A 115343-nucleotide genomic window follows, 5' to 3' on the forward strand; every position below is an offset into this window, starting at 1 on the left:
ATCGTTTCGATGGACAACGGCCTGTCGGCGGCGTTCGGCAACGAAAGCTATGGGCTCGGCATCAACCTGAACTCGGTGCTGGGGATGGGCGAGCTGATCTATCTGCGCGCCAACGGCCAGCCGTTCGAGGGCGACTATACCGGCGCGCGACCCCGCAACCGGGCGCTCGCCGCAGGATATGTACTGCCGGTGGGTATCGATGGGCTGACGCTCAACGTCGAATACAGCGCGTCGCGTGCGACGCCGCGAACGTCGCGTTTCGAGCCGCCGCTGGGGTCTGACTTCTCCCGGCTCGCGGCGCGTGCGAGCTATCCGCTGGTGCGCAGCCAGGCGCTCAACGACAGCGTCTCGCTGGGCTTCGACATGTCGCGCGAGACGCTCGACTATTTGGGGGCGGTCAAGCCGATCGCGCTGGCCCGCGACCGGCTGCGCGTCGTCCGGCTGAGCAACGACCTGCGGCTGCGTTCGGCCGACGGTGCGACGCTGACGCTCTTGACCACATTGTCGGCCGGGCTTGACGCGTTCGGCGCGCGTACGCCCGCCGATGCGGCGGCGAGCCGGATACCGCTGTCGCGCCAGGGCGCGCGCCCCGATTTCCGGTCGCTGCTCGTCACCGTCGACTATGCGCAGCCCGTCGGCCGTCACTTCGCGCTCGCGCTCCGCAGCCAGGCGCAGACCTCGTTCGGGATTGCGCTGCCCAATGCCGAGCGGATCGGGCTGACCGGCCCGAACGGCCTGTCGGCGATGGAATCCGGCGCGATGCTGGGGGATGCCGGGTTGCTGACGCGCGGCGAGGTTCAGGCGCCGTTTTCCGGAACCTTCGCGGGCGCACGCGCGGCAATGCTCGCGGTCCCCTATGCCTTTGTCGCGGGCGGTGCGGTGAACAATGCCCGGCCCACCATTCTCGAGCGCGAATGGGTGTCGGGCGCAGCCTATGGCCTGGGCATCCGCATGGGGATCGCGCCGCGCGCGAGCCAGACCAGCGCCAATGTGACGCTCGAACTCGGCCGATCGACGCGCAGCGACCGCGCGGGGATGTCGGACCGCTTCACCACCTCGTTCAATCTGCAGTTCTGAGAGAGCCGATATGACCAGCCGCCTTTCGCGTTCGATCGCCCTGCTCGTCACCACCTCGCTCGCCGGGATCGGCAGCGCTGCCGCGCAGACATTGCCGGGCGGCGGCAATGTCGTGCGCGGCGACGCAACGATCCGCAATCCGGCTCCCGGCGCGATGACGATCGAGCAGAAGTCCGCGCAAGCGGTGATCGACTGGCAGAGCTTTTCGGTCGGGGAGGGCGGTCGTGTCGACATCGTCCAGCCCGATGCGGCATCGCGACTGCTCAATCGCGTCACCGGCGATACGCGCTCGACGATCGCGGGGCAGATTCACGCCAACGGCCAGGTGTTCCTGATCAACCCCAACGGCATCGTCATCACGCCGACGGGCACGGTCAATGCCAGCGGTTTCGTCGCCTCGACGCTGGGGATCAGCAACGAGGACTTCATGGCGGGTCGCTATCGCTTCGCGGGGGACAGCCGCGCGGGTGTCGCAAATGGCGGGCGCATCCGCGTCGCCGATGGCGGCTATGCCGCGCTGATCGGCGGAACGGTGCGCAACGACGGGCTGATCGCGGTATCGCTGGGCAAAGTGGCGATGGCGGCGGGCGAGGCGGTGACACTCGATCCCAATGGCGAGGGATTCCTGCAGGTCGCGCTGCCGAGCCGCGCGGGCGGCACCGGCGCGCTGGTCGATAATGCCGGCAGCATCCTGGCGCCGGGCAGTCGTGTCGTGCTGCAGGCCGAGGCTGCGCGCGAACTGATGCGCCGGGCGGTCAACATGTCGGGTGTGATCGAGGCGCGATCGGTTTCCGGACGCGAGGGCATGATCGTGCTTGACGGCGGATCGGGCAGGCTGGGCGTCTCCGGAAGGCTCGATGCCGGGAGCGACACCGGCGCGGGCGGCGTGCTGACGTTGACCGCGCGCGACATCGCACTCGAGGGCGCAGAACTGAATGCCGTGGGCGCGACCGGCGGTGGGCGCATTCGCGTCGGCGGTGACTGGCAGGGCGGCGGCTCGCTCGCGCGGGCCGAGACGTTGACGGCAGACGCCGCGACGCGGATCGACGCGAGCGCGGCAACGACCGGCGCGGGCGGCAGCGTCGTGTTGTGGTCCGACGGCGCGACGCGCTTTGCGGGGCGTATTCGCGCGACGGGCGGTGCGAACGGCGGCGACGGCGGCAATGCCGAAGTGTCGGGCAAGGAAACGCTGGATTATGCCGGCACCGCCGACCTTCGCGCGCCGAGGGGCAAGTGGGGAACGCTGCTGCTCGATCCCCGCAACCTTACCATCTCGAATGCCGCGTCGAGCGGCATGAGCGGCTTTACGGCCAATGCCGACGACAGTGTGCTGAACGCAGGCGCACTGTCGTCGCAACTCGCGTCGGCGAACGTCATCGTGTCGACCGGGTCGTCGGGCAGCCAGGCCGGCAACATCACCGTCGCCGCGCCGGTCGCCTGGAACTCGGCTGCGACCTTGACACTGAGTGCGGCGGGCGCAATCCAGGTCAACGAGACGATCTCTGTCCAGGGCGGCGGCCGGGTGACGCTGAACCATGGCAACGGGCTCAGTTTCGCGATGGGATCGAGCGTGTCGTTCGCCGCTGGGCAGAGCGGCCAGGCGCTCACGATCAACGGCACGAACTATGCGCTGGTGCGCAGCATCGCCGACCTTCGCGCCGTCGGCGGCAGCGGCGCCTATGCTCTGGCCAACACGATCGATTTCGCGAACGTGCAGCAGGGCGGCAGCGTGATCGGCAGCTTCAGCGGCACGCTGGAAGGTCTGGGCAATGCCGTCGCCAATCTGCGCATCGGCGGCGGTGACAATACCGGGCTCATCAGTTCGAACGACGGGACGGTCAGCAACCTGTTGCTGCTCAACGCCAATATCTCGGGCGGTTCGAACGTGGGCGCGATCGCGGGCGTCAATCGCGGGTCGGGGCTGATCCGGAATGTCGTCGTCACCGGTGCGGTGAGCGGCTTCGACCTGGTGGGCGGCGTCGCAGGCTACGGCAACCGCGGAACCGTGCAGAACGCGACCGTGTTTGCGAACGTCAGCGCGCAGGTCAGCGAGGCGGGCGGCATTTACGGTCGCAACGGCTTCGGCACCGTGCGCAATTCGACGTTCCAGGGGTCTGTGCGCGCCTTTTACGGCCTCGGCGGACTTGTCGGCACCAATTACGGCGGTTCGATCGTCGATGGCGGCTTCGTGTCGGCAAAGATCATCGTCACCGGCAATGTCGGCGACTATGGCGGGGTGATCGGCTCCGGCGACCCTTCGACCAACACCGTCTATGACGGGCAGGTTTCGGGCATCGGCGGCGGGACGCCGACGGCGACGCTGACCAACGGCACGCTGCCAAGCGTGCTCGATGCCAGCATCTGGGGGGCGACGAACGGGGCCTATCCCTATCTCAAGTCGCTGTTCCCCAACGGGGCGGCATTTGCCGCCGGCACGGTCTATCAGGGAAGCAGCAGCACTGCGAAAGCTGCGCGCGCGATCGTTTCGGTGCTCGCGGGCGGCGGGCTGGCCGGGGTCGGCCTGAGCGACGATCAGGGCGCGTTCAACGTGATGTTGCGGGCCGAACGACTGACCGCGAACCGCGTGCTGCTGGCCCAGGATACCGGCGGCGGCATCGGCGGACTGTACGACAATGCCTCGCCGCTGGCAGCGGCCAGTCTGAACACCGCCTGGTTCAAGATCGACCAGTCGGGAGCATCGGCGACCACGAGTGGGCTCGCTTCGGTGCTCAACGCTGCGACGGGTGGGGCCGTCACGCTGTCGAGCCTGCCCAACGCGCACCTCATTGCGGACAATCTGCGGATCGATTCGGCCGTTTCGGTGGTCGGGACGCTTTCGCTCAAGACGCCGGGCGGCGTTCAGACCGACGGCGGCACGCTGGCCGCGGGGGCGTTGCTGCTCGACGCGGGCGGCGTGCTGATCGACAATGCGCGTATCGGCCGGATAGCCGGGCGCGGCAGCGCCATCCGCGTGTCGAGCACGACCGGCGTCACCGTGGGCGGGATCGGCGGTTATGACGGCACCACGGCAAGCGGGCTCGACGCCGGCACCTCGCTCGACCTCGGCTCCACGGGCGACATTACGCTGGCCGGCGCTATCACCGCCGGCGACACGCGGCTGCGCGCGCAGGGCAAATTCGTGAACAATGCCGGTGCCAATGCGGTCACCGGCGGACGCTGGCTGATCTATTCGGCCGGGCCGGACGGCAATGTGTTCGGCGGGCTGGACAGCGGCAACACCGCCATATGGGGCACCACAACCGACACGGTGCCGTCGGTCACGGGCAACCGCTATATCTTTGCGATGCGGCCGCTGGTGACGGCGGTCGCGGCAGACGTCAGCAAATTCTATGGTGAAACCGCGACGGTATCGGCAGTGGTCTCTGCCACGCCCGCCGTTGCCGGCGCGTTCCTGGGCGACGATCTGAGCGGGCTGGGAACGGCGCTGGCGTCGTCGCTGGGTAGCGCCGCTACCGCCGCGGCGGGCAGCTATGCGATCACGATCGACACCTCGGGCCTCTCGGTTCCCAACGGCTATGACCTGCGCGTCACCAACGGGACGGTGACGGTCAAGCCGCGGCCGATCGACATCACGCCCGACAACAAGTCGCGCATCTATGGCGACGCCAATCCTGCCTTCACCTATACGATCGGCGGCATGGGCCTGGTCAATGGCGACAGCCTGAGCGGCGCGCTGGCGACGAGCGCGACGCTCGCGTCGGCTGTCGGCGACTATGCGATCACGCAGGGCTCGCTCGCCAACGCCAATTACGCGATCACCGTCGCGCCGGCCAAGTTGACGATCACCGCGCGTCCGATCACGATCACCGCCAATGCGGCCTCGCGCATCTATGGCGATGCCGATCCGGTGCTGACTTACACGATCGGCGGCATGGGGCTGGTCAATGGCGACAGTCTGAGCGGTAGCCTGTCGAGCGGGACCGTCGCGGGATCGCCGGTCGGCAGCTATCGGATCGGCCAGGGGACGTTGGCCGCAGCAGGCAATTATGTTGTCACTCAGTTCCAGGATGCGGCCTTCACGATCACCCCGCGCGCGATCCTGGTCACCGCCAACGATCTGAGCCGCGTCTATGGTGATGCCAACCCGACATTGACCTACAGCATCGGCGGCAAGGGCCTGGCGAACGGCGATACGTTGAGCGGGGCACTCGTGACGAGCGCGACCGGCGGATCGAGTACCGGCAGTTATGCGATCGGCCAGGGCACGCTGGCGGCGTCGAGCAACTACACGCTCGATTTCGTCGGCGGCACGCTGACCGTGCAGCCGCGTCCGTTGAGCGTGGTGGTCGACGCACAGTCGCGCGTGTACGGCAATGCCAATCCCGAACTGACCTATCGGATCGTCGGCGGCGGCCTGGTCAACGGCGACGTGCTGACCGGGGCGCTGACGACCGGCGCGACCAGCGGGTCGAACGTCGGCGATTATGCCATCACGCAGGGAACGCTCGGGCTCTCCTCCAACTATGCGTTGACCTTCGTGGGCGCCAACCTGCGCGTGCTGCCGCGGCCGGTGCTTGTTTTCGCGAATGACTTCAGCCGGGTCTATGGCGAGGCCAATCCGGTGATCGCCTACACGACGATCGGCCTGATCAACGGCGACACGCTCACCGGCACGCTGGCGGGGCCGAGCGCCGCGGCGTCGGTGGGGAGCTATGGCATCACGCTGGGCACGTTGACCGGGTCACCCAATTACCAGTTGAGCCTGATGTCGGGCACGGCGACGGTCACCCCGCGGCTGATCTCGGTGGTCGCGGACTCGTTGGCGCGGGTCTATGGCGAGGCCAATCCGGCGCTGACCTATCGCATCACCGGCGGCGCGCTGCCCAATGGCGACAGCCTGACGGGTGCGCTGGCGACAAGCGCGACGGTGGCGTCGGGCGTCGGCAGCTATGCCATCACGATCGGCACGCTGACGGCGCCGGCGAATTACGCGGTCGATTTCACCGCGGGAACGCTGACGATCAACCCGCGGCCGATCACGGTGAGCGCCAACGCGGCGTCGCGCATCTATGGCGAGGCGAACCCGGCATTCACCTACACGATCGGCGGCATGGGACTGGTCAACGGCGACAGCCTGACGGGCGCGCTGACGACGGGTGCGAGTGCGACGAGCGGCGTCGGCAGCTATGCCATCGAGCAGGGCAGCCTCGTCAACGCCAACTACGCGATCGGCTATACCGGCAGCAGTCTGACGATCACGCCGCGACCGATCAGCATCGCCGCAAGCGATACAAGCCGCGTCTATGGCGACGCCAACCCGGCGCTGGGCTACACGATCGGCGGCATGGGGCTCGCCAACGGCGACGCGTTGACCGGCGCGCTCGCGACGAGCGCCGATGCCCGCACGAGCGTCGGCAACTATGCGATCGGCCAGGGCACGCTGGCGGCATCGGCCAACTACAGCGTCACCGGTTTCACCGGCGGTACGCTGACGATCACGCCGCGTGCGCTGACCGTACGCGGCGCCGACGCCAGCCGGGTCTATGGCGATGCCGATCCGGCGTTCGCCTATAGTGCGATCGGGCTGGTCAACGGCGACACGCTCACCGGTACGCTGGTGGGGCCGGGGGCCGGCGTTTCGGTCGGTGCCTATGCGATCGGTCAGGGGACGCTCGCCGCCTCGGCCAATTACCAGCTCACCTATCTCGGCGGCACGCTGACGGTGACGCCGCGGCCGATCTCGGTGGTCGCGGACTCGTTGGCGCGGATCTATGGCGAGGCCAATCCGGCGCTGACCTATCGCATCACCGGCGGCGCGCTGCCCAATGGCGACAGCCTGACGGGTGCGCTGGCGACAAGCGCGACGGTGGCGTCGGGCGTGGGCAGCTATGCCATCACGGTCGGCACGCTGACGGCGCCGGCGAATTACGCGGTCGATTTCACCGCGGGAACGCTGACGATCAACCCGCGGCCGATCACGGTGAGCGCCAACGCGGCGTCGCGCATCTATGGCGAGGCGAACCCGGCATTCACCTACACGATCGGCGGCATGGGACTGGTCAACGGCGACAGCCTCACCGGCGCGCTGACGACGGGTGCGAGCGCGACGAGCGGCGTCGGCAGCTATGCCATCGAGCAGGGCAGCCTCGCCAACGCCAACTACGCGATCGGCTATACCGGCAGCAGCCTGACGATCATGCCGCGGCCGATCAGCATCGCCGCGAGCGATACAAGCCGCGTCTATGGCGACGCCAACCCGGCGCTGGGCTACACGATCGGCGGCATGGGGCTCGCCAACGGCGACGCGTTGACCGGCGCGCTCGCGACGAGCGCCGATGCCCGCACGAGCGTCGGCAACTATGCGATCGGCCAGGGCACGCTGGCGGCATCGGCCAATTACAGCGTCACCGGTTTCACCGGCGGTACGCTGACGATCACGCCGCGGGCGCTGACTATACGCGGCGCCGACGCGAGCCGGGTCTATGGCGATGCCGATCCGGCGTTCGCCTATACGGCGATCGGGCTGGTCAACGGCGACACGCTCACCGGTACGCTGGTGGGGCCGGGGGCCGGCGTTTCGGTCGGTGCCTATGCGATCGGTCAGGGGACGCTCGCCGCCTCGGCCAATTACCAGCTCACCTATCTCGGCGGCACGCTGACGGTGACGCCGCGGCCGATCTCGGTGGTCGCGGACTCGTTGGCGCGGATCTATGGCGAGGCCAATCCGGCGCTGACCTATCGCATCACCGGCGGCGCGCTGCCCAATGGCGACAGCCTGACGGGTGCGCTGGCGACAAGCGCGACGGTGGCGTCGGGCGTGGGCAGCTATGCCATCACGATCGGCACGCTGACGGCGCCGGCGAATTACGCGGTCGATTTCACCGCGGGAACGCTGACGATCAACCCGCGGCCGATCACGGTGAGCGCCAACGCGGCGTCGCGCATCTATGGCGAGGCGAACCCGGCATTCACCTACACGATCGGCGGCATGGGACTGGTCAACGGCGACAGCCTGACGGGCGCGCTGACGACGGGTGCGAGCGCGACGAGCGGCGTCGGCAGCTATGCCATCGAGCAGGGCAGCCTCGCCAACGCCAACTACGCGATCGGCTATACCGGCAGCAGCCTGACGATCATGCCGCGGCCGATCAGCATCGCCGCGAGCGATACAAGCCGCGTCTATGGCGACGCCAACCCGGCGCTGGGCTACACGATCGGCGGCATGGGGCTCGCCAACGGCGACGCGTTGACCGGTGCGCTCGCGACGAGCGCCGATGCCCGCACGAGCGTCGGCAACTATGCGATCGGCCAGGGCACGCTGGCGGCATCGGCCAATTACAGCGTCACCGGTTTCACCGGCGGTACGCTGACGATCACGCCGCGGCTGATCACGATCACCGCCGATGCCGCGCAGCGCATCTATGGTGACGCCAATCCGGCACTCGCTTATCGCATCGGCGGCATGGGGCTGGTCAACGGCGACACGCTGATCGGCGCGCTGGCGACTGCCGCAAACACGATGTCGGGCGTGGGGGACTATGCCATCGTGCTTGGTTCGCTCGCCCCGTCGGCCAATTATGTCGTGACCGCGTTCCAGGGCGCGTCGCTGACCGTGAACCCGCGGATGCTGATCGTGACGGCCGACGATCAGCGGCGCGTGTTCGGTATCGACAATCCGCCGTTGACCTACACGATCGGGGGCATGGGGCTCGCCAATGGCGACAGCCTGAGCGGCGCGCTGGCGACCGCGGCGGCACGAGACAGCTTTGGCGTGATGCCGATTACCCAGGGGACGCTGACGGCGTCGGCGAACTATGTGTTGCGCTATGTTCCTGGAAAGCTGGTGATCGACAGCGCCGCCGACGGCAGCCAGAGCGCGGCAGTCGTTGCACGGTGGACCGTGCCGGTCTGGCTGCCGCCTGTCGACGGCGCGCCCGGTTCAGGCGGTGCTACGCCCGAGGGCATCGTCGCGGAGGCGGGTACCCATCCGGACTTCAGCGGCAACCGGCTGTGCCAAGGCGGGGTGTGCCGCGTGCTCCCATAACCTGAGGGCGCAGCTTCGAGTCCTGCCGTCGGCGCCAGTGTAAATTGAGAACATTGTAGAAAACTGCGGTAAGATCACTCCTGCGGGTCTCGTTGTTTCCCGTCTTGTTCCACCGTGGCCCACGCAAGGTGGGCCACGAATCGGTGGGTCACGCCATCCGGAGGCGTTCGGCAACGTCATCACCTTCATCGGCAGCTACACCTCGATCGGCATGCGCCTCGGCACGGACCGCCAACCGATTGCCTATGGCGGCGACACCTGTCCTGGCCTGATCCGCAAGCGCGCGATCAGCCGATCCGCGTGTTCCTGCAGGACGGGAGCAACGATCTCGACAATGAACATGGCAACCGGTTTCTCGCCAACCAGCAGATGGTGAAGGTGCTGCAATGGGCCAATGCGCACGCAGAGGCCGAGAAGCGCGCCGGGCCGCCCTACAACCTTGCCTATCGCTGGACCTCGGGCAGCCGCTCCGATGCCGACGGCGGCGCGATCCTGCCCGAAGTGCTGCGCTGGCTCTGGCGCGATCAGCCGGCGGGTTCGTGATGCGCGAGCAGGGCAGTGCCGCCGGCGCGGAACGCCAATCCCGATGATGTCCTGGAAATACTCAGCAACAAAAAATTGCAAATCCTGCACGAAGCCTTGTGATCCTCGCGATCCTGGGAATCGTGCTTAAGCAAAATGACATGGTTACTGGATTTTAACTTTTAGACCCCACCAAAGGAAGATTCACCTGCCCAGTGCCGGTGAATCGGGAGCGTAAGTTATTAATTCGTTGGTGAAATAGTATCCCGTGCCGCGCACGGCATGCAACGGGGGTTCGCTTGCACAGCAAGGCTGATTCGATCGCGCATTCGCGGTTTCGCGAAATGATGGCATCGGTACGGAGATGGGGTACGGCGGCGCTGGTCGCGCTGGGCGTTTCCGGTCTCGCTTCCGAAGCGCATGCGCAGAGCCCGTCGCTCCAGGCCGTGGGCATCTCGCTCGCGACCAGCTCGACCTCGGTCAGGTCGGGCACGACGACGCTGCTGACCATTACCTTCACCAACCCGAACCCGACCGCGTCGCCCACGATTTCCACGACGATTGCGGTGACGGCCACCGTGCTTGCGCGCGTGGTTGGTGCGCCCGGCGGCACCTGTTCTTCGACGGGAGCGGTTCCGGGGGCGGGGCTGATCCTCGTCGGCAACGTTTCGGTCCCGGCCAACGCATCGTGCACGGTCACCTACAGCTTCACGGGCGGGACATCGGGCACTACCAGCTTTTCCAGCACGGCGTTCACGCCCTTGGGCTGGCCGACCACATCGGCTTCCACCAGTCCCAGCGTGGTGGTCTCTCCGGCCGTCAACGCCATCTCGCCGACCACCGGGCCTGTTGCAGGCGGAACCAGCGTCACGATCAGCGGGCGCGGCTTCTCCACGACGGCGAGCAACAACAGCGTTAAGTTCGGGACGCAGGACGCAGTTGTCACGGCGGCGTCGGGCACGACCATGATGGTGACGGCACCGAGCGGAAGCGCGGGCGCGGTGGACGTCGTTGTCACTTCAAACAGCCAGACGAGCACATCCGCTGCCCCGCAATTTACCTATGTCACCGCCCCGGTCGCGGCCGACAAATCCGGCGTGGCGGTGGCGTATGACAGCACCGGCACGGCGATCGACCTGACGACATCGCTCAGCGGCGGCAGCGTCACCAGCCTGGCGGTCGGCACGGCTCCGGCGCATGGCAGCGTGAGCTTCGCCGGCAAAGTCGCGACCTATATCCCAACAGCCGGCTATTCCGGCGCCGACAGCTTCACCTATACCGCGACCGGGCCGGGCGGCACCTCGGCGGCTGCGACGGTGAGCCTTACGGTCGCCGCGCCGGCTGCGCCGGTGGTGGCGGCCAAGAGCGGCGTTGCGGTGCCTTATGACAGCGCCGGCACGGCGATCGACCTGACCAGCTCGGTCACCGGCCTGTTCAGCAGCCTCGCCGTCGATACGCCGCCCGCGCACGGCAGCGTGAGCTTCAGCGGCAACGTCGCGACCTATATTCCAACCGGCGGCTATTACGGCGCCGACAGCTTCACCTATACCGCGACCGGCCCCGGCGGCACCTCGTCCGCCGCGACCGTGAGCCTCACGGTCGCGACGCCGGCGGCGCCGGTCGCTGCGGCCAAGTCGGGCGTTGCGGTGGCCTATGACAGCACCGGCACGGCGATCGACCTGACCAGCTCGGTCACGGGTGTCTCGACCAGCCTGGCGGTCGGCACGGCTCCGGCGCATGGCAGCGTCAGCTTCGCCGGCAACGTCGCCACGTACACGCCAGCAAGCGGCTATTACGGCGCGGACAGCTTCACCTATACCGCGACCGGCCCCGGCGGCACCTCGGCGGCGGCGACCGTGAGCCTCACCGTCGCGACGCCGGCGGCGCCGGTCGCTGCGGCCAAGTCGGGCGTGTCAGTCGCGTACAACAGCAGCGGGACGGCGATCGACCTGACCAGCTCGGTTACGGGCGTGGTGACCAGCTTGGCGGTGGGCACGTCGCCCGCGCACGGCAGCGTCAGCTTCGCCGGCACCGTCGCCACGTATACGCCGGCCAGCGGCTATTACGGCGCGGACAGCTTCACCTATACCGCGACCGGCCCCGGCGGCACCTCGGCGGCGGCGACCGTGAGCCTCACCGTCGCGACGCCGGCGGCGCCGGTGGCTGCGGCCAAGTCGGGCGTGGCGGTGGCCTATGACAGCACCGGCACGGCGATCGACCTGACCAGCTCGGTCACCGGCCTGTCCAGCAGCCTCGCGGTCGATACGCCGCCCGCGCACGGCAGCGTGAGCTTCAGCGGCAACGTCGCGACCTACATCCCTACAGCCGGCTATTACGGCGCCGACAGCTTCACCTATACGGCGACCGGCCCCGGCGGCACCTCGGCGGCTGCAACCGTGAGCCTCACCGTCGCCACGCCGGCGGCGCCGGTCGCTGCGACCAAGTCGGGCGTGGCGGTGGCCTATGACAGCGCAGGCACGGCGATCGACCTGACCAACTCGGTCACGGGCGTGGTGACCAGCCTGGCGGTGGGCACGGCTCCGGCGCATGGCAGCGTCAGCTTCAGCGGCAACGTCGCGACCTATATTCCGACCAGTGGCTATTACGGCGCCGACAGCTTCACCTACACCGCGACTGGCCCGGGCGGCACCTCGGCGGCTGCGACCGTGAGCCTCACGGTCGCCACGCCGGCGGCGCCAGTCGCTGCGGCCAAGTCGGGCGTGTCGGTCGCGTACAACAGCAGCGGGACGGCGATCGACCTGACCAGCTCGGTCGCTGGCGTCTCGAGCAGCCTGGCGGTCGGCACGGCTCCGGCGCACGGCAGCGTGAGCTTCAGCGGCAACGTCGCGACCTATGTCCCCACGAGCGGCTATTTCGGCGCTGACAGCTTTACCTACACTGCGACCGGCCCTGGGGGCACCTCGTCCGCCGCGACGGTAAGCCTGACGGTGGCGACGCCCGCGCCGCCGGTGGCGACCGCGAAGAGCGATGTCACGGTTGCCTACAATAGCACCGGCACGGCGATCGATCTGACCAGCTCGGTCAGCGGGGTGTTCGGGAACTTGGCGGTCGGCACTGCGCCGACGCATGGCACCGTGACGTTCGCGGCCAACGTCGCAACCTATATTCCGACCGCCGGCTATTACGGCGCCGACAGTTTCACCTATACGGCAACCGGCCCGGGCGGCACTTCGACTCCTGCGACGGTGAGCATTGTCGTCGGCGTGCCCCCCGCGCCCGTCACGACCGCGCTCAACGACGTGAAGATCGCGTACAACAGCACCGGTACGGCGATCGACCTCACGAGCTCGACAACGGGCGTGTATGACACGCTTGCCGTGGGTACGGCGCCGGAACACGGCACTGTCGCAATCGCGGGCAAGGTGGCGACCTACGTCCCCACCTCCGGCTACTTCGGTGCGGACAGCTTCACGTTCACGGCGACCGGCCCGGGCGGCACCTCGGCTCCGGCGACCGTCAGCATGACCGTGGCAGCGCCGCCGCCGCCGGCCGCTGAGTCGACGACGAGCATCGTCAAGGCGGCGGCGACCGTTACGGCGGGCACCGACGTGAGCGTGGATCTCGGCGCGCTCGTCACCGGCGAGTTCACCGCGGTCACGATCGTGGCTCCGCCGCAGCACGGCACGATCACGATCCAGTCCGGCGGCGTTGCGCGCTTGGCGGCGGTATCGCGTTCAGTGGCGGGCCAGCGCAGCACTGCCGCGGCCGCGCCGGGATCGAGCGGTTTCATCGCCGTCTATCGTCCCAACGTCGGTTATGTTGGTTCGGACAGCTTCTCCTACACCGCGACCGGCCCTGGCGGCACCTCCGCTCCGGCGACCGTGTCGATCACCGTCACGGGCGTTCCGCCGGTCGCGGCCCCCAAGACCGCGTCGACCGGCGATGGCGAGAAGGTCGTGGTCGATCTCACTGCCGATGCCGTTGGGGGGCCGTTCACCGCTGCCGCCGTCGTCGACATGACGCCGGCTACCGCGGCAACGGCCACGATCGTCGAAAGCGGATCGGGCGCGACCAAGGCCTATCGTCTCGAACTTACGCCAAATGCGCGGTTCGGCGGCACGATCGTCGTCCGCTACACGCTGACCAACCAATATGGCGCCTCGGCGCCGGCCGCCGTGACGCTCAACGTGACGGCGCGGCCCGATCCCACGAAGGACCCGAACCTGCGCGGGCTGATCGACGCCCAGGCGGAAGCGACGCGTCGCTTCGCCCGCAGCCAGGTCGCGAACTTCATGCGCCGCGCCGAGCAGTTGCATGGTGGTGGGGGCAGCGGAAAGCCGCAGATGGGCGTGACGCTTGCTTCGCGCGACGGCAATGGCTTCTATCGCCAGCCCCCGACGCTGGAAGGTGCGACCGCGGCAATCACGGCACGCATGGCCGGCGGTGGCGACGAGGGGGATGTACGGAATGTCCATGGTGCGGGTTCGGCAATAGCCGGTGCGCCGGACGGTGTTGAAGCTGACGGCGCCGCCAAGGCAGCGAATGAAACGGGCGGCCTGGAACGCCGCGTCGGTTCAATCGCCTTCTGGAGCGGTGGCGCGATCGAAATCGGTACGTTGGATCGCGACAGCGCGCGTACCAAGATCACCGCGACCACCTCCGGCCTCAGCGCTGGCGCCGATATCAAGCTGGCTGAAGCGCTTTCGGTGGGCATCGGCGGCGGCTATAGCAACGACGTCAGCTCGATCGGCGGCGGGGCGGCGCGCGTACGCGGGCGGAGCAGCCTGGTGGCGGCCTATGTCAGCGCCATGCCGTTCGAGGGTGCGTTCGTTGACGCGCTGGTGGGGCGCGCGGACCTAAGCTTCAGCACGCGACGCAATGTCACGGGGCAGAGCCTCGTGGCGCTCGGCTCACGCGATGGAACGATGACGCTGGGCGCCGTGGCGTTCGGCATCGACCGGAGAACCGGCACACTGAGCTTCTCGCTCTATGGTCGGGGCGAGTATATGGGTGCCGACATGCACGCCTATGCCGAAAGCGGGGCGGGGCGGTACAATCTGCGCTTCGATAGCCGCGCGCTCCGCTCGGTCACGAGCACGCTCGGCAGCTGGCTCGAGTTCCGTCGCAGCTATGCGTTCGGCACGATGACACCGCGGCTCCGCGTCGAATGGAGCCACGAGTTCGCGGACCTCGATGCGCAGTTGCTCGACTATGCCGATATCGCCGGCGCGGCCATCTATCGGATCGACAGCCGCGGCTGGAAGCGTGATCAGTTTCAGCTGAGCCTTGGCACGCGGGTCGAACTGCCGAGCATGTGGGCGGTCGACGTGGAGTCGGGTATGCGCGGCGCGTCCGGAGAAACGGCGGGAACGCTCAAGTTGCAAGTCACCAAGCAATTCTGAGCCATCACGGGGCGGGTCGCGCGGTCCGCCCCCGCCAGCGGCACGGTTGGGCCGCTATCCGGCAAACAAAAAGCCCGCCGGTCACTGACTTGGCGGGCTTTCTATATGGTGGGCGCGGCAAGGATTGAACTTGCAACCCTTGCGATGGCAATGCAGTGCGCAACCACTGTGCTACGCGCCAGATTGTCCCGAGAGGCCCGGAAATCCCTGGCTTCCCGCAACTCGCAGGGTCACCACGGATCTCGGGTCCCGCCATAACTGACGCTTTTCTCCTCGACTCTCTCCTCGGCGGCCGCCAACGCGCAACGTCGGAGCAGCGTAAGCTTCTTGTTTTCGCTCAGGACCGCTCCGGGTCTTCTTCGGCCTTGACCCCTGATAAATCGGTCCTTGCACGTTCACTCTCCCGAGCAGAATGATTGAATAGCATTATTGGAAAGCAGGCGAAGGTCGGGCTCCCACTGCAACTCTGCTTCGAATTCCCTGGTCCGTACACGAAGCTGGTCACAACCCCGTCCACCCGGAAAGCGGTCGGTGAGATAGGCAGCAAGGCTTCCTCCAAGCGCACCCAAAAGCTCGGGATTGCGCCTGAACTGCTTGCGACAGACAGCATACTCGAGCTCAGCCTCAACACAGAAACTCTTCAGTTCATCTGAAAGCGATGCAGCGCTCGGCAAAACTTTGCGCCTTACGATATAGTCCGCCGCACCGGTGATCGCTTCCTTGACATGTGGGTCGCGCGCCAGATCCGGCGCTTCCATCACGGCTTCGACCAAGCTGGTCGCCGCGACTCCATAAGCCCTATAGGCCGCATTATCGAACCGGGGGGGGCAATTCGCGATCCGACACGACCGCTCCTGCGCCGCGAAGGGCGGGATCAATCGCGCCACTGCCGCCAAAATGGCTCTTTGAAGCCCTACCGAGCCGCATTTGCAGTAGTTGAGCGCGCGATAGAAGAAGATAAGTTCCTGCGCGAGTAACGCATTTTCAACGGTCGTCAGTATCTCACCGGCAGGCATATCGATGAGCAGCGCTGCGCCCAGCTTGTCTGCCACCCCAATCGACAGTTCAGGAAAGCGGGCAATACACAGCGCCGCGCGGCGTATTTCCGCGCGGTCTGCGATCGGTCCGGTCACGGCCGCCGAACAGAAAGCACGCAGAAGACTGGTCCCTGCCACCGTATATGCGGCCTCAAGCGAGGCCCGCGGTAGAACGAGAAACGAGAGCGTCTCGTTCAGGCTTTCCTCGGTGACCGGAAACATGGCGCCTTCGGCCATGATATTATCACGCCAACCTTCCTGCGCGGTTTTTTTTGAAGATTTGAGTCCGTTGAAGATCGGCTGATAGCCATAAAGCAGCATGCCCTTCTCACGCACTACATCCCGATCGCGAATCTCGAAATCCTGTCCCAGCGTCCGCGGCAATTTCGCATCGGACTCGTCTAGCGCAAGCAGGCGTAACTTGGCCTCCGCCAGTCCGTCGAAGCGCGTTTCGGCAAACTCGCGCTGAATGCTCGCGGACCTGCCGCCTGGCGTCGCGATATAAAGCCATATCCGTTTTTTGGTGTCCCGCGCCGCGCTGGTATAGAGTTGCCGCGCCCGCGCCGGGTCTCTGGTGACGCCGCGGCCGTGATCGGACCGCTCGGTGAGATCAAATTGCGCCTGTTTGCCTCCCGCGCGCGCGCGGGTGGCGAGATCCTGAAACTCGGGATCGGCGGCACCAGCTGCGAACGGGATGCCGGCATAAGAGTTGGCCGCGCAGCCGGCGAGCAACGACGCTACGCACAGCGATACGAGTGCCGCGGTAGCAGCACAAAAGTTCTGATAAAGAAGGCGTTTACCCCCCACCTTTGCCCCCCAAGCCGCTCTCGCAAGATTTGGCTGCTCCCGCACTCAACTTGTCGAGTTCCCGCGGCACACGTCAAGATAAATATAAGAGTCACATTCACCGAAGAAATCATTTGTCCAGGCCGGACATATTTCTAGGCCATGATGACATTCTTCCAGAGGTTTCCCGCGCCGTCAGTTTGTTCGCGCCTATGCATTCAAGGAACGGACCATAGTCTGGTAATATCGGGGGGGCTCGCTAGGTCGTGAACTGACGTGACCCCCGCTTTTTCCTCCAGTTGGAGCTAGGGTCTGCCCCGACGAAGGGACGGACGGATGAAGCGGAAGCAGTTTTCGGAAGAGCAGATCATCGGCATCCTGAAGGAGGCTGAGGCAGGCGCGGTGGTGACGGATCTGTGCCGCCGGCACGGGGTGTCGAGCGCGACCTTTTATGCGTGGAAGGCCAAGTTCGGCGGCATGGAGGTGTCGGATGCCAAGCGGCTGCGGGCGCTTTAGGAGGAGAACGCGCGGCTCAAGCGATTGCTGGCGGATACGATGCTCGACAACGCGGGTCTGAAGGATCTGCTGTCAAAAAAATGGTGACGCCCGCCGCGAAGCGCGAAGCGGTCGTGCATCTCCAGGCGACGTTGGGGATGAGCGAGCGGCGGGCGTGCCGAGTGATTTCGGCAGACAGGAAGAGCATGCGCTATCGTTCGTGCCGGAAGGATGATGGCGACCTGCGGTCGCGGTTGCGCGATCTGGCGCGGCAGCGCCGCCGGTTCGGCTACCGGCGCCTGCATATCCTGCTCCGGCGCGACGGCATCCTCATCAACCGCAAGAAGACCCAGCGGCTCTACCGCGAGGAGAGACTGACGGTTCGGCGTCGGCGGGGCAGAAGGCGCGCCGTGGGCGCGCGGGCTCCTGCTCCGGTGCTGGCGCTTCCGAACCAGCGCTGGAGCCTGGACTTCGTCCACGATCAGCTTGCCACCGGTCGCCGGTTCCGTGTGCTCAACATCGTCGACGATGTGACGCGCGAGTGTTTGCGGGCGGTGGTCGACACGTCGATCTCGGGCCGGCGCGTCGTGCGCGAGCTGGCCGTTCTGATCGCCGAGCGCGGTGCGCCGAAGATGATCGTCAGCGACAACGGCACCGAGCTGACCTCGAACGCCGTGCTTGCCTGGGCCGGCGATGCCCGCGTCGAGTGGCATTACATCGCACCCGGCAAGCCGACCCAGAACGGGTTCGTCGAGAGCTTCAATGGCCGGATGCGCGACGAGCTACTCAACGAAACGCTGTTCTTCACGATCGGGCAGTCCCGTTCGATTCTCGCGCGCTGGGTCGATGATTACAACACCGAGCGGCCGCACTCCTCGCTCGGATACGCCACCCCGGCGGCGTTCGCCGCCGAACTCGAAAAGCAACGGGCTGGGTTAACCCAGCCCGTTGCTTCACCTGCGCTCATGCGCAACAACAATGATCGGTCTCTGGTCGCCGTTGGATGAAAGGCGGGGGTCACGTCACTCGGGGTCTTCTTCGGCTTTGACCCCTGATAAATCGGTCCTTGCACATTCACTCTCCCGAGCAGAATGATTGAATAGCATTATTGGAAAGCAGACGAAGGTCGGGCTCCCACTGCAACTCTGCTTCGAATTCCCTGGCCCGCACACGAAGCTGGTTACAACCCCGTCCACCCGGAAAGCGGTCGGCGAGATAGGCGGCAAGGCTTCCTACAAGCGCGCCCAAAAGCCAGGGATTGCGTCTGAACTGCTTGCGACAGACAGCATACTCGAGCTCAGCCTCAACACAGAAACTCTTCAGTTTATCTGAAAGCGATGCAGCGCTCGGCAAAACTGTGCGCCTTACGATATAGTCCGCCGCACCGGTGATCGCTTCCTTGACATGTGGGTCGCGCGCCAGATCCGGCGCTTCCATCACGGCTTCGACCAAGCTGGTCGCCGCGACTCCATAAGCCCTAAAGGCCGCATTATCGAACCGGGGGGGGCAATTCTCGATCCGACACGACCGCTCCTGCGCCGCGAAGGGCGGGATCAATCGCGCCACCGCCGCCAAAATGGCTCTTTGAAGCCCTAGCGAGCCGCATTTGCAGTAGTTGAGCGCGCGATAGAAGAAGATCAGTTCCTGCGTGAGTAACGCATTTTCAACGGTCGTCAGTATCTCACCGGCAGGCATATCGATGAGCAGCGCTGCGCCCAGCCTGTCTGCCACCCCAATCGACAGTTCAGGAAAGCGGGCAATACACAGCGCCGCGCGGCGTATTTCCGCGCGGTCTGCGATCGGTCCGGTCACGGCCGCCGAACAGAAAGCACGCAGATGACTGGTCCCTGCCACCGTATATGCGGTCTCAAGCGAGGCCCGCGGTAGAACGAGAAACGAGAGCGTCTCGTTCAGGCTTTCCTCGGTGACCGGAAACATGGCGCCTTCGGCCACGATATTATCACGCCAACCTTCCTGCGCGGCTTTTCTTGAAGATTTGAGTCCGTTGAAGATCGGCCGATAGCCATAAAGCAGCAAGCCCTTCTCACGCACTACATCCCGGTCGCGAATCTCGAAATCCTGTCCCAGCGTCCGCGGCAATTTCGCATCGGACTCGTCTAGCGCAAGCAGGCGTAACTTGGCCTCTGCCAGTCCGTCGAAGCCCGTTTCGGCAAACTCGCGCTGAATGCTCGCGGACCTGCCGCCTGGCGTCGCGATATAAAGCCATATCCGTTTTTTGGTGTCCCGCGCCGCGCTGGTATAGAGTTGCCGCGCCCGCGCCAGGTCTCTGGTGCCGCCGGGGCCGTGATCGGACCGCTCGGCGAGATCAAATTGCGCCTGTTTGTCTCCTCCGCGCGCGCGGGTGGCGAGATCCTGAAACTCGGGATCGGCGGCACCAGCCGCGAACGGGATGCCGGCATAAGAGTTGGCCGCGCAGCCGGCGGGCAACGACGCTACGCACAGCGATACGAGTGCCGCGACAGCAGCACAAAAGTTCTGATAAAGAAGGCGTTTACCCCCCACCTTTTGCCTCCCCCAAGCGGCTCTCGCAAGATTCGGCTGCCCCCGCACTCAACTTGTCGAGTTCCCGCGGCACACGTCAAGATAAATATAAGAGTCACATTCACCGAAGAAATCATTTGTCCAGGCCGGACATATTTCTAGGCCATGATGACATTCTTCCAGAGGTTTCCCGCGCCGTCAGTTTGTTCGCGCCTATGCATTCAAGGAACGGACCATAGTCTGGTACTATCGGGGGGGGGCTTCGCTAATAGCTTCCACGTTGTCGAATTGCGAATGCAGCCCGACACCATGCCGGACGCTCAAATGACATTGCGAGTGACCGGTCGGACATTCTCAGGCCCTCCATGTGCGGCCATGGAAGCACTTCTGGCGGGTGTAAGTGCTGGGCAGGGTTGGTATGCCTTGATGATCGCGTTTAGCACTGCGCCCACCGGCTGAATGACTGGCCGCTTTCAAGTTTTGCAAGCGAGGGCACGAACGTCTTGTATTGGGGTGGGAGCCGACGGTCATTTTTCGCCCGACAGCCGCCACCGGACGCTTACCAAAGACCGAGTTCCACTTGCTGTAGCGCTCGTGCATGTCCCGCCAGGGGCAGTCGACCCGCAGCACATGCAGCATGCCGTTCAGAAATCGCCGATTGTCATGCGCGGGGCGCAGCCTTTCGGCTGCGCTCGGACGGCCGCACCCCTTCGAGCACCGCCCATTCCTCGTCCGTCAGATCGCCACGCGCCATTGCTGCTCCCTGAAAAGAGCAGCCTTGAATCAGAGATCAGACCGTTTGGGAATCCACGTTGTTAACACTGCTCAGAAAACTAAGGGCTGCTCATGGCGACGCTTTTTTGGCGTCGTCTGAGGCACTTGGCGGATGAGGCAGCGGGAAAGGGCAACGTTCCCCCCGCTGTTGCAATCCGTTACCATTTTGGCGGTTGCGAGGGCGTGGCCGGCGCCTAGAAGGGCGGCATCGTTGCTTGAGGGATGCCGATGTTCGTTCGTACTGCCCTGCTGGTTGCCGCGTCGATGGCTGCGACGCCCGTGTTCGCGCAGGACCGCGATGGTGCCGATCACCCGTTGATCGCGCGTTATCCGGGAACCGAGATCCGTAGCTATCGGGGCGCCGGGCTGGATCGTGTGTTCGTACCGACGGCGGCCGTCGCGAACCAGGCGCGCGCGAAGGGCGTGGTGCTCGAGGGGCAGGTCACGCATCTTTCGTACATGCACTTCCCCGCGGTGAGCCGCCTCGAGATGGTGCGATTCTATCAGGCGCAGCTTGCGGCCAAGGGCTTCGCGCTTCGGCTGAACTGTACCGGCGACGCGCAATGCGGGCGCGACATGCAGACACTGCTTATCAATAGCGGAAAGGTGGCGCCGGAAGGGATCGGCGACGCCGGGTTCAGCGGTCGCTATACCACGATGATCGCGACGCGCGGGGACAGTTGGGTCGTGCTGATGATCGAGGAAAATGCCAACCGCTCGATCGTCTATGAAGGTGTGATCGAGCAGGCGCGTCCTGTGCCGATGCGCTGAGCGGGCGGGCCGGGAATCAGCGCGTGCGTGCGGGCGCCGGCGCGCGGCGCTTTGCCGGTGCGGGGGCGGTTGCTCCCTGGATCCGTTCCCCCCAGGTGACATGATCGACAGGGACGCGCAAGACGGCCACCGCCGATGCCGGGCGCCGGCGTGCGGCTGCGGCACGCGCATAGCGACGGCCGCGCATCACTTCGCGAATCTCGAAAACGGCAAGCGCGGTGCCGCCGATTGCGACAAGCATGAAGAACAGACATGCCTCGACGCTGATCCTTCCGGCAGCGCCGGCCCAGAACAGAATCGCGCCGCCCCCGGCGAGCAACAACGCGCCCGCGAACATCAGCCCCAGCTCGGCACGACTCTCTTGCATGATAACGCTTACTCCCCGTTATCGCCCGGGATGCCGTCCATCGGTGCCCGCAGGCCTTGATGGAGATCAAACGCAATGACGCCAAAGTGTCACAAATCAGAAGGTTGGGCGCAACACATGGCAGAGCCGTTGCGGAAGGTGCAGCTTGGATTGCCAAGGCCGACGGCGCGGCGGCCAGGGTGCGTATGGCGGCGACGAATTTGGCCAGAATAACGGTTTAGCGCACGAAGTTATCACCAGTGCAGTCGGCGAACCCGCGCCCATCTGTGACGTCGGGGGACACTTGACATCGGTGTCAGATGCCGTCAAACCTTAGCGTTAAAACAAGCCTGCAACAAAAGCGGGTGTGAGGAGAGGGGACATGGTCAGTGCTGCCGGTGGGCGCGCAGGCGCCGTTTTCGTCTCGTCCAGATTCTGTGCATGCCGCGCCGACTTCGCGTCGCGCGACAGCAGTGCCGGTGCGCGTCATTTCGTCCTGCGTCGTGTCGCGGTTGCGGCATTGATGGCCGAGGCGCTGTGTTCTTCCCCTTCCGCGCCAAACAATCCGGGTGTTTCGCGCCGTGCGCGTTCCGGTGAAAGCGGTCGCCGCCCGAGCTTCGCGCATTGGCGCGGCGGGCGCTGGCTGGCGGCGGCGGGGCGATACCGCACCTCACCGGCGGCGCGCCCGCAGAGACCGGGCAGCCGCCCGAAAGGAGTGGCGCCCGCCTGATGCCAGTTCGCAATAATCAAATGACGAGAAAGGGGTGACGGTTCCTGTATTCGACAACGTTGTCGTCGGCGATTGACGTAATCAAAAAGTAACAAATACTCTGGCCCCCGGGCCGGTTCAGGAGGAGAGACTTCATGAAAATCCATCAACCGGCGCGCCTGCGCGCGGTTTCACTGATCGCCGTGGCGACCGCGCTGGCGGTGCCCGGCGTCGCTGCGGCGCAGACCAGCGGCGCGACCGACTCGCCTGCCGCCGACACGAGCGCGGCGCCGCAGCAGGACAGCGGCGAGATCGTCGTCACCGGCATTCGCGCTTCGCTGGAGCGCTCGATCGCGATCAAGCGGGATTCGACGGGTATCGTCGACGCGATCTCCGCCGAGGATATCGGCAAGTTCGCCAACACCAACCTGGCGGAATCGCTCCAGCGCATCACCGGCGTGTCGATCGACCGCGTCAACGGTGAAGGGTCGACCGTTACCGTCCGCGGCTTTGGCGCCCAGTACAACATGGTGACGCTGAACGGCCGTCAGCTGGCCGCGTCGAACATCGTTGCGGTGGGCGGTGACCAGGGCGGCGACGGGGCCGGCGGCTTCGGCCGTTCGTTCGACTTCGCCAACCTCGCCTCGGAAGGCGTCAAGACGCTGGAGGTCTACAAGACCGGCCGCGCCGCGGTGCCGTCGGGCGGCATCGGTGCGACGATCAACATCGTCGGCGTGCGTCCGCTCGACCGTCCGGCGGGCTTCAGCGGCTCGATCGGCGCCAAGGCGAGCTATGATACCTCGGCCGATGACTGCATCAGCTGCGGGCCGAAGGTGACGCCGGAATTCTCGGGCGTGATGAGCTGGACCGACCAGGAGCAGCGCTTCGGCGTCACGCTGTTCGGCAGCTATCAGAAGCGCAATTTCAGCTTCCCGAGCCAGGCCAACAACTATTGGAACATGCCCACGCTGCAGGATTTCCTCGATCCTTCGAAGGGCTATATCCGCACCACCACCAAGCTGAACAATACACCGACCGACCCGAACTTCTCGCTGACGTTCGACGGGCATTTCGGCAAGGCCGAGAGTCTGCCCGACAATCCGAACGGCCAGACTTCGACTGCGGTCGCGATGAACGGCAACATCGTGACGTCGCACAGCCTCGCGTGGGACAATGACGGCTTCCCGACGCAGACGCTGACCATCAACGACTGCTACAACCGCACGACGCCCACCGGGGTCGCGTTTACCAACGGCAATTGCAACGGCGTTTTCGACCTGGGCGACCTCTCGAGCGCGGTGCAGCGCCAGTTTGCGTCGACCCAGTCGCAGAAGATCAAGGAAGCCCGCATCGACGCAGGGTGGGATCTGGGCAACGGCAGCCGCTTTGATTTCGGCGGCGACTATCGTTCGACCGACACGCGCCAGACGCAGTATAACACGCGTCAGGTGCTGGGCGACTGGAACAACGCGCTGCCGCCGGACATCGCGGCCTATGCCCCGGGTCTGGTCCAGCAATATTGCGCGGCGTGCAAGTTCCACCACAACGACGCCAAGGCCGATGCGATCGGTCAGATCGCGTGGCGTGCGCAGGATGCGACCAAGCTCTACAACGCACTCTACAACCACTATATCGGCATCACCAACGACGGCGTGAACCACGCGAACATCGTCGATGCCAACGCCGACAACCTGGTCAAGGAAGACATCTGGGCGGCCTATGGTCAGCTCACCTGGAAGGGAGAACTGGCCGGACGCAGCGCGACGCTGGTCGCGGGCGTGCGGTACGAGCACACCACGGTCAACGCCACCTCGCTCCAGCAGGTGCCGATCGCGATCGTGTGGGAAGCCGACAACGACTTCTCGGTGCTCAACTCGGCCGATCGCCAGGCGGTCAAGGCGCGTGCGAGCTACGACAATCTGCTGCCGCAGATCGACTTCCAGATCGAGGCGGCGAAGAACCTGATCGGGCGCGTTTCGTATTCGAAGACAATCTCGCGTGCGCCTTATGGCAACCTGTTCGCGTCGACGGGGGCGGGTGCGCTCAACAATCCGACCTCGCTCGGCGGCGTCGCAACGGGCACCCAGAACAATCCGGGACTGAAGCCGCTCGATTCGGACAATTTCGACATCTCGCTCGAATGGTATCCGCATCGCGACGTCTATCTGTCGGTCGGTTTCTTCGACAAGCGCGTCCACAACTTCATCGGCAACACGGTGGTGCAGCGTAACCTGTTCGGCCTGCGCGATCCTACCGCGGGTCCGCTGGCGACCTCCGCACGCAACATCGTGACCGGGCTGGGTGGTGACATCAGCAACATCAACCTGTTCACCAGCGCCGCGATCCTGCAGAAGTACAACGGCAACGTCGCGCAGGCGACGACCGAACTGGCGGCGAACTATGTGCCGTCGGCCCGGACGTTCAATTCGACCTATATCGACAACACGCTTGCCGCGATCAACGTGTTGCCGACGGCGGCCGATCCGTTGCTTAACTTTGCGGTGAACACGCCGATCAACAACAAGGACGCCGAAATCTATGGCGTCGAAATTGCCGGCCAGTATTTCTTCGGAAACACCGGTATCGGTATCGCTGCCAGCTACACGCTGGTACGCGGCAATGTCGGCTTCAACGTTACGGCGGATCCGAATTCCAACCAGTTCGCGCTGGTCGGGCTGAGCGATACGGCGAACGCGACGCTGATCTATGACAAGCACGGGATTTCGGCCCGCCTGTCGTACAACTGGCGTGATCGCTTCCTGAGCGACATCAACCGTGGCGCGGCCCACAATCCGGTCTTCAACGCGCCCTATGGCCAGGTTGATCTGAGCATCAACTATGACCTGACGCGCAACATCTCGCTGAGCTTCGAGGGGATCAACCTGCTCGAGGAAGGCGTGCGGACCTATAGCCGCGACACCATCAACACCTGGTACGAAGCCGAAGGTTCGGCGCGTTACCTGCTGGGCGCGCGCTTCCGCTTCTGAAGCCCGCGTGTAAACTGGGGAAGGGCCGCCCGCGACGGGCGGTCCTTCTCTTTCAAGGTCAATGCTTCATGCCGCTGAGCGTGCTCAACAATATCGACCATGCCGACCTTCGCATCCGGATCGACCGCGGCGCGGCGTTCGGCGACGCGGTCAACCAGACGGTCGTATTCCCTACCGAGTTCGAGGCGCTCCAGCGCGAATATGTGATCCTGTTCCGGCGCGATGCCGAGCATGGCTGGCGATCGACCGTGCTGCTGGGACTCGACGCGGACGAGAATCTCTATCTCGACGGCGATCGCTGGGACGCCGACATGATCCCCGCGCTGATCGAGCGCGGCCCCTTTTCAATCGGAATGCCTGCCCCCGGTGCGCCGGGCGAGCCGATGATCCATATCGACACCGACCATCCGCGCGTCACGACCGGCGACGGTGCGCCGCTGTTCCTGCCGCATGGCGGCAACGCGCCCTATCTCGACCGTATCGCAGGCGTGTTGCAGACGATCTTCGTCGGCGACCAGGCGAGCCCGGCGATGTTCGCCGCGTTCGAGGCGGCCAATCTGCTCGAGCCCGTGACGCTCGATATCGAACTGACCAGCGGCCGGCGCTACAAGGTGCCGGACTGCTGGGTGATCGACGGTAACCGCTTTGCCGCGCTCGATGCCGCGACGCTGGCGACGCTGCACGCGCAGGATTTCCTGCGCTGTGCGGTGTGGCAGCTTTCGTCGCTCGGCAACCTGCCGCGACTGGTGGCGCGCAAGGAGCGCCGCGAGGGCTGAACCCCGCGGCCCATAGGTTTTCGAGGAGAGGGAAGCGCGATGAACGAGCAGGGCAAGTTTCGCGTGGTGATCGCGGGCGGCGGTACTGCGGGTTGGGTCGCGGCCGCTGCGCTGGTGCGCCATCTCGGGCCGATGCTCGACATCGTGCTCGTCGAATCCGACGCGATCGGCACCGTGGGCGTCGGTGAATCGACGATCCCCACCGCTTGGACGTTCCACCGCCTGCTGGGGATCAACGAGCAGGTTTTCCTCCGTGAGACCAACGCGACGTTCAAGCTCGGCATCGCTTTCGAAAACTGGCGTCGCGATGGCGACCGCTATTTCCATCCGTTCGGCACCGTCGGGCGATCGTTGCCGCTATGCGATTTCCAGCATTTCTGGCTCGAGGCGCGGCGTCGCGGCTTCGGCGGGGACTATGGCGACTATTCGCTGGAAACGCAGGCGGCGCTGGCTGAGCGTTTTGCCACTGGGGATCCCGCACCGCTTTCCTATGCCTATCACCTCGACGCCACCGCCTATGCCGCCTTCCTGCGCGGCTTGGCCGAGCCGGCGGGAGTGCAGCGCATCGAGGGGCGGATCGACACGGTCGAGCGTGACGGCGAGAGCGGCGACATCGTCGCGCTCGTCCTCGACAGCGGCCGGCGGATCGCAGGCGATCTGTTCATCGACTGCACGGGTTTCCGGGCGCTCCTGACCGAAGGCGCGCTCAAGACCGGTTTCGACGACTGGAGCCACTGGCTGCCGACCAACAGCGCCTTCGCCGTCCAGTCGGAGACGACCGAGCCTCCCGTTCCCTACACCCGTGCGATCGCGCACGGCGCGGGCTGGCGCTGGCGGATCCCGCTCCAGCACCGGATGGGCAACGGCTATGTCTATGCGAGCGATTATCTGTCGGACGACGCAGCACGCGAGCAGTTGCTCGCGGCGGTACCGGGGCGCCCGCTGTTCGATCCGCGGCTGATCCGGTTTACGACCGGTATGCGCAAGAAGGCCTGGAACCACAATTGTATCGCACTGGGGCTGGCCAGCGGATTCATCGAGCCGCTTGAATCGACGAGCATCCATCTGGTGATGATCGCGGTGACGCGGTTGCTCCAGAACTTTCCGTTCGGCGGTGACATGGCGGCGCTGGCGACGCGCTTCAACGCACAGTCGCGAACGGAATCGGAGCATATCCGCGATTTCATCATCCTCCATTACAAGCTCAACGAGCGGCCCGAGCCGTTCTGGCGCGACCATGCAGCACGCGCAGTGCCCGACAGCCTTCAGCAGCGGATCGAACTGTATCGTGAGGGTGCGGCAGCCTATCAGGAGGGCACTGACCTTTTCCGCATCGACAGCTGGAACACGGTGATGCTGGGACAGGGCGTGCAGCCGCGCGGACACCATCCGACGCCCGGACAGATGCCGAGCGCCGATCTGGAGCGTGCGCTCGCGGATCTGCGCGCAGGCATTGCGGCCCAGCTCGCCAAGCTGCCGGGACATTCCGAGTTCATCGGTCGCTATGCCGCGGCGCGGGTGCCGGCGGCGGCCTGATGCTCCAGCACCCGGCCCGCGGCATTGCGGCCCGGCTGGTCTTCCCCACTCGGAGCTCCGACCAACCGTCGGGCTCCTGCAAATTGTCTCAACTTCCGCGCATTTCGTATCGAAAGCTGCGGCGCGCTTGACTTACCCGTGCCGGTATCGCCTGCCAGAAGCGTAGGGCTCCGTTTAACCGGGGGCAAGACGGGTTTTGATGCGTCGGAACACGGGCGCGGCGCTTGCCGGTCTGCCGCGTCGCGCGCAACCACCGCGCCGTGCCGCCGTCATTCGAGCTCTGCCCTGGGCATGGGACGAAAGACGACACATGGCGATCGAGCATCGTGAACCGGTTTCCGCATCGTTCGGACGCGCATGTGTTCGCCGGCGCCGCGGCTGGCTGCTGTGCGCAAGCGTCCTCGCCAGCGGGTTGCCGATCGCCGCACATGCCCAATCGGGCGCGCCCGCCGCGCTGCCGACCGGCGGATCGGTCGTCGCCGGGCAGGCCACGATCGCCCAGTCGGGCAATACGCTCGACATCCACCAGGCCAGCGATCGGGCGATCCTCGACTGGTCGTCCTTCTCGGTCGGCGAGGCCGCGCGGGTGCGGTTCGACAACGGTGCGGGCGCGACGCTCAACCGCGTTTCGGGAACGGCGGCGTCTGCAATCGACGGTCAGTTGCTCGCGTCAGGCTCGGTCTATCTGATCAACCCCAACGGGATCGTGATCGGCGCGAAAGGCGTGGTCGAGACCGGCGGGACGTTCGTCGCCTCGACCCTTGACGTGTCCAATGCGGAATTCCTTGCCGGCGGCAGCTTGACCTTCTCCGGCCCGTCGCGCGCCGCGGTCGTCAATCTGGGCAAGGTCGGCGCGCTGGGCGGCAATGTCGCGCTGATCGGTGCGGTCGTCGAAAACCACGGCTCGCTGACCGCGCGCGACGGCACTGCCGGGCTGATCGCCGGGAACACGGTATTGCTCCGCGACCGCGCCAACGACGGTGGCGGCCTGTTTTCGGTCCGTTATGGCGATCAGGGAACGCGCGTCGCGAATGGCGGCATCATCGAGGCGGCGAATGTCGAGTTGCGTGCGCAGCAGGGCAATGTCTACGCGCTGGCCGGCAACCGGGCCGGCACGATCAACGCAACAGGCGTCCGCACCGACGGCGGCAAGGTCTGGCTGGTTAGCGAAGGCGGCACCACGGAAGTCGCCGGCACGATCCGGGCGAACGGTGCAGACGGCACCCCCGGCGCGATCGAAACGTCGGGCCATCTGCTCCACATCGGCAATTCGAGCATCGATGCCGGCGGCGGTACCTGGCTGCTCGATCCCGAGGATCTCGTCGTCGACGCCACCGCGGCATCAAGCATCAACGCGGCGCTTGGTGGAAACACCAGCGTGACGCTTCAGACCGGGGCCGGCGGCGCCAGCGCCTATGGTAATGGCGTGACCAGCGGCGCTGGCGATATTCTGATCAACGCCGGGCTTTCCTGGAACACCGGCGCGACGCTTACGCTCGATTCCTATCATGGCATTGCGGTGAACGCGAACATCGCGGTCAATGGCGGCGGCTCGGTAGTGTTCAAGACGGCCAACGGCGGCGACTATGCATTCGCCAGCGGCGCGTCGATCAGCTTTGCTGACGGTTTCAGCGGGCAAGGGCTGACGATCAACGGCACCTCGTTCACGTTGTTGCGCTCATGGGCCGAGCTGCAGGGAATCAGCAATGCGACCGGCGCCTTTGCGCTGGCGCACAACCTGCCCGCGGCAAGCAATCTCACCCAATCTCCGGTCACATGGCTGAATGCACTATTTACCGGGCTGGGCAATTCGATTCCGCTCACGATTTTCTCGACCAAGCAGTCGAACCTGGGACTTTTCGGCCAGATCGCGAGCGGTGGGACCGTGCGCGACCTGAACCTGGTCGACGTCAATCTTCAGGACTGGAGCGTCAACAGCGGGTCGAATGTCGGCCCGCTCACCGGGCGCAACTATGGCACGGTCCTCAATGTTTCCGCCGCCGGCTATATCCGGATACCGCAGGCCTATCAGGTCGGCGGACTGGTCGGCGTGAACCGCGGCGTGATCCGCAACGCTACCGCCAAGGTCGACATCATCGGCTATACCCGTGTCGGCGGGCTGGTCGGCGAGAATGACGGTAGTATCGTCAACGGGGCGGCAATGGGCGAGGCCTATGGCGTGTCGCGCGTCGGCGGCTTGGCCGGGACCAACGGCGGTTCGATCAGCGACTCCTTCGCCACCGGCCCCGTGATCGGCAACGGTTTCTATTTCAGCGGAACCTATCAGGACACGGACAAGGTGCCGACACCGGTCATCGGCGGCCTGGTCGGGGAAAATACCGGCACGATCCAGCGCGCCTTTGCCACCGGCAGCGTGACCGGATCGGACAATATTGGCGGCCTCGTCGGCGTGAGCACCTATGGCCAGGCCATCGAGAACGCCTATGCCAGCGGTGCGGTCTCGGGCAGCAGCAATGTCGGCGGGCTGATCGGTAACAGCAACACCACCCCCATCCGCAATGTCTATGCGACCGGCAGCGTCAAGGGGACGAACAATGTTGGCGGTCTGGTGGGATATTCCACCGAGAGTACCATCGACCGTGCCTATGCGGCCGGGTCCATGCAGGGTTCCCGCGGGGCTGTCGGGGGGATCGTTGGCCTCGAAGACACCGCGATGGGCGCGAGCAAGATCACCAACAGTTACTGGGATGCCGACGGAACAGGGATTGGCTTTGCCGTCGGCAGCGGAACGTACGGCGCCGGCGCGCGGGGCCTCCTGGCCGCAGACATGAAGCGCGCGGCCAGTTTCAACGGGTGGGAGATCGACACAACGGGTGGTCAGGCGACGACCTGGCGCATCTATGAAGGATCGACCGCGCCGTTGCTCAAGGCCTTCCTGCAGACAGCGTCGGTCAGCCTGTCGGGTCCGGCTTCTGCCACCGCGGTTTACGACGGAAACCGCGCCACCGGAGCGTTCGGCACGGTGGTCACGACCGCGAGCGGGCAGGCGGCGGATGCGGCCCAGATATTGGGAAGTTCGATGATCGCCTGCTCGGGCGGCGATGCATCGTGCACCAATGCGGGCACCTACAGCGTTCGGGCAGGGGGGCTCTATTCGACGCAGAGCGGCTATGACCTGATCTTCTCGAACGCGACGGCGAGCCTGACGATCACGCCGCGCGCACTGGCGGTGACGGCGAATGACCGCACCATGGTCTATGGCGATGCGTTGCCGAACCTGACCTACACGGCCACCGGGCTCGTCAATGGCGATACGCTGAGCGGTGCGTTGACGACGGGAGCGAGTGCGACGGCCTCGGTCGGCAGCTATGCAATCGGGCAGGGGACGCTGACCGCGGGCGCCAATTACACGCTAAGCTTCACCGGCGGCAGCGTGACGATTACGCCGCGCGCGCTCACGGTGACGGCGAATGACCGCACCATGAGCTATGGCGATGCGCTGCCGAGCCTGACCTACACGGCGATCGGGCTCGTCAATGGCGACACGCTGAGCGGTGCGTTGACGACGGGGGCGAGTGCGACGGCGTCGGTCGGCAACTATGCGATCGGCCAGGGGACGCTGGCCGCCGGCGGCAATTACATGCTGAGCTTCAACGGCGGCAGCGTGACGATCACGCCGCGCACGCTGACGGTGACGGCGAACGACCGCACCATTACCTATGGCGATGCGCTGCCGAGCTTGACCTACACGGCGATCGGGCTCGTCAATGGCGACACGCTGAGCGGCGCGCTGACAACGGGCGCGGGTTCGACGGCGTCGGTGGGCAATTACGCGATCGGGCGCGGCACGCTGACGGCGAACGGCAACTACAGTCTGAACTTCACTGGCGGCAATTTGGCGATCACGCCGCGCGCTCTCACGGTGACCGCCAACGATCGCACGATGACTTACGGCGACGCGCTGCCGAGCCTGACCTATGTGTCGAGCGGGCTGGTCAACGGCGATACGCTGACCGGCGCGTTGGCGACCGGGGCGAGTGCGACGGCGTCGGTCGGCCGCTATGCAATCGGCCAAGGCACCCTGAGCGCGGGTGGCAACTACAGCCTGAGTTTCACCGGCGGCAGTGTGACGATCACACCGCGCGCGCTGACGGTTACGGCGAACGACCGCACGATGACTTACGGCGACGCGCTGCCGAGCCTGACCTATGTGTCGAGTGGGCTGGTCAATGGCGACACGCTGGGCGGTGCGCTGACGACGGGTGCGAGTTCGACGGCGTCGGTCGGCAATTATACGATCGGTATGGGCACGCTGACCGCGGGCGGCAACTACAGCCTGAGTTTCATCGGCGGCAGCGTGACGATCACGCCACGCGCGCTGACGGTGACGGCGAACGATCGCACCATGACTTACGGCGACGCGCTGCCGAGCCTGACCTATGTGTCGAGTGGGCTGGTCAATGGCGACACGCTGGGCGGTGCGCTGACGACGGGTGCGAGTTCGACGGCGTCGGTCGGCAATTATACGATCGGTATGGGCACGCTGACCGCGGGCGGCAACTATACGCTGAGTTTTACCGGCGGCAGTGTGACGATCACGCCGCGCGCGCTGACGGTGACGGCGAACGACCGCACCATGACTTACGGCGATGCACTGCCGAGCCTGACCTACAGCGCGAACGGTCTGGTCAACGGCGACACGCTGACCGGTGCGTTGGCGACCGGGGCGAGTGCGACGGCGTCGGTCGGCCGCTATGCAATCGGCCAAGGCACCCTGAGCGCGGGTGGCAACTACAGCCTGAGTTTCACCGGCGGCAGTGTGATGATCACGCCGCGCGCGCTGACGGTGACGGCGAACGACCGCACCATGACTTACGGCGACGCGCTGCCGAGCCTGACCTATGTTTCGAGCGGACTGGTCAACGGCGACACGCTGAGCGGAGCACTGACGACGGGCGCGGGTTCGACGGTATCGGTCGGCAATTATGCGATCGGCCAGGGCACGCTGGCGGCCAGTGCGAATTACGTGCTGAACTTCGCCGGCGGCAATGTGACGGTCACGCCGCGCGTGCTGACGGTGACGGCGAACGACCGCATGATGACTTATGGCGACGCGCTCCCGAGTCTGACCTATGTGTCGAGCGGGCTGGTCAACGGCGATACGCTGACCGGAGCGCTCTCGACGGGGGCGAGCGCGACGGCCTCTGTCGGCACCTACGCGATCGGGCAGGGGACGCTGGCCGCCACCAGCAACTATGTGCTGCATTTTGCGGGCGGTAGCGTGACGATCACCCCGCGCGCGTTGACCGTGACGGCGCCGGACCGGACGATGACCTATGGCGATGCGCTGCCGCCGTTGGCCTACACAGCCAGCGGGTTGATCAACGGCGACACTCTGAGCGGCGCGCTGTCCACTGCAGCGAGTGCGACCGCCTCGGTCGGCAGTTATGCGATCGGCCAGGGCACGTTGAGTGCCGGCGGCAACTATGTGCTGAACTTTACCGGCGGCAACGTGACGATCTCGCCGCGTGCGCTCACCGTCACGGCGAACGACGGCACGATGATCTATGGCGACACGCTGCCGAACCTGACCTACACGGCCGCCGGACTGGTCAACGGCGACATGCTGACCGGCGCGCTGGCGACTGCAGCAAGTGCGACCGCCTCGGTCGGCCGCTATGCGATCGACCAGGGATCGTTGAGCGCGGGCGGCAACTATGTACTGCGCTTCACTGGCGGCAGTGTAACGATCGCCCCGCGTGCGCTGGCCGTCACCGCCAACGATCAGCGGATCGTTTATGGCGATGCGGTGCCGAACCTCACCTATATCGCGACCGGGCTGGTGAATGGCGACACGCTGAGCGGTGCGCTGGCGACGGGCGCAAGCGCGGCTGCGCCGGCGGGGAACTATGCCATCGGGCAGGGCACGCTGTCGGCGAGCGGCAACTACAGCCTGAACTTCACCGGCGGCAGCGTGACGATCGTGCCGCGCGTGCTGACGGTGACCGCGAATGACCGTGCGATGGTGTATGGCGACCCTCTGCCGGGCCTCACCTACACCGCGAGCGGGCTGGTGAACGGCGACATGTTGAGCGGCGCGCTGGCGACGGCGGCGAGTTCGACTGCATCGGTCGGCAGCTATGCGATCGGTCAGGGCACGCTTGCGGCCGGCGGCAACTATGTCCTCCGCTTCGTCGGCGGCACTGTGGCGATCACCCCGCGCGCCCTGACGATTACGGCACTCGACCGGACGCGGACGATCGGGGAGGAATTCGAGCTGGGGACAACGGCGTTCATCGCGAGCGGCCTCGTCAACGGAGATCGCGTCGATGGCGTGCGGTTGGCAAGCGCCGGTGTAGCCGCGGGCGCGTTGATCAACACCCCTTATGCGATCAGCGTCGCCGATGCGGTCGGGGCAGGGCTCGGCAATTACGCGATCACCTATCACAACGCGCCGGTGGGGCTGATCAACCGTCTGCCTTATGTGCGCCCGACCAACATGAGCATGCGGACCGCCGTCGATCCGTTGCCCTCTGCGGCCTCCCTCTGGCAGCGGGGCGGCGCCGCGATGCCATCGAGCATGAGCGGCGATCTCGTTCAGCTTGGACCGGGCATCTTCTGGCGGGCAGCAAAGCCGATGACGGGATTGCTCCCCTGCATGCCCATCGGATCCGGCGTCGCGGGGGCGCATGCGCCGTGCGCTCGCCTTGCTGCGGGGGCCGGCCTGTGACGCCGGACATGCCAAGCGCCGCCACCGCAATGACCGACCCGATCCCCGGCGCGGACCTGCCCGGGCTGGTCTGCGTGACCGGGTTGCCGCGAGCCGGGTCGACATTGCTGTGCCAGATCCTTGCCGCGCATCCCGAAGTGGCGTGCGAGGGGTTGAGTTCGCCCCTGTGCAACACGCTGCTCGCGATCCGCCGCCAGGTGAGCCATGACGACTTCTTTCTCGCCCAGCTCGATCAGGCGCGGGACAGTGCCTATGGCCGGCTGAAGGCCGCCATGACCGGTTATCTGCGCGGCTGGTTGGGGGGCACGGGCAAGCGGCTGGTGGTCGACAAGAACCGGCTGTGGCTGCACAGCATCGAGACCTTGCTCGAACTGGCGCCCGAGGCGCGGATGATCGTATGCCTGCGCGATCTTACCCAGGTCGCCGCCTCGATCGAGGCGCAGCATCAGAAGAGCATCCTGATCGACTTCATCGACGGGCTGGCCGACTATGATCGGCTGGGTCGGGCAGATGCGCTGTTCGGCAAGGGGCGGGTGGTCGGCGACGCGCTGGTCTCGCTCAACGCGATCAACGACCTGCCCGAAGCGGTGCGCGAACGACTGTTCTTCCTGCGGCTGGAGGATCTGGTCGCGCACCCCGAAGCGGTGACGGCGCGGCTGTTCGCCTGGCTGGGGCTTTCGCCCCACGCGGTCGATTTCGCGGCCCTGCCGATCGGCCCCGCCGAGAGCGACAGCTATTTCCGGCTGAAATATCCACATGACCGGCATGCCGCGCTCAACAGCCCGTCGCTCCGGGCGCTCCCGCCCCGGATCGAGGCGCACATCCATTCCGCATGCCGGTGGTATTATGAACAATTCTACCCGGACCGGCTCCGCAATTGAGGTGCGGGTCTCGTCGGGCATGCATTGCCCGCCACAAGGTCGGTGCCGGTTCGCTTTGACGTGCCCGTGAAAACGGGCGGAACCTTATCTCGTTATGCTGATGATTGCGCTTCTTCGGCGCGTCGGACGGCATATTTGCCGGGGGGCTCAATGAAGATTTCAGGAAATTCGCCGCGTTGCGCGGGTGTTGCGTTGCGGGTGGCGCCGTCGCTGATCGGCGTCGGCGTTTCCGTGGCGCTCGCGGCGCCCGCCGCGGCGCAGCAGGTCGTACCCGACGCGGGCAGCCTGCAGCGGGACCTGCGCCAGGGGATCATCGGCGGCACCGCAGGGCCCCGGCCGCCGGCCGTCCCCCGGGCCGCGCCCGAGGCGACGGCACCGTCGGGCGATGTCGTTCACGTCGAGCGTTTCGTCATCGGCGGCGCGACGCTGATTCCCGTCCGCGAGCTTGAGGTTGCGGTCAGTGACTATGCCGGGCGCTCGCTCGATCTCCGCCAACTCCAGGCGGCGGCGCAGGCCGTCGCCGACGTCTATCGGCGTCGCGGCTATTTTGCGCGGACGCTGCTGCCCCCGCAGGATGCGAGCAGCGGCGTGATCCACATCACGGTGATCGAAGGCCGCTTCGGCCGCGTCCTGCTGGACGATCAGGCAAAGCGCGCCGATGCGGATTTCGTGCGGCGGATCGTCGCCGGGCGGCTGGTATCGGGCGCCCCTTATTCGACCGAGCTGCTCGAACGCGGCGTCCTCATCGCCAACGACGTGCCGGGCGTGCGCGCCGACGCCGTGCTGAAGGCGGGCGACACGCCGGGGACGAGCGATCTGGCGCTGACGGTGCGCGACGCACCGCTGGTGAGCGGCTATGTCGGCGCCGACAATGGCGGGGTGAAGGCGAGCGGTCTTTATCGTGGGATCGCATCGATCGCGGTCAACGGCCTCACCGGACATGGCGACCAGCTGACGCTGCTTGGGCTCGGCTCACGCAATCTGGGTTTTGGCCAGCTTGGCTGGAGCACGCCGATCGGTACGGGCGGCTGGCGTCTGGGCGTTTACGGAAGCTATCTGCGTTACAAGCTGGGCGACGGCTTTGCTGCGGTCGACGGGCGCGGCGAGGCGGACACGCAGGGGGTGGAGCTGAGCTATCCCGTCCTGCGTACCGAGGCGCAGGCACTGCGGCTGCGCGTCACCTATGAACATGGTCATTATCATGACGACCTGTTCGGCATGCCCGCGCATCGCAAGCAGGTCCACCGTGTCATGTTCGGCCTGGCGGGTGAGGGCCGCGACCTGCTGGGCGGCGGCGGACGCACGCGCTATGTGCTGGGGATGACGCTGGGGGGGCTGGACCTGTCGGGTCTGGCGCTCGACCGGGCCATCGACGCGGTCACGGCACGCACGCAAGGTGCGTTCGGCAAGATCAACGCCGAGGTCAGCCGCGATCAGCGGCTGGCGGGCGCTGCGCTGTTGCGGCTGCGCATGACCGGCCAATGGTCGCTCGCCAATCTCGATTCCTCCGAACAGTTCGCACTCGGCGGTCCTTATGGCGTGCGCGCCTATCCCGCCAATGAAGCGCTGGGCGATCGGGGCGTCGTCGGCAATGTCGAGCTGCACCTGCCGGTGACGCGTGGCGCGCTGAAGGGCGTCGACCTCTATGCCTTTGTCGACGCCGGCCTCACCCAGCGCCACGCCCAGACCTGGCGGGGCTGGGGTCCGGCGGGCGCCGACAACGGCTATGGCCTGACCGGCGCGGGCATCGGCATCTCCTATGCACTGCCGGGCGGCATCAATGTTTCCGGCGTGTTCGCGGCCCCGTTCGGTCCCAATCATGGTGCCGACGCCAGCGATCGTAACCAGGACGGCAGCCGTCGCCGCGCCCGCGGCTGGTTCACCGTCACCAAAACCTTCGGAGCGGAGTGAAGCGGATGATCAACACCAAGTCACGTCGCCTGTCGCGTTCCATCGCCGCACGCGCGCGCGTCTTCGCCGGCGCATCGCTGTTGAGCCTGGTGATCGCGACGCCCGCCTGGGCTGGTCCTGACGGCCCTGCCGCGACGACGCTGCCCAGCGGCGGCGAGGTGGTCGCCGGTCGCGCGACGATTGCCGCCAACGGATCGGCAATGACGGTCACGCAGTCGAGCAACCGCGGGATCATCAACTGGCAGAGCTTCGACATCGGAACCGATGCATCGGTCCGCTTCGTTCAGCCCGACGCCAATTCGGTCACGCTCAATCGGGTGCTTTCCGGCGCCGGCAGCACGATCGCCGGAAAGCTGTCGGCCAACGGCAAGGTCTATGTCGTCAATCCCAGCGGGATATTGTTCACTGCTACGGCCCAGGTCGATGTCGGCGGGCTGGTCGCTGCGGCGGGCAGCATCGCCGACAGTGATTTCATGGCCGGACGGGACCGCTTCACGGTCGCCGCCACGGGCGCCGTGACGAACCGCGGGAGCATCGTTGCCCGCAGCGGCGGGCAAGTAGTCCTGATCGGCGGCAGCGTGTCCAATCTTGGCGCGATCCGCGCCGCCGGCGGCGATGCCGTGCTGGCATCAGGGGCCCGGGTGACGCTCGACGCGGGCGCCGAGGGCCATCTCAAGATCGAAGTCGATCCTGCGACGAGCCGCGCGCTGGTCGAGAATGGCGGCCTGATCGCGGCGCATGGCGGCCAGGTGCTGATGACGGCACAGGGGGCAAGCGCCGCGCTGTCCTCGGTGGTATCGAACACCGGCACGATCGAGGCGCAAACGCTTGCCAATCGTTCGGGCAGGATCCTGTTGCTTGCGGGAATGGACGGCGGGCTGGTCCATGCGGGCGGCACGCTCGACGCATCCGCGCCCGGCGGCGGCGACGGCGGCTTTATCGAAACCTCGGCGGCCGGGCTCAGTTTCGCGCCCGATCTGCACGTGTCGACGCTGGCAGCGACCGGGCGGACCGGCAAGTGGCTGATCGACCCGTACAACCTCACGATCTCAAGCTCGGCGAGCACCAGCGTCTCGCTCGACTCCGCGCCCAATCCTTGGGTCCTCGCGCCTCTGGGGAGCGGGGCCAACATCAACAGCAACACGCTTTCGAGCTATCTGGCCAGCAGCAACATTTCGCTCAACACCGCCGGCGCAGGGAGCGAAGCGGGCAACATCACCGTGAATGCGCCGATCAGCTGGAACGCCGCGACGACGCTGACGCTGCTGGCGGACGCGAATACCGGCGGCATTTTCCTCAATGCCGCGATCAACGGCAGCAATCCGAACAGTGCCGTGGTGCTGAGTGCCGGCGCCGGCGGGATCAACCAGGGCGCAAGCGGGGGCATCACGGCCGGACGGTTGACGCTGAGCACCGCCAACGGCGGATCGGTGCTGCTCAACCAGGCAACCAACCAGGTTGCGCGGCTTGCGGCATCGTCCGCCCAGGGCAGTTTCAGTTTCGGCAGCGCCTCGGCGCTGACCGTTGAAGGCGCGGTGACGAGCGGGGTTGGGGCCGTTACGCTGATCGCGGCAGGCAATCTGACGATCAACGCGCCGCTGACCGACGGCAATTCGAACGCGGCCTTCAATCTGCGATCGTCGGGCGGCACGCTCAACATCGCGCGCGACATCACGCTGAGCGGCGGCGGCAGCACGCTCTCTCTCAACGCGGCGAACGGCTATGTGCTGGTCAACGGTGCCCGTGTGAGCATGACGGGGGCAAGCGCCGGTCTTACGATCAACGGACAGGCCTATACGCCCGTTCGCAGCGTGAACGAGCTGCAGGCCGTCGGGTCGACGGGCTTTTACGCGCTGCTTGCCGATATCGACGCATCGGCAACGGCGAGCTGGAACGGCGGCGCGGGCTTTGCCCCGCTGTCTCTCAACAGCAACAGCACCTTTGCCGGCATGGGGCACATCATCGATGGCCTCACCATCAACCGCCCGTCGTCCAGTTCCTTCGTCGGGCTTTTCGGGTTCGTCGGCGGCTCGTCCGTGGTGCGTGATTTCACGCTGTTGAACGCGTCGGTGAACGGCAATCAGCAAGTCGGCATGGTCACGGGCGTCCTGGAGCGCTCCACCCTGTCGAACGTCCACGTCACGGGCCAGGTCAACGGCTCGCTTTTTGTCGGTGGCGTCGTCGGCAACCTGTACGAGGGGACGATAACGCTTGCCTCATCGACGGCGGCGGTTGCTGCGCGGGACTCGGTCGCCGGCGGGCTTGTCGGCGTTGCCACCGACAATAGCGTCGTCACCGATTCATACGTGACCGGCACGGTCACCGCACCGACCGGGGCGGCCGGGCTGATCGGACGCGGACAGCAGCCCTATTTGCTCACGCTCAACCGCGTTTATGCCAGCGGCAGGGTCACCGGCGGCGCCAACTCCGGCGGTCTGGTCGGGTTCTTCCTCTGGTCGGGTGCGGCCACCAGCGCAACGAACGCCTATTGGGATGTCAACAGTACCGGGATGAGCGGCAGCGCGGCGGGCACGGGCATCGCCAACGGCGCGGCATACAACCAGTCGACCTATGGCGGCTTCGATTTCACCAGCACCTGGGTGATGTTCGAAGGCGACACGCGGCCGATGCTGCGTAACGAGGCATCGAGCGTGATCGTGACGCCGCATGCGATGCAGCTGGTCGCACTGGCACCCGATCGCACCTATTCGCTGGGCGCGAATCTCGACCTTGCTGCGGGCGGCGGCGCCTATGGCTATGGCGACGTCTGGGGCAGCCAGGGTTTCGTCCCGATCGGAACGGGCGCTTCGCCGTTCACGGGCAGCCTGATCGGGAATGGTCGCCACATTTCTGGGCTGATGATCGATCGCGCCGCCACCAGCCAGGTCGGCTTGTTCGGCGCCGTCAGCGGTGGGTCGATCAGCGACGTGACGTTGATCGGCGGCAGCGTACGCGGCTATTCCGACGTCGGCGCGCTGATCGGCAATCTCGCCAACGGCTCGGTCTCCGGTGTCGGTGCTTCGGTCGATGTCACCAGCGTCTCCACCAATGACAGCAATGCCGGCGGGCTGGTCGGCGCGAGCCATAACGCGAACATCACCGCGGCCTGGGCGACCGGCAACGTTTCCGGCGGCGGCATCAAGCTGGGCGGCCTCGTGGGCGACATGTGGAGCGGTGCGATCACCCGCTCCTACGCCACCGGCAACGTCACCGGAACCAATCCCAACATGGGCTATGCCGGCGGTCTGGTCGGTGCCAACGGAAACAGCGGCAACGGTGGCAGCATCAGCCAATCCTATGCGACGGGCAATGTGAGCGGTGCAGGGGCGATCGGCGGACTGGTCGGCCTGAGTGACGGCGCCATCGCCGATGCCTATGCGATGGGCATGGTGACCGGTACCGGCTCGATGCAGGGAGCCGGCGGTCTGGTCGGCGTCAATTCTTCCAACGGCACGATCACCGGCGCCTATTCGACCGGCCGCGTAACCGGCGGAAGCCAGACGGGCGGGGCGGTCGGCTACAATAGCGGCGTGGCCGGGGCGATAACGTCGACCTACTGGGATGTGGCGACGAGCGGTCAGAGCGCCGGCATCGGCGGCGGCCAGACGGTCGGCGCCACGGGCCGCCTGACGACGCAGCTTCAGGGCTCGCTTCCGGCAGGCTTTCTCAGTCCGATCTGGGGGACGGGCACCAACCTCTATCCCTATTTCAACTGGCGTTATGCCGTCACGCCGGGGGCGGTCAGCGGCACGGTGACGGCAGGCGCCGGCGGCTCTGCGCTTGCGGGCGTCAAGGTGACGGGCGTTTCGGGCGGAACGGCAATCGGCAGCGCGACCACCGGCGCCAACGGCTATTACTATATCCTGACCGATGCGAGCGCACTGAGCAGCCCCGGCGCGCTCACCTATCTCGACGAGGGTACCCGGCGCGGCGCGGCGGTCGGCGACAGTTTGGGCGTCAACGGCATCCGCAACCTCGATATCTATGCCGATGCGGTCCATCTGCGTACGTCCGAAGCGACGTTGTCGGCAACGCGTGCGCAGTATCTTGCGATCCGCGGCGGTTATGATGACGGCGATCTTGCCTTCCTCCCGGCGGTCGGCACCGGACCACTGACCGGCTCCGGCTATGGCGTCTATCTTGACGCTGCGGGCAATTACACGATCGACGCGACATTCCTTTCGGGTGGCGCGCTTACGCTCGCCAGCTCCGGAACATTTGGTATCACCAGTTCGATCACCCTCGCCGCAAATGGCGGGCTGGCGATCAACGCACCGCTCGCATGGGGGGATTCGTCCGAACTCACGCTGAGCACGACCGGCGGCGGCGCCCTCACGCTGGGCGGGACGATCAACGCAACGAACGGATCGCTGGTCATCATTGGCTCGGGCGATATCAGCGCTCCGAACGCCCTTGCGGTCAAGACGTTCGCGCTGAACGGCGGCAACTGGCGTCAGCTCGGCGCCCTGCCGGGCTTCTCCGTCGTCGATTTCCGGCTGGATCCGAACGCGAGCTTCCTGCGCGCGCTGGGCGGCGACGGGAGCGCGGCGACGCCATATCGGATCGCCGACGTCTACGGGCTGCAGGGGATCGGGTCATCCAGTCTTCTCGCGCAGGCATTCGCGCTCGACAACGACATCGACGCGGGTGCGACCACCGGCTGGAACGGCTTGACCGGATTCGTCCCGATCGGGAGCGATTCAAACCGCTTCACCGGCAGCCTCGATGGGCGAGGTCATGCCGTCACGGGACTGTGGATTCATCGCAATGCTCCCTTTGCCGGGTTGTTCGGCGCTTCAACGGGCGCGATCCGCGACCTGACGCTCACCGGCCAGGTCACGGCTGGCGGGGTTGTTGGCGGCCTCATCGGCGCGATGTCGGGGGGCAGCGTGACCGGCGTGTTCGCCAATGTTGCCGTCACGGGCGCCAGCTCGGGCCAGGCCGGCGGCCTTGTTGGCCTTCAGAACGGCGGGACGATCGTGCGCTCGTCCGCCAGCGGCAACGTGTCCGGTGCGGGCGACGCCGTCGGCGGGCTGGTCGGCCAGCAGGGCGCGGCGACGATCGATCAATCCTTCGCCACCGGCGCGGTCAGTACCACGTTCAACGCCGCCGGCGGGCTGGTCGGACGTTCGGGCGGCACGATCAGTAACGCCTATGCGAGCGGCAGCGTGACCGCACAGCAGCAGACGGGCGGACTGGTCGGCGATCTCGGCGGCACGATCCTCAATTCCTATGCAACCGGCAGCGTGTCGGGTTCTGCCGTCAAGGGCGGATTGGTCGGCAATAATGCCGGCACGATCACCGCCAGCTTCTGGGACACCGAACGCAGCGGGCAGGCTGCCGGGATCGGGAGCGGTGCGGCGGGCGGCGTGAGCGGCCTTGCCGGCAATGCGCTTCGCCGGCTTGCGAGCTTTGCCGCTGCTGGGTGGGACATCGACGATGCCGGCGGCACCGGCAGGATCTGGCGCATCTATGACGGCAACACCACGCCGCTGCTTCGCGCCTTCCTGACGCCGCTCACCGCCACGGGCGGCAATGTCTCCCGGACCTATAGCGGTTCGAGGACGAGCGCGGCCGGGCAGGTGACCTACAGCATCGCCATACCCGACAATGGCCGTCTGTTCGGCACGCCGGGCTATGTTGCCGCCAGCGCCGATGCGGGCACCTACACCGGTGCGGCGCTCAGTCTGGTCGGGCTCTATTCCAACCAGGGCGGCTATGATGTCATCGCCGTCCCAGGCAGTTTCACGATCGTGCCGGCGGATCTGACGGTCGATTTGAACGCGGCGGCCAAGGTCTATGACGGTCGTGCATGGTCGGGCGGCAACGGCGTTACCTATTCGGGTTTCGTCAACGGCGAGGACGCGTCTGTGCTCGGCGGAGCGCTCGTGTTCGGCGGCGATGCGCAAGGGGCGACCAATGTCGGCATGTACAGCCTCAGCGCCTCGGGCCTGATTTCCAACAATTACACGTTCCACTATAACCCGGCGTCGCTGTCGATCACGCGCGCGCCGCTTCAGGTCACGGTGAACGGTGCGACCAAGACCTATGACGGGCTCGGCTGGTCGGGTGGTGCCGGGGTCAGCTATTCGGGCCTGGTCAATGGCGAAACGGCGTCGGTGCTGGGTGGCAGCCTTGTCTACGGCGGCGCCGCGCAGGGCGCGGTCACGCCCGGCAGCTACAGCCTTACCGCGTCGGGCCTGACGTCCGGCAACTACACCATCAGCTATGTCTCAGGCTCGCTTGTGGTGAACCCGGCACCGCTCACCGTGACGGTGAACGGCGCGACCAAGACCTATGACGGCCTCGCCTGGACTGGCGGCAATGGCGTCAGCTATTCGGGTCTGGTCAACGGCGAGACGGCGTCGGTGCTGGGCGGCAGCCTCGTCTATGGCGGCAGCGCGCAGGGCGCGGTCAATGCCGGCAGCTACACCCTCACGGCATCGGGGCTCACCTCGGGCAACTATGCCATCACCTATGTCGGCAACACGCTGGTCGTGAATCCTGCTGCGCTGACGGTCACGGTGAACGGGGCGACGAAGACCTATGACGGCCTCGCCTGGTCCGGCGGCAATGGTGTCAGCTATTCGGGTCTGGTCAATGGCGAGACGGCATCGGTGCTGGGCGGCAGTCTCGTCTATGGCGGCAGCGCGCAGGGCGCGGTCAATGCGGGCAGCTACGCCCTCACGGCATCGGGGCTGACCTCGGCCAACTATGCCATCACCTATGTCGCGGGCGCGCTCGTGGTGAACCCTGCCGCGCTTACCGTGACGGTGAACGGAGCGACCAAGACCTATGACGGCCTCGGCTGGTCCGGCGGCAACGGCGTCAGCTATGCAGGTCTGGTCCATGGTGAAACCCCGTCGGTGCTGGGCGGCAGCCTCGTCTATGGCGGCAGCGCGCAGGGCGCGGTCAATGCCGGCAGCTACACCCTCACGGCATCGGGGCTCACCTCGGGCAACTATGCCATCACCTATGTCGGCAACACGCTGGTCGTGAATCCTGCTGCGCTGACGGTCACGGTGAACGGGGCGACCAAGACCTATGACGGCCTCGCCTGGTCCGGCGGCAACGGCGTCAGCTATTCGGGTCTGGTCAACGGCGAGACGGCGTCGGTGCTGGGCGGCAGCCTCGTCTATGGCGGCAGCGCGCAGGGCGCGGTCAATGCCGGCAGCTACACCCTCACGGCATCGGGGCTCACCTCGGGCAACTATGCCATCACCTATGTCGGCAACACGCTGGTCGTGAATCCTGCTGCGCTGACCGTCACGGTGAATGGCGCGACGAAGACCTATGACGGCCTCGGCTGGTCTGGCGGCAATGGTGTCAGCTATTCGGGTCTGGTCAACGGCGAGACGGCATCGGTGCTGGGCGGCAGCCTCGTCTATGGCGGTAGCGCACAGGGCGCGGTCAATGCCGGCAGCTACAGCCTCGCCGCGTCGGGATTGACTTCGAGCAACTATGCCATCCGCTACGTCGCGGGCGCGCTCGTGGTGAACCCTGCCGCGCTTACCGTGACGGCCAATTCGCTGTCGATTCCGCTGCTCGGAAGCTATGGCCCGCTGACCTACAGCGTCGCCGGGCTGGCCAATAGCGACGCTGTCGCGTCCGTCCTGTCCGGGAGCCTGGCGACCAATGCGGACGTGCGATTGCCCGGCAGCTACGCGATCGGGCAGGGGACGCTCGCGGTCGTGAGCGACAATTACCGGCTGGTTCGGTTTGTCGGGGGCACGCTTACCGTCGAGCGGCCGGTCGGTGCGCCGGACGGCGGTTTCATGCGGCAACCGCTGTTTGCAAGCATCATGGCGGATCGTGATGCGCTTGCAGTGCCCATGGTCGCCATCGTGCCGCAGGGGGCGGGGGGGAGCCCGGCAGGCCACCTGTCGTTCGAGCCGCGCTTCATCCGCTGATGCGACGGCGCAGCGGGCCTGCCTCGGCAGCATATCGCCGCGCCGGATCCTGTCAGGGCCGGCGGGATTCCGCCGGCAGCGCGTGGCGATGGCCGCTCATTTCCGCGCCGGCATGGGCGGCAAACTGGCGGTTCCAGAACACCGCCGACGCCGAAATGGCCGCGACGACGACGAACGCGACCGAGAAATCGCTGAGGTAGAGCTGATCCCGGCCCGCCAGCTGCGGCCCGAGCTCGAGCACGCTCGCCGCGATGCAGATGCCAAGCGAAAGCGTCAGCTGCTGCAACGTTGCATAGAGGCTGGTCGCTGCACTCATCTGCGGCTTTTCGACCTCGGCATAGGCAATCGCGTTATAGCCGGTAAACTGGAACGAGGTGAAAAAGCCCGACAGCGCCAGCACCGCGACCATCGCGCCGACCGGCCAGGCGGGGCGGAACAAGGCGCAGGTGGCATAGCCGGCGCTGCTCACCAGCCCGGCGACGATCAGGCTCTGCCGGAACCCCCAGCGGCGCAGCACGCGCGGCGCCAGCGCCTTCATCGCAAGGGCGCCGAGCGCGCCCACCATCGTGATCGTGCCCGTCCGTGCCGCGGAAAGCCCGAAGCCGATCTGAAACATCAGCGGCAACAGGAAGGGCTGGGCGCCCTGGGTGATGCGCGTCAAAGAGCCGCCGATTACCGAAAGGCGGAACGTGTCGATACGCATCAGTGCCGGGTCGAGGATCGGATCGACCGTGTGCCGCGCGTGCCGGAGATAGGCCATACCGAACAGCATGCCGAATGCGATCAGCAACACCGCGACCCGCCCGGTTCCCGGTCTGCTCGCCAGTTCGAACCCGAACAGCAGGCAGCCGAGGGCGATTCCCGACAGGAGAAATCCGCTCAGGTCGAAGCGTGCAGCGGCGTCACTGCGGATCTCGGGAACAAGAAGCAGCGCGCCGATTGTCCCCGCGATGCCGATCGGCAGGTTGAGATAGAAAATCCATCGCCAGTCGAGCCAGGTGACGATCAGCCCGCCCAGCGGCGGCCCCAAAATCGGCCCGATCAGCGCCGGCATGACCAGCCAGGACAGTGCCTGGACCATGTCCTCCTTGGCGACGCTGCGCAGCAGCACCAGCCGCCCGACCGGAACCATCATGGCGCCGCCGATCCCCTGGACGAAGCGCGCCGCGACGAGCATCGGCAACGTTGCCGATTGCGCACAGGTGATCGACCCCGCCAGGAACACGCCGATCGCAACGCAAAAGACCGTCCGCGAACCCAGACGATCAGCCAGCGCACCGCTGGCCGGGATGAACAGCGCCAGTGCGAGCAGATAGCCTGTGAGCGCCAGGCTGAGGCTGGTCGCGGAGGTGCCGAGGTCGCGCGCCATGGTCGGCAGCGCCACCGTCAGGACGGTGCCGTCGAGCTGCTGCATGAACAGTGCCGCTGCCACGACTAGGGCGATCGCCCGGTAATTGCCGGCGCTCGTCGGGGCGGTGGCTTGCGGTCGAAGCGGGCTGGTGACCGCCTCAACCGCTGGTGCCAGCCCGTCGCCCACATCCGCACTCATCGAAGCCAGGTTACGCCTACGCCACCGCATTCCGTTCCATTTCAAACTGGCCTCGCCGGCATTCGAAGAAGCGCGAAACGCGGCGCCGGCGTGGGAAATCCGTCATTCTTTATAGACCCGCCTCGCGCGCCGATCGGCCGCCGTCCAGTCAATTGCATGCAATCAGGATTGCGCCGTGCGGCGATCGTGGCAGCGTACGACCAGCTCTGGGACCGGCATCATTCCCATCCCCCGCCCAGCGCAAGGAACAGGTCGATCTGGCGATCGACGACGCTTGCCCGCGCGGCGGAGAGCGCTGCCTCAGCGTCGGCGAAGCTGGACTGGGCATTCAGTACGTCGATGAAAGGCGTTCGGCCGAACCGCTGCAGTGTCTCAGCGTCGCGGCTCGCTTGCCCGGCGGCTTCCGCAGCCCGCTCCAATTCGCGCAGCCGTTCGGTTGCGCGCGCATAGGCGGACAACGCCGTTTCTACCTGCTGAAGCGCCGTCAGCACCGATCCGTCGAAGCCGGCAAGCGCCCCCTCGGCATCGGCCCCGGCCTGATCGATGCGGGCTCGGACCAGTTTCCGATTGGGGAATGACCAGGACAGCAGCGGACCGAGGCTGAAGCCGAACGATGATGGGGTCAGCGCCTGGCCGACGGCCGCGGCTGTTCCGGCCGTCCCGCCAATGCTGATCTTGGGATAGAGACCGGCGCGCGCAACGTCGATGTTTGCGGTTGCCGCTGCCAGGATGCGTTCGGCTCTTCTCACATCGGGGCGGCGCCTGAGCAGCATCGCGCCGTCGCCGACGGGGATCGGCCGCGCCATCGTCGGGGCGGCGGTGCAGGATTCGAGGCTGAGCGGATATTCCGACGGCGTTCGGCCCATCAACGCCGCGAGTTCGAACAGCGCGGCCTTACGCTCGGCAAGGAGGCCGGGAATGGCCGCCTCGCTGGCAAATGCGGCCGCTCGTGCACGGTCGACATCGAACCGCGTGCCGCGTCCGCCGCGTGCCATCCGCACCGCCACATCCAGCGTCGCGTGCTGAATCGCGGCGACGCGGCGTGCGGCTGCCAGCGCCGCGCCGGCCGTGCAGACCTTTGCATAGTTCCGGGTGACGGCAGCCGCGACGACCACCCGCACTTGATCGCGCGCAGCGACGGCTGCCTCGGCCTGTGCGGTTGCGGCCTCGATCCCACGGCGGATCCGCCCTGCCAGATCGAGCGAATAGTTGACGTCGAAACCGAGAGTATAGCTGAAGGGTGCCGGCAATCCGGCAGCCGGCCCGCCGACCTGAGCCGCCTCGGCTTGACCGATCAGGCCGGTGCTTATGCTCCGCGCCGCAGCCGCTTCGCGGACGATCGCGCTCGCACGGCGCAGATTGGCGTCGGCGACGCGGAGGTCGGCATTGGCTGCGAGCGCTGCCTCGACCAGCGCGTCGAGCCGGGGATCGCCGTAGAGATGCCACCAGCGCGGGGGCAGATCGGCGCCGGAAACATCGGCATCCGCACGCCCCAGAAATTCCGCGGCCGCCCCGGGGCGGTTGGCGACGACTTCCGGCAGCGCCCGATCGCGCGGACCGACGACACAGCCGGCAAGGAGCAGTGCGGGGAGCAGAGCGAAAAGGCGCGTCATGACCGCCGTCCCTGCGACGACGTGCCGGTCGTGGGGAGGATCTCCACGGCCGCGCTTCGTCCTGCGATCAACCGCGTTCCGGCGGGCACCCGGTCGATATGAATGCGTACCGGAATGCGCTGGGCGAGCCGAACCCACGAAAAGGTGGGCGCGACGCGCGGCAGGAGGTTGCCGGTATCATCACGCTGGTCGTCGGCAATGGCCGCGGCAATACTCTCGACATGGCCCGCAATCTCCGCGTCGTCTCCCATCAACCGGATGCGGGCGCGGTCGCCGATCGCAACCTGGCGCAGCTTGGTTTCTTCGAAATAGCCCTCGACCCGCAGTGAGGCGGTATCGACGAGCGCCATCGCTTGTGCGCCTGCAGCGAGATAGTCGCCGGCGTGAATGTCGAGGTTGGTGACGATCCCGCCGACCGTCGCGCGGATTTCGGTTCGCCGAATGTCGACTCGGGCGACGTTCCGGTCGGCAATCGCGCGCGCCAGCGCGGCCTCTGAGGTCCGTACCTTTGCGACACTTTGCTCGCGCGCCTCGGTTGCGACGAGATCGCCCAGCGCGAGGTCGCGGCGGGCTTCCTTTCGCGCCTGCTCCAACTGCGCGCGCGCCTCGGCTATTGCGGCGTCGGCGCGTTCGATGGTGGCGACAAGGCGGGGGCGATCGAGGACAACCAGCAATTGTCCTGCGCGAACGGTCTCGTTGTCGTGAACCATCACCTGTGTCACCAGTCCGCCGACATCGGTTGAGACTCGTACGACATCCGCACGCACGCGACCGTCGCGCGTCCACGGCGTCTGTTGATGACGATTCCAGAGTTGCCACCCGACAAGGGCGGCGATGGCTACGACGACAAGCGTGATGGCATATCTGCCAAGGACGAGGGCAATCGGCTTCATAGGAAAGATCCGGTATCAGGCAGCACCTGCGCGAGCAGGCCAAGGACGAGGATGAAGACGGCGATCTCGACGAGCGCCGGAGCCGCGAGGCGGCGCGACAGGCCTGTGGTGCGGAGGAGGCGTATCGCCGTTGCGGTGGCGATCAGCGCGATGCCGGCGAGCACCAGCAGTCCCGGGACCAGGACGCCGCCGATGGCCAGGTCGACGATCATGCCGCGTCGGCCGCGTGGGTGGCCGCAACCGGCTGCAGCGCGTAGCGGAGGTCGAGCAGGGGATCGAGCAGCGCCAGCCTCCCGCTGTCAGGCTCGGACGCCGCATGTGTCATCAGCATCCCGATCTGCGCGTCCAACGCTTCGATAGCGGCGGCGGCGGGCCGGCCGTTCGAGAACGCCCTGGCGAGCATTGCCAGCATTTGCCGCGCCTCGGCGTGGGGCGGCGCGGCCCCGTCACTGACGACCCGGTGAAGCGCCGCCGCCGCATGTCCGATCCGCAGATGGCGAAGCATCTCATCGAGCGTGTCGGTGCGGGCCCGCCCCAACAGCGCGAGCCGTGGCACGAGCAGCGCGATCCGGTCGACCATTAGGCTGGTCCAGCCCGCTTCCGCCGGTCCCCGGCCGCGTGCACGCCGGGCCACGTCGCGGCGGCTCAGGCGGAGAAGACGATCGATTGCGGTTTCGGGAGGCACGGTCTGGAGCAAAGCCATGCTCACCACGCCGAAGCCCAGGCCGCCGAACAGGGCGATGCCGCTGTTGAGCGCGTCTATGAAATCACCCGCATAGCGTGCGCTCAACCCCGTCAGGATCGGGATCGTCAGTGTAATGCCCAACGCCATGAAGGCAGTGGGGGGCCGCGCCTGCAGCGAGCCGCCAAGCAGCAGGGCGGGGGCGAGAACTGCAACCAGCGTTGGAAAATCGGTGACGCGCGGCAGGATGGCAAAGCTGTAGGCGAGGCTGATCGCTACGCCGTAGAATGAACCGAGCAGATATTTGCGCAGGTTGGGTGCCGGCGCATCGACATTGCCGAACAGCGCACAGGCGACGCCCAGCACCGATACCGCCAGCCCGCCGTCCGGCCATGCCGACCAGATCCAGAACAGGCATCCGGTGAAGATGCCGATCGTCGCCCCCGCCGCCGCCCGCGCCGCCATCAACGGATCGCGGTGCCGGAGATAGCCCGTCGCGCGCATCGGCCAGCGCAGCGCAGATGGATCTCCCAAGCTGCCCCTTGCCGCCACTTCGCGACCGAGCATGTCACAATCGTGGAGCAGCGCGACCAGCTCGGCGAGGCGGCCGGCGAGGTTGCCGCGCAACAGGTTCTCCGCGCGCGCCCGTTCGGTCTGTGCGGCGACCTGTATCTGCTGCGCATTCTCGATCAGGCGGCGGGCCTCTTCGTCACGGTCGGCGCCCGGAGCGGCGTCGATCCAGCGTGCGACGTCGCCCAAGAGATCGGTCAGCCCTCGGCGGTCGCCCATCGCCGCCAGCCGGGCCTCGATCTCCGTGGCGAGCGGCAGCAGGCGGGCCAGACGGTCGTGCAGGTGCCGCAGCGTCCGCCCGTTGGGGGCAGCGCCCGCGGGATCATAGGGGATGTGCGTCGCCAACCCGTTCAGCGCGAGCAGATCGACCGCAAGCCGATGGCCCTCTGCTTGCCGCTGTCGATCCGTCACGTTCTTCAGCGCATCGCTTGCCAGTCGCCGCGCATCGCACAGGGTCGCGTTGATCTTTTCGACGAACGGCCCGCTGATGGGGCGGGGCAGCACGACGCGGTGGACCAGCACGGTGCAAAGGATCCCGAGCACCATTTCCTGTACGCGCACCAATGCGGTCTCGAAGATCGCACCCGGCGCCGCCACGCCCGGAAAGCCGATCAGGCTTGCGGTATAGCCCGCCAGCACAAAGGCATATGCCCGCGGCGTGCGGTCGAGCAGCGATAGGAACAGGCAGAAACCGATCCAGCATGCCAGCACCAGGCTGCAAACCAGCGGTTCGCCGACGAAGGTCGGAATGATGGCGACGGTTGCTGCCGCACCCGCCAGGGTGCCGAACAGGCGATAGAGGCCCCGGCTGAGCGACGCCCCGGCAGACGACTGCGCCACCAGATAAGCGGTGACGATCGCCCAAGATGGACGGGCAAGTCCGATCCGCAGCGCGATGTAATAGGCGAGCATTGCCGCGGCAAAGGTCTTGGCGGAAAACAGCAGCACCTCGGCGTCGGCGCGCACCAACGGCGTGCGCCGCAGCGCACGCAATGACGGAAGCGTCAGTCGCGGTCCTGTCCACCCATGGATGTGAAATAGCCAGATGCCCATGCGCTTGTTGATAACGATTCGCACATCGGTATAAATTCGCTATTCAGACAAACAGTCCCTGAATTTGGCCAATTCCATGTCGCTCACGCATACTGCCATCGCTGCGTTCGATCCGGATGCGACTGACCGACCGGCGGTGGCCCGCGATCTCGATTTCGCCGATTATGCCGCCGAGGTGCCGACGCATGTGCATCGCAAAGGACAACTGATCCTGGCATCGCACGGTGCCGTGACCTGCGTCGCGGCGGACCAGGTCTGGATCGTGCCGCCAAATTGTGGCGTCTGGATACCCGGTGGGGTCGCGCACAGCGCACGGGCGACCGCCAATGCCCGCCTCAACTACCTGTTCGTCGAGCCCGGCGCGGCGCGCCTGCCCGATCGTTGCTGCGCCCTGTCGGTTACGCCGATGATCCGGGCGATGATCGAACGACTGGCCGATGCGGGGGACAGCTACCCCCTCGACAGCCATGTCGCGCGGCTGGCGCGGGTGATGCTCGATGAACTGGCCGAAATGCCGCACGAGCGGTTCAATCTGCCCATTTCTGCCCACGCGAAGATCCGTGCGATCGCCGACGCACTGACGCGCGACCCGTCGGACCGCAGCACCTTGGCGCAATGGGCCAAGCGCGTCGCGATGAGCGAACGCTCTCTCGCGCGGCTGATGATCCGCGAAACCGGCCTCACCTTCGGCCGCTGGCGCCAACAACTGCACCTGATTGTCGCACTCCGCGAACTGGCAAGCGGCGCGACCGTGCAGGGCGTCGCAGCAGAACTCGGCTACGAGTCGGTCAACGCCTTCATCACGATGTTCCAGAAGGCGTTGGGGACCACGCCTGCCCGGTATTTTTCGTCACGGCGAGCATCGCTGCCCTAACGATGGTATCATGCGACGCATGATCGCCATGGGCTCCGGGCGATCGCTCTCGTGTTCCAGGACCATTGGCACCGTGCGGGTGCGATCCCCGGCGAGAACTTGTTTGTCCTGTTGCTCGCGATGGCCCATCCTTTCAGGACTGGGGGCAAACCCGACGCGTTTCACGATCCGAAAAGTTCAATCGTCCTCGACATGTTCGGGGTGCTCAAGCGCATAGCGGATCGCCAGTGCCGTGCGTCGCTCGATTGGCGTTTGGCCTCGCGCCATCAGGCCCACCGTCACACGAGACAGGCCGATGCGCGCGCCTAACTCCGCCTGGGTCAGCCCGAAAGCCTTGAGGAGTTCTCGTAGCTCTGTTGCTCGCATCGCCTATCCCGATATTCAATTTTGCTGTTCGGCGCTCGTGCTTCCGTCAAGGCCGAAACGCTCGGCGTTGTTTCACGACACGTGAAACGGAATTGAGCATTTTCATTTCGGTGTCAATTCGAACGGCGACGTCGTCATGAGGTTTATATTTGCTCGCGAGTAGGTTGGTGGCTTTCTAACAAGAAAATTAGGTTGCAATCTCATAAATGTTGTCGCTTGCATGGCGCGCCAGCCCCGGACCAACGGGGGGCGGGTGGCGAAGCTGCGTTTCCCGAGCGCGAATAGCCCTCGCTTCGATATCGGTCGGAGTTGGTGCCGTCCTGCGCCGATCCTTTCCCCATGGCATGCATGAGGAATTTATCCTCCATGTCGACGACCAGGCCGACCGGCCGGAGGCCTGCGCTAGCTGCTTGCCTCCGTACCAGCGGTGCCTCCGTTTCAAGCGAGGGCAGAGCCTGTGTTTACGCCGTCGCGCCGCCATCGACGTTGAGCGTGGTGCCGGTGATGTAGCTGGCATCCGGACCGGCGAGGAACGCGACCGCACCCGCGATCTCCTCGACCTTGCCATAGCGCCCCAGCGGGATGGCCCCCAGCACCTGTCCCGCGAAATCGCTGTCAGCCGGGTTCATGTCGGTATCGATCGGCCCCGGCTGGACGGTGTTGACCAGGATGTTGCGCGCCGCGAGGTCCTTGGCCCAACCGCGGGCCAGCGCCGCCACCGCCGCCTTGGTCGCGCTGTAGACGGTGGTCGCGGGGAAGGCCATTTCGCCCGAGATGCTGCCGATCAGAATGATCCGCCCGCCGTCGCGCAGGAGCGGCAGCGCCGCGCGGGTGCCGACATGCAGGCCTTTCACGTTGACGCCGAACTGACGATCAAAGGTTTCGTCGGTGTCTTCGGCGACGGTGGAAAATTCGGCTACGCCCGCATTGTGAACGAGGATGTCGATTCCGCCCAGGGCCGCTGCCGCCTGTTCGACCCCAGCGCGCTGCGAGGTCGGATCGGCTGCATTGGCCTGGAACGCGAAGGCGGTGCCACCCGCGCTTTCGATCGCCGCCACGGTGGTATCCGCTGCCGCCTTGTTGCCCGCATAGGTGATCGCGACCGCCGCGCCGTCGGCCGCCAGTCGCTTGGCGATTGCCGCGCCGATGCCGCGCGATCCACCGGTGACGAGCGCCTTTTTGCCCTGAAGTGACATATTGATACTCCATAAGATGTGGCCCGCGATCACGGCGTCGTGCGCTGTCGGCAGCCCGGGATATGGCGCGCCTGCCCGATAGTTCAATATTACCGAACTATTAAAATATCCACCGACACCCTATATCGGTTTCATGGCTCGCTTCATCCATCCAAGGCTGGAAGACGTTCCGCTCGATCTGGCGCTGCACGCGCTGGCCGATCCCAATCGGCTGGAGATGGTCGCCCGGTTGGCGGCGACCGAGCGGTTGCGCTGCAGGGATGCCGCGCCGTGCGAGTCCATTCCCAAGAGCACCTTGTCCAACCACCTCAAACTGCTCCGTGCAGCTGGGCTGATCGAGACGACGCAGGCGGGGCGCGAGATGATCAACACGCTGCGGCGATCCGAGTTTGATCGCCGCTTTCCGGGGCTGCTGAATGCGGTGCTCGCCAACCGTCGCGCCTGATCACCTGCCGATTGCGTCAAGGCTGGCAACAGCATCCTGGGATAGCGTCAGCGATGCCGCTGCCAGGTTCTCATGGAGATGTGCGACCGACGAGGTTCCCGGGATAAGCAGGATGTTGGGCGATCGCTGGAGTAACCAGGCGAGCGCGACCTGCATCGGCGTAGCGTCGAGTTGGACCGCCACGTCCGACAGCGTCGCCGATTGCAGCGGGCTGAAGCCGCCGAGCGGGAAGAAGGGGACATAGGCGATGCCTTCCGCCGCCAGCGTATCGATAAAGGCGTCGTCGTCGCGGCGGGCGAGGTTGTACTGGTTCTGGACGCAGGCGATGTCGGCAATCTCCCGCGCTTCCTCGAACTGCCTTGGCGTCACGTTGCTGAGCCCGATATGGCGCACAAGCCCTTGCCGTTGCAGGTTTGCCACCGCCTTCAACGGAGCGGCGAGCGATCCTTCCGCCGGGCCGTGGACGTCGAACATCAGCCTGAGGTTAACGACGTCCAGCGCTTCCAGTCCCAGATTCTCGAGATTGTCGTCGACCGCGCGTGTGAGTTCGTCCGGCTCGAACGCGGGCAGCCAGGAACCATCGTCGCCGCGCCGGGCGCCGATCTTGGTGACGATCAGCAAGTCCTTCGGGTAGGGGAACAGGGCCTCCCGGATCAGCCGGTTGGTAACGTGCGGGCCATAGAAGTCGCTGGTGTCGAGATGGTTCACCCCCGCCGCCACCGCGGCGCGAAGCACGGCCAACGCCCGGTCGTGGTCGCGCGGCGGCCCGAACACGCCCGGCCCGGCGAGCTGCATCGCGCCATAGCCCAGCCGCCGCACGTCGTGTCCGGCGAAGGAATAGGTGCCTGCTTGGTCGATCATCGGATTCTCCTTTGCTGGCCCCAAGATGCGGCTTGCGGATCGTGCCGATAAGCTGGAGAGATCCGCACGGGCTGTACGGAAAACCGAACGATGAAGGCCGATCTTGCTGATCTGAACGCATTCCTTGCGGTCGCGCAGGCGCGCGGTTTTCGGGAGGCGGCACGAAGCGCCGGATCGAGCGCATCCACGTTGAGCGAGGCGGTGCGGCGACTGGAAACACGCCTGGGCGTCCGACTGCTCCATCGCAGCACACGCAGCGTGACGCCCACCGAGGCGGGAACCCGGCTGATCGAGCGTCTGGCGCCGGCGCTGGGCGAGGTTGAGGCCGCGCTGGATGTCGTCAACCTGTTCCGCGACCGACCGGCGGGGACGCTGCGGCTCAACGTGCCGGTCAGTGCGGCGCGGCTGGTGCTGCCGCCGATCCTTCCGGCATTCCTCGCCGCCTATCCCGATATCCGGGTTGAGATCGTCGCCGAGGATGGCTTTGTCGATCTGGTGGCGTCGGGGTGCGACGCGGGTATCCGCTATGACGAACGGCTCGAGCAGGATATGATCGCAGTGCCGATCGGCCCGCGCGTGCAGCGTTTCGCGACGGCAGCCGCGCCCTCCTATCTCGATGCGCGCGGGCGCCCGACCCACCCGCGCGATCTGCTCGATCATGCCTGTCTTTGCGGCCGCTTTACCAGCGGGGCGCTGACCAGCCCATGGGAGTTCGAGCGCGGCACCGAGATCATACGGATCGAGCCACAGGGGCCGCTGATCGCCAGCGTTTCCGGCGCGGTTGATCTGCTGGTCGACGTCGCAGTCGCAGGGGGCGGCATCCTCCATCTGTTCGAAGATTGGCTGCGTCCCGCGCTGGACAGCGGTTCGCTGGAACCTGTGCTGCCGGAGTGGTGGCAGTCTTTCTCGGGCCCCTTTCTGTATTATTCCGGCCGCCGTCTCGTACCGCCGCCGCTACGCGCCTTCCTCGATTTTATTCGCTAGCAGCCGGGTGCCCAACGGCCTCACTCAGATCGCTGCCGTCTTCGCTTGGTCTCGCGGAATGCCGAAGCTGTATCCCTCTGACGTGACGCAGCGGGAGGGATTCATGGCTGTTCGTTGCCCGCCTTCTGAAGACCGTGGGCTTACTACTTTTACGGTATTCCGCCATTCTGCGCTTCGTGCCGGATGCGCCGATTGCGGTTTTTCGGGAAAGAGCTACCGTTCGATACCACGCACACGAACGGCGACTTCGTTCCGGACCCTGCATTCGCTTGCGGCCCCCGGTTGGCCCAAGCTGGGCGTTCATCTCAAACACTCGAGCGCTGTGCCTCGCGGCCTTTCATCCACCGGCAACCAGATACCGAACAATGGCTGAGGGGCACCCGGCTTCGCATCCGGTCTGAGCGGGAGCAGGTTTCCGCCACTCGATTTGGAACCCGCCCAGCGTTTCCGATCACTCGGCCTCAACCGCTGATGCTCGTGCTATCGGCTTCGGTGCGACGGCAGGGGCGGCCGAGAAAGCGGACAGGCCTTTCGCGCCGAGTTGCGGAGGTCGCGATCTATTCCCTGAGGAACAATCGATAATCGACGTTATGTTAATTCGCTTAATTGCCTGAATGTGCCCGGATTTGCTCCCTTGCCCGTCGAGCCTGTACCCTAATGCCGTTCCGCCGGCTTGGCGGCGCGTTCGGCAACGCGGCCTATCAGCAGCAAGACCAGCGGCGCGATGAGGATCAGCACAAGCAGGCCGAGCGCCGGTGCGATCATGCCCACCGCAAAGGCGGTGCCACCGATCACCACCGGTGACCACATCGAGACGCGCAACGCTTTGGCGTCATGTCCATGCTTGATCGCATCGGCAGAAACGCCGTCGCGCAGCGTGACATGGATCAGACGCATATTGGCGAGCCCTACGAGGACCAGAAATGCGGTGTAAAAGCCGACGGCTGCGCGCAACGTGGCATAATCGCTGAGCAAGGCGGTCGGAAACGGCATGAAGGCGATCGCCATCAACAAGCCGAGATTGGCGCGGATCATCGCCGGGGATGCGCGATCGACCAGGCCAAACAGCCGATGATGCCCCGCCCAGAACCGCGCTATGACCAGGAAACTGACGATGAAGCCGACAAAATTGGGCACCAGGCCGAGCAGTGCGTGTCCCAGTGCCGCGTCTGACATTGCGGGCAGGTGCGGCACGCGGATCTCAATAACCAACAGCGTGATGGCGATCGCAAAAACCGCATCCGAAAAGAAGCTCAGCCGTTCGGCCTGATCACGTTCGCGCACTGATTTCCCCCTGCTCGTCGCCGCGACTTCACCACAGCACGGCAAGGGTGGCAAGGCAGGGCACTCCGCCCGACCTGACTGCTCTGTCCCTTCGGCCGCGCGCGGGAAAGGCCGCATCGTAAGTGCAGGTGGTCGCACAGGCTCGGTGCCGCCGGGCAAGACATTTCGGTATCAGAACAAATTTTTCGGACATGGTGTGGAAATACGCTGTCCGCGTCGTCCTTATCGTATGACCATCGACCAGCGTTCGCGGCCCCAGCACGATAGCAGCGCCTTGCTCCCCGCTCCCGCGACGGTTGTGCCGATCGCCTCCCGGACGCCGTCGGGCGATGGTGGCGTCGCGGGGCGACCGGCACGCGGTCTGCGCGTGCTGACCTTCCTTCACAGCTTCGAGCCCGGAGGCGTCGAACGGATCGCGCTCAGGATGGTTCGTCAGTGGCGACGCACCGGCGTCGATGCGCCGTTGTTCCTCGGGCGCGAGGACGGCGCGCTGCGTACCGAGCTCGCGCAGGATCTTGACTACGAAGTCGCGCGACAGCCGCGGGTGTCGACCGCGGGCTGGGAGACGCTGTGGATGATCCTGCAGCTCCCGGGCGTCATCCGGCGCCTTCGGCCCGACGTGCTGTTCGTCGCCGGATCGACTTACACGATCGTCGCGGTGATGATGCGGTTGCTGCTCGGGCGCGATTGCCCGCCGATCGTGACCAAGATCAGCAACGACCTTGCCCGACGCGACCTGCCGCCGGTCGCGCGTGCGGGATGGCGGTTGTGGCTGTGGCTGCAGGCGCGGCTGATCCACCGCTGGGTGCTGATGGACGAATCGATGGCGCCCGAAATGCCGCGTGCGATGGCGGCGCGCAGCCTCGTCGTCCATGATCCCGCGCTCGACCGGCGGAGCGACCCCGCGCCTCGGTTGCGCGAGGCGGTGGCGGGGCGGCGCTTCGTTGCAGTCGGCCGGCTCGTCCATCAGAAGGATTTCGGCCTGATGCTGCGCGGCTTTGCCGCAGGTGCGCGCGCCGACGATACATTGACGATTTATGGCGACGGTCCGGAGCGGGCCCAGCTCGCGGCCTTGGCCGAGCGGCTGGCGCTGACGGCACGGGTGACGTTTGCGGGCCATGTTCCCGACGCTGCGTCGCGGCTGGGCGATTACGACGTGCTGCTGATGTCGTCGCGCTACGAAGGTATTCCTGCGGTGCTGCTTGAGGCGCTCGATGCCGGGCTGGTCGTGATCTCGACCGATTGCGGTGCGGGGGTGCGCAGCCTGCTGGGCCAGGGCCGGTTTGGTCGCGTGGTCGCGCGCAGCGACGCGGCCTTTGCCGCCGCAATTGCCGAGGCGGTGCCGACGCCCGCCCCCGCCGCCGAACTCGATGCGCATCTTGCGCGCTTCACCGTCGACCGCGCGGCGGCGGGATATTTCGCCGCCTTTGTCGACGCCGCGCATGGCGACCGCGCGACGGCGCCTTTGCCGATCGCGCCGATGCCGCGCGCGGCCTGAGCGTCCGCGCCGCCGGCTCAGTCGGCAGCGACGGGATCGGTCCAGCTGAGGAACGCGGCGCGCAGCAACGCGCTGGTTTCGGCGAACAGCGCGTCCTCGGGCATGTCGGCTTCGCTGTGGAGCAGTTCGTCGACGACATAGCCGAATTCGACCGCGACGCGGATGCGCCGCCAGATCGCCTCGCGCGGCACGTCGGGAAGCTGCGGCGCCAACGCCTCGGTGAGGCGCTCGGTCACGAAACGGTGCGATTCGATCCGGATATGTTCGAGCCGCGGCGTCGCATGGAGCGCGCGTTCGATCCACACCCCGCCGGGCTCGCTGCGCGTCACCGCGGCGGTTTCACGCAGCAGTTGCTCGGTCGCGGCCGCGGCGGCGGCAACGCCGTGCGCGACATGCTGTTCGATCCAGTCGACGAGCACGGCGTTCTGCCGCTCCATCAGTCGCATCCCCAATGCCTCGATGATGGCGAACTTGTCGTCGAAATAGCGGTAGAGCGCGGGCGGGGTGACGCCCGCGCGCTGGCAGATCAGGTTGGTCGAGATGCGCTCGATGCCGACCTCGGCGAGCAACAGCCCGGCCACGTCGAGCAGCATCTCGCGCGTCTGCAGCGCGCGCGCCTGTTTGGGCTCGGCCCTGGCCTCCTTGGGCGCCGTCGTGCGCGGGCGTGCAGTCTTCGTTCTTGCCATTTTCACCAACCAGCGGGAATGGCCGCCATCTAGGCGCTTCTATTCGATCATCCAACCGCGGCGATCCGCCCGACCGCGACAGCGGCGGCGAGCGCCAGCACTGCCCCGACGCCATAGAGCACCGGATAACCGAAGCCGCCCACGAGCAATCCGGCAAGCGCGGGTGCGAGCACCTGGGGCAGCGAATTGGCGATGTTGAACAGGCCCAGGTCGCGCGCGGCGTCGGCGGCGCGCGGCAGCACCTGCGTCACGATGGCGACATCGACGGCGGTATAGAGCCCGAAACCCGCGCCGATCAGCGCGACCCCGACACGCACCGCGTCCCAGTGCGGCACCAGCGCGAGCAGCGCCATTCCCGTCCCCGCGACGGCGCCCGCCGCGACGACGAAGGGCCGCCGCCGCCCGATCTGATCCGATGCGAAGCCTGCGGGAAGCAGCACCAGCGTCATTGCGGCGACATAGACGATCGTGAGGGACAACACGTCGTCCGCGGCTGCCGGTCGATGCACGACATCGGTGAGAAAATAGAGCAGATAGAGCAGCCCGAGCGCCGAGGTCAGGTTGAGCAGAAAGCGCACCAGCCACGCCCAACGCGCGTCGGGCGATCGCCATGCGGGGGGATGATCGGCGGGGATGCTTCCGGGGCGGGAACGGGCGTCCCCGTCATGCCCCGGTTCGCGTGGCGGCAGGGGGCCGGCGTCCCCGATCGCCAGGCACGGAAGCGCGCCCGCGAGCACCGCGGCGGCGCAGACGAGATAGCCGTGCGCATAATCGGGCGCCGCACTGGCGATCGCGACGCCGCCGACGACGCCGCCGGTCTGGGCGAGCGCGAGCCACGCGCCGACGGTGCCGCGCCGATCGGGCGGCACGCGATCGGCGATTACGGCCACCAGCGCGGTGAACATCGCGTTGAGCGCGGCCTGCGCCAGACACCAGCCCATCACCATCCCGGCGACGTCGCGCGCCTGCGCGAGCAGGACGAGGCTCGCCGCGCCGCCTGTCGCGCCGGCCAGGATCCAGGGCCGCCGTCGACCCAGCCGCCCTCGCGTGCGGTCCGAAAGTGCGCCGAACAGCGGATTGGCGAGCATGGCCACGCCCGCCCCCGCCGCGCTGACGCCGCCCAGCACGGCGACCTTGTCCGCCGGCGCGATCGCCGCCGCCTGTTGCGCGAGCAGCAGTTCGATGGGGCCGAAAAAGGCCGCCCACAGCCCGGCATTGCCGATCGCGAGCGCCGCAATCGCCGCCCAGCCCGGCGCGGCGCCGGCACGCGCGGCGGCATGGCGGTGCGCGGTCGCCATCGCGGCTATCCTTGCTGCGCGCGGATGAAGGCGCGGTACCAGTGATAGGATTGCTTCGGCGTGCGCCGCCCGGTCACGGGGTCGACATGGACGAGGCCGAAGCGCTGCGACAGCCCGACGGCCCATTCGAAATTGTCGAGAATCGACCAGATGAAATAGCCGCGCACATCGGCACCCTCGGCGACTGCGCGCGCCAGCGCGTCGAGATGCGCGGCGTGATAGTCGATCCGGCGAAGATCGGCGACGCGACCCGCTGCGTCGGGTGCGTCGTTATACGCGCACCCGTTTTCGGTGATGTAGACCGGCGGCAGCGCCGGACCGTAACGGTCACGGAGCAGCGCCAGGATCTCGCCGAGCCCTTCGGGCGTCACCGGCCAGCCGAAATCGGTATGCGGCCGGTCGGCGATCGGCACCAGGTCGAACGGCAGCCCGGCGGGCATTTCGTGGCCGTCGACGGTGCGGACCTCGGCGCTCGGCGCACCGACGCATTCGGCATTGTAATAATTGAGACCATACCAGTCGATCGGCGTCGCGATCGTCGCCAGATCGTCTTCGAACCCGGCGGGCAGCATCGCGGCGACGGCGTCGGGATAGCGGCCGAGCAGCACCGGGTCGGAATAGAGCCAGCACATCAGCGTCGCATAGAGATCGGCCGCCGCCCGATCCGCCGGCGCCTCGCTTGCGGACCGGACGGGCATCTGGTTGTTGACCAGCCCGATCCCGCCCGCGCCTACCGCCCGCAGCGCCTGCACCGCGCGGCCGTGGGCGAGCAACTGGTGGTGGGCGACGGTCAGCGCATCCAGCCCCATCGTCCGGCCGGGGGCGTGTCCGCCCACCGCATAGCCCATGCTCGTCAGGACCGAAGGCTCGTTGAGCGTCGCCCAGCGCGGCACGCGATCGGCAAAGTGCCGGCCGACGATCGCGGCATAATCGGCAAAACGCTCGACGATGCCGCGATCGGTCCAGCCGCCTTGCTCCTCGAGCGCCAGCGGCGTGTCCCAGTGGAACAGCGTGACCATCGGCGCGATCCCGGCGGCGAGCAGTTCGTCGATCAGCCGGTCGTAAAAGCCGATCCCGGCCGGATTGGGCGGCCCCGCGCCGTCCGGCTGGATGCGCGGCCACGCAATCGACAGCCGGTAATCGCTGACGCCGAGTTCGCGCATCAGCGCCACGTCCTCGGCATGGCGGTGATAATGGTCGATCACCCCCGCACCGGGGCTGCCGTCGAGGATGCGGCCGGGTTCGGCACAGAAACGGTCCCAGCTCGACCTGCCCCGGCCGTCGGCGGTCTCCGCGCCCTCGATCTGAAAGGCGGAAGCCGCCACACCCCAGCGAAAGCCGGCGGGAAAGGCGCGCTCTGTCGTCATCGCCCTCGCCTCCGCCTAGAATTTGGCGCCCAGTTCGACGCCCCAGAAGCGCGGGCGATCCATCCGCACATAGGGCGTGCCCAGCGTGTCGGCGCTGATCGGATTGAGCGTCCGCGGCGTGCGCACGTCGAACAGGTTTTCGGCGAACAGCGCGGCGGTGAAGCCGCGCCCCGGCGATCGCCAGCCGATGCGCGCATTGACGATCTCGCGGCTCGACCGCAGCTTGCCGAGCTTCGAGAAATCGACGAGCGCGCCATAGAAGGGATTATTGAGCAGTGCCGCGTCGGAAGCGCGCACCGCATCGTTGAGCCGCTGACGCGAGGTGTAGCTATAGCTCGCATCGGCAAAGATGCCGCCGGCATGGCCGGGCAGGTCGCGGTCGAACTGGACGGTCACCACGCCGCGGAAATGCGGCTCGCCCGTCGGCTGGCCCGAAATGTCGACGCCGCGCTCGACACGCTTGACCCAGTTCGAATCGATATAGCTCGCGACCGCGCCGATCGAGATGCCGCGCGCCAGCACAAGCTGCGTGTCGAAATCGAGCCCCCATGCCTTTGAATCGCCGCTCAGCGTCACATATTGCGGCACGCCCGCGCCGTTGACCGATTCCAAGCTGACCTGCTGGCGGTCGCGATAGACATAGTGAAAGCCCGACAGGTTGAGCCGCAGCCGCCGGTCGAGCAGCGTCGATTTGATCCCCGCCTCGAAGTTCCAGACCTTTTCGGGCCGGAAGAACGAGTTGACCTGGACGCTGTTGAACCCGCCTGCCTTGTACCCGCGCGCCGCCGAGGCAAAAAGCATCACCGTTTCGGCGGGCTTGTAGTCGATGACGAAGCGCGGGCTCGTGTCGTTGAACGATTCCTTGCGCGTGAACGACTGGCCGGTCAGTGCACCGGCATCGAAGATCAGGTTGCGCCCCACCACGGCACCGTAAAAATCGGTAACGCTGATGTTCGCCGCATCGGGAAAGATCGGCACGCCGGCGACGGCGTTGTAGAGCGCGCCGGGCGCGACCACCTGCCCCAGCCCGTCGGCGTCATAGGGGCGCACCAGCCAGGTGAAGCGCTTGCGATCGTGCGTGTAGCGCAGCCCGAACGTCAGGTTGAGGCGCGTCGTCGCGGCCCAGCTGATGTCGGCAAAGGCCGCCACCGATTCGTTGCGCGCGCGCACATCGATCTGTTCGGTCCAGCTGCGGCCGAACACCGGCAGCCCGGCCGCATCGAGTGCGGTGAACAGCGGCAGTCCGGCGAGGTTGTTCAGCAGCGTGTCGACGCTGTCGGTCAGCGCGGTGGTGCGCGTCGACTGATCCGCGCGTTCGTGGAAATAGCTGACGCCCGCGATCCAGTTGAGCGCCCCCCGATCCTGCGCCAGCCGCAGTTCCTGATACACGCTTTCGTTGCGCTCGGCGTTTTCGGTGTCGAGATAGTGCGTCTTGAGGTTGGTGCCGTCCTCGTCCTCGCGGTTCGCGGTCTTGAACCAGCGATAGGCGCTGATGCTGGTCAGCGTCACTCCGCCCAGCGCCTGCGTCACGCTCAGCGTCGCGGCGTCGAGCAGGCGCCGTTCGTGCGAACCGCCGATGACGTCGTTGGCGAATGCCCCTTCGGGATCGCGGCTGCGCGCGAACGGCCCGATGCCGATCGCGGCCGGCCCGTCCTTGCCCGTGTCGTCATGGTCATAGCTGAGCACGATGTCGGTCCCGGCGCCGGGATTGAAGCGCAGCGCCGCGCGCCCGGACCAGTTGTGCTCGCGCTCGTAATCCTGGCCGGTGACGGCGTCGGTCAGATAGCCGTCGCGGCGGTTGACCACGCCGTTCATGCGCAGCGCAAGCCCGTCCGCGATCGGCACGTTGACCATGCCGTCGATCCGGCGCTTGGCGTAGTTGCCGATGCGGACCTGCGCATTCGCCTCGAAATGGTCGGTCGGCTTGTTGGTGATGATCGAGATTGCGCCGGCCGAGGTGTTGCGCCCGAACAGCGTGCCTTGCGGCCCCTTGAGCACTTCGACGCGCGCGACGTCGTTGAAGAAGATCAGCGCCGAACCCGAACGCCCCGCATAGACGCCGTCGATGAAGATGCCGACCGCGGGCTCGGTTCCCACCCCGAAATCGTCCGAGGCGATGCCGCGGATCGAATAATGCGGCTGCGTGACCGAGGTATCGTCGACGCTCAGCCCCGGGGTAAAGGTGTCGATGTCGCCGACGCTCTGCGCGCCCAGCGCCTCGAGCGCCTTTTCACCGAACACGTTGACGCTGATCGGCACGTCCTGAAGCGACTGTTCGCGGCGCTGTGCAGTGACGACGATCTCGCCGGCCACCGGGGTCTGATCGGCAACGGCCGGCGGTGGCGCCGCGCCGCCGTCCTGGGCCGCGGCATGGCCGCTCCACAGCAGTGCCGCGGCACAGATCGCGCAATCCCGACGCAAGTCCCTCATCATCCCCTCCATGATGCTGCTTGGGCAGCCTTTTGATGTGTCGTGCTTCCTCGCTGGTTGGACTTCGGGCCGCCGCGCCGCGACGGTTGCGCCATGGTCTTGCGCCATGATCGCCGATGTCGCGCCGCCACCGGGCGGTCCGGTCTTCACGCAATCTTCTTTCGTCGCACCCGCTTGACGAAAGATAACAATCGCTATTACCTAGCCATGACTATAATAAACTGTCAATCCGGAGAGTGGAATGGTCCTGAAGGCGCGACCCAGCCAGCGCACGGGGCAAGGCCGCAACGGCCGCATCGGGCGTCGCGGGCTTCGTGCCGGGCTGGCGACCGGCGGGGTGTTTGCGATGCTGCTGCTGGCGGGCTGCGGCGGGCCGCAGGCGTCGCAGGCGGCGGCGCCCCCAGTCGCGATCACCGAAGCCGAGAGCGCAACGCTGCGCCCGCGCGATCCTCGCCTCGCGCAGCTCTACCAAAGCTCGTGCGTCGCCTGCCACACCGTGCGCGACACCGGCGCGCCGTTGACGGGCAGCCGCGCCGCCTGGGATCCGCGCTGGCAAAAGGGATTGCCCGCGCTCGTCGAAAGCGCGGTTGCCGGGCGCAACGGCATGCCCGCGGGCGGCCAGTGCTTTGCCTGCTCGCGTGAGGATTACGAGGCGCTGATCCGCTTCATGGCGGCACGATAGGGGGAACGGCGATGGCGCGGATTTCGCGACGGGCGATGATGATCGGCGGCGGCGTGGCGGGGGCCGGCGCGCTTGCGGCGGGCGGGCTGGCCGGACGGCGGCTGTGGCTCGACCGCGAACCGCCATTGCCGCCGCTCAAGGACGCCTCGGGGCACCTGCTCTGGCGCAACTGGGCCGGCAATGTTCAGGCTTATCCCGCCGCACGCGCCGCCCCTGCGGACGAGGGCGCACTGGCCGAATTGATGCGCACTGCACGCGGGCCGATCCGCGCGGTCGGATCGGGGCACAGCTTCACCGAACTGGTGCCCACCGACGGCACGCTCGTCTCGCTCGATGCGATGACCGGGCTCGTCGATCATGACGCCGAAAACCACCGGGCGACCGTCCGTGCGGGAACGCGGCTGCGCGACCTGGGCGCCGCGCTCGCCGCGATCGGTCAGGAAATGCCTAACCTGCCCGACATCAACAAGCAGGCGCTCGGCGGTGCGCTGGCGACGGGAACGCACGGCACCGGCAAGGGGCTGAAGGCGCTTCACGGCGAGATGGTGGCGATGCGGCTCGCGCTGCCCTCGGGCGAAATCGTCGATTGCAGCGCGACGCAGAATGCCGATCTGTGGAACGCCGCGCGCGTCAATCTGGGCGCGTTCGGCATCGTCACGCAGGTGACGCTCCAGAACCGGCCGCTGACGCGCGTTGCCAAGCATGTGGCGATCCGGCCGCTCAACGACGTGCTCGACGACTGGCCCAACCTGCGCAGCCGCCATCGCAATGCCGAGTTCCTCGTGCTCCCCTTCACCGATCGCGCGGTCGTCATTACGCACGATGTCAGCCAGGCACCCGTCCGCCCGCGTGGCCCGGATCGCGATGCCGAAACGCTGATGGGGCTCAAGAAGCTGCGCGACCTCTTCGAGTTCGCGCCCGGGCTGCGCCGCTCGATCGCCGCGCGCGAGCTCGACGCGATCCAGGTCGAAACCGATGTCGACGAAGGCTGGAAGCTGCTTTCCAACGAACGGCCGATCCGGTTCAAGGAAATTGAATATCATTTGCCTATCGACAGCCAGATCGCGGCGCTGCGCGAGGTGATCGCCGCGGTCGAGACGCACCGCAACGACGTCTTTTTCCCGTTCGAGGCGCGCATCGTCGCGCCCGACGACGCATGGCTCTCGCCCTTTTATCAGCGCGAGAGCGGGTCGATCGCGGTCCATGCCTATTACAAGGAGGACCACGACTTCTTCTTCGCGCTCGTCGAACCGATCCTGCGCCGCCATGGCGGCCGGCCGCACTGGGGCAAGCTCAACACGCTCGGACCGGGCGACTTTGCCGCACTCTATCCGCGCTGGCGCGATGCGATGGCGGTACGTCGTGCGGTCGATCCGCAGGGTCGGATGCTCAACCCCTATCTGAAACGGATCATGGTCGATGGCTGAAACCGGGGATTCGGGCCGTGCCGCGCGCCCGGCGCGCGCGCCGCGTCGCTGGACCCGGCGTGCGGCGATCGCGGGCGGCGGCGTGGCGGTGCTCGGCGGGCTGGGCGTTGCCGGGCTGCGCAAGGCCGATCAGGGCGGCGGCCATGACGGCTATTTCACCGCGGTCGGGCGTGCCTTGCGCGCCGCCGGGATCGCGCATCCGGTGCTGGTGATCGACCGCACCCGGCTCGATGCCAATATCGCCGCGGCGCGCGCGGCCTTGGCGCCCGGGCGGCTGCCGCTGCGCGTCGTCGTCAAGTCGCTGCCCGCGCCGGCGCTGGTCGATCATGTCGCGCGCGGCATGGGGACGTCGCGGCTGATGGTGTTCAACGGCGCGATGCTCGACGCGATGGCCGAAGCCCATCCGGAGGCCGATCTGCTGCTCGGCAAGCCCCTGCCCGCGATGCAGTTCGGCCAGTTTCTTCAGGCGCGCGGCCCCGCGGCGGCGGCGCGCGTCCAGTGGCTGATCGATACGCCCGAACGCCTCGGCCAATATGCCGCGGTCGCGGCCGAGGCGCGGACGCCCGTGCGCGTCGCGTTCGAGATCGACGTCGGCCTCCATCGCGGCGGCCTGGCCGATGCCGACGCGCTGGCGCGCGCGGTGGTGCAGGCGCGCGCCGGCGGCATGCTCCGCCCGTCGGGGCTGATGGGCTATGATCCGCATGTCGTGAAGATGGTCGATCCCGACCGCGCCTATGCCGACGCGCAGGCGCGCTATCGCGCCGCGATCGATGCGCTCGGGCGGGCGACCGGCGCCGATCCGCGCACGCTCACGCTCAACAGCGCGGGCAGCCCCACCTATGCGCTTCACGCGCGCGGCACGGTCGCGAACGAGGTCGCGGCGGGCTCGGCTTTCGTCAAGCCGGTCGATTTCGACGTGCCCACGCTCGCCGCGCACGTTCCGGCGAGCTTCATCGCGACGCCGGTGATCAAGGCCGAACCGCGTTTCCGCCTGCCCGGCTATGAGTGGCTGTCGGGGCCGATGACGTTCCTCGATCCCAATCGCCGCCGCGCCTTCTTCATCTACGGCGGCCACTGGATGGCGACCCCGGTGTCGCCGCCCGGGCTGGAATATGACACGCTGTTCGGCCGGTCGAGCAATCAGGAACTGCTCACCGGCTCCGATCGCGTGCGGCTGGCGCCCGACGATTATGTTTTCCTGCGCCCCAACCAGAGCGAGGCGCTGTTCCTCCAGTTCGGCGACATCGTGCTGTTCGATCGCGGGCGCATCACCGAACGCTGGCCGACATTGCCCGTATCGGCATGAACGCGGGAGCGGACCGCCGCCGCCCGCTCGCGCAACCCGCATGGCCGTCGGCGCCGGGAAGGGCTCAACTACCCTGACAAAATGATTTTCGCCGGGGGCGTTCGCCGCAGCGCTTCGCCGCCGGGACAAGCCGCGCCACGCCGCCGCCCAGTTGCCGAAACGCGCGAAATTGCGGCCTTGCCGTCGATAACGTATACGATATATACCCATGCTGCCGTAGCGGCCGCCAGAGCCGCGCGCGACGGAAGGGGAAGCCATGATCGGATCGATGCGCATTTGTATGACCAGAAACGCCGCGCCCTCGCACGCGCGCGCCGACGTCTGACCGGTCGTCCGTCCGCCCCCGGCCGAGAGAGAGCATGCCCCGCCCTGTCCTTCTGACCCCGGTTGCGGCGTTGTTCGCGGCGCTGGTCGCCGCCGCGCCGGCCCAGCCCCAACCCCGACCCCAACGCCAGCCCGCCGCCGCCGCGTCCGATGCCCCGATCGCGATCACCGCGCGTCACAACCCGATTGTCGCCGACGGCAGCCTCTATTCGGCCGATCCGGCGCCGCTGGTTGTCGGCGATACCTTCTACATCCTCACCGGGCGTGACGTCGCACCGCGCGACCGGATCGGGTTCGAGATGCCCGAATGGGCGCTGCTGAGCAGCACCGACCCGGCCTCGGGCAAATGGACGTTGCGCCCGCATTTCCTTCGCCCCGACCGGCTGTTCGCCTGGGCGAGCCCCGATGTCGCCTGGGCGGCGCAGATGGTGCGCGGGCCCGACGGGCGCTTCTATCTCTACGCCCCCGTCGCGCAGCGCGACTGCGGCACCCGCGATTGCATGGGGATCGGCGTCGCGGTCGCCGACGACCCGCTCGGCCCCTGGCGCGACTGGCATCCCGAAGGGCCGATCGTCTCGCAACGGCTGCCGGTCGCCAACGAAATCCAGAATATCGACCCGACCGTGTTCGTCGACGACGACGGCAGCGCCTATCTCTACTGGGGCACGTTCGGCCAATTGCGCGGCGCGCGGCTGGGCGCCGACATGAAGACGGTGGGCGAGCCCGTCCGCGTCACCACGCTCACCGGCTTTTTCGAGGCGCCCTGGCTCTTCAAGCGCAAGGGCGTCTGGTACATGGTCTATGCCGCCAACAATGCCGGGCCGGAGTCGCCCTGCACGCCGGCGCTCTACCATGCGTGCCAGGCCTATGGCACCGCGCCGACGCCGCTCGGTCCCTGGACCTATCGCGGCGTGATCCTCGATCCGGTTTCGTCGACCACCTCGCATCAGGGCATGGTCGCCTATCGCGGCCAGTGGTACATGACCTACCACACCGCCGATGCGAAGCTGGGCGGCCATTTCCGGCGCAGCGTCGCGATCGATCGCGTCGAATGGGACGACAGCGTCCAGCCCGCCGCGATCCGCAAGGTCGTGCCGACGCGTGCGCCCGCCGATGCCACGCCGACGCGCAACGTCGCGCGGATTGCGCGCCCGACCGCGTTCAACGTGCCGGTGCCCGTCCAGTACCGGCTGGCTGCGCTCAACGACGGTATCGTCTATCCGGCGCCGCTTCCCCCCGACATGTGGGGAAGCTGGACCGCGAGCGCGGCGCCCGCGCAGGGCTGGGTCCAGTATCGCTGGGACCGGCCGGTGACGATCGACGCCGCGCGCATCCGCTTCTGGGGCGATCAGCCGCGGGGGGCCGCAACCGGCGTCGCACCGCCCGCGCGCTGGCATCTCGAATATTGGACGGGCCGCGCCTGGCGGGCGATCGCACCGCACGGCGGCTATCCGGTGGCGACGGACGGTTTCAGCAGCGTGTCGTTCGCGCCCGTTCGCACGCGCTGCCTGCGCGCCGTACTCGATGCGTCGGGCGACGGCAGCCGGCACGCCGCGTTCGGGATCGAGGAATGGGAGGTGCTCTCGCCGAATGCGGTCGTTCCACCCGCCGCGCCGCCCGCCCCCGCACCGTCGGCGCGCTGCGCCTAGCCGCAACCCGGCATCATTGTATAATGTATAATATCGTTGACCTCGACGCCGCGCGATGGTCTAGATCGACGCAGTAAGGGGGGTAGAGCCATGCCATATCCGTTTGATTTCCCGGGCCGGAGCGTCCGCCGCCGCGCGTTCGGCGCCACCGCGCTCGGCCTTGCGCTCTGCGCCCCGCTGTCGCTTGCCGCCCAGCCGGCCGCCGCTCCCGCTCCCGCCTCCCCCGCGTCCGCGCCCGCCTCGATCGACGCGCGCTATGCGCTTGCCGACCAGTATCTCGGCGACGGGCTCGCCAAGCTGGTGGTCGACCGCTCGCTGCGCCCGGTGTTCACGCGCGACGCCGCGGGCATCGTCTATCGCCGCGGGCGCGAGGGCGAGCGCCAGCTCCTCTATTTCGACATCGCCGCCGGCCAGTCGCGCGTCATCGCCGCCGAGGCCGCCGTCGCCGCGGCGCTCGCCAAGGCAACCGGCCAGGCGCTCCGCCCGTCCGCGCTCCCTGTCGAGGATCCGCGCTTCGACCCCGCCGCGGGCACGCTCAGTTTCAGCGCGTTCGACAAGCGCTGGGACTGGCGCGCCGACGGCACGCTCGTCCGCGCCGATACCGGCAGCAAGGACGGCGACGAGGCGCTGTCGCCCGACGGTCGCTTCCGCATCGTCGCGCGCGATTACAACCTTTACGCGGTCGAGGTGCGCAGCGGGCGCGAGGTCGCGCTGACCACCGACGGCACGCGCGAACAGCCCTATGGCCGCGGCATCCCGCAGCTCGCCGACATCCTCAAACAGGGCACCGAGGAACCGACGATGCCCGTGTCGATCCGCTGGTCGCCCGACAGCCGGCGCATCCTCACCTGGCGGCTCGACACGCGCGACGTCGTCCGGCTGGGCATCACCCAGGCGAATCCGCCGGGCAGCCTCTATCCGCGCACCTTCCGCTACATCTATCCGCTCGCCGGCGCCGAAAAGCTCCCCCAGGCGACGCGCTATGCGATCGACGTCGAACGCGCGGTCAGGCGCGGCAAGGCGCAGCCGGTGCGGATCGGGGTGCCGTCGGAATCGATCCTCTACCCGGCCGATCCCGACATGGGCTGGGTCGGCGACGAGGCGCGCGTCCAGTGGACCGAGCGCGGCTACAAGCAGCTCGCCGTCTATCGCGCCGATCCCGAAACCGGCGCCGCGCACGTCGTCGCGCGCGAGGCGCTCAAGCCCAATGTCGCGGTGACGTCCAGCTTCATCCTGCCCGCACCCGAACTGGGCGGCGAACTCGTCGTTTCCGAACGCAGCGGCTGGGCGCAGCTCTATCTCGTCCGCCCCGACGATCCGGACGGCGGCGTGCCGCTGACGCGCGGCGAATGGGAGGTCATCGCGGTCGATCATGTCGATGCCGCGGGCCGCTCGATCCTGGTCACGGGCGTGGGGCGCGAGGCCGATCGCAACCCCTATTACACCGCGCTCTATCGCATCGGTCTCAACGGCGAGCAGCCGGTGCTGCTGACGCCCGAGCCGGTCAATCACGAGGTGGTCGTTGCGCCCGACGGCCGCACCTTCGTCGACGCGATGTCGACGCCGACGGTGCCGACGCGCACCGTGCTGCGCAGCGCCGCCGACGGCCGCATCCTTGCCGAGCTGGGTCAGGCCGATGCGAGCGCGCTGATCGCGAGCGGCTATACCTTTCCCGAAGTGTTTCAGGGCGTCGCCGCCGACGGCGTCACCCCGATCCACGGCATCATCTATCGCCCCGCGCACTTCGATCCGAAGCGCAGCTATCCGGTGATCGACAATGTCTATACCGGCCCGACGACGACGCAGGTGCCGACGAGCTGGAGCAACGCCGTCGGCGCGACCGGGTCGAGCGTTTCCCAGCTCGGCGCGATCGTGGTGATGATCGACGGGCGCGGCACCTCGCGCCGCGGCCGCGATTTCCGGATGCACGCCTATCAGAATCTGGGCGAGGTCGGCATCGACGACCATATCGCGCTGATCCGCCAGATGGCCGAACGCTATCCGCAGTTCGATCTGTCGCGCGTCGGCGTCTATGGCGGGTCGGCGGGCGGTTACGATACCGCACGCTTCGTCATCCGGCGGCCGGGCTTTTTCAAGGTCGGGGTGTCGTCGTCGGGCAACCACGACCTCCGGCTCGACAAGGCGTGGTGGCCCGAAGTCACGATGGGCGATGCCAGCCCCGAACAATGGGCGCGCAATTCGAACATGACCGCCGCGCCCAACCTGTCGGGCAAGCTGCTGCTGATCCATGGCGACATCGACGACAATGTGCCCGTGACGGAGAGCTTTCAGCTTGCCAATGCGCTGATCCGCGCGGGGCGCGATGTCGATCTCGTCATCCTCCCCAACACCACGCACGCGGTCTACCAGCCCTATTTCTGGCGCAAGTTCCGCGACTATTTCGTCCGCAACCTGATCGGCGAGGCGCCGCCCGCCGACAACAGCTTCGACACGCCCGCCTGGCGTACCCAGCGCCCCGTCCTGCGCGCCGAACCCTGAGGAATGCCGATGCGAACCACCCGCACCCCTGCCCGCCTGATCCTGGTCTCGTCGCTCGCGCTGGCGGCTGTCGCCGCCGCGGCGCTCCCGCTCGCCGGCACGCTCGCCGCGCAGGAACCGGCCAAGGCCAGGCCCAGCTACCCGCCGATCCGCACCACGCCCTATCGCATCGGTGCGTTCGCGCTCGCGCTGCGCAGCGATACCCAGACGCTTGCGCGGCTCTCCCCGGTCGCCGATCCTGCCTTCGATTTCGTCCCCGGCGGGCGTGAGGCCGAACGCCAGGGTGACGGCTACAACCATATCGGAGACCTCAACCTGCGGCTGCGGCATCCGGGCGGCGAATGGCGCGATTTCGCCTCGGCACAGGCGCGCCGGCCGATCCGCGTGCTTCCCGCCGCCGGCCCCGTCTTTGCCGCGGCCGACATCAGCGCGAGCATGGGCGCCGGCCTGCCGCTGCGCGTCGAGCGCCGCTGGATCAATCAGGCGGGCGTGCCCGCGCTGCGCTTCACGCTCGTCAACACCTCCGACCGGCCCGTCGAGATCGGCGCGCTGGGGATGCCGATGGTGTTCGACAACATCATCCTCGACCGCGACCTCGAAAGCGCGCACGCCCAGGCGAGCTTCGTCGATCCCTATATCGGGCGCGACGCCGGCTATCTCCAGGTCACGCGGCTCAGCGGCAAGGGGCCGGCGCTGCTCGTCCTTCCCGACGGGCGCACGCCGCTCGAGGCGTACAGCCCGCTGATGAACCCGCACGAGGCGCCCAAGGGCTCGATCTTCACCGACAAGAGCCCGCGCAGCCAGGTGTCGGAGGGGTTCTACGACTGGACCGTCGCCTCGCGCGCGCTCGCCGAGCGCGAATGGCACGCGGCGGGCGAACAGTGGAACGCTCCCACCAGCATCACGATAGCGCCGGGCGCGGCGCACAGCTTCGGCGTGCGGCTCGTGCAGGCGCCGTCGATCCGCGGCATTCAGCCGACGCTGATCGCCCAGGGGCGGCCGGTCGCGCTCGGCGTTCCCGGCTATGTCGTGCCGACCGACGTCGAGGCGTCGCTGTTCCTCCATTACCGTCAGCCGGTGACGCGTATCGACGTGCATCCGGCCGGCGCCATGACCTTCACGCCCGCCGCGCCCGTCAATGGCTGGCGGCGCTACGCCGTTCGCGCGACCGGCTGGGGCCAGGTGCGCGCGACGATCACCTATGCCGACGGCACCGCGCAGACGGTCAGCTATTTCGTCACCAAGCCGCTCGAACAGGCGATGGCCGATCTCGGCCGCTTCACCACCACGCGCCAATGGTATGACGATCCCGCCGACCCCTTCCGGCGCGCGCCCGCGATCCTCAGCTACGACCGCGAGGCCGACGCGATCGTGACGCAGGAACCGCGTGTCTGGATCGCGGGGTTGAGCGACGAGGGCGGCGCCGGAAGCTGGATCGCCGCGGTGATGAAACAGCTCGACAATCCCGATCCGCGCGAGATCGCCCGGCTCGAGGAGATGATCGACAAGACCGTGCTCGGCAAGCTCCAGGTGGCCGAGGGCGAGCATATCGGCGCGGTCCGGAAGAGCCTGTTCTATTACGAACCCGGCACCTTCCCCGATTATTACAAGCCCGACTTCAACTGGAAGTCCTGGACGAGCTGGTCGAAAAAGGATTCGGACGATCTCGGCCGGTCGTTCAACTATCCGCACGTCGCGCTCGGCTATTGGGTGATGTACCGGCTCGCGCGCAACCACCCCGGCATGGTGACGCGGCATGACTGGCGCTGGTATCTCGACCATGCCCGGATGACGATCGTCGCGATGATGCGCGACGCGCCCTATTACACCCAGTTCGGCCAGATGGAGGGCAATGTCTTCGTCGACATCCTCGACGATCTGAAGCGCGAGGGGATCACCCAGGGCGCCGACCAGATCGAGGCGCTGATGAAGTCGCGCGCCGACCATTGGAAGACGCTGCGCTATCCCTTCGGCAGCGAGATGGCGTGGGATTCGACCGGCCAGCCCGAAGTCTATGCCTGGATGCGCTATTTCGGCCATCACGCCCAGGCCGCGCAGACCGCCGAGGTGATCCTCGGCTATGACCCGCTGATCCCCAGCTGGGGCTATAACGGCAATGCCCGCCGCTACTGGGACTTCCTCTATGGCGGCAAATATCCGCGGATCGAGCGCCAGATCCATCATTACGGCTCGACCAACAACGCGCTGCCGCTGTTCGAGGCGTTCCGCGCCAACCCGGCCGATCTCCATCTGCTGCGTGTCGCCTATGGCGGGCTGATGGGCGGGATCACCAATATCGACCAGCAGGGCTTCGCCTCGGCCGCGTTCCATGCCTGGCCCGACCGGATGCGCTGGGATCCCTATACCGGCGACTATGGCAGCGGCTATTTCGCCCATGCCTATGCCGCGGCGACCTATCTGGTGAAGGATCCGGCGTTCGGCTGGCTCGGCTATGGCGGCAATGTCCGCGTCGACCCGGGCAAGGTGACGATCCTGCCCCGCGACGGCGCGCGCAGCCGGCTGTTCATCGCGCCCGCCGGGCTGTGGCTGACGCTCCAGGCGGGCAAGATCGCCGCCGCCGACTATGCCCCCGCAACGGGCGTGGTCACGCTGACGCTCGACCCGCGCACCGCGATGACGCCGCAGGCGCTGGTGATGCTCGAAAAGACGACCGCCGGCACCCCCTACCGCATCGCCGCCGGCACCCCCGAACGCGGCGGCACCGCGATCGCGCTCGCCCAGTCCCCGACGACCATCCGCATCGTCCCCGCCCGCTGACACCCGGCCCGCGCCTGCCCCATCCGGGGCGGGCGCGGGGCCGGGCAACGATGACGTCGGGCCAGGTGCGCGGCCGCCGGATTCTGGCGAAGGGCATCTCGACAATCGCGACGGATCGGGCATCGTCGGCGCATGATCGATGCGCTTCACATCGCGATTGCGACCAACGGGCGATTTGACCGCCCGGCCTGATACGTCAGGTCGGGTCCGTCCGAGTGGACAGATGCCCTTCGGCATCCCCCAACGCCGCTATTCAACCGATCCCCGCAAAACCCGCCGCCGCCACGCTGGTCGATTGCGTCGCCGACGCGGTCGCGTTCGAGAATGTCTCCAACGCCGGGAACAATGTCCGGGTCGAGGGGCGCGCCGCAATTGCCGGTCTGGCGGCGCAGGCGGCGGCGATCTTCGTCACGCGCCGCCTCGTTCCTCACGATCGCGGGAGGCAAGCTCGTGCGCATCGTCGATCTCAGCTGATGCGCGACCGGGGGGATGCTCGTCCCGACGCGCTCCCCCGGCAACCTCGGCGCGTCGAAGGCTCGGCGCCAAGCCCGCACCGCTGGCAAGCGCGTCGCCCGCCTCAGACCCCGCTTGCGTGCAGCCGCGGCTTTTCGACTTCGGCTGGCGCGACGTTGCGCGATTGCGCGCCGACAAATTCGGGCACCAGCGTCGAGAGCAGCGTCAGCGCCGTCTCGCGGTCGCCCTTGCGCAACGCGTCGAACTGGCGCGCGAGATATTGGTCGAGTTCGAGCCAGTCGATGAAGGTCTCGCGCGCGCGCATGATCCGCGAATGAACCGTCGGCTGCGGCGAATTGCCGATCAGCAATTCCTCATACAGCTTCTCGCCCTTGCGCAGGCCGACCTCGCGGATTTCGATATCGCCGTTGGGATGCGCCTCGTCGCGCACCGAAAGCCCCGACAGATAGACCATCGTCCGCGCGAGGTCATAGATGCGGATCGGATCGCCCATATCCAGGACATAGACCTCGCCGCCCTCCGCCATCGCGCCTGCCTGGATGACGAGCTGGGCGGCCTCGGGGATCGTCATGAAATAGCGCGTGACCTCGCGGTGCGTCAGCGTCACCGGCCCGCCCGAACGGATCTGGCGCTGGAAACGCGGCACGACCGAGCCGCTCGATCCCAGCACATTGCCGAAGCGCACGATCGCGAAGCGCGTGGCCGTCTTGCGCGCCGCCCGCGCCTGCAGGATCAGTTCGCACACGCGCTTGGTCGCGCCCATCACGTTGGTGGGCCGAACCGCCTTGTCGGTGCTCACCAGGATGAAATGCGACGTCCCGACCCGCTCCGCCTCGAGCGCGCAGTGATAGGTGCCGAAGACGTTGTTGCGCATGCCGGCGACGGGGTTTTCCTCGACCAGCGGGACATGCTTGTACGCCGCGGCATGGAACACCGTGTCGGGTCGCCAGCGGTCGAACAGCCGACGCACGGTGGCGCCGTCGGCGACGTTGGCGAGCTCGGCATGGACCCCCACGTCCGGCCCCAGCACGCCGTTGCGTCGCGCCGAGGCGATCTCGTCGTCGATCTGGTAAAGCGCGTGCTCGGTCATCTCGACCAGGATCAGCCGCGCCGGCGCGAACTGGATGATCTGGCGGCACAATTCGCTGCCGATCGACCCACCCGCGCCCGTCACCATCACGGTGCGCCCCTCGATCGTGTGGCGCATCAGCGCACGGTTGGGCGGCACCGGGTCGCGGCCGAGCAGGTCGGTGATCTCGATCTCGCGCAGATTGTTGATCGAGATCGAGCCGTCGATGATGTCCGCCAGCCCCGGCAGCGTCATCACGCGCACGCTGATATTCTCGAACTTGCGCACGATCTGCTCGCGCTGCCGCCGCGACACGCTGGGAAGCGCCAGCAGGACAAGGTCGATCTCCAGCCGGTCGATCAGCTCGGCCAGATCATCGCTGCCATGGACGCGAATGCCGTCGAGATGCTTGCCCGACAGCCGGGGGTCGTCGTCGATATAGCCGCGAAGGTCCATGTTCGGCTCATGGCGGATCGAAAGCGCGAGCTGGCGTCCCGCCGAGCCGGCACCATAGATCAGCACGCGCGACCGGCTGCCGTCGACCCGGTTCTGGTGCAACAGGTCGAACAGGATATAGCGCGCGACCAGGCGGCTGACGACGAGCAGGCTGCCGAAGACCAGCGGCTGCAGCAGCGCGATCGTCCGCGGCACGTCGGCGACGGTGTTGACCATGAACACCGCGATCAGCCCGCCCGCCATCATCAGGCACGAGGTGGCGATCCCGATCATCGTGCGCGAACCGATGAAGCGGACGACCGACTGATAAATCCCGCGATACAGAAAGATGGGCAGCCACAGCGCGATCGAAACAAAGGTCACGATCGCGATCGGCCGGCTCCACAGCTCCCACCCGCCGAGTCGTAACGAGAACGCAATAATAACCGAGGCAACGCAAAGCAGCGCGTCGTTGGCCATGACCATGGCAAACTTGGTCGGACGGCTCAGCCCCACCAGCCGGTGGAGGAGATCCAGCACTTGCGCAGTGAGACCATTTCTGCCGTCGGTCATTGGTTAACACCCAAGCGCGGCGCGAACGTCGCAGGCGAACACTGGCGAACTCGAGTATACATCAGGGGAAGCACCTATCCCAGCGCGCTTGTGTTTACAACAAGAGGGATGGTCGCCGTGCAAATCACGCTGAGGGGAGGGCCGGAAGACGATGCCGATGAACAGCGTGCATCTTTGACGGGGAATTGGCGGGCGTGCGGAGCGGCACATGGCATGTGTGGCAACCAACGTGGCCAGTCCGAGGCATATGTCTGATTTGTTTCGAGTTTGAACAAACTAGAACAGTTGCTTAGAGTAGGCTAGGCAGGGGCAGCCTTTCCCCAGCTCACTATGCACGCCCTTCGTCGAGCGTGATGATTGCCTATGCATTAGGTATACGGCAAAGCGGCGACCCTCCAAACTGGCTAGCTCGGGAAAAGTTTTTGACTAGGTCACCGCGACAGATCGTAACGGCTGGCGACATCGCAATATCCGGGTTGCTTGGAGTACCCGAAGGCGTTGCCCCCGGTGCGCCCCTCTTGGTCGCGATCCACGGGAGCGGATGTCACGGCGGCTATTTCGATCTGCCGAACAACTCGCTCCTCGATGCCGCGGTGGCCCGCGGCCTGCCGGTCTTGCTCGTCGATCGGCCAGGGCACGGAGCAAGTCCAACTGCTTTCTCCGGTTCTGCGATTGACGGCAGCGTCGATGCCGTCGCGCTCCTGATCGACGAGGTTCAACGCGCCACTGCGGATGCTCGGGGGCGACGCGTGTCAATCTTAGGCCATTCCTTTGGCGCCGCAGTTGCAATCACTTACGCGGCACGGGCTAAGAATGTCGCATCGCTGTGCATCTCGGGCATAGGCGACGTGCCAAATGCTGCTTATTCCGACGATTTGCGTACCCGCTCGGCTGGCGACGGTGCCCGTCCGTCCCCTCAATGGTTCTTTGGCCCTTCAAGCACCTACGAGGCGAAGGACATTCTTGCTCTTCGCGCGGTGGCTGCGCCGTGGCGTAAGGATGAAGTCGACGAACTTAATCAAAGCTGGCCTGCCCGTTGGCCACAAGCGGTTGCGGCGATCACCTGTCCAGTGCATCTGCGGATCGCCGAGTTCGAACGCATTTGGCAAGCGACACCGGACGACGTCAAACGCATGGCGTCTGCGTTCCATAGCGCACCATTTGTAGATGCGGCCATCGCGCCAGATGGGGGCCATCTTTATGAGGCACATCGACGGGGCCCGGAGCTCATCGCCGCGCAACTCGACTTCGTGATGGCACGCGCTACCGAAACCTAAGCCCCGACGGCCAGACGCGCGCCTTCAACCATCAATGCGTTTGGCCGGGTTGCCGAAGACGGTGGAATGCGCGCGAACGTTTCGCAGCACCACACTGCCGAGACCAACTCTGGCCCAGTCCCCTACCCGCTTTCCGGGGTAAATCATCGACCCCGCACCCAAGGTAACGCCCTCTCCAACATGAGCGCTGCCATTGACGCTCACCGATCCCAGCAGCGACGAATAGGCTCCAACTACGGCGTCATGCCCAATGCCCGACCCCCCGTTGACCAGCACATGTTCGCCGAGCACGCTGTCAGTCGAAATCCGACAATAGGGGCAAATGACCGTTCCCGCGCCGATGCGGGTTGCTAGCCCGACGACCGCGCTTTCATGGATATAGGTTTCCGCCTGCCATCCGCGCGCCGCCAGCATCAGCGCAAGCCGCTTCTTCTTCACTGGGTCGGCGACCGCAAGCAGGTACCTCGGCGGCGGGGCGTGCCAGCTATCGGGATGCAACACCGGCAACTCGTGACAAACGCCGCCCGCATCAGGGCCTTCGGAAATGAAGGCGACGGCGCTGAAGCGCTCACGCTGCGCAGGGCTTTCGCCCTCGATCCAGCCGAGCAACTCGCGCCCCAGGCCGCCCGTTCCGACGATGACGAATGGCTTCATGCGGAGATATTCGCCGAACGGCCGCCATCGACAACCATCTGGTGACCGGTGATCCAGCGTGCCTTGTCCGACAGCAGGAACCCCACGGCATTGCTGATGTCCGATGGCAAGCCGACGCCCAGCGGATAGTCGCGCGTCAATCGATCGGCCATTTCGGCGTCGGCATACATCGCTTCGGTCATCGGCGTGCGCACACCGCCGGGAAGCACCGAGTTGACACGCACGTCCGGCCCCAGTTCAACCGCCAGAGCCTTCATCAAGCCGTCGAGCGCCGCCTTGCTGGCGCAATAGGCCGCAAATCCCTTGGCGCCGAACTGGCTGGCAATGCTAGAGATAAAGACAATACTTTCCAGCGCTTTGTGGTTAACGTTCCTGCGCAGCAGCAATCGGGTGATTTCCATCGCGGCGAACGTGTTGATGTTCATCACCTCTTGCGCATGAGCGATGCTAATGCTGCGCAGGGGCAGCACCTTCAACATCGCGGCGCAGTGTACGAAACCGGTAACGCATGCATCATTTACCGCCAGGAATGCCGGGAGCGCATCGGCCAGTGAGGCGACATCGCCCAGATCGCGTGCCCAGACTAGGTGCCGCCCGGAATCGTTGCATGCCAGCCGCGTCTCCTCCAGCCGATCGGCATCACGGCCGTTCAGGATCAAGCGATACTGGCGCGACAAATCGATCGCCATTTCACGACCGATGCCGGACGATGCACCGGTGATCAGGACGTAACGGTCCTTGCCCTCAGGTTCCGACAATCCAACTCTCCAATCCTAACGGGCGAGGTATCCGCCGTCCACAACAAGGACCGAACCCGTGATCCAGCGGGCCGTGTCGGCAAGCAGGAAGGCGGCCGCGTTGGCGACATCTTCCGGCAGCCCAAAACCCAATGGATGCTGGTCCTCGACCGCCTTTTTCTGCGCTTCGTCCCAAAGGCGCTCGGTTCGTTCAAACAAGGGCGTCTTCACGAACCCTGGGGCAATGCAATTGACGCGGATGCCACGGCCAGCCAACTCCAGCGCGAGCGAACGCGACATACCCTCCAACGCAGCCTTGCTCATCGAATAGGAAATGGCGCCCGGCGAACCAACGCTGCCCATCACGCTGGAAAGGTAGACGATCGAACCGTGCGTGCCGGCATAGACTTTCTTGCTGGCCATGCACTTGCCGAGTACGAGCGCCGCTTCTGTGTTGATCGCAAACACACGGCGCCAGACGTCCATCTGCAAGGTGCGCACCGGGGCTATGGCCTGCATGCCCGCGCAATGGACGACGCCGTTCACCAATCCGCCCGCCGCGACGCATCCGGAAACCACATCTCCGATTGCGTCGATGTCCGACAGATCGGCAACGTGGACGTGCGCGCGTTCGCTGCCGTTCAACTCGTCATGCATAGCCGCGAGACCGCTGCCATCAAGATCGACCAACGAAAGTTGAGCACCGAGCCGATGCAGCAGCAATGCTGTGCTCCGACCGATGCCCGAACTCGCGCCGGTAACGATGTAATGGCGTCCCTCGAGCCCCAGCGGATTGAATGCCATGGGATTCTCGGTCACGCGGCTTTCTTGGCGACGATCCGCTGATAAAGTTCCTCGATCGTCGTCGCGCCATTGATTTCCTGCGCCGTCATGTTGACGCCGAATTGCGAATCGGCAAGCGCCGCGACGGAAAGAACTGCCAGCGAGTCCCAGCTTTCAAATCCACCCAATTCATCCGTCGCCTTGACATTGTCCTCCTCGAGGATTTCCGCCATCTCAACCAGGAATTCGTCCATACTCACTTCACCTCACTATATTCGATCATTTCGCAGAAATCGAGCGGGCCCAAATCCATCAGCATGGCGCCCCACGTCAAGCCGACGCCAAAGCCGGCCAGACATACGTGCAGCCTTTCCGATGACAGCCTATCCTTCAGGTTGAACACCGCGGCCATCGGAATCGTCACGCCGCTGGAATTCCCAAAATGCTCAACGATGTTGCTGGGCATCTTGTCGTGCGGGACCTTTAACTTGTCCGCCAGCTTCTGCAGCATGAATCGATTAGGCTGGTGGCAAAGAAAAGCGTCGACGTCCTCGACATGCGTGTCGGTCTCCGCCAACAGGCCGCCGATCAGTTCCGGCACTTCGCTCATCACGAAGTTGAAGACGGCTGAGCCGTCCATTTTGAGATTGTCGAGCGCACGGAAGTTCCCTTCCGCATCCTCGATCTGTTCCGCGGTGCTCGCGTCAGAGGGCAGCCGCATTCCACCGGCCGGGATCATCAGCGCCTCGCGCCGCGATCCGTCCATCTTCATCCGAACCTCGACGTCTCGCATGCCTTCGCGCCGTTCGAGCACGGCCACCGACGCCGCGTCCCCGATCAGCGGATAGCTGTTGCGGTCGCGCGCCGAAACCTTGCGGCTGAGCACGTCGACGTTCACCAGCAACACCTTGCCGATCGCCGGCTGATCCAGCAGCATGAAGCCCAGCATTGCGCCGATCAGAAAGCCGGCGCAGCCCTGATTCACGTCCAAGCAAAAGACGTCGTGGTGCAGGCCGAGACGCCCGTGCACCACCGTCGCGGTGCCCGGCATCAGGTAGTCGGGCGACTGGGTCACCAGGATCAGCCCGCCGATCTCTTCCTTGAGGATGCGTCCTTGGGCCAGCAGATGCTCGATCGCCGCGACCGCCAGATCCGACGAGCAGACCGGCCCCTCGACGATGCGGTGCCGGTCATAGCCCATCACCTCCTTGAGCTTGAGCGACCGGGCTGGCGAAAAGTTGAAATTCGCCATTTCGTCGACGAATTTGCGCTCGTGCGCCGGCACGATCGTCAGCAACCCGGTGATAGCCTTGCCGCGGTAGGTGAGTTTCATGGCGTCACCCCGTGCCGCACCAACAGCGCTTCGATCGCTTTGATGTTGCAGAAATTCTCAGGAACGATTTCCATCCCGTCAATCGAGATGCCATAGGCCTGATCGACTTCCGATACGAGTGTCACCAGGTCAAAGGAGTCGAGTACTCCTTCCTCAAAAAAATCGCTGGACTGGCTGAAATCGAATTCAGGGCGAATATTTTGAAGAATGTTGGCGATTTTGGTCATCGAATATCCTTATGGCAGACCAAGATATGATCCTGTAGCCCGTCTTCAGCAAAGCCATAGTGGCGATAAATGGCGATCGAACGCGTGTTGTCGCCCTTGACCCACAAAACCAGACGCCTTGCTTCGGCGCACCGAGACAGAAATCCCGCCATCAAGCGGCGTCCAACCCCCTCGCCACGCGCCATGTCGTCCACATGCCAAAAACGCAAGTGGCCCAACTGGCCCTTCAGATCGTACATCAGCATGCCGGCGATCGCCATCCCGCGCCGGACGATCAGCAGGCGCCCAGCCGCCGCAGCGGATTCGAGTTCGGCGAGATCCGGCAATTGCTCGGTGAAACGATCGAGCAGTCGTTGCAGGAATGCCAGGACCGTCGCGGCGTCTTCCGGGGACGCGATCTCTGGCTCCAGGCCCGCCATCGATGTCGGCACCCCCGTCCCCGGCGCTTGAACCCGCGTCATGCGGCGCAAATAATCGTGGCGGACGAAACCGGCTTCGGCATAGCGCGCGCACAATCCCGCCAGCGCATCGCCCTGTCCGATCAGGTCCGCGGTATAGATGCCTGCGGAAAGGGCCTGGAGGGCCCGGGTGAGGGCCGCGCCGTCCTCAGCCAGATGATAGACGTGACGGAAGTCGGCATCCTGCAGCAACAGCAGCAGGGCGCCCTCCGAACGCAACATCGCGAGCCGCCCGGACGCACACCAGCTTTCGACCTGATCCGGCCTCGCATAGAAATTGCTGGTATATGCCGGCGAAGACCGCCGAACCGCCGCGATGTGCTGCTGGCACGCCACCCAGCTGTTGACGGGCTCCATTCAGCCGTTTTCCTTCAGCCACTCCACCAAGCCGTTACGGTCGATCTTGCCGTTGGGGTTCATCGGCAGCCGTTCCATCGAATGGAACGCGGTCGGCAACATATACTTGGGAAAGATTTCCGATAGCGCCTGGCGTATCGTCGCCACCGGGACGGCGGCGTCTGCCGGCTGGTAGAACAGCGTGATCGCCTTCTTCGGATGGTCATAAAGTACGCATGCATTCGCGATCCCCGGAATGCCGAGCACCTGATGCTCGATTTCGGGCAATTCGATGCGATAGCCCATGTGCTTGACCTGGTAGTCCTTGCGCCCGGCCAGGAAGATCCGGCCATCCTCGCGCCGCATGGCGAGGTCGCCCGTGCGATAGATCAGTTCCGGATAGCGCTTGTTCAGCGGATTCTGGACGAATGCCCGGGCCGTCTTTTCTGGGTCGTTCCAGTAGCCCAGCGCCAGCGAGCTGCCGCGGACGCAGAGTTCACCGAGTTCGTCTACCGAGCATGCCTGGTCATGCTCGTTCAGGATCAGGATGTCGGTATTGCGGCACGGATACCCGATCGACAAGGGTTCGTCGTCCGCCATGTCGCCTTCGATGACGTAATAGGTGCAGTCGACATGGATCTCGATTGGGCCGTAGAGATTGACGAAGCGCGCGCTCGGCAGCGCCTTTCGCCACATGTTGAGGTGCCGCGTCGGGAATACTTCCCCCGCGAAAAACACGGTGCGCAGATCCGGCAGAGCCACCCTGTCCAGCAGCCCCAGATTGGCGATGTTCACCATGATCGTGGGCACCCAGAAAATGAAGCTCACCCGCTGGGCTGCCAAAAACTCGACCAGCTTCGCCGGAAAGATCGCAAGCTGCTCGGGGACGATCACCAGCGTCGCGCCTTTCGCGAGGCAGAGATTCAGCTCAAGCGTGTAGATGTCGAAATAGAATGGCGAAAGGCTGCCGATGACGTCTTCACGGCCAAGAGGGAACGTATCAAAGACCCAGTCCATGAAGTCGATGGTGCCGCGATGGCTCAGGGTCACGCCCTTCGGCGTTCCGGTCGAACCCGACGTATTAATGATGCAGATCGGATCGGTGTCGATGATATTTGCAACACGCGCGTCGATCCGGGCATGATCCGGGGCGGTCACGGCGGCGACGGCCTCATCGATCAGAACGACGTCGGCTTCTTCCACGCCCGCGGCCAGCACTTCCGCCATGCGGTCGCGCGTGGTTACGACGAGGCGGGGCCCGATATTGGTGATGATGTTCTTCAGCCGCTGGGCCGGCGACTTTACGTCGAGATTGGTATAGACGTTGCCGCTATAGAGAACCGCCAGATCTGCGACAACGACGTTGGCGCTCTTGGGAAGATAGACGGCGATCGGTTCGCACAAGATGGCTGCCTTCTCGATCAGCAGCGTCGCAAGACACTTCGCCTGGTGCTGTAGCTGGGCAAAGGTCAGCCGGACGTCGCCATCGATGACAGCGATCTTGTCAGGACATTCGCGCGCAGCACCCTGTTCGAAATAGGCAAGCACATTAAGCTGCATCAACATCTCCGGAGAGAGAATAAAAGATCATTTTGTGGCGCCGCGAAGCGCCAGCGGTCGGGTAGCTCATTGGCCGGGCAATGGAAAGGCGGCGGGCCAGCGAGGTGATCCTGCGCCTGTTATCAAGGGTGAGAACTTCGATGGAACGTTGCGCCTCAGCCTCCGTGTCATTTCAGGGCCGTCACTCCCGTTTGCCCAGAAACTCGGGCATTGTCGCGGACTCTGCCGAGTTGATGCCGTCGCGCCGCACCACCTGGATCACCGTCGCGAACAGGATCTTGATGTCGACCCAGATCGAATGATTGTCGACATACCAGATGTCATATTCGAACTTCTCGTCCCACGAGATCGCATTGCGGCCCTTGATCTGGGCGAGCCCCGTGATGCCGGGCTTCACGTCGTGGCGCCGCGCCTGTTCGGGCGAATAGCGGTCGAGATACAGCATCAGCAGCGGGCGCGGGCCTACCAGGCTCATTTCGCCGACCAGCACGTTCCACAGTTCCGGCAGTTCGTCGAGGCTGGTGGCTCGAAGAAAGCGGCCCACCCGCGTCAGCCGATCGGCATCGGGCAGCGGCCGGCCATCCTTGTCGCACGCATTCGACATCGTGCGGAACTTGACCATCATGAAAGGCCGGCCGCCCAGGCCGGGCCGCTTCTGGCGGAAGAGGATCGGCCGCCCCATGCTGACCCAGACGAGCACCGCCGACAACAGGATGATGGGCGACAGCAGCAGTAGCGCCGTCAGCGCACCCACAATGTCCATCAGGCGCTTGAGCATCGCTCAGCGTTCCGCCAGCCGCTCGGCGATTGCACAGACGCGGTCCAGATCGGCGTCGCTCATCGCCGAGCCAGACGGCAGGCAAAGTCCGTCATCGAACGCGCGCGCAGCCACGTCGCCACCACGATAGCTGGCACCCGCGAACACCGGCTGCAGATGCATCGGCTTCCATAGCGGTCGGCTTTCGATATTCTCGGCCTCGAGCGCCAGCCGCAGCTGCTCGCGATCAAAGCCTGCCTGGGCAGGATCGATCCGGACGGTAGTCAGCCAGCGATTGGCCCGCATCCCCGCCGCTTCGCCGCTGAACCGAAGTCCGGGCAGCTTGCCGAGGCGCTCGCGATAGCGATCATTGATCCGCCGCCTCGCCGCGACCCGCTGCTCGAGCACGCGCAACTGGCCGACCCCGATCGCCGCGCACACGTTGCTCAACCGATAGTTATAGCCATAGGTCGTATGCTCGTAATGCGGTGCGGGATCGCGCGCCTGTGTTGACAGGAAACGCGCCCGTTCGATCGCCGCCCCGTCGTCGCTTGCCAGTGCGCCACCGCCCGACGTGGTGATAATCTTGTTGCCGTTAAACGACAAAATCGTGAAATCGGCGCCCTTGCCGGCATGGCGTCCATCGCGATAGGCGCCGACGGCTTCCGCAGCGTCGCTCACCCACGTAAAGCCGTAATCGTCTGCGAGCGCGCGCATGCGTCCGGCGTCGACGACATGCCCGTAAAGATCAGTCGTAATCACGACCTTCGGAAGCTTTCCGCCTGCGCGCGCGCGCGTCAGTTCACTTTCCAGCAGGTCGAGATCGAGCAGGAACTGGTCGCCTTCGATGTCCAGGAACACCGGAGTAGCGCCGGCGTAGAGAATCGGAGCCACGCCGCCGATAAAGGTCATGGTCGAACTCCATACCGCGTCGCCATTCTCGATGCCGGCAAGGCGAAGCGCAAGATGGAGGGCCGCGGTCCCGCTCGAAAGTGCCGCGACATGGGCGATGCCGGTCAGCGCCGAAAGATCCTGTTCGAATTGCGTGACCATCGGGCCGGTGGGCGCGATCCAATTGGAGGCGAACACATCCTGGACCAGCGGCAGCTCATCCCCGCCCATGTGCGGGGCCGAAAGAAACAAGCGATCGTGCACGTACCCACCCTACTCGCTGCGACATGGCGACCAACCCCCGCCATCAGGTGGGGACTGCCTAAGCCTCGGAGCCGGCGTGTCAATGGCGGGCGGGAGTCATTCATTTCGGCCTGCGCGGCTCTTCGGTTTCTAGGGTCGCCGTTTCGCCCGATCTTGTCGGTAACCGCAGCTTTTCAACCGAACGCGTCGGATGAACCGGGGCGACTCAGCTCCGTCGCTGCTGACAATGACGACAATATTGTGTCGGCATCTGACATTGCGTTCGCGAGCGGTCGGGCGATATCATAGACGTCGGGCCATCGGTCTCCTCTCGCCGCGAAAGCCTTTTCTCGTTGTGCGCCGTTCGCTATCGCCGTCTCCGGAGGAATATTTGATGAAAGTCATGAGCATCTTCGGCACGCGTCCGGAGGCAATAAAACTTGCACCCGTGGTCCGCGCGTTCGAACAGCGTCCGGATATAACGCATGTGACCTGCGTAACCGGACAGCATCGCGAAATGCTCGACCAAGTTTTGGATCTATTCGGAATTGAGCCGCAATATGACCTTGGAGTCATGCGTCCTCGTCAGCATCTTTCCGAACTCGCCGCGAACGTGCTGTTGTCGCTTGATGAAGTGCTAGTACGGGAGTCTCCTGACTGGGTCGTCGTCCAGGGCGATACGACTTCCGCCTTTGCTGCCGGGCTGGCTGCATTCCATCGCAAGATTCGCGTGGCGCATGTTGAAGCTGGTCTTCGCACTGGAAGCATCGTCTCGCCTTGGCCCGAAGAGGCGAACCGCCGTCTCTTGACGACGATTTCGAATCTCCACTTCGCGCCGACGCCCCGATCCGCTGACAATTTGCTGGCGGAGCACGTCGATCCATCGACCGTTGAGGTCACCGGCAACACGGTTATCGACGCCTTGCACCAAATCGTCCGCCAGATCGATGAAGATCGCGAATTTGCAGAACGGGCCAGCGCGGATCTGCCATCTTTCGACTCGAACAAGCGGCTCATCTTGGTCACGAGCCACCGGCGGGAGAATTTTGGTGACGGCCTACGTCAGATATGCGTCGCCATCCGAACGCTGGCGCAGCGCGACGACGTGGAGTTGATCTATCCGGTCCATCTCAATCCCGCGGTTCGAGATGTGGTGCACGAGATGCTTGGCGGCGTTCCCAACATACATCTGGTTGCCCCGCTGAGTTATCTACCCTTTGTGGGGCTTCTGAAGCGCTGCCATCTCGTCGTCACCGACTCCGGGGGGATTCAGGAAGAGGCGCCGTCGCTTGGCAAACCGGTTTTGGTCATGCGCGATACCACGGAACGCCCCGAAGCGATCGAGAGCGGCAGTGCACGTTTGGTCGGGCCCACCGCAAGCCGGATACTTGCAGAGGCCAATCGCCTGCTCGACGATCCGGCACAATATGCTGCCATGGTTAAAGGCGGCAGCCCCTATGGCGACGGTAAGGCCGCCGCCCGCATTGTTTCGCGCATTACCTCATCTTTGTCATGACGACAGCCCGTGGCCGTCGCGTTATGGCCCATTTTCCTAAGATGATTACGGGGCTCGCGGGGCGCCTCCAGACCCATGTCCGCGTCAACGCGGTGCTCCATGGCATCTTTTTCTCCGTGGTCGGATCGGGCGGTAATCGGGCGCTGCAGATCGGTGCCTTGCTGATCATTGCCGCTGCACCACACGAGCGAGGTCTCGCGCAGGTTTCCTCGTTGTTGTTGTGGGGGGGCATTCTCGGTCTTGCCATTTCTCCCGGCTTTTCCCTGCCACTGGTTTCTGCGATCGCGGGTGCTCGCGCGCGCGGCGAAAAGGGAGCTCCAATGGTGCTCTCCATGGTGTTAATGGGAGCCGCGCTCGCTGCCGGAGTTGCTGTCGCGGTTGCGGTCTCCGCTCCCGTTGCCCCGACGGGCATTTCGAAGCTGCGTTTCTGCGTGACGCTTGCGGTCCTCTCAGGCGGCATCTGTGCCCAGGCAGTCGCCCTTTCCGGTCTCGTGGCCGAGGGGGCTTACGCTCGTTCCGCGATAAGCGGATTGGCTCTCGGGGGACTGCAGGTCGCGGCCGCGCTTCTCACGCGCAGTCCACAGGAAACCGTCATTCTTGTCGCCGGTGCGGCGCTGGCTGCTGCTTCGTTGAGCGGCCTGATGCTTTTGCGCACGACGCAACGTCACGATCGCGCCGCGTCCGCCCGATTCTCGGCGTGGCGAAACACCGTCGGGCGAATCCCCTCCGCGCTGATCGGCTCTTCAGTTGTCGAGCCGACCAACTTGGTGGTGCTCAGCTATATCTTTAGTCGATCCTCCCCGTCCGTTAATGCCACAATCATCACGATTGCTCAGCAATGGATGGGGCTCATCATGTTCGTGCCCGCGGCCTTGAACCAAGTGACGATGCCACGGTTGGCGCGGTGGTATGAACGACGGGAAATTAAATCATTTCGGCGCGGAGCAAGGTTGGTATTCGCCGCCAACACGGTGCTGGTCACGACGCCGGCGCTAATTCTATTTTTGTGCGGGCCTATTCTGCTGGGGCTCTATCATCAAGGAAATGCTGTGTACCCATTCTTCATTCTCGTCGCAGCAGGGTGGATTAGCGCTATGGTTTTCCCGTTCGGAACCATGCTGATGGGAATGGGGAAGTTTCGGGCGACTGCCGCTGGCAATGTCTTGTGGGCGGTGGTATTTATCCTGGCGTCCCTTGCATTGTCATCGCGCTCGACGGCGGGTTTCGCCGAAGCAAGGCTGGTCTCGTACGCGCTGTTCGGTGTGTCGATCGGTCTGTGGACGCTTTGGCAGATCAAATCGCTACCTTCCGGCTACGGCGGGTATCCGCCGGAACTGCCCTCCTCCAAGCCCTGATTTGGCGCCAAGTTCAAATTGCCCTCCGGTAGAAAATAACTAAGGTATGCCCGCGTGAAAGTTGTCATATTTTCCTATTTCGACCTCACTAAGGTCTACGGGGCGGTTTGGACGGTGGCTCGGTTTCTTCAGAACCGGGGGTGCGAGGTCGAGGTGGTCTATCTTGGCGCGCACGCGCGCTGCTCCGATGATTCCGGCATTTCAGTAAACATCGTTGCGGCAGGCGCCACCTCGGGATGGAAGCGTGCAATTGCAGCGCTGGGAGCTGCATGGCGCGCGCGCGCAGCACGCGCTGATGCGATCCTCCTTATCGGCGGCCGCTCCGTGCTGTTCGGATTGCCGCTGTGGAAGGTGCAGCGCGCACGCACTGCCGTGTTGGCCTATGAACTGGAAGGAGATTCTACGATCGAGCGCGTCGCCAATTGGCTTATTCGATCGATCGACATTCTCGTTGATGTCAATCGCCATCGTGCGCGGATCCGACGGCGCGTTGCCCGGGCGCCGGATCTTGTGGTTCGCAACGTACCTGATTCCGTGACGCAGGCGCAGATAAACGCGCTGCGGGCTACACCTCGCATGCCCTCAGCGAACAAGCTCATGTACGGGGGGCTGATTGCAACCTACCAGGGCATTTCGCTGCTAGTAAGCGCCTTCGCGCGCTCCAGCGCCACTGAACTCGAACTGATCGGTCCGGTAGTCGACCCAAAATACGTTGATCGTCTCCGCAAAATCGCGCTTCCACATGACAAGACGCTCGTCATCAGTCCGGCGGTGCCCCGCGCAGAACTGATGCAACGGCTCTGGTCAGAGGCGGCCGCGCTGGTCTGCCTCTATCCTGTACCCGCAGAGGCGGGTAGGATGGGGAAGCTCAACGTTCGATATGCAGAGCCGACCAAGTTCTACGAGTTTCTGCTGCTCGGATTGCCGCTCGTTTCGACGCGTCACCCCAGTCTCCCCACCGATCTGCCGGGCGTGTTTGTTTCCGAGGAAGACGAGGCGTCCTTGGCGGAGGCGATCGACTCGGCGTTGGCGTACTCCTCCAGTAACCTCGGGCGGGCGGTCGACCGGGCGATCGAGCTGCCCTCTTACGAAGATCAACTCGAGCGCCTTTTAGCCTTGCTGTAGAGCGGACTGCTGATCACTCCTCCCTGATCCCCGTTCGCGCGCCAGATGTGCGGGCGATTGCTTCTTACATCGATAACGATATCATCTCCGCACTGATGCGCCATGGCGTAATAGCCCCAGAAGCCGGGTCCGGTGATGTTGGCATGCCCTCCGGAAATTCGCACGTGATTGGCGTTATAGACGCTGACACCGTGTCGCTCATATTGGTTATCGAGGGCATAGACGCCGTCATATACCATCGTTCCGTTCCGAAATGGTTTGCCTGTCGTTGCGTCCACGCCAAAGAAGATCAGCGCTCCGTCGCCGGTGGTCTGTCCACTGGGATCCGAAAGCCGGCAATTCTGGACGCTGATGTTCCGTGCTAACGGGTGGCCCGGCCACCGCACATGATGGAATAACATTCCACCTGCATTGTCTCGCATGTCAACGCCGCGAAACAGAATGTCCTCGAATCCTTCACCGGGTAGCTCGCTCTCGCAATCCCATGGTCGGCCAAACGGCCCACCATTGAACATCCGAGCCATGCCACCCGATCGGACATCTGGGGAATGACCGGGCGCATGCTTTCCGTTGTTTCGTAGGTTTCCACCGACAATTCGAAGACCCTTCACGCCCATGAGCGATCCACCATGGCGACCGTTCCATTGAAAATCGGGCGCTTCCATTGATATCTCGCGGTGGAAATAGGAGCCGCCGGGGGCCTGGCTGGCACCGCTACATGTCGTGAAGAAACCATCCGTAGCGCAATGCCAAGCCTTGCAGCGGATCAGCGTCACCCGAGAGATGGCATCAGGGAAGCCGGCGCGTAATGCCCAGCCAAAGCGCTGTCCGTCGCCGCCCGAAGTGCGAAGGTCCTGCTGATTGAGACGATTGCCGTGTACACTGCAATCTGTGAACCTCAGATCATGACGAGGCGAGCTTGTTGCGTCGATGGTATATGGCGCTCCGTCTTCCGACCCGCCGCGAAATAACAGTGCCAGATTGTGAACGTCGGAATGCGACGGCCAAGCAACTGTTCCAACCTTGTACCACATACCTTCCCGGCCGCCGCAAGGCTGGCGGTGGGCGGCTGCGAAATCCGCCATGGCCTGAACGGCGCGAGTGGAATCGATGCCCGTCATTGCGCTCGCAGCGTCGGGATAGCCCACGCCGCAGAACATTTCGGGCGTCAATTGGACGCGCGACTGCGCGGCGAGGCGTAGAGGGGCCGCGAATGTACCCGATAGGGTCGCCGCCGCGGCAAGGAAGCGGCGTCGTCTTATTGCAAAGTACAAGAACCACCTGTTGAGTTGGATTGACCGTGATCCCCCAGCGTTCGTGCGGGCTTCAAAACGGTGGTGACCGTAGTGCCATCGCATGAATGTCCGACACATACAGAGAGATCTTTATGGATTTCTTCGTCAGAGGGCAGCCCCCCACGTGTCGGCTTGCGGCGCCAAATGACTTCGCGCTAGGGCTGGGGGCATGCCATTGTCCTCTCGACTCGCTGCGCCTACCGCCCTCTCCCTCCGAAATGCAACAATAGACGGATCATGGGAGCGTGCATTGGCGCTCTACCTGGTCGGTGGGTTTGCGCTCGGAGTTGGGCTGGAATTCAATGCATCGGCTTTTTGGGGCGTCAACCTAGGGCTCGTGATCGCGGTTTGCGCTGCCTTTTTATGCGCTTGGGTTTCAATGGCCGGGAGTAAGTATTTCCCAATCTTCTCCTTTCCTGCCGTCGTCTTTTGCTCTGTGCTCATTGCTTGGTGCGTTATTTCTCCGCTCCCCACGGCGCGACTCGAAGGCCTTCCTTCAACGGACCGCTTTAATTATTATTTTGTTTATTATTATCCAGATATATTTTCATTTTCCGATCAATATGAAATCGGATTCCTGGCTTTTATGTCAGTTGCTCGATATTTTATGTCTTTTCAGACATTCTTAGTATTATGTGTTTGTATAGCCCTGCTGGGATATCTCAGAATGATGGCGGCTGCGGGAGCGGTGCGTTACTTTCCGTTCGCTGTGTGCCTCTTGATCGGGTATTTTTCCTTCTGGGCGGGTGCGCTTAACATAACCCGACAGTTTTTGGCCGGCGGCGTCATGCTAATGGGGGCGGCGTTTATTCTCCGCACGGATAAACCTGACTTCCGCAATCATCTCATGTGTGCTGGGTTCGGTATCGCGGCAACGCTAATTCACTCATCCGCGGGCCTCCTTTTCATTTTTCAAGCAGCAATGTTGCTTGAAAAACGTGAGAGAACGATCATTATTCTCTGGGGCGTAAATTTTTTGGCATTTATCGCCAATTTTCTCGAAATAAACCCGATTCGGTTTGTAACAGGCGTCGTTGATCGCCTTCAAAAGTACGATGTCCAACAACTGTCGTCGAATGATTTATCTTATGTCATTTCAACAGGGGTCGGGACGGGAAATCGCTTGGATTGGGCAGCTTTTCTTTTGGCGCCTATGTTTATTTACTGGTTTTTAGTTCGGTCTTCAAAGGGGGGCAGCGGGGACGATGTAAAAATCAGAAAATTTGCTCTGTTTTATACAGTTCTTACGATGCCATTTTATAATTTCAGCTTTTTGATTTATGCAGATCGCCTGGCGTATTTTGCATTTTTAGCAATCCCAATGTTTATTCTTGTGCTGGTAGGGGCGCCGGCAATGCGCAGCTACCGCGGGGCGGTGCTTGGCATGTTGGCCTGCGTCGCAATTTCTCAGGTCGCGGTGGGGTGGTACGGCTATACGCCGCTAAACTGGGCTAATGGTCTGCAATCGGGGTTACGTTAGCCTTTGATGAGGCGGCGGACTCTCGTTTTTAGGCCCCGCGGGACTATTGCGGCTGCGATGCCTCGCATAAGTCCCCAATAGCAGCCGGCCCGTCGCCACGAGAAGTATCGCACCATCACCCGGACGGTCGTGCGCGCAGGGCGATTGGATTTGCCGAGAACCGAACCGCCATGGACGCGATAGGTGACAAGTGGTTCCTCTACGCTGACAATCTTGCCCTTTCGCGCGATGCGCTGCACGAGATCGAAGTCTTCGGCGCCGACGAAACGATCATCGTAGCACCCGATTCTAGTAAATGTACTAGTGCGCAAAAACCACGTCGAATGAACAAAGATGTTGCGATATGCGAGTGCGCTGATCAGATCTGAGGGCAGGGACCCTCGATGTTCCCAAAGATATCGATCGTCTTCGGTTGCCAATATCGCGCCGCAACTGACCAGGTCGGCGCTAGTTCTCTCTGCCGTTTCATGCTGTTTCTGGAGTCTGGTTGGCATGCTGAAGTCGTCGGCATCCTGCCGGGCATAGTACTTATAGTTTTGACCCAGGCAAAAGCGGGCGGCGAAGTTAAGGACTGCAATCAATCCTATATTCTCCTGAAACCGACAATGGATGATATTGTCGCCTTCAATTGGCGGGTCTAGTGGTGTTCCGCCGTCCTCCACGATCAACACATCATGGGGTTCGTCGTTTCCGCGAAGTGCGGCCAAGCATGGCTCGATCCAGCGCTGCGCGTTGTAGCAGGGTACCACCACAAGGATCGGTGGGCGTGTCTGGGCCGGATCGCGGTAGTCGACCATGCGATATTCTACAGCGCGCCCGCGGTGCGTGACCCAACCGCCTGAGATGTTTGGCGTCCGCGTCATTGGACATTTTCCATTAGGTAGTCGTAGATTCGGCCATTCACTTGGTGCACGTCAAACCGCGCAGTAGCGATCCGATAACTCTCCGCCCCCATTGCAGCGATTGCCTCAGGGTTCTCGCAGAAATATGTCATTGCGTCGGCCAGTGCAGCAGGGTCGCGCACTGGAACCAGCAACCCGTTTACGCCAGATTCGACGGTTTCGCGGCATCCGGGTACATCGGTCGTTACCACCGCGCGCCCCATTGCCATGGCCTCCTGCGTGCTACGCGGCACCCCTTCGCGATACGAGGGTAGGACAAAGACCGACGCGGCCGCGATCTCTGGAACGATGTCCGACACTTCCCCTGCCCATTCGATCACCCCCGCGCGCTGCCACTTTTCTACTTCAGCAAGGCTAATGGCGCCGGGGTTTGTATCCAGCCCGCCGACGAGACGGAAGCGAGCCGCTCGATGGCGCGCTCTGACGATCTGCGCGGCCTCTACGAATTCCCGCACACCCTTCTCGCGGAGCAGTCGACCGATCATCAGAAAGCAGGGAGGCTGGTCCTGGGGCGGCAGTGGAAGCCGCGGGTACGCCTCTAGATCAACGCCGATACCGCCCAGCAAATGTGCGTTTTCTTTACGAACGATGCCTCGCGAGATGAATTCCCGCTTGTCGTCAGGATTGAGAAACAGCACCGTCTGGGCCTGTCCGAGACCAGCGCGCAAAAGAAGCGTTGCCACTTGCCGAAGCATAGTCCTTTTCAAGCTGGGGAAGTCGCCCTCAGTGAAAAGAAATCCAAGCCCTTCGACCATCGCCACCCTTCGTGGTGTCCGGAGCAGGCCTGCAGCCAGATTGCCATAGATGTTTGGCTTGATGAAGTACGTCAGGCTGATGTCTGGGCGCTCACGTCGGAACCAGCGGAGCAAATCGCGAAACGTCGCAAGGTCGGCAAAGGGGTTTCGCCCCGTGCGCTGAATTGAGTAAGTCTCGGGTGAGACCCCGATTTCACGCAGTGCATCACGTTGGACATCGGAATAGCTCGGCGCAAGAACGTGAACGTCATGTCCTTTGTCCACCAAATACTTGAGCAATGGGCCACGAAAATGCAGCAGAGAGTCCGCCAAATTCGCTACAACAGCGATTTTCTTCACGTTCATCTCTTTCGTTTATCGTCGCAAAGGTAATCTCGGCGAACTTGGAGATCAGGTTTTGCGGACTAGGACGCATTGCTGTGAACGGTCAAGAAGGGCCGTCCTCGGTCGTGGGCTCATGCCCGCCCCTCACCCCACCCCCAGCCGCGTCATCCGCAATTCGCGCCGCACGCGAAAGCCCAGTCGTTCGTACAGGCCGATCGCGCCGTGGTTGCTGGCATAGGCGTGGAGGAACGCCGTTTCGCCGCGCGCGTGGATCCGTTCGGCGACGTGGTGCATCAGCGCGGCGGCCAGGCCCTGGCCGCGATGCGCCGGATGGGTGCACACGCCGCTCACTTCGGTCGCGCCCGCGGGCTTCATCCGCTCGCCCGCCATCGCGATCAGCGCCCCGTCGCGGCGGATGCCGAAAAAGTCGCCCAGCCGGTGCGTGCCGGCAAAGAACGGCCCCGGCTCGGTCAGCGTCGCGAGCGCGAGCATCTCGGGCGCGTCGGCTTCGCCCAGCGGCACGATCGCGTCGCCCGTCGCGCGCGCCGCGGGCATCGTGCCGGCGACCATCTGCACCCCCGCATCCTCGGACACGACGCGCAGCCCCGGGATCGCGGCCGGCGGATCGGCCTCGAGCAGCGCGACATCGCCGAACTCGGCAACCAGTGCCGCCAGCCCGGCCAGCGTCGCGGCGCTGCGGTCGCGCACCGCCGCGAACACGCCGACCTCGGGATGATAGCGGCACGCGCCGCCGCGCGTCAGCGCAAACCCCGCCTGCCGCCCGGTCAATGCCGACAGCGCGCAGCGGTCGAGCGGATCGGCGGGAACGGCGGCGGGCGAGGACTCGGGCACGGCGATCGACATGCCCCGCGCATAGCGTGCCCGCCCCCGCCGCGCACCCCCGCCGCGCGCTTCCCCGCCCCCCGCCCCCCTCCCTCTCCCCTTCCCCCTCCCCCCCTGTCATCAATCTGTCGCAACCTTCTGGCTTTGGGGCCGCGGGGGAAAGGCTGCGGGTTCGGGCAGGCGATCCGGCACGATCGGGGGATCAGGCGTTTTGGGGGTACAGGATCATCGCGACGGGACGATCCGCTGGGTCGCCGCGAACATCGTCCCGCACGAAGCGGGGGTGCGTGCCTGGCTGCACCGTCGCGGCGCCGCGTCGTCGGAGATCGACGATGTGATCCAGGAGGCCTATTGCCGCCTCGCCGAGCTGCCCGCGGTCGATCACATCCAGAACGGCCGCGCCTATTTCTTCGCGACGGTGCGGTCGATCCTCGCGCACGGCGCGCGGCGCGACCGGATCGCGCGGTTCGAACCGATCGCGGAGGCGACGCTCGGCGCCCTTGCCGACGACGCGCCCTCGCCCGAACGCGTCGTGGGATCGCGGCTTCAGCTTCGGCGCGTGCTCGATCTGGTCGCGGCGCTCCCGCCCGCCTATCGCCACGCGGTCGAGGCGCGCCGCGTCCAGGGGCTTTCGCAAAAGGAAGCCGCGCGATATCTTGGCGTTACCGAAAAGGTCGTCGAAAACAACACGCGCCGGGGGCTCAGCCTGGTGCTGCGGATGCTGGCGGGCGATCCCGGCGCATCGGGCGGCCGGATCGATTCCGCCGATCATCCTCGCGAGTCCCGCCTGCATGCGCTCCATTGACGATATCGCCAGCGCCTGGGCGGACCGGTGGGAGGCCGGCCCGCTCGATGCGGGCGCGGCGGCCGAACTCGATGCCTGGCTCGCCGCCGATCGGCGTCACCGCGGCGCATGGCTGCGCGCGCGCGCGATGCGCCACTGGCTGCGCACCGCCGATGCCGCCGCGCCGCCCGCCGAGCCCGAGCCCGAGCGCGACGACGTCCTCGCCCCCGCACGCATGCCGCACGGGTGGCGCCGCCCGCTTGCCTATGCCGCATTGCCCGCCACGCTTGCGGCGGCGGCGGCATTGTGGTTCGCATTTCCCGTCGCGCCCGATGTCGCGACTGCGATCGGTCAGCATCGCGCGGTGCGGCTCGCCGACGGTTCGATCGCCGCGCTCAACACCGACAGCGCGCTCGACATCGCCTATCGCCCCGCACGCCGCGACCTCAGCCTGCGCCGGGGCGAGGCGTGGTTCCAGGTCGCGCACAACCGCGCCCGCCCGTTCGAGGTGCGCGCCGGCCGCGTCCATGTCCGCGCCACCGGCACCGCCTTTTCGGTGCGCCGCGACGCCGACGGCGTCACCGTGGTGGTCAGCGAAGGCAGCGTGCTCGCCTGGGTTGACGGCGCCTCGACGCCGCCGGTCGCGATCGCGCGCGGCAACCGCGCCTTCCTTCCCGCCTCGGACGCGCGCGGCGTGTTGGCGGCCGATCCGCCGCGTCCGGTCGCGGTCAATGTCGACGACGCGCTGGCGTGGCGGCGCGGCGAAATCGGGCTCGACGGCGAAACCGGGCTCCAGGCCGCGGCCGAGTTCAACCGCTACAGCACGCGGCCGATCCGCATCCGCAACGCGCGCGCCGCGCAATATCGGCTGGTCGGCTATTTCCAGACCAGCCAGTCGCTCGAATTCGCGCGCGCGCTCGCGCGGCTCAGCAATGCGCGCGTGACGCAGAACAGTAATGAAATAGTCATCGAATAGTAACGCGAAAAATTCGTCGCGCGGTTGAGGGAAAATCGCGCGCCGCGCCTCTTCTCCGGCAAGTCGTCAATCCGGAGGTTCCATGATTTCGCTCTCGCGCCGGTCGGCCTGGCTGTTCCGCACCGGCCTGATCGCCTGCACGCTCGCCGCACCTGCCCTCGCCGCGCCCGCCATGGCGCAGCAGGCGGTCGGCTTCGACGTTCCCGCCCAGCCCGCTGCGACGGGGATTCAGCGGTTCGCGCGCCAGGCCGGGGTCCAGATCCTGGTCGACAAGGCGCTGACGCAGGGCAAGCGGACGGGCGCGGTCAAGGGGCGGTTCGATCTGCGCACCGGGCTCGACCGGCTGCTGCGCGGTACCGGCATCACCGTGCGCGCGATCGACGGCACCGTCGTCACGCTCGGCCATGCGGCCACCGCCGAACATGCGCCCGCGCCCGACGGCCATTCGGGTTCGGCGATCCTCGTCGTCGGCCGCCGCACCCCGTCGCGCATGGCGCGCGAGGCGACCGCGGTGGTCGACACGATCCGCTATGACGACGTCAACACGCTGGCGGGCGGCGACGGCTCGGTCGTCGAACAGCTCGTCACGCTCCCCGGCGTCGCCGGGATCGAGGAAGGCGACACGCCGCGCTTCATCTCGATCCGCGGCATCGCGTCCGATCTCAACGCGACGATGATCGACGGCATCTCGATCGCGTCGATCGGGTCTGACGGCGACGGCTCGCGCAAGGTCAATCTTCAGCTCGTGCCGTCGAACATGACCGCGGGCAACCAGGTCTATAAAAGCTTCACGCCCGAACTGCCCGGCGACGCGATCGGCGGCGTCGTCAGCATCGCGACGCGCAGCGCGTTCGATCATCGCGGCCTCTATCATGTGTTCGACGCGACCGGCATCTATTCGACCTATCGCGGCCCGGCGCACATCAACGCGATCAGCGGCAGCGGCGCGCACTGGGGCAAGGGGCTGAAGGGCGTCGTCAGCGACCGCTTCGGCCCGGGCGGCCAGTTCGGCATCATCGTCACCGGCGAATATCAGGACCGCATCCGCAACTCGGGCAAATACTGGCAGGAGACCAAGTATTTCTTCAGCGCGGCGGGCAAGAAGCTCGCCGGTCCGTCCGATCCGGCGTGGAACGGGCTGGTCGTCCCCTATGACCAGCAATATGCCAGCTATACCAACACGCTGCGTTCCTATGGCGGCTCGGCCAAGCTCGAATGGCAGTCGCCCGACGATCGTTTCTATGCCTCGATCCTGGGGTTCGGCCGGCGGCGGTACGAAGACTCCACGATGAACAAGCAGGATTTCTATACCAAGAGCGCGATTTACGATCAGACGCCCGACGGCGGGCGGCAACAGCTCAACTCGATCTATGTCCGCGACCGGCACGACGACTGGAACCGCCGCCTCGTCGGCGGGCTCGGCGACTTTTCGTGGAAACAGGGCCAGGGCGTGCTCGAACTGCGCGGCGGCTATACCAAGGCGCTCTACGACAACGCGCAATATTATGCGGTGGCGCGCGCCTATCCCAAGGCGGCGTACATCACCTATCGCAGCGACAATTCGCGCTGGACGCTGCCCTATGCGACCTCGCTCAGCGATCCGACCGCGCTCGATCCGGCCAAGACGCCCTATCTGCTCAGCACCGCCTATACGATGGCGCGCGTCGCGCGCGAGGACATGGGCAATGCGCGGCTCGACTATAACTACAACACCGGCGAAAAGGATCGCGGGCTCGGTTTCGCGGTCGGCGCCGAATGGCGCAACCTCGTGCTGCGGCGCGATCTCGACGAAACCGAATATCAGCTCGGCCGCAACATGGCCGATTACATGTTCGATTCGGGCTATCTCGCGATGGGTGCGCCGGTGCGGCTGCCCTGGCTGCGCTATGATTTCGCCGACAAGATGGTGACGCTGCCCGTCGATGCCAAAAGCTCGGCCTATGACAGCGCGATTGCCGATTATCGCTATGTCGAAACCACGCTCACGCCCTATGCCGCGCTGCATTGGCGGACCGATCGTTTCGCGATGGTGTGGGGCGTGCGCTTCGATCACACGCGCTTCACCGCCGACACGCCGCACCAGACCGCAGGCGTGATCGACGGCGCGGTGCGCAGCCATGGCGGCTATGACTTCTTCCTGCCGTCGCTCTCGGCCGAATACCGGCTGGCGCGCGCGACGATGGTCAGCGCGTCGATCAGCCGCACGATCGGCCGCCCCGTGCCGGGCGACGTCGCCCAGGCCGAGGTCAAGAGCTGCGGCCAGACCGACGACGGCGGCGACACCTGCTCGATCAGCCGCGGCAACCCCGATCTTCAGCCGCGCCGCGCGACCAACCTCGATCTCACGCTGACGCAGGGGTTCAACGGCAACAAGGGGCTGGTGGGGATCAGCGGCTTTGCCAAGTGGATCGCCGACGACATCTATACGCTCACCAACCTGACGACGATCGACGAGGTGCCGTACAGGATCCGTCAGCCGCTCAACGCCTCGGGCTCGCGCGTGCTCGGGGTCGAGGCGCGCGTCGAAAACAACGGCATGGCCTTTGCGGGCCAGACGTTCGACCTGTTCGCCAACTTCACCTGGATGAAGGGGCATATGGACGTGTCGACCGACACCGGTTCGCGCAGCATCGGGCGGATGCTCTATCAGCCTGCGGTGCTCGCCAATGCCGGCGTCACCTGGCACACGCCGTTCCTGCACAGCGCCTTCACCGCGCGCTACAATTATCGCGGCAAATATCTCGAATCGATCGGCGCGACGCCGATCCAGGATGCGGGCCGCTCGGGCTACGGCACGCTCGACCTCAGCCTGACGCAGCGGATCACCCGCTTCGCCTCGCTCAAGTACGAACTCTACAATGCGCTCGGCGAAAAGCCGAAATGGCTGGTCGGCGACAAGCTGCAATGGGCGACCGAGGTCGACAATTACGGTCGCACCGCGTTCATCCACCTGATCCTGCGCTGACCCGGCGGGGCGCGGGCGGCGGGGGCGTTCTCCCGCTGCCCGGCCCCGGTTCGGCGGGCCGTTCGGTGGCGGGGGGCGGCGGCGGCGCGCGGGACCGGATCGCCGGGTTGCCGGGTTGCAGCGTCGCGCGGTCGAGATTTCCTACAATGTCATCGCGTTCCCGCGAACGACGTCTTTTGCGCGATTTTTGCGGCGTTTCGCACGCCGGGGCTCAGAAATGCGCGAGATATCCGCCGTCGACTGCCAGGACCTGACCCGTAACATAGGCCGCGGAGTCGGATGCGAAGAACAGCACCGCCCCGGCAATCTCCGCCGGCCGTCCCCACCGCCCCAGCGCGGTGCGGCGGGCAAGATGCGCGGAAATCTCCGGGTCCGCGACCATCGCGGCATTGGCCCTGGTCGCGAAAAAGCCCGGCGCGACGGCGTTTACGGTGATCTCGCGGCTCCCCAGCTCCGCCGCCAGCGCCCGCGTCATCGCGTCGAGCCCCCCCTTCGCCATCGTGTACGCCGCATCCCCCGACCGCGCGATCTGCCCGGCGATCGAGGTCACGTTGATGATCCGCCCGCCCGGCCCCATCCGCGGCGCCAGCATCCGCGCCAGATCGAACGGCGCCACCAGATTGACCTCCAGAATGCGTCGCACCGCCTCGCGATCGAGCTCGGCAACCGGTCGCCGATCACGCGCGCCGGCATTGTTGACCAGGATGTCGATCCGCCCGCACCGCTCGAGCGCGGACGCGGTTTCCGTAGCGTCGGCGAGGTCGAAGAGCAGTATTTCGGTGTCGCCGCCGCCGTCCGTGATCGCGGCCGCGATTGGTTTCAGCGCCTCGGCCTCGCGCCCGTGGAGCAGCACCCGCGCCCCCGCCTCGGCGAGCCCCAGCGCGATCTCGCGCCCCAGCCCGCCGCTCGCGCCGGTGACGAGCGCGGTCCGTTCCGAAAGCGTTGCCGTCACCGTCCGCGCGGCTATTTCGCGGCAGGCGCCGCGCCGACCGCGCGCAGCCGCACTTCGGTAATCTCGCCCGAAACGCCCGCCGCCGCATCGGTTGCGCGTGCCATCAGCCGCAGCGACTGGAAGCTGCAACCCGCAGGCACCGTCAGCCGCCCCTGGAACGCGCCCGCGCGATTGGCGACGTTCGGAACGTCCACCCGGCCCAGCTCGCGCCCGTCGGCCGCACAGACCAGCGCCCAATAGGGGCGCGATGCCGCGGGCTGATCGATCCCGTCGCTCTGTCCCTCGAGCAGATAGGTGCCCGGCGGCAGCATCTGCGCCTGTTCGAGCAACAGCCCGCCAAAGCCCATCTGGACCGAAAAGGCAAAGGTGCCGCGCGAGGCGGTCCCGGCCAGCGTGGTGCTCACGCCCTGGTCATTGCTCGGCACCCAGTCGAAGGGCGACGGACTGTCGTTGGTTCCGGCGAAAGTTGGGTTGCGCAACGTGTCGCGCCGCGCGCCCGGCCGGATCGCGCTGTAATAGGTCCAAGCATCGCCGGGCATCCCCTTGGCGATCAGCGTCCGGATCAGCGCGGCGCTGGAGGCTTCGGGCACGGCGACGCCCGCGCGCCGGGCGCCGCTCAGAAAGGCCGCATTGACGCGCGGATCGGGGCCGTTCCCAGCAACATAATCGACAAAGGCTTCGCTCCACCCGGGCTTGCGCGCGAGCGTCGCGATCAATCCCTGCCGGACGGCGGGCTCGGCGATTGCGCCCGCCAGCACCGGGAACATCAGTCCCGGCGCCTCCGGTGAGGTGCGCAGCGCGATGTCATAATAGCGCAGCGCCTCCGGGATGTTGCCGCGCCCGACCGCATCCTGCACCATCCAGAGTTGCGTGCGAAAATCGCGGCGCGACAGCGTGTTGGCATAGAGAAAGGCACGCCGGGCGCCTGCATCGTCGCCATGCGCGGCGGCATCGAGCCCCAGCGTGGTGACGGCGCCGATCGCGGTCGGATCGATCCGCAGCGCATCAACCGCAAGCGTCCGCGCCTGGCGCTGGTCACGTGCCTGTCCGCCAGGCTGCGACAGGAGCGCGGCCATCAAGCCCTTCACGCGCCCGTCCCACGGTGCAAGCGAATAGGCGCGCTCGATACCGCCGGTGCGCAGTGCCGCCAGCGCCATCGCGTGCGTCACTGCGCACCATCCCACCGCGAGCATCCCACCGGCAAGCGCGAGGCGCATCGCCCAGTCGGCCGGCGTTCGCCGCGGCAGGATCGAGGAGCGACGGGAGGAGCCACGCCGTGCCATGTCAGCCGCCCCGCGCAACCTTGGCGCGCGCATGGGCATCGCGGCCATAGCCATAGCCATATTCATAGCCGTAGCCGTAGCCGTAATGCGCCTTGCGCGATTCGAACTTGGTCAGCACCGCGCCCAGGATGCGCGCATTCGCACTGAGCAGGCGACCGAGCGCGGTCTTGACGAGGCCCGAACGGATGCCGTGCGATTCGACCGCGTAGACGACGCCTTCGACGCGGCTGGCGATCAGCGGCGCGTCGGCCAGGCCCATCACCGGCGGTGAGTCGATCACCACATGGTCATAGGTTTCGAGCAACTTGGCGACGAGAAGCTCAAGCCGGTCACCGGTCAGCAGCTCGGCGGCGTTGGGCGGCAGCGGCCCCGCAGCCATCGCCGAAAAGCCGAGCTCGTCCATATGGAAGATCAGCGGTGCGACCTCGTCCTGGCCAGCCAGGAAGTTGCTCAGGCCGCGATCGTTGCTGACGCCGCCGAGGTGGTGGATCGATGGCGAGCGCATGTCGCCGTCGATCAGGATCACCTTGCGGTGCGCGCGGGTGAGCATGGTTGCGAGCGCAAGCGACGTGGTCGACTTGCCTTCGGCGGGTCGGGTCGAGGTGATCGCGAGCGACCGCGGTACGCCGTGATCGGTGGTGAAGCCGAGGTTGGTCTGTACCGCGAGATAGGCGTCGACCAGTTCGGACTTGCGATCGAGCAGCGCCTCGCGCGGGGTGCCCCCCGCGAGCTTGGGCACGGCCCCCAGGAGCGGCAGGCCGAGCCGGCGCTCGACCTCGGCCGGATCCTCGATCGCCTCGTCGAGCTGCTCGAGACCGAACGCAACGCCGGCACCCAAGCCGAGCCCGATCAGCAACGCAACCGCGAGGTTGATCAGCAGGCGCGGGCTCGACGGCTTTTGCGGGACATCGGCCGGATCGACGACCGAGATGTTGTTGATCCCGACGCCGCCGGCAACGCCGATCTCCTTGAAGCGCTGGAGCAGCCCGTCATAGAGCGCGCGGTTGGTGTCCACCTCCTGCTGGTAGATATTGTACTGGATGCTCCGGCGACGCAGGTCGAGATAGCTCGCCTTGAGCTGCTCGACCTTGGCGCGCAGCGTGTTCTCGCGTTCGACCGCCTGGCGGTAGGTGGCCTGGAACGAACCCGAGACACGCGCCTCTTCACGCGCAATGCTGCGTTCGATCTGGTCGATCTGCGACTTGAGCGCCTTCGCGGCCGGATAACCCGGCTCGAACTGCGTCATCATCCGCTGATATTCGGCAGTCAACTCGGCGCGCTTCTGGCGGAGAACGTTGATCGCCTGGTTTTGCAAGGCCTCGGTCGAACTCGCCGCTGCACCGGCCTCGCGATAACGCGACTCGGCTTGAATGCGATCGGCGGTCGCCTCCGCGAGCGCCTTGTTGAGTGCGGCGAGATCGTCGGCGACGATCGAGCGCTCCGCGGTCCCCTTGCCGTTGTCGCCCGCCGCCGGAAGATTGATGATCTTCTCGGCCGACGCGTAGTTGACGAGCTGGCGCTGCGATTCGTCGAGCCGCTCCTTCAACTGGCCCAACTGGCGCTGCAACAGGTTGCGACCATAGGAGGTCGCCTGGATCTTGCGTTCAAGATTGGTCTGAATGAAGTTTTCGGCCCAGGCGTTGGTCACGCGCGCCGAGAAATTGGGATCGGGACTGGTAAAGCCGATCGTGACCAGGCGTGAAAGACGCGTGGGCTCTACGCTGACATGGTCGATCAGGATTTCGCCGGCCGCACGCTGACGTTCAGCGCGCCCCGCCACGGGATAACGCCCGTTGGCCAGCTGGAAAGCCGGCTTCTTGCTGCGATAGCGGAACAGTTCGTAGAATTTGGGATCGTCGACGAGCTTCAACGCGACTGCGACGCGCTCGGAGAGCGAGCGTGAGCGCAACAGGCCGTATTGAGTCTGGTAGAATTCCTGATCGGCAACACTGGTCTCGCGTTCGACACCCTGGAAATCGGTGATCTTGTTCGACTCACGCGCAATCTCGATCGTCGTGTTCGCCGTATATTTGGGCGTCATCAACAGCGTGATGACCAATCCCGCGAGCACCGCTGCGACGACAAAGCCTATGATCACATAACGCCAGCGCAGCGCGATCCGAATATACTGGCGCAGCACGGGCATGCTCTCTGCCGGAACCTGTGCAGTCCCGGCGCTGTTGGGAATTGCCCGCAAAGGTCCGCCGCCGATATCTGTGGAAACAATATTCATGCGAGCACAGGCCTTAATTCAAAAGTGCTACGAGCGGCGAAGCCAGCAGCGGGGACAGAGAGACGAAATCGCGGAACATGCGGCGCTGCGGCGAGTCCCCCACAACAACCACGTCATTCGCATAAATGGGCGGATCCTCATACATCCCGCGTCGAATTGCGGCGATATTGTAGAGCGCTGCCATCTTGCGGTTGTTGACCGTACGCAGGATTACGACGTCATCCTGACGGGCGTAGTCGGAAAGCCCCTTGGCCGAGGCAATCACGCGCATCAGCGTCATCTGGTTGGTAACCGGATACAGCCCCGGTTCGGCGACCTGCCCGTCGACGGTGACCACCTGGCTGACCGAACTCTTGATGTTGACCGTCACCTCGGGGTTGCGGACGTAACGCCCACGCAGCGAAGCCTCGACCGCGCGGGCCAATTCCTCGGCCGTCTTGCCGCGTGCGTCGATCGTGCCGACCAGCGGCATCGAAATCCGCCCGCTCGAATCGACCTGAATTTCACGCGTGAGTTCGGGGACGTTGAACACGTCGACCTGGATCGTGTCGAGCGGGCCGATCAACGATGGACGGTCTGCCGCTGTCAGGTCCTCGCGGCTCGGCGGCGGAAGCGCCGTGCTGTCCTTGACGACGGTCAGGCTTGCCGATGACTTAAGAGGCAACCTGCCGCCGCATCCTGCCAAGAGCGGGACGAGCAGTAAAGCGATACAGATTTTGCGCATTCGCTTGAAATATCCGCGAGTGAAGGAAACAGGCAGGGCTATAGATGCTGGTCTTCGCCAGGTAAAGCAGAGCGCGAGGCACCTTGCTCTCCGGGGCACAGCCAAATCGCAGCGAGAACCAGGATCGCCATGACCAACGGCGTGCGCGCCGGATAATCGAACACGCTGGCGATGAACACGACCATCAGGATCGCCGAACCCAGCCGCTGCTGGGTTTGTCCTTCCCGCGCGCGCCCGGCCCAGGCGCGAACGCTCGTGACGGCCCACCACCCCATCGCAACCGCGACCAAGATCGCCGCCGGCAGACCGCCATCGATCAACAGCTCGAGAAAGTCATCATGGGCATGGTTGAAATAGGTCGGCTTGAGCAGATCGAAGGGCTCGTTGAGCCGGAACGACAGGTCAAAGCTGCCGAAACCCGCACCTGCGGGGAAATAGGAACGCACCATGTCGAGCACGACAGGGAGCGCGCGCGCACGCATTTCCTGATCCGCCTCCAGCACGAAGGCTCGGTCGACTGCGATCGCGCGCCCGAATAGGATCGATGCCGCGATTGCCGCTATTGCGAGCAACGCGACCAGAATCAGAAGCGCGGGAAACAGCCACTTCGGCGCACCGGCCAGTTCACGCTTGAGCCCGCGGCGCGCCAAAAAGATGCCGATCACGGTCGCCAGCGAGCCCACCAGCAAGCCGGCGCGCGATCCGCTGGCCAGAATTACCATCAGGAACAACAGCAGCAATGCGAGTGCAAACGGTGCACGCCATCGTGCCGAGCGATGAGCGGAAAAAGCCCAGACGGGCGCAACAAGACAGCCCACCGCCATCAGCAGCGCGAAGTGGTTGCGATTGGCCATCGTGCCGCTGACGTCGCCAACAGTGTAGTTGACGAAAGCGTTTTCGACCCCCGCACCGGAGAACTGAAGCAAGCCGATCAGCGCCGACAAGGCGATCAGCACCAGCAGCAGCCCCCGCAGACGTGCCTGATCTTCGGGCCCGAGCTTTCGGGCGAGCAGCAACACCGCAAGCGGCACGACCAGCGACGAAAGCGCATTGAGCGTGGCCCAGGGTGCAATCGTCAGCGGACGCCAGAGCTGGGGAATTCCGGCGACAACAGCCGCTCCGGCAAGCGGCCCGCGTCCGGGCAATGCCTGCCACAGCGACGGCGGCAACGGGACGAGTTGCAGCGCGACGAGCAGGATCGAGGCGGCGAGCAGCCACAGCACAGGGCGTGCGGGCGTGGCGGTCGGCGTATTGCCGAGCAGCAGCGCCGCGATCAGGGCTGCCCAACTGGCGCCGCGGACCACCGCCTGTCCCAGCGCATCGGCGCGCGACGCACCGCCTGCAAGCAACAGAATGGCAAGAAGTGCCCCCAAAAGCGCAAGCGGCAGGCCGATGCCAAGACGGGGAAGAGACCGACGAAGCGACTGCATGGCGCTTCGACTAGGCGATCTTTCCTTCAGGCGGAACCACCAATCGCGTCGAAATGCGCGAGAACCCCATATTCTTGCATCGCGACGAACCCCGAGGGGCCGTCGGACGGCTGCCGAGCGTCATCGGAGGCGTGACTTGCCGGCGGATCGGTCCGGCCCGGATTGCACGAACCGCCAGGGGCGGGCTACAGACCTCGTTCCAGTGCGTCCCGGGAACTTGTCATGCTACGTGCTTTATTGGTCCTTTTTGCGCTCGGACTGTTCTGCGTTCGCCCGGCGCATGCACAGGAACAGGATCAGAAATCGGGCAAGGTCGCTGAGTCTGCCGTCGGACAGGCCGGACAGCGCATGACACGCGATCAGAACGCGGCGAAGGTGGAGCCGATGGCGCGGCTCGAGACACGGATCGCCAATCGCGTCCAGTCGCGGATCCGCAACCGGATCGACCGCTATTATGATCCTAAGGCAAATGCGACGTCGCCGTTCATTGATGCCGGCGAACAGGCCGAAAAGGCGGGGCGCCGGCCTCGGCGTTGACGCGCCGTGACGGCCCTTTCGCTGTCTGCTGCCTCGCTTCTCGGGAACGTAATCTCACGGCTCGTTAACGGCGGATGGCACGGCGAGGGAATCCGGCCAATTCCGCGTGGGAGATCGTTGGCAGCCAGACGCGGACAGGCTTGGCGGCGGCTACCGCGTTCCCTTCCGCTCTGTCGTTGAGGCGCGTTGTCAGGTCAAATGTCCGCCACTGGCGGGGCCGGGCGCGGCCGGGACCTCCAGTTCAGGTGTCTGCCGTTTGGCATCGCTGCCGCGACACGCCCGCGCCCGCCAAAACGGCTTCGACATGTTCGAGCGCCATCTGGGCTGCATCGTGCCCGAGAACCCCGGGCATCACCTCCGGCAAGCGGTCGGCGGCCTGAAGGACGTCGCCTCTGAACCTTTGAAAGCCCTCGGGATCGCCGGCGAAGCGGTCTGCGACCAGCCGCTCGATGATCAAGTGCATTGCCATGTCGCGGCTGACGCCGTCAGTCATGATGCTCTCGAGATGCGCCAAAAACTGTTGGTTCATGCCTTTAATCCGAATCCCCCTTCGTCGCCCCGCGGGCCTCAGCGACGGCGGGGGCGGATACCCACGCGTCCTACCTTCGAAAATACGTAAATGTGGAACAAGCCCAAGTGGGCGAATACGGAGCGAGTGACGAATGAGCACTTCGCCGTTGTCATGAAATCAATTAAATACCGGAGCTTAGACACGATCATTGGCAACCGGACTTGCGACGGCGGCGGCTTGATCCCGGACTGACGTCCATAAAAGGGATTCAGACAGCGCAAGAAAGGAGACTTGGCCCATATCTCGGCGCGGACGGCGATCTGCGGGGGGCGCTTTGGCTGGGCGACAAACAGCGGGGATCGCGGCTGCCGCAACTGGCGGCAAACGAAGAGGTGTCCTGCGGCTCGGCGAATGTCGGCTGGTCAGCGGCATCGACCAAGGCGATAATAGCGCTGAAAATCCACGCAATTGGACGCGCGCATGGCAGGCATCTATTACAGCGTTCGCTTGAATAACGGCGCCAGAGATAGATAAGATATCGCCGAAGATCCTACATTTAGGTGCAGGGATGCCGATAATAGATGATGTAAAATGATAATGCCATCGTGCATTCGGCAGGATCGTCAACATCCTGCCGAACCGGTCGGCCGGCGGATTTCAGCATCGCCGGCAGACTTCGAGCATTCGCAGTACGCCGCGTCCGATCAGAGACAGCGAGGATCGCGTACCGGCGCCCCCGCGCCCCGCGTGAGCCAGCGGCCGTCGGGCGTGCGATACTTCTCGCCTGGCGCCGAACGCAGGATCAGGTTGCAGCCGGTCACGAAGGCCATCTGCTCGACCGTCGATCCCTGTGCAGCCTGTTCAGTATATTGCTTCTTGCGCTGGATGTTGATGTTGTTGACCAGCGCGCGCAACTCGGGCGTCGCGGCCCCGACGATGCCGAGATAGCCGTCGGGCTGTTCGCCCACCAGCCCCTGCTCGCGTGCGGCCTGATAGGCGGGATCGCGCTGTGCGAGCGCCAGGGCGGGAGCGGCGAGGACAGCGGCGGCGGTGCAGGCGGCAGCGATCGAAACGAAGAAGGTGCGCATCAGAAGATCCCCGGATTTTCTTGGATCAGCGTCTTGGCCTTGTTGTCGAGGCGATAGACGACTTCCTGCGTGATCGAGATGTTGAGGTTGATCACGATCGGCTTGTCGGGGGCGCTGATGTTGACGCACCCGCCCAGCGGCATCGCGAGCATCGGCACGACGATGCGCCATGCTTTTCCCTGCCGCCATTGCGATCTGAACATCGTCTTCACCCCCATCACAACTCCTTTCATGGCCGATGGCCGCTTGCGGGGGGCTGAACGGGCGCAGGCGGCGTGCGCCCTGCCCCGTCGGCTTCCCCGCCCGCGCCCGCGGCGGCCCTTGCGCGCCGCTCTTCCTCAATCAGTGCCGGCAAATTGCGTTCGATCAGCCGGCGCGGGTCATACCATGACTGGACCGAATCCATCAGCTGGTGGAAGGGCGCGCTGATCCGCACGTTGAACACGAACGGCAATCGCGCAAGCCGCCGTAGCAGGAAATTGGAATGCGCGCCCTTGCCCTGACTGACGCCGTCGAACCGGATCTGGGTAATCATTTCCCCCGCCAGCGGGCCGTTCATGTCGATGACGAGGTGGCGATAATCGAGCGATTTCAACGCCTGGAAGGCCATGTTGCCCCAGAAACCGAGGTCGCGCTGTGACACCTCCCCGACATAGGCGACCGAACCGCCGCTCCGCGCCTGGAGCACCCCGCCTTCGATGCGCCCGCCGCGGGCATCGAAAATCATCGGCAGTTCGCCGTCGAACATACCCGTGGCGTCAAGATTGTCGAACGCCATCTCCTTGAGGAACTGGGCCGCATTTGCCCCGGCGACGCGGAAGCGCATGTGCCGTTCGACATGCTCGTTGAAGTCGAGCAGCGTCGGGTCAAGCGTCAGCGCCCCACCGGCAAACGGCCATGTCGCCGATTCGATCTGGATGCGCTTGGCATCGAGTAGCTGGAAACGCACCGTTCCGTTGCCGACGGGCACGCCCGGGTTGATCTCTGTCGTGGTCGCCACCTGCCCGGGCCCGGTCTGCATCGCGAGCAGATCCGTGAAATGCAGCCGTGTCGCCAGGCCGCGCACCGGTCCGAATGCCGCGGCGAGGTCGATTCCGGCAGTGCCGAAATCGCCGCTGCTCGTCACGCCTTCGGGCGTCCAGCGGATCGCGCCGGTGCCGTCGATCCGCCCCGCCACATCGGCGACAACGCCGAAGGTGAGCGGCGTGATGTCGCTCGGCTGGAGTCCGTTGACCGAAAAGCCGATGCCGTTCACGGTCATGCGTGCTTCGCCGGCGCCCGCCGCAAGGTCATGCGTCACCGCGACGCGGGCGACCTCCACCGCTCCGGCAGGGCGCGGCAGCTTGAGCGTCGCCTGTGCAGCGATCCGACCATCGGCGAGACGCAACGTGACATCGTCGCTCGTCAGCGGATTGAACCTTGCCGTTGGGGCCGTATCGCGCACGCGGGCGCTCGCCTTCAGGATCAGCGCGCCCGCTTGTTGCTGCCAGTCGCCGCCGGCGTCGAACAGGTGAAGCGGGACGCTGCCGATCTGTCCCTCGACGCCTGCGAAATGGCCGTTCAGCGCCCCGCCAAGGCTGCCGTCGAGGCTGGCGGCCTGCAACTGCGTCGGCGTCTCGCTGCCGAGTGAGACCGCCAGCCGGTCGATCGCGAAATGAAGCCTCGCAAGATCGACGCGTCCCGCGCCGATCTTCAGCCGGAGCGGGCTGGCCCCCACGGCGCCGTCGATTTGGGTCGCGCCCATACGAACTGCCCCGCCCAGCCGGCCATGGGCCAGGCGAACCATCGCACCGCCGTCCGGGCAGAGGCGAAGGACGCTCGCACCGATACGGGTCGAACCCGCCGTCAGCCGATCAAAGCGTAGCGGCGTACATTCCGGGTTGAGCGCCATTGCGGCGGGCGTCCACGCCAGCGTCAGCGGCATCTGCAACCCGTCGACCCGTCCACCGGAAAAGTCGCCGCTCAGCCGCGCGAGCGTGGTCAACCTGCCGCTTCCGCCCGGATTTGCGTGCAGGTCGAGCCGTCCGAGCGCAACCTCTGTCCGCCCCGCCCGATAGGGGCGAACGAAACCGACACCGCGAAGGGCGCCGTCCGCGCCGCGGCGCACGCGGATCAGCGCCTCGGGCAGTCCGCCGCCGCCGGTGCTGACGACGCCGTCGAAATTTGCGAGACCGCGCGTGCCGTCGACCTGAAGTCCGCGGCCCTGCCCGATTCCAACCCGTGCGCCCGTGGCAGCGTGCAAATCGAGCGCGGTAAGCGCCGCCGTGGCCCCGTTGGCGCCCCAGCCCGCCGAGAACTTTGCGCGCGCGGCGAAATCGCGCGTCGCCGCCCCTGCCGCTGCGACGATCTGTTCGAGCACCGGCGCGAGCGGCGTTCCCCTCGCGCGCGACGCATAGGCGGCAAGCTGTTCGCGCCGCGTCGCGGCGAGATGCAGATGTCTTCCGTTCGCCTCGCCCGAGACCGTCAGTCCGTTGGCGCTCGTGCGATAATCGCCGGCAAGGGCGAAGGCGCCGCCGCCCAGCTGCGGCAGCACGGCCCGTTCGGCCGCCAGGGCGAAACGGCCACGGGCCGCGCCCGGTCCGCCGTCGAACCCCACTCGTGCATCGACCTTGCGGGCCGAGCCTCTGGGGTCGTCCAGGCGGGCCGCGCGCGCTGCCAAGCTGCCACTGCCCCGGTCGAGCGTAGCGGCGAGTTGTCCCGCAACCGTTGCTTGAACGTCGGTCATCCGGGTGGCGCCGCATTCAACTTTGGCGGCACCGATCGGGCCGGCAAGCGCCGGTCGGCGTGCGCGGATCCGCAGGTCGAGCGTCCCCTGCAGCGCGGCAAGCGTACATCCCCCGCTCGTGAGCCGCGGTGCGACGATGCCGATCCGCCCGGAAAAGCCGTTGTCGAGCGGCCCCTTGCCGGCAATCCGGATCGCCACCGGCCCCTGCGGGGCGTCGAGCGCGAGGCGGAGATCGGCAAGCGCCACGTCGATGTGCGGCAGGCTGACGCCACCGCCGCCACCGGCGGGAAGCAGCCTGTCGATCGTCCCGAGCGACACTTTCCCGTTCGCGATCCGCGCACGCAGTCGTGCGGGGCCGACCCGTGCGACGAGCAGGTCGGCACGCCAGGGCAGCACGGCCGTGCGCAACTCGATCCAGTCGGCGACGAAATCGGGGTTGCGCGGGTCGCCGATCACGACGTTGGTCAGTCGCTGACGCCAGGGCGAAAGCTGCTCGAGCGTGTAGCGCGCGGGCACCCCGCGTTGTGCGAGCGCCTGATCGATGAAGCTCCGCGCGATCGCCCGCCGCTGGAGCCACGCCGCGACCAGTGCGACCGCGAGGATCGCGGCGAGCCACGCCAGCCGGCGCACCCACATGCCCGGCCGCCCCGCGCCAATCGCTTCGCCTTCAGTCTGATCGCCCGCCCGTCCCACGGCTGCCCAACGCTCTCCCCGCGCACTCGTTGCGCGAAACCAACGGAAAGTGCCAGAGGCTGCGGGCGAAAATCGCTGGGAGCAGGCGTGCCCACGCTTCGTTGCAGCCATGCCCTGTTGATGGGGCGTCAGCACGAGAAGGAACGGATATGTGCGACGATCCGGAGAAGCCCGAGACCCGTCCCGAGACCGAAGACGAGGCCGCCGACGCCGCCGACGCAATGGAGGAGACCCAGGAACAGGCCGGGGAGGAGCGCGAGGAGCAGGGCGGCTATCAGTAGTCCCCACGGCCCTCCGATGGTGCGCCCGCGTCTATAATTGCAGATATGGATGAATGCCGCCGTCCCTTACCGGTGGCGCGCCTTCACCTGGCGACGGGCAAACCATCCCGGGTGCGGCAGAACTGCGGTCTGCCGTAGCGGGGTCTCCTCGGGGAAGACGCATGAAGATCGTTGTTGGCCTGTCGGCAAGCGGCCTTGTCCTGGCGTTGCTGGGGGCGTGTAGCGGCGGCGGCGGCGCCAACGCGCCGGGCAGCGTCGCCCCGGCACCGTCGCCGATCGCGCCGAGCCCCACGCCGACGCCCAGCCCCACACCTACACCAACACCTACCCCTACGCCGATCGCGCGAACCTATTCCGACCCGGTGCCGCCGCCCGCCGGCTATGTCATCACGCCGTCGGGGCAGCAGCCCGTGCGTTCCGCCAACGATACCGCCGAGTTCCGCCGCAACTATGGGGCCAACGAGTTCGTCAACGCGCTCTATGCGCTCGACAGCGGCCATGACGGCCATGGCGTAACGGTGGCGGTGATTGACAACGGCGCACGCAGCATGAACGGCGAGCTGGACGGCCGCATCAGCAGCCTGTCCAAGGACTTCGGCGATGTCATCAGCGGCGGCAACCGCACGCCGCGCAACCAGATCGGCGACGAGCATTCGGACCACGGTACCGCGGTCGCCAACATCATCGCCGCCAATGCCAACGGCACCGGCACGATCGGCTATGCTCCCGGCGCGCAGCTGGCCGTACTTCGCATCTCCGACTGGAATGCCGATACCCAGACCGAGACGCTGGTCCATGGGAACGAGGCGCTCGACTATGCGGGCGCCAAGGCGATCAAGCTGGTCAACGTCTCGTTGAGCAACGGCGGATCGAGCTATTGGGGCGACGCGGTCGCGCGTTTCGCCCGGACCGGCGGCCTCGTCATCAATTCGGCGGGCAATTCCAGCGGAACCGACCCGATCGACGCGCCCGCAGTCACCGCCGCGAACCGCAGCGCCTTTCTGTTCGTCGGGGCGCTCAGCCCGAACATCAACGCCTATCAACTCGAGCCCTATTCGAACCGGGCGGGCGTGCTCAAGGATCGCTATGTCGTCGCGGTGGGATCGAACGTCACCACCAGCGTCGACGGTGCGACGGTGATCTTCAGCGGGACCAGTTCGGCCGCTCCGGTCGTCTCGGCGCTCGCCGCCGATATCCTGTCCAAATGGCCGCAGCTTTCCGGGCAGCAGGCGGGCGACATCATCCTCAACACTGCGCGGGATATCGGCGATCCGGGCGTCGACGCGGTCTATGGCCATGGGCTGGTCGACTTTCAGGCGGCGCTGTCGCCGATCAACCCCACGCTGTCGAACGGCACTGCCCAGGC

The 115343-nt window shown here is 65.7% G+C and carries 75 protein-coding genes and 2 pseudogenes (2 of these 77 cut by a window edge); 34 read left to right on the top strand and 43 right to left on the bottom strand.

The annotated features are described in order from the left end of the window. From ACT3CF_RS06830 to ACT3CF_RS06845, 4 genes are all read left to right on the top strand, one after another. On the top strand, nt 1–1077 hold the 3' portion of the coding sequence (locus tag ACT3CF_RS06830) for a ShlB/FhaC/HecB family hemolysin secretion/activation protein (RefSeq protein WP_478421459.1). Its footprint begins 567 nt before the window's first position; only the last 1077 of its 1644 coding nucleotides appear in the window; its start codon lies beyond the left edge, outside the window; the stop codon is at nt 1075–1077. Between the two features lie 10 nt (nt 1078–1087). After that, complete coding sequence (locus ACT3CF_RS06835) at nt 1088–9082, top strand: MBG domain-containing protein (protein WP_478421460.1); 7995 nt, start codon at nt 1088–1090, stop codon at nt 9080–9082. A gap of 300 nt (nt 9083–9382) precedes the next feature. Further along, on the top strand, nt 9383–9625 hold the full coding sequence (locus tag ACT3CF_RS06840) for a hypothetical protein (RefSeq protein ID WP_478421461.1): 243 nt from the start codon (nt 9383–9385) through the stop codon (nt 9623–9625). Nucleotides 9626–9903: 278 nt separating this feature from the next. Beyond that, the gene (locus ACT3CF_RS06845; RefSeq protein WP_478421462.1) at nt 9904–14967 is read left to right on the top strand and encodes an Ig-like domain-containing protein; all 5064 of its coding nucleotides are present in this window, start codon (nt 9904–9906) and stop codon (nt 14965–14967) included. Between the two features lie 395 nt (nt 14968–15362). On the opposite strand, the gene ACT3CF_RS06850 is transcribed toward ACT3CF_RS06845, so the two are convergent. Beyond that, a complete protein-coding gene (locus tag ACT3CF_RS06850) occupies nt 15363–16811 on the bottom strand; it encodes a hypothetical protein (protein WP_478421464.1) in 1449 nt (482 codons plus the stop codon). 315 nt (nt 16812–17126) lie between these two features. Between ACT3CF_RS06850 and ACT3CF_RS06855 the strand changes: the two are divergent. Continuing rightward, nucleotides 17127–18292 (top strand): annotated as a pseudogene (locus tag ACT3CF_RS06855) (IS3 family transposase). A 67-nt stretch (nt 18293–18359) separates the two neighbouring features. Here ACT3CF_RS06855 and ACT3CF_RS06860 read toward each other — a convergent pair. Beyond that, nucleotides 18360–19808 carry a hypothetical protein gene (locus ACT3CF_RS06860; protein WP_478421466.1) on the bottom strand — a complete coding sequence of 483 codons (1449 nt, stop codon included), beginning with the start codon at nt 19806–19808 and terminating at the stop codon, nt 18360–18362. Between the two features lie 543 nt (nt 19809–20351). After that, nucleotides 20352–20541 (bottom strand): annotated as a pseudogene (locus ACT3CF_RS06865) (transposase); the annotation flags it as partial. A 248-nt stretch (nt 20542–20789) separates the two neighbouring features. Here ACT3CF_RS06865 and ACT3CF_RS06870 point away from each other — a divergent pair. After that, nucleotides 20790–21332, top strand: coding sequence for a hypothetical protein (locus ACT3CF_RS06870; RefSeq protein WP_478421467.1), 543 nt, complete (start codon nt 20790–20792; stop codon nt 21330–21332). Nucleotides 21333–21348: 16 nt separating this feature from the next. Here ACT3CF_RS06870 and ACT3CF_RS06875 read toward each other — a convergent pair whose 3' ends face one another. Then, nucleotides 21349–21699 carry a hypothetical protein gene (locus ACT3CF_RS06875; protein ID WP_478421469.1) on the bottom strand — a complete coding sequence of 117 codons (351 nt, stop codon included), beginning with the start codon at nt 21697–21699 and terminating at the stop codon, nt 21349–21351. 465 nt (nt 21700–22164) lie between these two features. Beyond that, entirely contained in the window at nt 22165–22554 is a 390-nt protein-coding gene (locus ACT3CF_RS06880) for a hypothetical protein (RefSeq protein WP_478421470.1), read from the bottom strand. Here ACT3CF_RS06880 and ACT3CF_RS06885 point away from each other — a divergent pair. The 7 genes from ACT3CF_RS06885 (at nt 22543) to ACT3CF_RS06915 (ending at nt 45079) form a co-directional block, all read left to right on the top strand. Further along, nucleotides 22543–25374, top strand: coding sequence for a TonB-dependent receptor (locus ACT3CF_RS06885; protein WP_478421471.1), 2832 nt, complete (start codon nt 22543–22545; stop codon nt 25372–25374). The genes ACT3CF_RS06880 and ACT3CF_RS06885 overlap by 12 nt on opposite strands. A gap of 68 nt (nt 25375–25442) precedes the next feature. Then, nucleotides 25443–26150 carry a SapC family protein gene (locus tag ACT3CF_RS06890; RefSeq protein ID WP_478421472.1) on the top strand — a complete coding sequence of 236 codons (708 nt, stop codon included), beginning with the start codon at nt 25443–25445 and terminating at the stop codon, nt 26148–26150. Nucleotides 26151–26189: 39 nt separating this feature from the next. Further along, the gene (locus ACT3CF_RS06895; RefSeq protein ID WP_478421474.1) at nt 26190–27686 is read left to right on the top strand and encodes a tryptophan halogenase family protein; all 1497 of its coding nucleotides are present in this window, start codon (nt 26190–26192) and stop codon (nt 27684–27686) included. A gap of 310 nt (nt 27687–27996) precedes the next feature. Then, entirely contained in the window at nt 27997–34377 is a 6381-nt protein-coding gene (locus ACT3CF_RS06900; RefSeq protein WP_478421476.1) for an MBG domain-containing protein, read from the top strand. A gap of 29 nt (nt 34378–34406) precedes the next feature. Beyond that, nucleotides 34407–35258 (top strand): sulfotransferase family protein, encoded by an 852-nt coding sequence (locus ACT3CF_RS06905; RefSeq protein ID WP_478421477.1) that lies wholly within the window; start codon nt 34407–34409, stop codon nt 35256–35258. A 150-nt stretch (nt 35259–35408) separates the two neighbouring features. Further along, nucleotides 35409–37169, top strand: coding sequence for a ShlB/FhaC/HecB family hemolysin secretion/activation protein (locus ACT3CF_RS06910; protein ID WP_478421478.1), 1761 nt, complete (start codon nt 35409–35411; stop codon nt 37167–37169). A 5-nt stretch (nt 37170–37174) separates the two neighbouring features. Then, a complete protein-coding gene (locus ACT3CF_RS06915) occupies nt 37175–45079 on the top strand; it encodes a beta strand repeat-containing protein (protein ID WP_478421914.1) in 7905 nt (2634 codons plus the stop codon). 52 nt (nt 45080–45131) lie between these two features. Here the strand turns inward: ACT3CF_RS06915 and ACT3CF_RS06920 are convergent, their stop codons facing one another. The 5 genes from ACT3CF_RS06920 to ACT3CF_RS06940 all read right to left on the bottom strand — a co-directional run bounded on the left by ACT3CF_RS06920 (nt 45132) and on the right by ACT3CF_RS06940 (nt 51379). Further along, on the bottom strand, nt 45132–46628 hold the full coding sequence (locus tag ACT3CF_RS06920) for an MFS transporter (protein ID WP_478421479.1): 1497 nt from the start codon (nt 46626–46628) through the stop codon (nt 45132–45134). 218 nt (nt 46629–46846) lie between these two features. Then, on the bottom strand, nt 46847–48241 hold the full coding sequence (locus ACT3CF_RS06925) for an efflux transporter outer membrane subunit (RefSeq protein WP_478421480.1): 1395 nt from the start codon (nt 48239–48241) through the stop codon (nt 46847–46849). Then, nucleotides 48238–49134, bottom strand: coding sequence for an HlyD family secretion protein (locus ACT3CF_RS06930; protein WP_478421482.1), 897 nt, complete (start codon nt 49132–49134; stop codon nt 48238–48240). Before ACT3CF_RS06930 ends, ACT3CF_RS06925 begins: the two co-directional genes overlap by 4 nt. Then, nucleotides 49131–49346, bottom strand: a complete 216-nt coding sequence (locus tag ACT3CF_RS06935) for a DUF1656 domain-containing protein (protein WP_478421483.1) — start codon at nt 49344–49346, stop codon at nt 49131–49133. Before ACT3CF_RS06935 ends, ACT3CF_RS06930 begins: the two co-directional genes overlap by 4 nt. Beyond that, nucleotides 49343–51379 carry an FUSC family protein gene (locus ACT3CF_RS06940; protein ID WP_478421484.1) on the bottom strand — a complete coding sequence of 679 codons (2037 nt, stop codon included), beginning with the start codon at nt 51377–51379 and terminating at the stop codon, nt 49343–49345. The genes ACT3CF_RS06935 and ACT3CF_RS06940 overlap by 4 nt, the downstream gene beginning before the upstream one ends. Nucleotides 51380–51503: 124 nt before the next feature. Between ACT3CF_RS06940 and ACT3CF_RS06945 the strand changes: the two genes are divergently transcribed. Further along, the gene (locus ACT3CF_RS06945) at nt 51504–52313 is read left to right on the top strand and encodes an AraC family transcriptional regulator (protein WP_478421485.1); all 810 of its coding nucleotides are present in this window, start codon (nt 51504–51506) and stop codon (nt 52311–52313) included. A 177-nt stretch (nt 52314–52490) separates the two neighbouring features. Here ACT3CF_RS06945 and ACT3CF_RS06950 read toward each other — a convergent pair whose 3' ends face one another. Together ACT3CF_RS06950 and ACT3CF_RS06955 are read right to left on the bottom strand one after the other, a co-directional pair. Continuing rightward, on the bottom strand, nt 52491–52679 hold the full coding sequence (locus ACT3CF_RS06950; protein ID WP_478421486.1) for a helix-turn-helix domain-containing protein: 189 nt from the start codon (nt 52677–52679) through the stop codon (nt 52491–52493). A 461-nt stretch (nt 52680–53140) separates the two neighbouring features. After that, on the bottom strand, nt 53141–53875 hold the full coding sequence (locus ACT3CF_RS06955) for a 3-oxoacyl-ACP reductase family protein (protein ID WP_478421487.1): 735 nt from the start codon (nt 53873–53875) through the stop codon (nt 53141–53143). A gap of 133 nt (nt 53876–54008) precedes the next feature. Here ACT3CF_RS06955 and ACT3CF_RS06960 point away from each other — a divergent pair, with 133 nt between their 5' ends. After that, nucleotides 54009–54320: an ArsR/SmtB family transcription factor gene (locus ACT3CF_RS06960; RefSeq protein WP_478421488.1), complete on the top strand. Its 312-nt coding sequence runs from the start codon at nt 54009–54011 to the stop codon at nt 54318–54320. Here the strand turns inward: ACT3CF_RS06960 and ACT3CF_RS06965 are convergent, their stop codons facing one another. Further along, complete coding sequence (locus ACT3CF_RS06965) at nt 54321–55181, bottom strand: aldo/keto reductase family oxidoreductase (protein ID WP_478421489.1); 861 nt, start codon at nt 55179–55181, stop codon at nt 54321–54323. Between the two features lie 90 nt (nt 55182–55271). Between ACT3CF_RS06965 and ACT3CF_RS06970 the strand changes: the two genes are divergently transcribed. Beyond that, nucleotides 55272–56165, top strand: a complete 894-nt coding sequence (locus ACT3CF_RS06970) for a LysR family transcriptional regulator (RefSeq protein WP_478421490.1) — start codon at nt 55272–55274, stop codon at nt 56163–56165. Nucleotides 56166–56819: 654 nt separating this feature from the next. On the opposite strand, the gene ACT3CF_RS06975 is transcribed toward ACT3CF_RS06970, so the two are convergent. Then, complete coding sequence (locus ACT3CF_RS06975; protein WP_478421491.1) at nt 56820–57449, bottom strand: TMEM175 family protein; 630 nt, start codon at nt 57447–57449, stop codon at nt 56820–56822. A 274-nt stretch (nt 57450–57723) separates the two neighbouring features. Between ACT3CF_RS06975 and ACT3CF_RS06980 the strand changes: the two genes are divergently transcribed. Then, the gene (locus ACT3CF_RS06980; protein WP_478421493.1) at nt 57724–58947 is read left to right on the top strand and encodes a glycosyltransferase; all 1224 of its coding nucleotides are present in this window, start codon (nt 57724–57726) and stop codon (nt 58945–58947) included. A gap of 17 nt (nt 58948–58964) precedes the next feature. Here the strand turns inward: ACT3CF_RS06980 and ACT3CF_RS06985 are convergent, their stop codons facing one another. From ACT3CF_RS06985 to ACT3CF_RS07000, 4 genes are read right to left on the bottom strand one after another with little or no spacing between them, the layout of a single operon-like run. Next, nucleotides 58965–59633, bottom strand: a complete 669-nt coding sequence (locus tag ACT3CF_RS06985; protein WP_478421495.1) for a TetR/AcrR family transcriptional regulator — start codon at nt 59631–59633, stop codon at nt 58965–58967. A 47-nt stretch (nt 59634–59680) separates the two neighbouring features. Continuing rightward, nucleotides 59681–60931 carry an MFS transporter gene (locus tag ACT3CF_RS06990; protein WP_478421496.1) on the bottom strand — a complete coding sequence of 417 codons (1251 nt, stop codon included), beginning with the start codon at nt 60929–60931 and terminating at the stop codon, nt 59681–59683. A gap of 5 nt (nt 60932–60936) precedes the next feature. Further along, nucleotides 60937–62298: a GH1 family beta-glucosidase gene (locus ACT3CF_RS06995; RefSeq protein ID WP_478421497.1), complete on the bottom strand. Its 1362-nt coding sequence runs from the start codon at nt 62296–62298 to the stop codon at nt 60937–60939. A gap of 15 nt (nt 62299–62313) precedes the next feature. Further along, the gene (locus tag ACT3CF_RS07000; protein WP_478421499.1) at nt 62314–64728 is read right to left on the bottom strand and encodes a TonB-dependent receptor; all 2415 of its coding nucleotides are present in this window, start codon (nt 64726–64728) and stop codon (nt 62314–62316) included. 241 nt (nt 64729–64969) lie between these two features. Here ACT3CF_RS07000 and ACT3CF_RS07005 point away from each other — a divergent pair, with 241 nt between their 5' ends. The 6 genes from ACT3CF_RS07005 to ACT3CF_RS07030 all read left to right on the top strand — a co-directional run bounded on the left by ACT3CF_RS07005 (nt 64970) and on the right by ACT3CF_RS07030 (nt 75393). Then, nucleotides 64970–65410, top strand: a complete 441-nt coding sequence (locus tag ACT3CF_RS07005) for a c-type cytochrome (RefSeq protein ID WP_478421501.1) — start codon at nt 64970–64972, stop codon at nt 65408–65410. Nucleotides 65411–65421: 11 nt separating this feature from the next. Beyond that, entirely contained in the window at nt 65422–66837 is a 1416-nt protein-coding gene (locus ACT3CF_RS07010; RefSeq protein ID WP_478421503.1) for a D-arabinono-1,4-lactone oxidase, read from the top strand. Continuing rightward, on the top strand, nt 66830–68143 hold the full coding sequence (locus tag ACT3CF_RS07015; protein WP_478421504.1) for an alanine racemase: 1314 nt from the start codon (nt 66830–66832) through the stop codon (nt 68141–68143). The genes ACT3CF_RS07010 and ACT3CF_RS07015 overlap by 8 nt, the downstream gene beginning before the upstream one ends. Nucleotides 68144–68502: 359 nt before the next feature. Then, complete coding sequence (locus tag ACT3CF_RS07020) at nt 68503–70116, top strand: family 43 glycosylhydrolase (RefSeq protein ID WP_478421506.1); 1614 nt, start codon at nt 68503–68505, stop codon at nt 70114–70116. A gap of 90 nt (nt 70117–70206) precedes the next feature. Next, nucleotides 70207–72615, top strand: a complete 2409-nt coding sequence (locus ACT3CF_RS07025; RefSeq protein WP_478421508.1) for a S9 family peptidase — start codon at nt 70207–70209, stop codon at nt 72613–72615. Between the two features lie 9 nt (nt 72616–72624). Then, nucleotides 72625–75393 carry a DUF5695 domain-containing protein gene (locus ACT3CF_RS07030; RefSeq protein WP_478421509.1) on the top strand — a complete coding sequence of 923 codons (2769 nt, stop codon included), beginning with the start codon at nt 72625–72627 and terminating at the stop codon, nt 75391–75393. A 253-nt stretch (nt 75394–75646) separates the two neighbouring features. Here ACT3CF_RS07030 and ACT3CF_RS07035 read toward each other — a convergent pair whose 3' ends face one another. Continuing rightward, the gene (locus ACT3CF_RS07035) at nt 75647–75805 is read right to left on the bottom strand and encodes a hypothetical protein (RefSeq protein ID WP_478421511.1); all 159 of its coding nucleotides are present in this window, start codon (nt 75803–75805) and stop codon (nt 75647–75649) included. Between the two features lie 165 nt (nt 75806–75970). Further along, nucleotides 75971–77944 (bottom strand): polysaccharide biosynthesis protein, encoded by a 1974-nt coding sequence (locus tag ACT3CF_RS07040; protein ID WP_478421513.1) that lies wholly within the window; start codon nt 77942–77944, stop codon nt 75971–75973. 353 nt (nt 77945–78297) lie between these two features. Here ACT3CF_RS07040 and ACT3CF_RS07045 point away from each other — a divergent pair, with 353 nt between their 5' ends. Beyond that, nucleotides 78298–79221, top strand: a complete 924-nt coding sequence (locus ACT3CF_RS07045; RefSeq protein WP_478421515.1) for an alpha/beta hydrolase — start codon at nt 78298–78300, stop codon at nt 79219–79221. A gap of 24 nt (nt 79222–79245) precedes the next feature. Here the strand turns inward: ACT3CF_RS07045 and ACT3CF_RS07050 are convergent, their stop codons facing one another. From ACT3CF_RS07050 to ACT3CF_RS07095, 10 genes are all read right to left on the bottom strand, one after another. After that, nucleotides 79246–79875 carry a NeuD/PglB/VioB family sugar acetyltransferase gene (locus tag ACT3CF_RS07050; RefSeq protein WP_478421517.1) on the bottom strand — a complete coding sequence of 210 codons (630 nt, stop codon included), beginning with the start codon at nt 79873–79875 and terminating at the stop codon, nt 79246–79248. Then, a complete protein-coding gene (locus tag ACT3CF_RS07055; RefSeq protein WP_478421518.1) occupies nt 79872–80633 on the bottom strand; it encodes an SDR family NAD(P)-dependent oxidoreductase in 762 nt (253 codons plus the stop codon). Before ACT3CF_RS07055 ends, ACT3CF_RS07050 begins: the two co-directional genes overlap by 4 nt. Nucleotides 80634–80648: 15 nt before the next feature. After that, nucleotides 80649–81431, bottom strand: coding sequence for an SDR family NAD(P)-dependent oxidoreductase (locus tag ACT3CF_RS07060; RefSeq protein ID WP_478421519.1), 783 nt, complete (start codon nt 81429–81431; stop codon nt 80649–80651). Next, nucleotides 81428–81649, bottom strand: a complete 222-nt coding sequence (locus ACT3CF_RS07065; RefSeq protein ID WP_478421521.1) for a hypothetical protein — start codon at nt 81647–81649, stop codon at nt 81428–81430. The genes ACT3CF_RS07060 and ACT3CF_RS07065 overlap by 4 nt, the downstream gene beginning before the upstream one ends. Before the next feature lie 2 nt (nt 81650–81651). Further along, nucleotides 81652–82728: a 3-oxoacyl-ACP synthase III family protein gene (locus ACT3CF_RS07070; protein WP_478421522.1), complete on the bottom strand. Its 1077-nt coding sequence runs from the start codon at nt 82726–82728 to the stop codon at nt 81652–81654. Continuing rightward, a complete protein-coding gene (locus ACT3CF_RS07075) occupies nt 82725–82955 on the bottom strand; it encodes a phosphopantetheine-binding protein (protein WP_478421523.1) in 231 nt (76 codons plus the stop codon). The genes ACT3CF_RS07070 and ACT3CF_RS07075 overlap by 4 nt, the downstream gene beginning before the upstream one ends. Continuing rightward, the gene (locus ACT3CF_RS07080; RefSeq protein WP_478421525.1) at nt 82952–83770 is read right to left on the bottom strand and encodes an N-acetyltransferase family protein; all 819 of its coding nucleotides are present in this window, start codon (nt 83768–83770) and stop codon (nt 82952–82954) included. Before ACT3CF_RS07080 ends, ACT3CF_RS07075 begins: the two co-directional genes overlap by 4 nt. Continuing rightward, nucleotides 83771–85309: an amino acid adenylation domain-containing protein gene (locus ACT3CF_RS07085; protein WP_478421526.1), complete on the bottom strand. Its 1539-nt coding sequence runs from the start codon at nt 85307–85309 to the stop codon at nt 83771–83773. It lies immediately after the preceding gene. Between the two features lie 181 nt (nt 85310–85490). Further along, on the bottom strand, nt 85491–86087 hold the full coding sequence (locus ACT3CF_RS07090; RefSeq protein WP_478421527.1) for a sugar transferase: 597 nt from the start codon (nt 86085–86087) through the stop codon (nt 85491–85493). Nucleotides 86088–86090: 3 nt separating this feature from the next. Further along, nucleotides 86091–87188 carry a DegT/DnrJ/EryC1/StrS family aminotransferase gene (locus tag ACT3CF_RS07095; RefSeq protein WP_478421915.1) on the bottom strand — a complete coding sequence of 366 codons (1098 nt, stop codon included), beginning with the start codon at nt 87186–87188 and terminating at the stop codon, nt 86091–86093. A 406-nt stretch (nt 87189–87594) separates the two neighbouring features. Here ACT3CF_RS07095 and wecB point away from each other — a divergent pair, with 406 nt between their 5' ends. The 3 genes from wecB to ACT3CF_RS07110 are packed head-to-tail and all read left to right on the top strand — an operon-like array spanning nt 87595 to nt 91196. Further along, complete coding sequence (wecB, locus tag ACT3CF_RS07100) at nt 87595–88716, top strand: non-hydrolyzing UDP-N-acetylglucosamine 2-epimerase (protein WP_478421529.1); 1122 nt, start codon at nt 87595–87597, stop codon at nt 88714–88716. Between the two features lie 23 nt (nt 88717–88739). Next, nucleotides 88740–90071, top strand: a complete 1332-nt coding sequence (locus ACT3CF_RS07105; protein WP_478421530.1) for a lipopolysaccharide biosynthesis protein — start codon at nt 88740–88742, stop codon at nt 90069–90071. A 54-nt stretch (nt 90072–90125) separates the two neighbouring features. Continuing rightward, on the top strand, nt 90126–91196 hold the full coding sequence (locus tag ACT3CF_RS07110; protein ID WP_478421531.1) for a glycosyltransferase family protein: 1071 nt from the start codon (nt 90126–90128) through the stop codon (nt 91194–91196). Here the strand turns inward: ACT3CF_RS07110 and ACT3CF_RS07115 are convergent. After that, on the bottom strand, nt 91166–92368 hold the full coding sequence (locus tag ACT3CF_RS07115; protein WP_478421533.1) for a hypothetical protein: 1203 nt from the start codon (nt 92366–92368) through the stop codon (nt 91166–91168). The genes ACT3CF_RS07110 and ACT3CF_RS07115 overlap by 31 nt on opposite strands. A 373-nt stretch (nt 92369–92741) precedes the next feature. Here ACT3CF_RS07115 and ACT3CF_RS07120 point away from each other — a divergent pair, with 373 nt between their 5' ends. Beyond that, nucleotides 92742–93971: a hypothetical protein gene (locus tag ACT3CF_RS07120; RefSeq protein WP_478421535.1), complete on the top strand. Its 1230-nt coding sequence runs from the start codon at nt 92742–92744 to the stop codon at nt 93969–93971. Here ACT3CF_RS07120 and ACT3CF_RS07125 read toward each other — a convergent pair. From ACT3CF_RS07125 to ACT3CF_RS07135, 3 genes are all read right to left on the bottom strand, one after another. Further along, on the bottom strand, nt 93968–94768 hold the full coding sequence (locus ACT3CF_RS07125; protein ID WP_478421537.1) for a glycosyltransferase family 2 protein: 801 nt from the start codon (nt 94766–94768) through the stop codon (nt 93968–93970). The two genes, ACT3CF_RS07120 and ACT3CF_RS07125, sit on opposite strands and share 4 nt — an antisense overlap. Nucleotides 94769–94830: 62 nt before the next feature. Beyond that, nucleotides 94831–95967 (bottom strand): glycosyltransferase family 4 protein, encoded by a 1137-nt coding sequence (locus ACT3CF_RS07130; protein WP_478421539.1) that lies wholly within the window; start codon nt 95965–95967, stop codon nt 94831–94833. A gap of 129 nt (nt 95968–96096) precedes the next feature. Next, the gene (locus ACT3CF_RS07135) at nt 96097–96816 is read right to left on the bottom strand and encodes a GNAT family N-acetyltransferase (protein ID WP_478421541.1); all 720 of its coding nucleotides are present in this window, start codon (nt 96814–96816) and stop codon (nt 96097–96099) included. A gap of 190 nt (nt 96817–97006) precedes the next feature. Between ACT3CF_RS07135 and ACT3CF_RS07140 the strand changes: the two genes are divergently transcribed. The 3 genes from ACT3CF_RS07140 (at nt 97007) to ACT3CF_RS07150 (ending at nt 101520) form a co-directional block, all read left to right on the top strand. Next, entirely contained in the window at nt 97007–97600 is a 594-nt protein-coding gene (locus ACT3CF_RS07140; RefSeq protein WP_478421542.1) for an RNA polymerase sigma factor, read from the top strand. After that, nucleotides 97587–98555 (top strand): FecR family protein, encoded by a 969-nt coding sequence (locus ACT3CF_RS07145; protein ID WP_478421544.1) that lies wholly within the window; start codon nt 97587–97589, stop codon nt 98553–98555. The genes ACT3CF_RS07140 and ACT3CF_RS07145 overlap by 14 nt, the downstream gene beginning before the upstream one ends. Nucleotides 98556–98637: 82 nt before the next feature. Continuing rightward, nucleotides 98638–101520, top strand: coding sequence for a secretin and TonB N-terminal domain-containing protein (locus tag ACT3CF_RS07150; RefSeq protein WP_478421545.1), 2883 nt, complete (start codon nt 98638–98640; stop codon nt 101518–101520). 211 nt (nt 101521–101731) lie between these two features. Here ACT3CF_RS07150 and ACT3CF_RS07155 read toward each other — a convergent pair whose 3' ends face one another. From ACT3CF_RS07155 to ACT3CF_RS07175, 5 genes are read right to left on the bottom strand one after another with little or no spacing between them, the layout of a single operon-like run. Further along, nucleotides 101732–102472, bottom strand: coding sequence for an SDR family oxidoreductase (locus ACT3CF_RS07155; protein ID WP_478421546.1), 741 nt, complete (start codon nt 102470–102472; stop codon nt 101732–101734). An 11-nt stretch (nt 102473–102483) separates the two neighbouring features. Beyond that, nucleotides 102484–103755, bottom strand: a complete 1272-nt coding sequence (locus ACT3CF_RS07160; protein WP_478421548.1) for a hypothetical protein — start codon at nt 103753–103755, stop codon at nt 102484–102486. 1 nt (nt 103756) lies between these two features. After that, nucleotides 103757–105988 carry a GumC family protein gene (locus ACT3CF_RS07165; RefSeq protein WP_478421549.1) on the bottom strand — a complete coding sequence of 744 codons (2232 nt, stop codon included), beginning with the start codon at nt 105986–105988 and terminating at the stop codon, nt 103757–103759. A 13-nt stretch (nt 105989–106001) separates the two neighbouring features. Further along, a complete protein-coding gene (locus ACT3CF_RS07170; protein ID WP_478421550.1) occupies nt 106002–106712 on the bottom strand; it encodes a polysaccharide biosynthesis/export family protein in 711 nt (236 codons plus the stop codon). A gap of 38 nt (nt 106713–106750) precedes the next feature. Then, the gene (locus ACT3CF_RS07175; RefSeq protein ID WP_478421551.1) at nt 106751–108142 is read right to left on the bottom strand and encodes an O-antigen ligase family protein; all 1392 of its coding nucleotides are present in this window, start codon (nt 108140–108142) and stop codon (nt 106751–106753) included. A gap of 348 nt (nt 108143–108490) precedes the next feature. On the opposite strand from ACT3CF_RS07175, the gene ACT3CF_RS07180 reads away from it, so the two are divergent. Next, a complete protein-coding gene (locus ACT3CF_RS07180; RefSeq protein ID WP_478421552.1) occupies nt 108491–108679 on the top strand; it encodes a hypothetical protein in 189 nt (62 codons plus the stop codon). Between the two features lie 241 nt (nt 108680–108920). Here the strand turns inward: ACT3CF_RS07180 and ACT3CF_RS07185 are convergent, their stop codons facing one another. The 4 genes from ACT3CF_RS07185 to ACT3CF_RS07200 all read right to left on the bottom strand — a co-directional run bounded on the left by ACT3CF_RS07185 (nt 108921) and on the right by ACT3CF_RS07200 (nt 113639). Then, entirely contained in the window at nt 108921–109208 is a 288-nt protein-coding gene (locus ACT3CF_RS07185) for a hypothetical protein (RefSeq protein WP_478421554.1), read from the bottom strand. Nucleotides 109209–109894: 686 nt separating this feature from the next. Then, nucleotides 109895–110278, bottom strand: coding sequence for a YdbL family probable chaperone protein (locus ACT3CF_RS07190; RefSeq protein ID WP_478421555.1), 384 nt, complete (start codon nt 110276–110278; stop codon nt 109895–109897). Next, nucleotides 110278–110430: a YnbE family lipoprotein gene (locus ACT3CF_RS07195; protein ID WP_478421917.1), complete on the bottom strand. Its 153-nt coding sequence runs from the start codon at nt 110428–110430 to the stop codon at nt 110278–110280. Before ACT3CF_RS07195 ends, ACT3CF_RS07190 begins: the two co-directional genes overlap by 1 nt. 77 nt (nt 110431–110507) lie before the next feature. Further along, a complete protein-coding gene (locus ACT3CF_RS07200; protein ID WP_478421557.1) occupies nt 110508–113639 on the bottom strand; it encodes an intermembrane phospholipid transport protein YdbH family protein in 3132 nt (1043 codons plus the stop codon). Between the two features lie 206 nt (nt 113640–113845). On the opposite strand from ACT3CF_RS07200, the gene ACT3CF_RS07205 reads away from it, so the two are divergent. Continuing rightward, on the top strand, nt 113846–113977 hold the full coding sequence (locus tag ACT3CF_RS07205) for a hypothetical protein (RefSeq protein WP_478421559.1): 132 nt from the start codon (nt 113846–113848) through the stop codon (nt 113975–113977). Between the two features lie 161 nt (nt 113978–114138). Continuing rightward, on the top strand, nt 114139–115343 hold the 5' portion of the coding sequence (locus ACT3CF_RS07210) for a S8 family serine peptidase (RefSeq protein WP_478421560.1). Its footprint extends 1066 nt past the window's final position; the window shows 1205 of its 2271 coding nt (coding positions 1–1205); the start codon lies at nt 114139–114141; its stop codon lies off the right edge, out of view.

This window comes from Sphingomonas chlorellae, assembly GCF_056485145.1.

Bases quoted from the DNA above. Each gene is read 5' to 3' on its own strand.
- ACT3CF_RS06915 (WP_478421914.1), top strand. From the start codon at position 37,175: ATGATCAACACCAAGTCACGTCGCCTGTCGCGTTCCATCGCCGCACGC.
- ACT3CF_RS07080 (WP_478421525.1), bottom strand. From the start codon at position 83,770: ATGGAGCCCGTCAACAGCTGGGTGGCGTGCCAGCAGCACATCGCGGCG.
- ACT3CF_RS06950 (WP_478421486.1), bottom strand. From the start codon at position 52,679: ATGCGAGCAACAGAGCTACGAGAACTCCTCAAGGCTTTCGGGCTGACC.
- ACT3CF_RS07175 (WP_478421551.1), bottom strand. From the start codon at position 108,142: ATGCAGTCGCTTCGTCGGTCTCTTCCCCGTCTTGGCATCGGCCTGCCG.
- ACT3CF_RS07020 (WP_478421506.1), top strand. From the start codon at position 68,503: ATGCCCCGCCCTGTCCTTCTGACCCCGGTTGCGGCGTTGTTCGCGGCG.
- ACT3CF_RS07075 (WP_478421523.1), bottom strand. From the start codon at position 82,955: ATGACCAAAATCGCCAACATTCTTCAAAATATTCGCCCTGAATTCGAT.
- ACT3CF_RS07040 (WP_478421513.1), bottom strand. From the start codon at position 77,944: ATGACCGACGGCAGAAATGGTCTCACTGCGCAAGTGCTGGATCTCCTC.
- ACT3CF_RS07095 (WP_478421915.1), bottom strand. From the start codon at position 87,188: ATGGGCGGGGATGAGCTGCCGCTGGTCCAGGATGTGTTCGCCTCCAAT.
- wecB (WP_478421529.1), top strand. From the start codon at position 87,595: ATGAAAGTCATGAGCATCTTCGGCACGCGTCCGGAGGCAATAAAACTT.
- ACT3CF_RS07045 (WP_478421515.1), top strand. From the start codon at position 78,298: ATGATTGCCTATGCATTAGGTATACGGCAAAGCGGCGACCCTCCAAAC.
- ACT3CF_RS07185 (WP_478421554.1), bottom strand. From the start codon at position 109,208: ATGAACCAACAGTTTTTGGCGCATCTCGAGAGCATCATGACTGACGGC.
- ACT3CF_RS07190 (WP_478421555.1), bottom strand. From the start codon at position 110,278: ATGCGCACCTTCTTCGTTTCGATCGCTGCCGCCTGCACCGCCGCCGCT.
- ACT3CF_RS07160 (WP_478421548.1), bottom strand. From the start codon at position 103,755: ATGGCACGGCGTGGCTCCTCCCGTCGCTCCTCGATCCTGCCGCGGCGA.
- ACT3CF_RS07005 (WP_478421501.1), top strand. From the start codon at position 64,970: ATGGTCCTGAAGGCGCGACCCAGCCAGCGCACGGGGCAAGGCCGCAAC.
- ACT3CF_RS07135 (WP_478421541.1), bottom strand. From the start codon at position 96,816: ATGTCGATCGCCGTGCCCGAGTCCTCGCCCGCCGCCGTTCCCGCCGAT.
- ACT3CF_RS07000 (WP_478421499.1), bottom strand. From the start codon at position 64,728: ATGAGGGACTTGCGTCGGGATTGCGCGATCTGTGCCGCGGCACTGCTG.
- ACT3CF_RS06900 (WP_478421476.1), top strand. From the start codon at position 27,997: ATGGCGATCGAGCATCGTGAACCGGTTTCCGCATCGTTCGGACGCGCA.
- ACT3CF_RS07195 (WP_478421917.1), bottom strand. From the start codon at position 110,430: ATGCTCGCGATGCCGCTGGGCGGGTGCGTCAACATCAGCGCCCCCGAC.
- ACT3CF_RS06965 (WP_478421489.1), bottom strand. From the start codon at position 55,181: ATGATCGACCAAGCAGGCACCTATTCCTTCGCCGGACACGACGTGCGG.
- ACT3CF_RS07165 (WP_478421549.1), bottom strand. From the start codon at position 105,988: ATGAATATTGTTTCCACAGATATCGGCGGCGGACCTTTGCGGGCAATT.
- ACT3CF_RS07010 (WP_478421503.1), top strand. From the start codon at position 65,422: ATGGCGCGGATTTCGCGACGGGCGATGATGATCGGCGGCGGCGTGGCG.
- ACT3CF_RS07015 (WP_478421504.1), top strand. From the start codon at position 66,830: ATGGCTGAAACCGGGGATTCGGGCCGTGCCGCGCGCCCGGCGCGCGCG.
- ACT3CF_RS07085 (WP_478421526.1), bottom strand. From the start codon at position 85,309: ATGCAGCTTAATGTGCTTGCCTATTTCGAACAGGGTGCTGCGCGCGAA.
- ACT3CF_RS06835 (WP_478421460.1), top strand. From the start codon at position 1,088: ATGACCAGCCGCCTTTCGCGTTCGATCGCCCTGCTCGTCACCACCTCG.
- ACT3CF_RS07200 (WP_478421557.1), bottom strand. From the start codon at position 113,639: ATGTGGGTGCGCCGGCTGGCGTGGCTCGCCGCGATCCTCGCGGTCGCA.
- ACT3CF_RS07050 (WP_478421517.1), bottom strand. From the start codon at position 79,875: ATGAAGCCATTCGTCATCGTCGGAACGGGCGGCCTGGGGCGCGAGTTG.
- ACT3CF_RS07205 (WP_478421559.1), top strand. From the start codon at position 113,846: ATGTGCGACGATCCGGAGAAGCCCGAGACCCGTCCCGAGACCGAAGAC.
- ACT3CF_RS07105 (WP_478421530.1), top strand. From the start codon at position 88,740: ATGGCCCATTTTCCTAAGATGATTACGGGGCTCGCGGGGCGCCTCCAG.
- ACT3CF_RS06890 (WP_478421472.1), top strand. From the start codon at position 25,443: ATGCCGCTGAGCGTGCTCAACAATATCGACCATGCCGACCTTCGCATC.
- ACT3CF_RS06910 (WP_478421478.1), top strand. From the start codon at position 35,409: ATGAAGATTTCAGGAAATTCGCCGCGTTGCGCGGGTGTTGCGTTGCGG.
- ACT3CF_RS06880 (WP_478421470.1), bottom strand. From the start codon at position 22,554: ATGGATTTTCATGAAGTCTCTCCTCCTGAACCGGCCCGGGGGCCAGAG.
- ACT3CF_RS07070 (WP_478421522.1), bottom strand. From the start codon at position 82,728: ATGAAACTCACCTACCGCGGCAAGGCTATCACCGGGTTGCTGACGATC.
- ACT3CF_RS06960 (WP_478421488.1), top strand. From the start codon at position 54,009: ATGGCTCGCTTCATCCATCCAAGGCTGGAAGACGTTCCGCTCGATCTG.
- ACT3CF_RS06895 (WP_478421474.1), top strand. From the start codon at position 26,190: ATGAACGAGCAGGGCAAGTTTCGCGTGGTGATCGCGGGCGGCGGTACT.
- ACT3CF_RS06935 (WP_478421483.1), bottom strand. From the start codon at position 49,346: ATGATCGTCGACCTGGCCATCGGCGGCGTCCTGGTCCCGGGACTGCTG.
- ACT3CF_RS06970 (WP_478421490.1), top strand. From the start codon at position 55,272: ATGAAGGCCGATCTTGCTGATCTGAACGCATTCCTTGCGGTCGCGCAG.
- ACT3CF_RS06920 (WP_478421479.1), bottom strand. From the start codon at position 46,628: ATGAGTGCGGATGTGGGCGACGGGCTGGCACCAGCGGTTGAGGCGGTC.
- ACT3CF_RS06875 (WP_478421469.1), bottom strand. From the start codon at position 21,699: ATGCAAGAGAGTCGTGCCGAGCTGGGGCTGATGTTCGCGGGCGCGTTG.
- ACT3CF_RS06985 (WP_478421495.1), bottom strand. From the start codon at position 59,633: ATGGCAAGAACGAAGACTGCACGCCCGCGCACGACGGCGCCCAAGGAG.
- ACT3CF_RS06995 (WP_478421497.1), bottom strand. From the start codon at position 62,298: ATGACGACAGAGCGCGCCTTTCCCGCCGGCTTTCGCTGGGGTGTGGCG.
- ACT3CF_RS06930 (WP_478421482.1), bottom strand. From the start codon at position 49,134: ATGAAGCCGATTGCCCTCGTCCTTGGCAGATATGCCATCACGCTTGTC.
- ACT3CF_RS07145 (WP_478421544.1), top strand. From the start codon at position 97,587: ATGCGCTCCATTGACGATATCGCCAGCGCCTGGGCGGACCGGTGGGAG.
- ACT3CF_RS07125 (WP_478421537.1), bottom strand. From the start codon at position 94,768: ATGGTCGACTACCGCGATCCGGCCCAGACACGCCCACCGATCCTTGTG.
- ACT3CF_RS07180 (WP_478421552.1), top strand. From the start codon at position 108,491: ATGACACGCGATCAGAACGCGGCGAAGGTGGAGCCGATGGCGCGGCTC.
- ACT3CF_RS06925 (WP_478421480.1), bottom strand. From the start codon at position 48,241: ATGACGCGCCTTTTCGCTCTGCTCCCCGCACTGCTCCTTGCCGGCTGT.
- ACT3CF_RS07150 (WP_478421545.1), top strand. From the start codon at position 98,638: ATGATTTCGCTCTCGCGCCGGTCGGCCTGGCTGTTCCGCACCGGCCTG.
- ACT3CF_RS06905 (WP_478421477.1), top strand. From the start codon at position 34,407: ATGACCGACCCGATCCCCGGCGCGGACCTGCCCGGGCTGGTCTGCGTG.
- ACT3CF_RS07030 (WP_478421509.1), top strand. From the start codon at position 72,625: ATGCGAACCACCCGCACCCCTGCCCGCCTGATCCTGGTCTCGTCGCTC.
- ACT3CF_RS06990 (WP_478421496.1), bottom strand. From the start codon at position 60,931: ATGGCGACCGCGCACCGCCATGCCGCCGCGCGTGCCGGCGCCGCGCCG.
- ACT3CF_RS06870 (WP_478421467.1), top strand. From the start codon at position 20,790: ATGTTCGTTCGTACTGCCCTGCTGGTTGCCGCGTCGATGGCTGCGACG.
- ACT3CF_RS06885 (WP_478421471.1), top strand. From the start codon at position 22,543: ATGAAAATCCATCAACCGGCGCGCCTGCGCGCGGTTTCACTGATCGCC.
- ACT3CF_RS07170 (WP_478421550.1), bottom strand. From the start codon at position 106,712: ATGCGCAAAATCTGTATCGCTTTACTGCTCGTCCCGCTCTTGGCAGGA.
- ACT3CF_RS06955 (WP_478421487.1), bottom strand. From the start codon at position 53,875: ATGTCACTTCAGGGCAAAAAGGCGCTCGTCACCGGTGGATCGCGCGGC.
- ACT3CF_RS07065 (WP_478421521.1), bottom strand. From the start codon at position 81,649: ATGGACGAATTCCTGGTTGAGATGGCGGAAATCCTCGAGGAGGACAAT.
- ACT3CF_RS07025 (WP_478421508.1), top strand. From the start codon at position 70,207: ATGCCATATCCGTTTGATTTCCCGGGCCGGAGCGTCCGCCGCCGCGCG.
- ACT3CF_RS07090 (WP_478421527.1), bottom strand. From the start codon at position 86,087: ATGCTCAAGCGCCTGATGGACATTGTGGGTGCGCTGACGGCGCTACTG.